This window comes from Epilithonimonas sp. 33E (genome assembly GCF_059372615.1).
In genome coordinates, this window is record NZ_CM182009.1 from 3,344,556 (window position 1) to 3,459,898 (window position 115,343).

The window sequence follows — 115,343 nt, forward strand, 5'->3', positions numbered from 1 at the left end:
TTACAGAGAACAAAACGCTTTGTTTCCCGGCTTCTGCAGATTCTATACCGACAAGTTTAGGTCAGGAAGACCACGTTTCTATGGGAAGTATTTCCGGTCGAAAATTCAATCAGATTTTAGGGAATTTGGAAAATATTCTAGCAATTGAATTAATGTTCGCTGCCCAAGGTTTGGAATTCCGAAGACCTGCAAAATGTTCTAAAATTGTTGAGAAAAATTATGAGTTAATTCGTTCCGTTGTTCCAAAACTGGAAGACGACCGATTGATTGGCGAAGATATTTTGAAAATTGCTGAGTTGATTAGAGAAAGGAAATTTGTGGTGAATTAAACCTCAGCAGACAAAGTCTTCGACTCCGTTCAGACTGACAATTTTAAAAATAAATGTTAATAATAAAGATGTCGTGCTGAGCAGAGTCGAAGCATTTTTACTTAATATAATAACATTGCTAATGCAAACCCTCAGAATAACCTCCGAAAATCCAGACTTTCAAATTCTCGTAAAACAACTCGACACATATCTAGCTATGATGGATGGTGATGAACACGATTTTTACCATCAATACAACAAAATCGATATGTTGAAAAATTGTGTCGTTATTTATGATAATGACGAAGCTGTTGCTTGTGGCGCTATCAAAGAATTGGATTCAAAATCTATGGAAGTCAAAAGAATGTTCACGCTACCTGAAAAGCGCGGAAAAGGTTTAGCTTCAGCTATTTTAAAGGAATTGGAAATTTGGTCTAAAGAATTAGGTTACAAAAAAACAGTTCTTGAAACAGGAAAAAGACAAATCGAGGCCGTTGCACTTTACAACAAATGTGGTTACAAAATCATTCCGAATTACGGTCAGTATATTGGTGTTGACAATAGTGTTTGTTTTGAGAAAGAACTATAAATTTTATCGCAAAGGCGCAAAATGGATCTTTTCTCATTCTGCTTTAAGTCGCCAAGAATTAATTTTCGTATTATGTTTTGCGACTTAAAAACATTACAATTGATTCAGTTTTTGTTCATTTGCGTTATCAATCAATTCCCAAACTGATAATCCAAAGGTAATATTTTAGACACATTCTGCTGGGAAAAACTCTCTTCCAGAATCAACAAATCCGGTTCCGAACAAATACCTTCCGGAAAAATCTCAAATTCTGCCGCTTCGGGATGTATCAATGACGATTGCGAAACAGCATTGGCCGATTTGATGAACTCACCTTTCTTGATTTCGTAATAATACTTCTGATAATTGACCATCAGTAAGTCATCAAAATCAAGGAAAAGTCTGCCATCTTTACGTTTCGTGAAATCAGATTCTTTGATTTTCGTCTTTAGAATTGCTAAGACGAATGGAGAATTTTTATTTTTTCGCTGTGAGATTTCTTCCAACTCCGGCGATAGATTTACATTCATCACTTTTTGAGTTCTTACAAAACTGAAATAATCTTCCAGTTTTTGTAATTCAGCTTCAGTTGGATATTTTGGATTTGGGATTCGTTTGGCGTGGTTGACGACAAAACCTTCCTTTTCTAATTCATTATTATAAAGACTTCTGAAAAAATGCATCAAACTACCTTGGTAAGCATTCATCCGGTTGAGAATTACATTTTTCTTACTATTGGTTTCTTTGAAAAAAGAAGTTCCTAAATAACTATTGGTTTTGTTTTTAAAATCTGCTTCAAAGTTGATGAGATTATATTGAATGTTATAACCCAGATTTTTATTTTCAATAATCAAGGTCTGGGGCGCTTTGACTCTTAGAAACTGATTTTTCTTATCGAAAGAAAACTTAAGCGTTCTTTGATTTTTTATGGTAACTCCTTCTCTATCAAATCCAATAAATCTATCCAGAAAGTAATTGATAAAATCTTTGTAAGCCTGTTCTGTGTAAGGAATAATAACAACTTCCTCAATTTCTTTAACAGGATTGATAATCACTTTTACCGATTTTCCAATGGCTTGATTCAACGGAAAAATGCTCGTTTCATAATTATCTTTCTGAAAAATCAGGTTGCCGCTTTTTTGTCCCTGAACATCCAGCTGAAAACTGCCATCGTTTGTAGAAACTGTTGAGATTTTGGTTCCGTCGAGATAGACATTAACGTTAGAAATCAGATTTCCGTTTTCAGTCTGAATTTTCCCGGAAATAATCTGTGAAAAACAACTGCAGATAAAACTAAAGTAAACGCAAAAAAGTAATATTCTTTTCATATGAAGATGTTCATTGTTTTTGAAGGTCATATGTAATTGCGTAGCCTTCATAAATTTTTCGTCGCTTTATATGATAGCGATTTCATCAAAACAATATTACTAATTTTTTAGTTATAAAAATAACCCTACCCGATTTTTACCGATGTCATACTCAAAGAACCGCCAATCAGCGAGTCATTGAATAATGATAGTTCTTCCGATTTTTCTTTCAGTCCGAGATTATAAATCATTGGCAGAAAATGGTCCGGTGTCGGAACGGCATATTGCAAAAACGAACCTTGTTTTTGATAATCAATCAATTTTTGAAAATCGCCGTCCAAAAGCCAATTGTTGATCTTTTCCCTGGCTTCTATCGCCCAATCCCAGCCTGCTCCAATAGTATCGATATTTTTCCAATCAATCAAACGAAGATTATGGACAATGTTTCCGCTTCCGATAATCAGGATTCCTTTCTCACGAAGTCTGGATAATTTTTTTGCCAAATCAAAATGATATTGAGGCGGTTTTGTGTAATCTATACTCAATTGGATAACCGGAATATCCGCATCGGGATAAAGATGTCTGAGAACCGACCAGGCACCGTGGTCCAATCCCCAATTATGGTCTTCTTCCACCAAAACCGGAGCGAGTAGTTGCGAAGTTTCTTTAGCCAATTCCGGACTTCCTTTTGCGGGATATTGCACATCGAATAATTCTTGTGGAAATCCTCCGAAATCGTGAATGGTTTTTGGCATATCCATCGCCGTGACGAAAGTTCCGTTCGTAAACCAATGCGCAGAAATACAAATGATTGCATTGGGTTTTGGTATTTCTTTGCTGATATTCCTGAATCCCTGAACAAAAACATTCTCTTCGATAGCGTTCATCGGAGAGCCGTGTCCTAAAAACAGAACCGGCATTTTTTCTGTGGTTCGGAAGTTATCAGATATTTTTGAAAGGTCGTTGAGGTTCATATTTTTTTTAAAAGTAAAATGTATTAATGTAAAAAGTATTTTATTTTCTCGCAGATTTGGCTGATTGAGCTCTTCTTTTCACACTTAGGTTGATTGTTTTAAACCACAAAAGTCACATAAGGACAATTAAGTTTTTAAATCTCCGATTTTTTTGGCAAATGTTGTTTTTATATTGAATCTGCAGCCCGGCCTGAGTGGAGCTCTTTTTCTTTTTTATCAAAAAAGAAAAAAGCGGGAACGGAGGACGGATAAAGCTGCCCAAATAATTATTCTCAAAATCAAAAAAAGTATAAACAAAGCGAACTCTGTTTATACTTTAAAAAACTCAAACTATAAATACTATTGTATTCTTTTATTGTTTTACAAACTGCAATTCGCCTGCAATTTTTACTTCTTCGCTTACCATTACACCGCCTGTTTCCAAAGCTGCGTTCCAGGTCAAACCGAAGTCGCTTCTTTTGATTTTCCCTTCGAAAGAGAAACCTGCTTTCGTGTTTCCCCAAGGGTCAGAGTTGATTCCTCCGAAATCCACGTCCAAAGTCACTGGTTTCGTAACGCCGTTAATAGTGAGGTTTCCTGTAACATCACCGTTAAGAGTTGAAGCTTCAAAAGTGATTTTCGGGTTGGCTTCTGCATTGAAGAAATCTGCAGATTTCAAATGCGTATCTCTGTCCGCGTTATTAGTGAAGATAGAATCTGTATCAATGAAAGCTGAAACTTTTGCGTTCGCAAATGTATCGTCTTCTGCATCGATTTCTGCGTTGAAAGTCGTGAATTCACCTTTTACGTTAGAAATCATCAAGTGTTTTACTTTGAAAGTGATCTCGCTATGTGTTGGGTCTAATAACCATTTAGTTGCCATAATTTTTAATATTTTGTTGTTAATTATGATGCAAATTTAGGCCGACCAGGTTTCCCTCACATTGATGTAAGTTAAGAATTTGAATTGTGATAAAAATTTTGGGCAGCCCGTCAGATTTCCCAATGCTTATGCCGACGCAAAATCTGCCGGCCGGGCTATCTACTCCTATCTTTTTCGGACACTCCGCTTCGCTCCGTATCCAAAAAAGGATATCCGCTACTATCCCTGCTGCGGGCGACGTCTCCGATTCACCATTTCTCGGTCAGATATTTCCAGTAGCGCTTCGGAACATGCTGAATGTGAAGCTTTGTATTTTTCCTTTCCTTGATGTTGGTTTTCGTAAAATAGCTTTGCCAGAGCGTTTGATATTTTTTTTCTTCGTCGTGGAATTTCTCCTGGTACTGGTTTAAATCTAATTTTTCATCAGGATAAAAGAATTCGCAGTTTTCCAAATCGTAGAACAATCCGTAATGTCTTCGTAAATCATATATCATCCATTTTTGGTCGGCATATCGGTCTTTGAAATGTTTCCGAATCAATGGCAACACGTTAAAATCCGGGTCAATCTTCGCAAAATAAATATCATCCTGCATTTTCTCGAACCTTATAAAAGCGGTCATCCTGTGTCTTTCCCGACTGACGGATTTGCAGATTTTAGCGATTTTCAGAATGTCATCGTTGGCAAAATTTTGAAGAATGTTTTCGTTTGAATGTTTGATGGATTGTTTTACGGCAGAAAAAATCAATTGTTCTAATTCTAAATCTTCGGAAAGATAAACTCTAAGCAGATCATTAATTCCAGACTTTCCAATGCTTTTTTCTAATTTATTGAGAACTCTTTCAGATTTTTCCTGTTGGCTAACAACCTCGTGAACTTCCGCAAACATATTTTTCTGTTGGAAACTTTCTCTATTTTTGATTTCCACATCTTGATAACGGTATTCAAAAATTTCGAATATCGCAGTTAAAAGTCCGTCGAAAGTTCCGTCGTAAAGAAGAGTTGTCATTTTTTGTTTTTCTAAGTTTTATTAACTCAAAAGTCTTTCCAAAGCTTTATCAGAAGCTAAAGTTTATTAAATTTACATTCTGGAACAGTTTTCCAAATTTACGACAGAATATATTTAAAACAGAAAATCATATAATGAATTCAGTAATCATAAAGCCAAAAAATGAGATTCTGAAAAACTATGTTCAGTATTTTCTGTTCTTCGAAAAGACCAATCACGATTTTTTAACGTACACCACTTTTCCCAACAGCAATCTTTGTCTCGCCATTTATAAGGAAAATAAAATTTCTTATGACAATCAAAATAATTTGTGCGAAGTGAACGTTGGAAGAGCTTTTACAAGTCGATTTTATGGTTTTCATAAAAAGCCTTTTCAGGTCAATATTGATTCTTCGCTTAGTCAGATTTGTATTATTTTTCAGCCTTCTGCGTTAAGAGCGTTTACCAAAGAATCTTACGACGAACTGATGTTTTCCGATTCTGTTTTTGATGAAATATTCTCTTCGGATAAAAATATTCTAGAAAAAATATTCGAGGTAAATGATTTTTCTAAACGAGCCAATGAACTGGAAATTCTGCTTCTTAAAAAATTAAATGATTCTGTTTCAGATACAATGAAAGAAGCCTTGATGCTCATTAATCAAAATAATGCGATTAGTATCAATGAACTATCCAAAAGTCTTAAAATCAGTGAAGCGACATTGTTCCGACTTTTCAAAAATAATCTGGGACAAAATCCAAAATCTTACCTTAAAACATTACGATTTCGAAATGTGTTGAATGACCTTTCTCAATCCAAAAATTCTTTGACGACGGTTGCTTATCAGAATCTGTTTTATGACCAAGCGCACTTCATCAAAGATTTCAAAATGTTTTCAGGATTTTCGCCAAAAAAATTAGCAGAGAAAATCTCTGTGAATCAAAAAGATTTGACTTGGATTTACAATAAAGATTAAAATTGAATGATTTTTACAATTTTTGAAACTCAGAAATGATTTCTTTTGCTGAAAATTTTATCAATGAAAACCAAAGTCTTTTTATTTTTCACACTTTCTTTATTTTTCGGTTTCGCTAATGCACAAAATAAATGCAACTGTACTGAGACTTTGCAAAAAATAATTTCAAAAATTGAGACTGAATATCCCGGCTTTGATGTCAAAACCAAAGACAATTTATTATACAATAATGTAAAAGAAAATGCATTAAAAGCTTCCGCTGAATCTAAATCTGACGATAATTGTCTGGAAGTACTGAAAAACTATACAGGATTCTTCAAGGACAGGCATATTTGGGTTCTTCCAAATGGAAATTCAGCACCACAAATTGCTAATAATGTTTCCTCAAAAAACATATCGAAAGCTCTTAATATTAATCTTGAAAAATTCAAAAAGGTAGTTCAGAATCAGAAAAACAGCTTCGAAGGAATTTGGAAAGATGACAGTTATGAGATTGGAATCAAAAAACTCAATGAAAAAGAATATGTAGGTTTTATCATAAAAGCAGACCCGAAATTCTGGAAACCAAATGAAGTGAAATTTAGATTATTCGATGACGGAACCTATGAATATTATATGCAAGACCATTCTTCGCAAAAGGGGACTTACAAAATGATAGACAATAGTCTTTTGTATTTTGACGATATCAAATCTGCATTTACAAAACGTTTCCCTCAATCAAATTTGAATGAAAACGAAATTGAGGAGAAAATCAATGAAATCAATGGTTTTTACATCAAAAAACTGACTCCAAAAACCACAATCATCAAAATGCAGTATTTCAGTTATATGTTTGTAAATACGATTGAAAAAATGATTGAAAAGAATAAAAATTTATTGGAAAATTCGGAATTCCTAATCATTGATGTGAGAGATAATGGTGGTGGAACAGATAATGCTTATCAAAAAATTCTGCCTTATCTGGTAACTAATTCTATCCGAAATGTTGGTGTAGAATATCTTGCTTCTCCAACTTTGATTAGTACAACAGAAAATTATATGCAAGGTCTAAAAAAAGATTCCATAAAAAACAAAAGTGAAATCATTGACTTGGAAAAGAGAATCGAAATCCTAAAAGCGAATCTTGGAAAATATGTTAATTATAACCAAAACAAAATCAATATAAGTTCGATTTCTCCTGCTGTTAAAAGTCCTGCTCAGATTGTCGTTTTAGCTAATAATAATACAGGAAGTGCTGCCGAAAATTTTCTTTTAAATGCGAAACAAAGTAAAAAAGTTAAACTTTTGGGCATTCCCTCTTCAGGAGTCTTGGATTATGCGAACGCAATGTTTTTTGATTATGGTTGCAATAATTACAAACTTCTGATGCCGACTTATCGTTCGTTCAGGTTACCCCATTATCCCATTGACAATATTGGAGTTCAGCCTGATGTTTATCTTGATGAAAGCGTTGAAGATTGGGTAAAGTTTGCAGTTGATTATTTGGAAAATTAAAACAGAGTCAATTGCTGAGAAAACTGATTCTGAAATTTTGACTGACTGCCACCGATAATTAATTTTCTCAAATTCAAATCAGTTAAGTGTTTCAGAAATGGATTTCCATATGTAAAATCAATAAAATATTTAGCACGGTTGACCGCTGCTCCGAGTTTTTTAAGGTGGTCAATTGTCAAAACCTGAAATTGTCTTGCGCTTAAAATTTTCTGTGCTGTTTTCACACCAATTCCCGGAATTCTGAGAATCATTTTATAATCTGCGGTTTGAAGATTAACCGGAAATTGTTCGAGATTCCGCAACGCCCAACTTAATTTTGGATCAACTTCTAAATCTAAAAAAGGCATATTGAAATCTAAAATTTCATCCGCTTTGAAGCCATAAAACCGCATCAGCCAATCTGATTGATACAAACGGTTTTCCCGTAAAACAGGAACTTCCGCTGTAATCGCAGGCAAACGATTATCAACGGTTACTGGAATATAACCCGAATAATAAACCCGTTTCATTCCGTAATTTTTGTAGAAATGGTCAGCCACTTTGATGATTTGCAAATCATTTTCGTTGGTCGCCCCCACAATCATCTGTGTTGATTGTCCGGCCGGCGCAAATTTCGGAGCGCTTCTGATGACTTTTTTCTCGTCTTTATATTGCTGAATACCTTTCTGAACAATCCGCATCGGCTGAAGCATATCTTCACGATTTTTATCAGGCGCCAATAATTTTAATCCAGATTCAGTTGGAATTTCTAAGTTTACGGAAAGTCTATCAGCGTAAAGTGCAGCCTCATTCATCAAATCGTCACTTGCGCCAGGAATTGATTTCAAATGAATGTAGCCATTGAAATTATGTTCGGTTCTCAGCTTTTTTGCCACCCGAACCAGGCGTTCCATTGTCGTGTCCGCATCTTTGAAAATTCCGGAACTCAGAAATAAGCCTTCGATATAATTTCTACGATAAAAACTGATGGTTAAATCAACGACTTCCTCAACTGTGAAAGCCGCACGTTTGATATCATTTGATTTTCTGGAAACGCAATAGATGCAGTCGTAAATGCAATGATTGGTCAAAAGAATTTTAAGAAGCGAGACACAACGTCCGTCTTCCGTATAAGTGTGACAGATTCCACTTGCTGAGCTGTCACCCAAACCACCATTGTTCTTTCGTTTTCCGCCGCTGGAAGAACACGAGACGTCATACTTAGCAGCATCTGCAAGTATTTCGAGTTTTTCTTTGATGCGGTCGAAATTCATATTATTTTATGTTTGAGACATTTTTGTTATTAGCAAAATTAAGTCAGAAATTGAGAAAAATCAGAACTTTTAAAGCAAACTTATCCACATATTTCCAAAGCAAAATTAGTATATTTACAGACAATAAATGTATGCTATGAATCATAAACCGATAGAAGGTTTTTCTAAATTAACCAAGCAGGGAAAAATAGACTGGCTCGTAAATGAGTATCTTGAAGGAAACGAAGAATATCAAAATATATTAAATCAATATTGGAACGAAAATGCTGATTTGCAGAAACTTCACGATGAATTTTCTGAAAATACCATTTCCAATTTCTACATGCCTTACGGAATTGCTCCGAACTTTTTAATTGACGGAAAGTTATTCGCTCTTCCAATGGCTGTTGAAGAAAGTTCGGTGGTTGCAGCGGCTTCCAAAGCTGCCAAGTTCTGGATCGATAAAGGCGGTTTTAAAACGACAATTATTAACAACGAAAAATTAGGTCATACCCACTTTATTTTTAATGTTGAACCTCATAAACTGCTTCATTTTTTCAACTTTAATTTAAAGAAGAAACTAATTGAGGCTACCAACGACATTACTGCGAACATGAGAAATCGCGGTGGCGGAATTTTAGATATAAAATTAGTTGACAAAACTTCCGAAATGCCAAATTATTATCAGCTGAAAGCTAGTTTTGATACGGTAGATTCTATGGGAGCCAACTTTATCAATTCCTGTCTGGAACAATTCGGGAAAACATTGAAGCAGGAAGTAGCGATAAGCGAAGATTTTTCGCACGAAGAGAAGAATTCTTTGCAGATCGTGATGAATATTCTTTCCAATTTTACACCGGATTGTGTCGTAAGAGCTGAGGTTTCCTGTAAAATTGAAGATTTAAAAGATGACAGCGGAATTTCCAATGAAGAATTTGCCTGGAAATTCAAGCAGGCGGTAACTATTGCTGAAATTGAACCTTTCCGCGCTACCACTCACAATAAAGGAATTATGAACGGAGTAGACGCTGTCGTTATTGCTACCGGAAATGATTTTAGGGCTACGGAAGCCTGCGCGCACGCTTATGCGGCAAGAAGCGGAAAATATTCTTCTTTAACGCACTGTACAACCGACAATGGAATTTTCAGATTCTGGATCGATCTTCCGATTTCTGTTGGTGTTGTAGGAGGTTTGACAAATCTTCATCCGTTGGTTAAATTCTCTTTAGCGTTGCTTGGAAAGCCTTCTGCGCAGGAACTGATGAGCATTCTGGCGGTTTCCGGTCTGGCTCAGAATTTTGGAGCATTACGTTCTTTGGTAACCACAGGAATTCAGAAAGGTCATATGAAAATGCATTTATTGAATATTTTAAATCAATTGGGGGCAACGGAAGAAGAAAAACAGCATTTTGTAACCTACTTCAAAGATAAAACGGTGAGTCATCACGAAGTGATCAATGAGTTTAACAGAATGAGAGGTCAGTAATGTTCGGAATTATTGTGGCGGCTTTTATGCTGGTTTTCGGAATTTTTCTGAAACTGACGAAAAATCCGGGCTTTGCTCAAAATAAAAAATTCGCGTGGATTTTCATTGCTATTGGAGCAATATCATTAATATTCAAGATTTTAAATTATAAATGAAAACAATTACGTTGATCTTTGGTGCTGCTTACGGAACGCTTTCTGTAATTTTGGGAGCTTTCGGAGCGCACGCTTTAAAGAAAATATTGTCTGTGGAAAGACTGGAAAGTTTTGAAACAGGGGTAAGATATCAAATGTATGCTGCATTTTTCCTATTAATTGTAGGCTACATTTTAAAGTTTGAGACCAAAACAGAAAACTGGATTTCCTGGCTGATGATTTTCGGGACGATGCTGTTTTCTTTCAGTATCTATGGATTAAGCATGCAGGATTATTTGGGAGCCAACCTCAAGTTTTTAGGACCGATCACTCCGCTTGGAGGATTATTAATGATTCTAAGCTGGGGAATGTTGATTTTTTATTTTGCGAAGACAAAGTTTTAATCTGAAATACATGTTTTTCATTTTTGGAATCAAAACCAAATTGGTAGGGCAACAACAGCGTAAAGTCCTGAAAAGTGGTTTTATGATGAACGCAATCGTATCGGTTTATAAAAATTATTTTGAGTTGTTTTTCATCCCGATATTTCCATTCAGTAAAAAGTACAGTATCTATATTCCACATTCCGACGAGTATTTTGAAACCAATTATTTCTCATCAGAAATGCCGAAAGAATATCTGGATATTTGTAAGGAAGTTGGCAAAACATACTGACGAGGCAGCAACCATATGAATAATGATTGTAAGATCCGGAATAAACTCTCCAAATCATAATAATGATAGCGACATTACCGGCTATAAAAACTACTGACAAGTGTCACACTCAGATTATTTTGAAAACTGATTTCAATCAGACAATTATATAATGTAATTCGTCACTTTTTCTTAAATTTGTCAATCTTATAAAATTTAAAAATTAATCAAAACATATTATGAATCTTCACGAGTATCAATCAAAAGAGATTTTAGCAAAATACGGGGTTAATATCCAACGTGGTTTTGTTGCAAACAACGTAGATGAGGCAGTTGCTGCTGCTGAAAAACTAACTGCTGAAACCGGTGCACAAGGTTGGGTTGTAAAAGCTCAGATCCACGCTGGCGGACGTGGTAAAGGTGGCGGTGTTAAGTTCTCTCCGAATATGGACAAACTTAAAGAAAATGCCGGCAACATTATCGGAATGCAGCTGGTAACTCCACAAACTTCTGCTGAAGGTAAAAAAGTAAACTCTGTTTTGATAGCTGAAGATGTATATTATCCTGGAGAATCTGAAACTAAAGAATTTTATGTTTCCATTCTTCTGGACAGAGCTCTTGGAAAAAATACAGTAGTATATTCGACCGAAGGTGGTATGGATATCGAGCATGTTGCTGAAGTAACTCCGCACCTGATCCACAAAGAAGTGATTGATGCAGCTTATGGTCTTCAGCCTTTCCAGGCTAGAAAAATCGCTTTCAATCTAGGTCTTTCGGGTAATGCTTTTAAGGAATTTACAAAATTCATCACGTCATTATACAATGCGTATATAGGAATTGATGCTTCTCTTTTTGAGATCAATCCTGTTTTGAAAACTTCTGATGACAAAATCATTGCTGTAGATGCAAAAGTAACTCTGGATGACAACTCGTTGTTCCGTCATAAAGATCTTGCTGCCCTAAGAGATACAAGAGAAGAGGATCCATTGGATGTTGAAGCTGGTGAAGCCGGTCTTAACTTCGTGAAGTTAGACGGGAATGTTGCTTGTATGGTAAATGGAGCTGGTCTTGCAATGGCAACGATGGATATCATCAAATTATCCGGTGGAAATCCTGCTAACTTCCTGGATGTTGGTGGAACTGCTGATGCACAAAGAGTTCAGACTGCTTTCGGAATCATCCTTAGAGATCCGAACGTAAAAGCTATCCTGATCAACATCTTCGGCGGAATCGTAAGATGTGACAGAGTTGCTCAGGGTGTTGTTGACGCTTACAATGCTATGGGAAGCCTACCTGTTCCATTGATCGTAAGATTACAGGGAACTAATGCTGTTGAAGCTAAACAATTAATTGATGAAGCCGGATTACCGATCCATTCCGCAATCACTCTTGAAGAAGCGGCAAATAAAGTAAAAGAAGTTTTAGCTTAAGACTAAGATTTTAAAATAAAAAAGCCGATCCAATGGATCGGCTTTTTTATTATTGTTGCGTTGTTTTATTTTCAGAAAGATTCTCAGTAGTAGTAATATTTATGCTTGTTGGGGTTACAAGACTAATACCTTCTTCTGCAAGTCTTTCATTGATTTTCATAATTGCCTGGCTCTTCAGCTGTCCAAAGTCGGCACCTATTTCCAGCCAAAAATTAACCTGCATTGTAAACATTCCCTGCTTTGCAGATGTGAAAATAACATTAACTGAATCGGTTTTGTCTACATGCTCCAAAGATTTTATCTCATCAAGAACAGCCTGCTTGGCCTTGGTAATATCTTCACCAATAGGGATCTCAAAATCCATGATGATTCTTCGCTGAGGAGAAGCCGTAATGTTAAAGAATGGCGCATTAAAAATAACCTGATTGGGAATATAAACTTTTTTACCATCGTCAGTAATCAGTTTTGTGGTCAATAATCCAATATCCTGAACTGTTCCGGAATTCCCTCCAATTGTCACATAATCACCAATTTTAAACGATTTATCAATACCAACCAGCATTCCGGAAAACATACTTGATACCAAATCCTTCAATGCAACCCCGGCAATTACCCCAGCAACACCCAAACTTCCTAAGAACTTGAGAAAAAACCCACTGAATCCCATAATCTCCAAGGCTATGAAGGTCCCCATGAGAATGATTAAGAATTTGAACACCGTAATCAGTGTAACTACAGAATCATTTTTGGTTTTTGGAAAAAGGTTGTGAAATAGTTTTACAGACCAGCGGCTGAGATATGTACTTGTAGTAAGGAAAAATAAAAATACTAAAATTCCAACAACCAATCTTGGCGTTAATTCAGCAAAACTAATATACCATCTTTGCAATACTGCATAAACTGTATGTAAATATTCCATAATCGTTTCTTTTAATAAAAAAACCGACCTAAAGCCGGTTATATTTATCTATCAAATATAGTTATTATTTCATTTCATTAGCAATTCTCTTAGCATGAGAAGTAGGCAAATAAATACTAAATCCTACATTGAAAGTAATTGCTGAATTAAGTCCTTCGTTTCCAAAGCCTGCTTGTCCTACATACTTCACAAGACCTTCTACGCCTATATTTGGAGTAATGAAATAAGAATAACCAGGACCAACCCCAAAATCCAATCCGGTAGTCGAATTACCATTTTCTACAGATGCGCCACCGACACCTACATTACCCTCAAAAAACCAACGTCCATGGTTAAGAAGATTATCAACACCTGCCTCACCCGGAGATATAAAATAACGTCCCAAAGCACCTACTCCATAATCAAATCTTGATGGTGAACCACTTGTTGTCTTACTAAATCCTAAATTAACATAACCACCTAATGCAACATTATCTTTTATAAAATATGCCGCTTTTGGTTGTAAAGCAATGTTATAACCACCTCCTGTATTAAGACCGAAGTTACTTGAAATTAAGCTACTTCCAACCATCCAATTGCCTTCTTGTATCTGAGCATTTGCAGTCGAGAATAATCCTCCTATGGCTACAATTGTTCCAAAAAATATTTTTTTCATATGTTTAAATTTTTCGTTTAAAATTATATTTTTAACATTTTACAAACGCTATGCCATTCAGGAAAAAGCCTTTGTAAAACAGTCAGAAATATGCGGTTTTGAAAATTTGATAAGAAATAAAATATTTAAAAATAAAATCATTTCATCACTAAAATAAAAAAGCCAATCTTTTCAGATCGGCTTTAGTTTATAATTTGAAATTGTTATTATAAAATAACCTTCTTGGTTGTAGTACCTTTTTCAGAGGTTATCTTTAAAATATAAACACCTTTTACAAAGCCTACGGTACTTAATTTAACTTCTTTCGATTTGTTACCTGACAGTGAAGCAATCAGCTTACCTGAAGCATCGAACACATCTACCGCAGTAATATTCTCTTTGGTATCAATAACGATCAATTCTGATTCATCCTTGATTACACTAACAGTTCCAACATTTTTGCCGGCAGTTTCGAAGGAGGATAAATCCTGATAAATGATTTCAAATCTGGTTTCATCAATTCCTTTGCTCGCTGCAAACCTGTATGAGCCTTGTTCTGTTAGATTAACAATCTGGTTCAGTTTCTTATCTTTTAAATAAACAGCCTGCCCACTATTGAATAATCCTTCTTTCTCTCCTAATGTAATGGTGTAATCTCCTGTTTCATAATATTTGGTTCCAAGAGTTACAATGTCATTAGTATTCAACGGATATCTTCTGCCTTGTATCGCTAACTTGGCGGAACCATTAATAGAATAAAAAGCATCTGAACCCAGAACTATAAGATCCGCATCATACAATCTTTCGTATCCGTCTGTTGCTCCAGGAACATAAGAAACTAATATTGTATTATTGATATTCGAAGGGGATTTCAGATTCAACCAAAATCTGTCTTTAGAAGCTTTCTGATCTTGTTGCTTATTAAAGAAGATACTTGACGGACTATAACTTCTCATTGAGTTATTGAATTGCAGCGGCTGATTATTTGATCCCGCCATACTTTGAACTAAGAATCCTTGTCCAACTTTTATATATTGTGTTGGGATTGGTGAAGATACTCCGTCCTGAAATGTTGATGGCACTCCACCACTTCTGTTGTAGATAGCATAATTGGATCCTGCATAATCAGACCCTTGCTGTCCCGGGATATATTGCTGATTTGTCCAGAAGAAGGCTGTTCCATATATCAATGAACTATTTGCATCATAAAGCGCATCAAAATCCAGATTAGATGGATAAGGGTTCCCTACCAGGTTAAATCCGTGATCGGCATTGGTCCATTTTAGGTTCTGATAAGCTAAGTTTCCATTGTTAGGTAAGCCTGTAAAAGTAAATGTGTAAGGCGCCGGACTATTAAAATCTGCATTATAACTATCTTTTCCTCTGATAGCATATCCCTGACCTATTCTAAAAGTATAGGCATCATTAAGTCCTGTTATTACAAAATAATCATTAGATTCATTATAGATATAAAATCTGTTCTTAGGCGTTCCTCCAACAAGACCTCCATCTGAGAATGAGTACAAATTCTGATTAGAAACCGGCGAACTCCAAAAAGTATAGTGCATCTTTGCCATATTGGCAACCCTGTTCACCGTAATACTACCCGTATTGGTAAGTTCGGAGCTTTGCATAAGATTAGCATTGCTTTCTACAACAAACTTATCCGGTGTATTATTATTGATATACTGATCTGCAGTAACTACAGTGTTTGGACTAACAGTTAATGAGCCATTATTGGATATCGTAAGATTTTTAGCGATAAAAGAACCATCAGCACTGGTCACATAAGGTTCATATATATATGTATTTTGATTAGCGTTTGGTGTTCCATTTGACCAGCTAATTACATTGTCTTTTTCTCTCCATACAGTTTTATTTACCAATACAGATGCTGTTCCTACTCCATTGCCAGAACAAACTGCATCCGTAACAGAATTTAAAATGTAAGTTGTATTAACTTCCGGGGAAACAGTAAAAGTATATGGGGAATTTGTAATTCCTGTTATGGTTTGCGGTTCACCATTAGCTGTATAATTTATTGACCAAGGACCTGTTCCTGTAAGTGTAGCCTGCAAATTAACAGATCCAGGTTCGGTATCAATGGCTCCACCACCAGTAAGCGTAGCCGTAGGAGTTGGATTCATTCCGACATTAATGGTTTTGGTGTCCGTTACTGTTCCGAATGTAGTTGTGTAGGTTCCTACCGCCGTGTAAGTTGCAGCCTGGCTTGGACTGGCCGTAACTGATGAACCTGTAGTCTGCTGCAGATTGCCTCCGGCTGAGCTTGTCCAGGTATATGTAAATGGAGCCGAACTTTGAGCCGTTAATACTACAGGAGTGTTTGGACAAACTTCTGAATTATTAGAAGATACTACAAATGAATGATTGACAACCACACGATCTAAAAAGATAGACTTACCAGATGTTCTTGAAATTCTGAATCTGATATTATCACTATAATCATTCACTGGTAGTACAATTTCATCTGTAACCTGGACTTTTGGAGTAATTATATTATAAGCTCCTACTGTAGTCCAGTTAACATTGTCTGTACTTTTTTCAACAACCAGTCTTGTAGTTTCCACATAATTGATGTTGGCTGGTCTTACTGCAGCCAAAACAGTAATTGATGTTGCTCCGCCTTTAGGAATAACTGGAGTAACCAAAGTTCCTGCATCTAGCGTACTACTTGGAGCTTGTAATTCTACATAGCCCGGCATAGTTATTCCATTACCTCCTGCTGGATAAACATTACCTCTCGTGATTGTCCATACTCCCGCAGGTGTGGTTTGAGAATAATTACCGTAAGAATATCTGGCTGTCCAATTATTAAACTCTGCATTTATCTGGCTTTTTAAACCAAAGCTTACGAAAATGCATGCAATCAGAAAAACATTTTTAAAAAGTATATTTAATTTCATAACTTTAAATTAAGTTACAAAGTTAATTATTATTTATTATTTATTTTTTCTTCATACTTTTTTTTTAATTCTTCCCATAAACGTTTATTTTCAAATTTCTGAATACTATATACCGTATTTTTTTTAACTTTCTCGAACAATTTTTTTTCAGTAAATATGCCTAACATGGCATTATATAACTGCCTTTCGTTTTGTGCATCGATAATTAATCCGTTTATATTTTTGTCAACAATCTCATTACTACCACTTATGTCAGTTACAATAGCAGGAAGTTCCATTGCCAAAGCCTGTAAAACAACATTTGGAAAGCCTTCTCTATAACTTGGAAACACCAATACATTAGAAATTGCCAGATATGGACGGATGTCTTTTTGAAAACCTACAGAGATAATATTTCGATTTTGTTCAATCTCCTGTTTTATTTCCGGTAAAAGTGGATCAAGATGCTCTTCAAAAGAACCAACCAAAAGCAATTTAACGGCGTTATTAGACTTTTCCAGTTTTTTAAAAACGTTTATCAATTCATTTATACCTTTATCTGTTACCAATCTTCCTATGAAAACAAAGACAAAGTCTTCTTCTCTTATACCTAATTGATTACTAAGTATTTTTTTATCATCAAAGGATATATTTTTGTTATTAAAATACTCGAGGTCGATTCCATTTACATTTCCATTAGCAATAATGTTTAATGGTTTTTTGGTTATTTTAAATTTTTCAAGATCTTTTTTCACACCATTTCCTTCTGGATAAATATCCGTTGCACACCAGCATAAGATTTTGTCCATCAAGATCAGGATTTTTTGCATTATTCCTTTTTTGTAAGGAAAAACTAATCCTGTAAATGTGTGTAAACGATGTGGCACTCCTGCAAATCTAGAAGCGATCATAGAAAGCAAACCAGCCTTTGGAGTAATAGAATGAACAATATCCGGCTTTTCTTTTCTGAAATATGAATATAGTTTTATCAATGAAATTAAATCCTGAAACGGAGAAATCTGACGCTGCATTTCTATAGCGTATGTTTTAACACCTTCTCTTTCTCTCACTTCATCCAGATCCGGTCCATCTCCGGAAATCGCAGTAACATCAAAGTATTGGTCAAGAAATCTAAGCTGTCCTTTTAAAAGCACATTAAGAGAAGAGGGCACTGTTGAAACACGAAAAAGTTTTGCCATATTGATTTTTTTCTGTGATATAGAAGTTGAATATTGGATTAAATTGAAACGGCTCGATAAAAATCAATCTCTTATAAATTTTTCACTTTTTGAATAACCTGAATCATTTTTGTAAGAAAAACAACTCCCCATGAGAATTTGCGTTTAGCAGAACCAAAAAACAATTTCCAATGCAAAGGAAGCTGTTTTATATTTAATTGTTGTAATGCACTGTTATAAGCAGGCTGTAAAAGTATAGTCCGGATTACCTTGTTTTTTCTGAATAATGAGCTAGGACTATTCATCTCGGTAAGCGTTAATCCCAGTACAGAAATAGCGATCCTGTTTTGAAGTGCGTTCTGAAAAGAAATATCTTTAGTTTTAATTTTGCCAGAAATAATCTGAAATTTCGTTAACCATTTTTTATAAAGATCTTTTTTTGCAACACTTGTAAAAGATTGTTCATTATCTTTCCGATAATGATAAAAAGGCTGATTAATAATTAAAACCTTCTTGCACTTTTCCAGAACATCGAAGTTAAATAATCCATCTTCCCAAGTCCCGATCTCATTAACATCAACGAAATCGATATTCTTTAATTTTTCAGACTTGTAAAGTTTGCCCCAAACTGTAACCAAAGAGTCGATTCCGCCAATATGATAAGAATCTTCTGCTAAGGGTCCCACAATAATCCTCTGAATTTTTTCCGCCGAAAAATTACCTTCAAGATCAAATTTCTTTGCTATTGTTAAATTTTTGAATTCTCTGAAATAGGAAAAACAAACTATATCGAAATCCGCTTTTTTAGTTAATAAGAATTCTATACAATTTGTTTCCAGCCAATCATCTCCGTCTACAAATAAGGTATAATCACCTGTAGCATAAGTAATTCCTAAAGATCTTGTTTTTGAAAGTCCTTGATTTTTCTGATCATATATCTTAAATCTCGAATCCTTACTTTCAAAATTTAGTAATATTTCTAAAGTATTGTCTTTTGAACCATCATTAATACATATTATTTCCAGATTAGAATAAGTTTGGTCAGCAACACTTTCTAAGCATTTTCGCAGGTATTTGCTAACATTATAACAAGGAATGATAATTGATATTTTAAGATCTTCTAACATGAGAAAACAGTTTATTAGAATTTTTGATTCCTAAAATTTTTATCATAAAAGAAAACGCTTTGTCTCTTAATGTCAAAGCATAGTTTAATATATCTTTATGATTATTCATTATAGACAGCTGATTTTCATTAAAAGATTTTGCAAAGATGACCGTTAAAAGGAAATGAAAATTAAGATTATAAAAGAGATATTTCAAATCCGGGTTTTTCGCTATTTTCGGCATCCATTTCTGGATCGTATACAAAATACCTGATAGGCTTTTGTCATCAAAGCTGAAAGTTGCCGAGTTTTTTCTGTTTTTTCTGTAAACATAAAAAGGTGCATTCAAAAAAGAAATTGTCTTACTAAAATGTAATACAGAATATACCCAATCTATATCTTCAGCTTTTATTCCTTCTTCAAAAACAATGTTATGATCTAATAAAAACTGTCTGTTAGAGCAAACAATCCAGGCTGCGCCAGGCAGTTTTTTTTCTTCAACCAGATTTTTTATAACCAAAGCTTTATCCGCTTTTTCCAGAAAATCGATGTCATAAGAATTTCTACTGACTGATAATTCTCCGGTTTTTTCATCAAAATCTTTACATCCGAAAATAATAATATCGGGTTTGTTCTCGATTTTACTATTGATTAATTCGAGCGCATTGGCATTATCCCAATAATCATCTCCATCCATAAAAATGATATAATCTCCAGAGCAATTTTGCAATCCGAAATTTCTCGCAGAAGATGCTCCGCCATTTGTTTTATGGAAGTACTTTACATTTTTTCCATATGACAGATAATTTTTACAGATATCCTCGCTGTTATCTGTAGAACCGTCATTTACAATAATGATCTCGTAATCATCGAAAATTTGATTTATCAATGAGTCTAGACATTGCGAAATGTAATTTTCTAAATTATAAAGAGAAATTATAATACTTACTTTCATTAATTTCTAGTTTTAATTTTTAAATAAATACTAAGTGCGATCCCAAAAGGAATGGCTAAAATTGTATAAATCTTTTTTGGAGAATCTGAGAACCAGTCTCTTTTTTTCGCAATAATACAACTGGAAATATAATGCACTGCATTTTTGAATATAAAAGCCGGCGTTACCCTTGAGAGACTCATATTTAGTTTTCGTAACTCGGCAAAACTTCTGGGACTATTGATAAACTGTTGAAGAATATTATTTGCCATTCCTGTTTCCTGGTAATCTACAAAACACAGATTTTTGTTAAGAACCAGCAATGGGAATTTTTTATCAACTTTAAGGAAAAGATATATCGGATTAAAGTTTTTTTCTCCTTTAAAAACCTTCATAGGAGCCACTTCTTTCAAGAGTGATGTTCTATGAACCATTTTTGTATCCGCATCAAATTTATATTTCGTAGCCAGTTCTGTAATGTAAATCTTTTCAACTTCAGGAAGCATTTTATTTTTAAGAGGTTTATTCTCAAGATCATAATCTAATCCAATAATCCCCGCAACGTTTTCTGACTGATTCTTTTTCCAGAAATCGGTTATATTTTTGATTCCATCCGCAGGCATAAAATCATCTGAATCAATACAAATAAAAAGCTCTGTATCGGCTTTTTCTATTCCTAAGTTATACGCTGTGTGAATACCGCCATTCTCCTTATAAAAATAATTTATCGAGATTTTATTTTCTTTTTTCCAATTTTCTACAATTGTTTTGGTATCATCAGATGAACCGTCATCTATAATCAACCATTTGAAATTTTTATTTTCCTGTTCCAGTAAACTTTTATATAATCTTTTTAAAAGACTTGAACGGTTATAAGTAGGTGTAAAAACAGTTATTATTGCCATATCAGTTTTTCAAAAACATTAAAAAAGTAAATAAATAATACACGAAAGCAATCCATCCAAAAGTACGATACTGGTCTTTCCATATCTTGTATGTAAACATTGGATAAGCAATTACAGGTGCCATTAAAAACCAGGATAAATATGCAAATCTATTACTGTAATTGGCTGTAATTACCAATATCCAAAATGCATTAGATATAGTATAGGTTCCAAACAGATGCATGTAGAATGAGTCTGTAATTTTTCGTATAAAAATATAATAATATCCTGCCGCAATTCCAAATGTACTGTAAAACAGAAAGTCCCAACGAAAACCCGAAGAAGAAAAATTACCTTCCACCTGATCTCCCTGCATATATCCTGTAGTACGACTTTCAAATCCTAAATGATTGAAAAACAAGTTCTGCCAAATACTTCCGCCAGCTAGTGATAGAGGAATTGCTGCCAACCAGATGTATAAATAAATCTTGGGATTTTTATAAAATCCTGAGATTACAAAAGCTGTTATCGGTATCAGTATTGAGCTGTGCATAAAAAAGGATATCCCGAAAATAAAATACATCCAGTATCTGTTCCTGTTATAATAACATAAACCCAAAAGATAGGTCGATGTTGCCAGACCATTTCTAATACCATTGGTTCCGTATGACCAAAAGGAAAATGATCCTATTAGCATAAAGAATGCAAAAAACCAATAATTTTTAAAATATACCTTGGAAAAACAATAGCAAGGTAAAATATAAAGTATATCGACCAGTAAAAAAAAGTATTTTACTGGTAAAAACTTAGAACAGGCCAACATAAAATAATTAAACAAATAATCATCTTCGATCTTGATTTCAGCACCTTTTTGCATTAGCATATAGCCGTGCGCATAAGTTCCCATATCGCCAAAATATTTACCACTAATAGGCCTAAGCCCTATATAAAAACAAAACACAATCATAAAGATTGTACCAAATAAGCTAAAGAATTGTAAGCTGGATTTATCTCTAACATCGAATGCCGCCGCATGAATAACAATCAGCAATGATATGATAAACAAGGCAACATAATAGATAGGAGTATATAGATCTAGAGAAATAAAATCAAACATAGTCCAAATGTATTAAACTTATCCATTTTTTCATAACCTTGTCTATACTAAATCTCTCAATATTTAGTTTTGCACGCTTGCCCATTTTCATTCTTAATTCAGAATCGTTAATCAAAATTATTATATTTTCGGCAAGATCATCAATTTTTCTGTTTTTCACCAGAAGTCCATCACTGTTATTTGTAATAATATTACGAGGTCCATTAGGACAGTCATAAGATACAACAGGTACACCTACAGATAATGCTTCCAGCAATACCATCGGAAAACATTCTGTTTCAGAACTCATTGCATAAATGCTGTAATCAAGCAGCTTTTCCTGTAAATCGGAAACCGTTTTTTGAAAATGCACAACATCCTGCAATCTCAAATCATCAATAAGATTCTGTAATTCTTCCTGAGTATTCTGATAATTATCACCATAGATATCCAGATTCCAATCGGGATGTTTTATCTTAATAATTTCCCATGCCATAATTAGCTCATCAAACGCTTTTACTGGTGCAATACGACCAGCAGCAATAACTTTTTTATTAAGTAAAGAAGATTCGTAATCTGGGATTTCTATTGGATTAGGAATAACTACGGCATTTCCTGATTTGACATATTTTTTTTCATCATCATTCAGTACAACAATATTTGTGTATTTCCCATCTATATAATCGTTGAAATAAAATTTTAGTTTCTGAATGGATCCTGCCGATTTTCTTTGTTCGGACTCAAAATATCTTGAACCGTGTCTTTCTTTTATTTTCTTAGAAGTCCTATGAATAAAGGGCAGCCAAAAATGATCAAAATTGTAGTTCGGAGAAATAATAACATCCGGATTATATTCTGCTAATAATTTTCTTTGACGGAAAAAATGTTTTATTGCTTTTAAAATATTCTTCGAAGAAAAATAAGACCTGTTTCTTTCGTAATCAATTCCAAGATCAATCAGTTTTACTCTCGGATCCAGTTTATAACAAGACTGGTTATTTTTTTGTTCTGTAGTAAGAATAAAAACTTCTATGTCAGGTAATGCTGCAAAATAATTGGCTTTTATGGCCATTACTTTTTCTATACCTCCGTGTAAGTATATCTGATCTGTATTAAAAAAAATTTTCACGATAACAAAGTTTTAAAAAGATCATCCCATTTCTCGGCAATTATTTCCACCGAATAACGTTTTGCGTTTTCTTTAGCTCTTTTACCAAAATCAATTCTTTTATCAACATCTTCTATCAGTATAGACAATTTTTCTGCAAGTTGCTGAACATTCTCTTTTTCCACAAGAAATCCATCAATCTCATTCTGAATAATATCTGATGGTCCGTAATCGCAATCAAAAGAGACACAAGGTATACCACAAGCCATTGCTTCAATCAATACCATTCCAAAACCTTCAAAACGGGAAGACATCACATATACCGAACTTTCCAAATATTTTCGTTCTATATCTTTTTCCGGTGGATACCAAAACATATTTTTAGGAAGCCTGGAACTATCTAAAACAGAATTGTTTTCTTTTCCGTACATTTTCAAGCTCCAGTCAGGATATTTATCTGCTAATTTTTCCCAAGCCAATAATAATAAATCCTGTCCTTTTTGGTAAGAAATTTTTCCTACACATATCACTGTTTTATTTTCCAAAGTTGATGTATGAGCAGGAAAAAATGGTAACGGATTAGGAATGACTTCAATATTTTTAAGCGATTTCCAGTCTTTTTTATTAGTTTCTGTAAGAACTATAAATTTTGAAAATGAAGCGCCTAATTTTTCCATCATCCCCCATTTACACAATCTAAAAGATTTTTTTATAAATGTGCCGTTATCAGCAGCTTCAATTAATTTCGAGACGTGACGTTCATATATTATTTTGGCTTTAGTCCTAATAATCTTTGGAATTAAAAAACCTTTAAGACCATCATCACATACGGATATAATATCAGGAGAAATTTGATTTACAACATTTTGTATTCCAGATTTATATGCTTTTAAATAATGGATCGGATTACCCCCAACTTCTACAGAATAAAAATTGATCTTTGAACTAAATTGATAAAAAGGATTATGATAGGCTCCATTAAGAACCAGAATAGATACTTCATAACCATATTTCTCCGCAAAATAAGATGCCTTTACAGACAGTACTCTCTCCAGACCACCAGCGCCATCTATTCCGTTTGTGATGTATAATATTTTCAATTTTATATTTTTTGAATTCTACTATTAATATAATTGATAACAAAAGAACATATTATACATATTGCTATCAGAACAAAAAATATGACTACAGGATATAAAAATCCATAAATAAAAGCTGAAAAAAATGTCATATAAAAAAACATATGTATCAGCCACATATTCGTTGAATGAGGAACCAAAAAGTCAAAAATCTTTTCCAGGAATGAACTAAGTTTTAGCTGACAAAATAAAAAAATGAAAGTCAGTGCCAAAAACGGAGCAATAATAAAATTCGGGATCAATCCGTGGATTACTATTAACATCAATATAAAAATAACTGCTGTAATCTGTTTATACCTAAAATTACTAAATAAGTTACCGATCTTTTGATTCCATTTTCCGAAAAGAGCAAAGGCACCTAACATAAACTGAAATAAGGTACAAAAAAACATTATTGATGTTTTATAAAGCCAATCCAAAAAAGCATTATTATGCTGGAATATATCCATCTTGTTAATCCTGAGATAAAAAGTAATAATGTAGATTATTAATAACAGAGAGAGATAGATAATTATATTAATACGGGATAATAAAGAAAACCAAAACCGGGAAGTTAAAACAAATAGAACATAAACCGTCAAAAACCACCACGCGCCACTGTAAGTATTATGTAAACCGCTCATATTAAAAAGTAATTTTATATATGAACCGGGATAACCTGGTTTACCCAGAAAAAAACCTAAAGCAACAGGGAAAATGGCGATTATAATCCAATAATTAATATAGAGTTTTTTTAACCTTGTTACATTGTCCTTAAAATAATTTTCTTTGCTTTTTTGATATTTAAAATACAATCCGTAACCGCTTACAAAAGCAAAAACAGGAACACAAGAATCACAAAACAATGATATATAATATGATAAAGGTTGATTGCCAATAAACACCAAAGGCACAAAAAGACCTTTGTAATCTCTATTGAACAAATGCAAACACAACATCATCATAATTGCTATGACTTTGAGATAGTTGGATTGTTTAATTGAAATTTCCACTGTTTATTTTTTAACGAAATTTAGCACAAAATTAGTAACCTCCGGGATATAATTAATTCCAAATTTTATCCATCTATTTCTTCCGTGCATTTTTGTTTTTATAGGAAATAATTCTGCTTCTTTTAATAGATTAATATTTCTTTTGAAATCTGTTTTTTTGTATCGATAATATATCAAATGATTAAATACTACCTGACCTAAAGATTCTATTTTTTTCTGAATTGTTTTATACAAATCAGGATTTTCATTTTTTATACTTTCTCCAAATTGCAGCAAAGAATCTTTAACTGCTATGATTGATTTAAAGTACTGATATCTTTTTTCTGAATTTTGAGAATTTGTAAAAGAATCTTGATACTGAACATAATTATATCCAACAATATCCAGATATTTTACTGTTTTGACGTGCGCTAATATTTTTGGTAAAATCTCGGAGTCCTGCATATTAATGCGTTCTTTGAAAAAGATATTATTATCCAGAAATAATTCTTTCCTAAAGATATATTGCCACGTATAATTTTTTTCGTAATTAATTGCATAATATTCGGTTCCTGTTAATATCTTAGTAATATAATTATCCGGATAAGCTTTGTATAATACATTAGCATTGTTATCAGAAACGTTATAATTAATGCAGTACAAATCCAAATCGGTTTTTATATTTTCTAAAATGATTTCTAAGCTGCTGGATTCGATATAATCATCACCGTCAATCATCCAGATGTATTTTCCTTTAGCCGAATTAATCCCTAGATTTCTAGATGCTCCTAAACCCTGGTTTTTTTGCTGAATAATATTTACACTTTCTATAGAATCTTTTATCCTCATTACTTTTTGTAATGTCTGATCATTAGAACCATCATCTATCACCAAAATCTCGATCTTATTATAAAAACCAGGATGATAGCAAGAAAGAAGACATTTTTCTATAAAATCTTCAACATTATAAGCGGCAATAATTATACTAAGCGTTGGCATTCTTTTTTATTTTATTAAAAAAATCAACCCAAAGAGGTACTACTTTTTCCGGAAGATAATTTTTCGCAGTTCTTTGTGCTTCTGTTCCTAATCTAATTACTTTTTCTCTATTTTCTATTAATAGAGATATTTTCTGGATCATTGTTTCTTCATCATCCATTACTACCAGATAACCATTTTCATTATTCCGAATAATATCCGCAGGTCCATCCGGACAATCATATGAAACACAAGGCAAACCAGTAGACATTGCTTCCAAAATTACCATAGGCAAACCTTCTGCTTTGGACGTAAAAAGAAAAAATGATGACTGCCTGAATTCTTTATCCACTTCCGCAGTTACACCTTTAAGATTAACAATGTTTGTTAAACCACTTTCATCAATCTGTTGTTGTAATTTGTTTCTAAAAGCTCCGTCACCAAAGATATCCAGTTTCCAATCCGGATATTTATTATGAATTTTTTTCCAGATGCTGATCTGCTTTTCAAATCCTTTTCGGTCATCGTGCATACTGCCCACAGATATTATACGCTTGTGATTTTCCGAAAAATCTCTCAAAGTAATATTTTCAATATCCAGAACATTAGGAATCACCACATTATCATTAGGATAACGACTAAATTTTTTATCAGCTTCTGTTAATAAAACAACGTGATCATATTTCTCGATATATTTAAAAAGACGCTTTTTTTGTAAATAGTGTCTAATTTTATGAACCGATTGAGGCATCTGTTTAATTAATTCAAATACAGCTTTTTTTGAAAAATGAAACTCTCTGACTGTAGGAATTCCCAATTTAAGAACAGGAATAATAAAATCATCTACAGAGTGCTGTAAAACAATTATGATATCCGGGTTTATCTCCTTTATTTTCTTCTCATATGGGTCTAACAGACGTTTTATCATTTTATTATAAGACCAATAAGGAATAACAGGTGTACCAAGATAATTATTGATGTTCATATTATGAACCACAATTTTATCCGAATAATGATAGGCAGATTCTCCAGTGGATTCATTCACCAAAAGATGAACTTCATAACCCAATTTATCAACAAAATAATTGGCTTTGTTCGCAAATACTTTTTCCGTTCCTCCTTTTTGCTGTATAGAACCTATGCAATATAATAATTTCATTGATCGTATTTTGTAATAAACTCTTCTATAGTAAGTTTGTAAAAATCTGATTTTCTTCTTTCTAATACATCAGAAGGCCAGTTCCACCATGCAATATTGTTAAGAGCCGTTTTCTGATTATCAGTGCATTTGTGTTTAATTATATCTGCAGGAATACCGGCTACTGTTACATAATCCGGGATATTTTTTGTAACAACGGAACCAGCAGCAATTGTAACGCCGTTTCCAATTGTAATACCGGGCAAAATAATGGTATTGATTCCTATCCAGACATCATTACCGATTACAATACCTTCTTTTTGCTTTTTATTTTCTGTAACTTTTAAAAGATCCGCATCATCTGTAAAATTATTGACAAATGGATAATTTGTAATCTCTGACATATTGTGATAACCTTCATCTACAATAAAAGTAACGCCATTAGCAATAGAACAATATTTACCAATACCTAGAAAAGCATCTGTCCAACGCCATACTTTTGCGCCATTGTCATATGTACCTTCTCCTTTGTTGGTAAATTTATCATATTTCAGGAGCGTAAAATCTGTTTTATGAAGTAAATATTCATAATCAAAACCTAAAATACGCCATAATATTAATCGTAATTTTTTCAACTAAAAATATTTTTAAATTTCCAAATAAGTGGTATTCCAATTTCTTTTTTCAAAAATTTGAAATAGTTTTTATTCCCCTTGGAATAATATAGCATTCTTAATAAAAACTTCAGGTTTATTTTTTCATTTACATAATATAGCAAAGGGATTCTCATAACCTGAGCCTGACTTTTTGTAAGTTTATTTTTTTTCACAAAAATCTGATACGAATCCAAAGCTTTCTGTTTGTTTTTGAATGATATACGATCCTGCCGATCGCTAATATCAAAAAAATATGTAGGAACAGGTAGTTTTTTTGCTCTTCCTTTTGCCAGCAATCTGTACCAGCATTCGTAATCCTGCCAAACCTGCAAATCTGAATCAAAACCTCCAATACTTTTTAATGACGAAGTTTTGGTAAAAACCTGATTGTTAAGATAATTAAAATATAACAGATCTGTTTGCTCTATATAATTATATTCTCCAATCTTTTTCTCCTGAACAACACCATTAATAACCGCAATATTATTAGTACATAGCGCAATGTTTGTGTTGTCTTTTTGCCATTCTTCCAAAAAATACGACAATCTTTCCGGAGCAAAAAAATCATCATCATCCAAGCCTGTAATAAATTCACCAGATGCTGCAAAAATAGCATCATTACGAGATATACAAGCTCCTTTAGAAACTTCGTGATGTATTGCTTTTATACGTGAGGATTCTGTCGAAAGTTTATCAAGAAATTCTTTAGTCCCATCTTCTGATGCATCATTTACAACAATTAGCTCCCAATTGGTATAAGTTTGCTGCATCACAGATTTAATAGCTTTTTTAAGAAGTTCTAATCTGTTTTTTGTAGGAATATAAATACTAATAAGAATCATAATTCTTAATTATGCTAATTAATTCTTCGTCTGCGTATTGATTTTGAAATAATTTTTTTTCGGAAATAATTTTTTCAATACTCCAATCCCACCATTTTATTTTTAACAGTTCACTTATTATATTTTCGGAAAACCTATATCCTATAATTTTTGCCGGAGATCCTGCAACAATTGCATAATCCGGCACATCTTTATTAACTAAACTATTTGCTGCAATGACGGCTCCATTTCCTATTGAGATTCCCCCAAGTATTACACAGTGTGTACCGATCCAAACATCATTTTTGATAATTATTTCTCCTTTACTAATTATCTCATTGTCCCAAGATTCTTTAAAAAGGTTTCTACCAATATAATAACCTGAGATTTTTTTAAAATTATGATTAAAAGATTGTAACGTGACATTTCTTGCAATAGAGCAAAACTTACCAATCCTGATAGGAAAATCTTGATTTGAAATTACATTGATATTTGGACCCCAAAGAGATGAATAATCATCAACAATGACTTCTCCTTCTGTATTGGCTCCTTTTATTTTACACTTATCTCCGATTTGAAAATTTCCAGAAATATTAGATGATTGTATAAAACTGCTAAATCCCAGTTTTGTATTTCCAAAAATTTTAGAATCGTTTACCGTAGAATTATTGCCAATTTTTATTTCGTTACCTATAATACTATGTAAAATCTTACTCCCATCTTCTCCATTTACATTAGCATAAACTTTACTTCCCTTGATTTCAATCCGTTTATTACTTACTGTATTAGGCAAAATAAGATTTTGAGTCTCTATAAATTTAAAAAATTGCGACTTAATTTTATAGCTTATTTTTTTTATCAAAATCATTTGATATAATTTGAAATTTTATTATAATCGTCTATGAAAGCATATTTCCCACTATTAATCTTTTCTTTATAAGAATAGTAACCTTCTTCACCAAAGATGATGATTTTTTTGTCAAATTTTTCGGCCTCTAAAGCTGTTCCGGAGAAAGACGTTATCACGGTTGTAACTTCTTGAAATAACTCATAAAGTTCTGTTTGATTTGCGCGGTCTACAATAATATTATCGGGCTTATTGTTTTTTAAAGCCTCTAGCTGTTCCTTGTCTTGAGGATATCTGGGATGAAGTCTAAAATACCAATTATAATCATGGTCGGACAAAATAAATTTTTCTAAGAACTCTGGTATCCATTGTCCTTGCAAACAAATTAATATATTTTTGGTATCTTTTAAAGAACTCGAAGATACTGTGTCCATTGAATTTTTAAGATACTTATTACCTACAACTTCAACCTTTGGTTTATAAATTTTTCCGGAAAAATTTTTTATAATCAGATTCTTGTCTTCTTCTTCCCAAACATAAAAAGTATCCGGAAAATGTAAAAAAAGTTCATCAACATTTTCCCACGGAGAATATGCAAAATGTGTATCTGTTATACTGCTGTGTTGATATTCTATAGTTTTAATATTCAAATCATTTGCAGAATGAAGCATTAAGTTTGTAAATGAATCATAATAACAATAACAAAATAATTCCTCCGGATTCAACACTGATAAAAATTTTGATGTTGCTTTTCGATTTAAATCTAAGCCATTGAGATTATTATAGAGTCCTTTCTGAAAAGATCTGCTGTGTATATTAAACCCTGTATCCAAGAATTGACTTACCTGCTGAGTTAATTCTAAATTCTGACTTCTGTATATATTAGTATCCTCACTATAAAATCCCAATAAAGAATCAAAATATTTTTGTAAAAGTCTGTTATTTTTTCCCTTATCCAGATAAAAAATTTCCATTTCATCCGCTTTATAAAAAGGGTGTAGATAGATATTATAAGTTTTATTCTTTATGTTATGAGCATAATATCCAATCAGCAATCTTTTGCCTTTCAGATTATTACACAATTTCATTTCTAAAAACTTAATGATCGGGAAATAATATATTTTCCTTAATAATCTTTTAAATGTTAAACCGGTTTTTTTTTCTAAAGATATTTTTCTTTCTTCTTTTAGAAATTCGTCATCTAATATTATTTTCCCTCCATAAATAAGATGAAGAAAAAAACCTACCTGAATCTTTATGGCAAACCATTTCGATGGCTTATTAAAAAAAATCTGTTTATAAAGTTCATCTACGATAGCCAAATAATCAGCTCTGGAAGTGAAAAATTTCCTTTTGTTTTCCATAAGAAACCATTTTATTAATTAATCTGTGTCTCTAATATGGTATTAATTCTTTCTATCCCGATAATATATTCTACAAACTCGCGAAAAGCACCTTCTCCTCCCGCTTTAGACGTAACAAAATCAACTTTATTTTTAATATAATCTGGTGAATTAATTGGAGCGCAAGAAAAACCTACAGCCTGTAAAAGCTCTAGATCACCAATATCATCACCAATATAAGCCACTTCAGAAAGATCAATATTCAGTTTTTTACAAATATCTTGAGCTATGGTTAATTTATCATTGATGCCTTGATAAAGAAAATCGATTTTTAACTTATTGGCTCTTCTTTCTACAATTTTAGTATCCTCACCTGTTATAATCCCAACCGGAATCTCCAGTTTTTTACAAAATAGGACACCTGCACTATCACTGGTATTAAATTTCTTCCACTCATTACCAGTTTGATCATAGTACATCCCTCCATCTGTCCAGACACCATCGATATCCGTCAAAACAAGTTTAGGTAATTTCATTTAAAAAGCTTTATTAGTTATTTTTTAATGATTCTTGGTAAATTATTTCATTTGCGGAAATATCAGATAAAAGCATTTTTCCTACAATCTGATTACGATCAGACCACTTAAAACCATCTCCTGGAGAAAGAAGATGAAGATCTTCTTCTTTTATAATATCTCCTGCTTTTAGGTTTTTGTTAGTTGCGACAGATCTTTCAAGTTTTATTTTTGCAGCCATTACAGCCGGTTCGATATAAAGATCTTCTGTCCCGAAAGACATTTCCAAAACTCTTATATCTCTAACCATTCTATTAACACCATCTGGTCCCAGAGATCCAGCTTGATCTGTACCTTTCATTCTTCGGTCAAGAGTAATATGTTTTTCTATAATTTCTGCTCCCATTGCAACGGCATTTACAGGAGTAGATATACCGATTGTATGGTCAGAAAACCCGATTTTATATTCAGGATAATTTTTCAGTAGATATTTTATAGTATTTAGATTTACATTTTGCGGTTTTGTAGGATATTCTGAAACACAATGCAAAATAGAAATTTCATTATGATACTTTGTAATTGTTTCCAAAGCCTCATCCAATTCTTTTTTACCTGCCATTCCGGTAGATACAATAATTGGAATTTTTGTTTCTGCCATTGCAGCTAACAAAGGTAGATTGGTAAGGTCTCTGCTTGCAACTTTCAATCTGTCTGGCGTAAACAATTTTAGAAGAGACAAACACCCTACTGCGCACAATGTTTCTACAAAATCAAATCCATATAATTTTGCGTGTTTATAGCACTCGAAATGTTCTTCGTCATTTAGTTCAAGAAATTCTCTGTGTTCTCCATAAGTTCTTCCAAAAGAATTAGGATTATCATAGATCTTGTTCATTTGAGAATCCGACAATTCTGCTTTCAAATCTCTTTTCGTAAGCTTAACGGCATCCATCTTCGGAAGATCAAGACCAAATAATTCTTCTTTTACTGGTCTTGCTACCATTTCTATAAGGAGCTTTGCCAGATCTAATGATCCGTTGTGATTCTGCCCTATTTCCCCAATAATGTACGTTTTACTATGCATTTATTTTGTATTGTTAATTATGATTTTCTCCATACTTTCTTTTAATCTTTTATCAGAAAGTATATAGTTTCCAATCTCAAAAAATTTTACTTCTGAGATGTTGTCAAATTTTTTTTCAATCAATTGAGTGTTTTCATAATCTTCGGGCGTGTCTATAGTAAGCCTTACTTTACTATATTTTGAGAATTCATTTGTGATATCAGTAAAGTGAATCTTAAAATTTTCAGGATTATTATAAACTCCGGAAGTTACATGTTCGTTATAACTTGGATCATCAAAATTATCTCTCAAAAACTTAAGCGCATCTAAGCTTACTAATTCTGCAAAGATACCAATATGTGATAAAACTGTAGGTTTATTATTTAATGTAAAAGACCAATAATCATTGTTGGGATTTTCTTCAAATATTTTGATCTGATTTTTTAAAATATCAATATCCAAAAAAGGGTTGTCAGAGGTAATTCTGATGATATTATCAACCCCAAAATGTTCTGCAGATTTTATATATCTTTCCAAAACATTTTTTTCGCTGCCTCTATAATATTTATAATTTTTCTCTTCTAAGTAATCAACAAGCTGATCATCAGACACTGATGTAGTTGTTGCAATAATTACAGGAATATCCAAAACTGACAATTTATCTACCAAGTACGAAAGTATGGTCTTAGACTGAAAAGGTTTAAGAATTTTTGCTGGTAGTCTGGTGGAACCGAGCCTGGCTTGAATAATAATTCCCAACATAATTTAAAGTCCTTGTAAATCAGCCATTCTTCTGAAATAATCAGATTTCGATTTGAGCTCATCAAAAGTACCGCTACTTTCAATAACTCCTTTATTCATTAAAAATATTTTATCTGCTTCTTTTATAGTAGAAAGTCTATGTGCTATCGATATTATGGTTATTTTACCTTTAAGAGAATCCATGCTTTGCTTTATTTCCATCTCGGTTTCGGAATCAAGTGCAGAAGTAGCCTCGTCCATAATAAGTATTTCTGCGTCACGAAATAATTCTCTTGCAATTGATATACGTTGTTTCTGTCCCCCAGAAATATTCATTCCATTATAACCTAATAGTTCATTATAACCTTTCGGAAGTCCGTTTATGAAATCATATATACTACACAATTTTGTTACTTGTTCAAATTTCTCGATATTATTTTGAGAACGTTCTGCCCAAAACGTAATATTATCAAATATATCCGCATTAAAGATAGTTGGCTCTTGGGAAATATATCCAATTTTATTTTTAAAATTAATTCTATCAATAGTCTCAAAATTAATACCGTTTACGAGATAAGACCCTGTATCATATTTTAATAATCCACTTAAAATATTAACTAAAGTTGACTTACCCGAACCACTCTCTCCAATGAGAGCGATAGATTGGTTTTTTAAGATCCGAATGTTAATATTATCCAGAATTGTAGTATTTCCTAGAGAAACAGACAAATTCTCCATCTCTAGGCTCTCAATAAAATTAAATTTCACATCTCCATTTTTAGATTCTGTATTCTTTTTTAAATATATCTGATAGTTTTTTATATTCTCAACAGATCCTATTGAAGCAAGATAATTGTTCCAGGAAGATTGTAAATTCATCAGATAAGCCATCGCTCTATAAAATAACATCAAAATAACCATAATAGAGCTTAATGCAGCTCCTAATACAGATACCTGAAAGCCAATTATAATACAAATTATTGTAAGCATAATAGGCTCTCTCATTGCAGATAATCTTCCTTGTAGTCTTCCAACCATAATATTCTTATCAATCATTTGGGAAAGAATGTTCAGCATCCTATCTGTGAAGAATTTATTTCTCCCTGTAGCTTTTAAATATTTAAAATTATTAACATTCTCAATTACTATACCTCCATATTGATGATTATTCTTAATTAAGTCTCTGGATATTTTCTTAGTTTTAACATAGAAACGATTGTAAACCAAATTTGTTAAAAACCCACCTATAACAATAAGTATAGAAAATTTCCAATCAATAAAAAATGCCATACAGCAATACACAAAAACGACCATTCCGGATTTAATAGTTTCGATATATTGTGCACAAGCCTGCGACATTTGGTTGGATTCACCAATTAAAGAACTCTGTAAACGACCAATATCTGTAGAAATAAATTCTTTATAAGATAAATCTCTGAGTCCATAAATGAGATCTATTCTTATTTTCTTGACGAAATTTTGAAGTGTTATTGTCTGATAAAGCTGAGTAAAATAAAAAAAAACGGCTTTACTTATAAAGATGGTTATTATTAATAATAACATATTAATAACATTAACTTCCAAATGAACAAAATTGAAAATTTTTGTTACAAGCCCAATAAGCTTATTATCGCCTTTTATGCTGTTGGTTCCATCCGCAACTTGTAATAAGGGAACAAACATTGTAAGCCCAACTCCATCTAGCAATGCCATTATAAAGTTGCAAAACAGCATTAGCCATAATTTTGCTCCTATATATTGATAAAAATAATAAAGTGTCTCAAATCTTTTAGCAATTACTGATTTAATTACTCTAAAGTTACTCATACTGAAATTTAACTTGAATTTTTATTTCTTCTTAATAATTTGGACAGTTTACTTTTAGGCTTAAGGTATATATAATAGCCGTAACCGTATTTATAACTGTATTTAGAGTATTCGGGTTTCACATTATTTAATACAAATACCATATTTACAATCTGGTTATCTCTCCTAAAGTTTTGTGCAAATGAAAGCATCTCGTTGTCAGAAAATTCTGACTTAACGGTATAAATTACTAAATCAGAAATATCTACCAGGTGCATAGAATCACTTACCAGCATAACCGGTGCAGAATCCATGATAATATAATCGTATTCTTTTTTAAGACTTATAATCATATTATCAAATTTATTCATATCCAATAAATCATTTGGATTAGGAGCTTTTGCTCCACTGAAAAGAACATCCAGATTTTTATCCAATCCTGAGTTAACTATAAAACCATGAACATCTTCGTTATCTGCTACCAGGTAATCCGTTAATCCTTTTTTGCTTTTATTGATGAAGCGATGTAGCTGAGGATTGCGAATATCAGCTCCTATTAATAATACTTTTCCGCTCCCGGCAAGACTAAGTGCCGTATTTGCAGACACAGTAGTTTTACCTTCGCCTTTTACAGAGGAAGTTACCAATATAACCCCTCCTTTATTAATCTCTTTTGATCTTAAAATAAATTTTATATTGGAAGTTAGTATTCTGAATGATTCGGCAAAAATTGTAAAATCATTTTTCTCTATCAGAGTTTTATCCGTATCATTATAAGGTATTTCTCCCACAATTGGAATATATGGTGCTACAGATTCTAAATCTTCTTTTGTCCGAATCTTGGTATCTAAAATCCTAATGATAAACAATATTGCTAGAGGCAGCAAAAAACCAGCAATAAGTGATGTTGTTTTGATTTGATTATAATTTGGATTTACAACACCTAATGTATAAGCAGGATTTACAACCTTTGCTTTTGGAGCTGTTACTGCCAGAGTAATTGCATTTTCTTCTCTTTTCTGTAATAGATAAAGATATAAAGACTCTTTTAGATTTCTTTGTCTTTCTATATTTCGAAAAGTTCTCTCTTGACTAGGATATCTATAAATAGAAGCTTTATCCTCTCCCATCTCAATATTTGTCTGACCAATTTTCATCTGTACTTGAGCGCGATTCTCCTGTATATTTTTACGGATAGAAATCAAGAGTTCTGATAATTCTTTGTCAAAAGCTTTAATAGATGGGTTAGCTGCTGTAGCTTGCTTAAGCGTTCTTTTCTTTGTTAGTAATAATTCGTTATACTGTGCTAGGAGTGTTTCTGTTGCTTGTGGCATTCCTAATCCTGTAGGAAATAGCTGTTCTTTTCCAGAGTCTAAGATTGCAGATAAAGCATTTAGAATCTCTAACTGTGATGATTGTGCAAAGATATTTTCTACGTTTCCTGTTAGGCGATTAACAGCAATACCTGCCTGAACATCTATATCTGTAATTTTATTAGCCTTTTTAAAGTTTTCTTTATCAGCTTCAATTTTTTCTAGATCTGCCGAGATTAATCCTAACCTACCTTCAATAAATTTAGCGGTATTTTCTGCTTCTATATTTTTATCGCTTATCCCGTCAACATTATATTGCTTTACAAGTTCATTAAGAATATCTTCAGATTTTTGAGGAATTGGACCAACAAGACTAAGCTCCATCAAAAGTCCCGTAACAATCTGAGCTGTAATACCGCCTTCAAGGGATTTTACAATATTTTTTTTGCTTTTGAAAACTACTTTAACTTTATATGCCGATACTTCTGGATTCTTACTTATGATTACAGTTCCAAAAGGTAGTACCGCAGGTTTATCATATTTAAATATTCCATTTCCAAATGTCAATGGTCCTTCTGTAAGCCTATAAGAATCGTGATTATATGGTTCTATAAAATATGAGCTCCCAGAAAAATCTGGTTTTTCATATATAATCTCACCTTTATAAGGCGACGTATCATATAACTCAACCTCTCTAATCTTCCCTTTTATGAAAAAGCTTACATCAAGATTCAGATTTTTTCCTACTCTTTCCAATATAGGCTTAGAGACTATAATTGCAGCTTCACCTTGTAATTCGTTATCGCCGCTGATACCCATTCCTAAACTTTTAAGATCACCCAAAGCTCCTTTTCCCGATTGTGATTCTTGGAAGAGCATTGTTGTCTTGGAAAGATATTGCGGCTGTGTATATTTAAGATAAAAATAGGCGGCTAAATAAAAAATAGCCATACTTAGAATAATCCATGGCCAATATTTTAAAAAGCGAAAAATTTCTTTTTTAAAATTTATTTTTTTATTTGAACTAAAGTCCTGATCTAATAATTCCATTCAAAAAATTAACGTGAAAATCTAATAATTAAAGCTATCACACTTAAACTAACAGCTAAAACCTGCAAAAACATTGCTCTGTTTGGGTTTGTAGTATTTGCTGCAATTTGTTTATTACGATCTGGTTCTATATAAAGAATATCATTTTGCTGTAGGTAGTAATATGGTGAATTAACAATACCTGAATCAGAGAAATCTAAAGATATTATTGAGTCTTTTTGATTCTCTTCGGAATATCGCAGAAGCTTTACATTAGTTCTATCAGCAGCCGGAGTCATATCTCCTGCCAAAGCCAAAGCTTGAAAAAGATTTATTTTTTCATTGTTTGTCATTACTTGTCCTGGATTACCAACTTCTCCTAAAACACTAACTCTGAAATTGGTTAATCTTACATCTACTCTAGGATCTGTAAGATAAGTTTTGAGACGTTCTTCTATATCTTCTTGGAGTTGTTTTTTTGTCATCCCCTTACAGTAAATCCTTCCCAATACAGGCATTATGACAAAACCATCTTCGGAAACTGTATATTGGTTTACAACATTACTAGAAGCATTCTCTGCGGGATCATTGGTGGCAGACATTGATGAAAGATTAAATGGCTTGACTGCAATTTCATCAAAAGCAGAAACTCGAATTTCTAAAACGTCAGCTTCCTTTATCTTGAGTCCTGTATATCTTGCTTGACTTACTTCCTGATCGAAGTTATGATTACTCATATAAATCATATTTTTTTTAGGTTTACAAGAAATGGCTAAAAAAAATATGAGTAATAGAAATATTTGTTTTTTCATTTTTTAAATCTGCAAGAATAAAAAATCCTACAGTCTATATCTAACGTTAATATGTTTCTCCTAGATAATAACTTAATCCAATTCCTAAGAATCTATTGTACGTAGTTTTAGCAGTATAATCTGGATAAATTTTAGAAAAACCTCTGTCAAACCTGATAAATGCCTCTAGTTTATCATTTACTTTTGCACCTACTTTAACTGATAAACCATAGCTAAATTTATTCATTTTTTGTCCCAATCCAAATTTATTAGGATCAAAGCCTGTAAACATAGCCTCCTTCGCAGCATCTCCCTCCTTTGTGTTTTCAGACACTAAAAATTCGAATTTTGGGCCTGCCATAATATATATATCCCCTTTGTAACCATGATTTTTCAGAAAATATTTAATATACAAAGGAACTCCAACATAAACATTACTATACTTTTGATAATCTACCTTATCTTCATTCCAATCTCCCTTCTCACCAATTGTAAAAACTTCTAATTGTGGTGTAAAATATAACCAAGCAGAATCATAAATATCATTTGTCACTAACGAAAAATCTGCAAAAACACCTAAACTCCCTCCAAAATCACCTTTTGAGACACCATGGATACCCGCTATTGAACCTTTGTGAACACTGCCAGTAACTCCATACTTAATTGATTGTGCGTTTGCAAATCCAAATAATACTAATGAATATATAATAGCTAATTTTTTCATGAACTTTGTTTGATCAAATTTGGGACGAAATTAAGAATTTTTTATTTATTATTCAGAAATATTTACATTCTTTGAAAAATTTCAATATTAATTTAAGTTAATCTTTGATTATCTGACTCAGTATTAACATCTAGAATAGCATCATATTCGAAACCTCTGGATAAAAGATATTGGATTGTTTTACTTTTTTTCTGATACTCTTTTAAGTCTTTTTGCCTTGAAAAATATTCCTGATAAATCTTTCGTATCATTTTTTCATAGTCATCAGCTTCAATCTCATCCATACATTTGGAAATTAATTTTTCAGTAATTTTCTTTTGCCTGAGATTGATTTTGATTTTATTCCTTCCCCAGTGTTTGATGTAGAATTTTCCTCTTATATAACTTCGGGTAAAGCGCTCTTCATTAAGGTAATTTTCTCTAATGAGATACAGAAATATTTCATCCTTAGCTTCAGGGATTAATACAAATTCTTTCATTTTTTGCTCAACCTCATAATGACATCTGTCCTGATAAACACAATAGTTGACCAGCTTTAATTTGATCTCATCAAAAGTGAACGACTTCTTTTCCATTGTTATAAAAAAAGAATGAACCCGAAAGCTCATCCTCTTATCAATAATTATATTTTCTATTAATAGTTGAAAAGCTTTTTTCCTTCCATCAATTCATTAACTTTCTTTTTAACAGAAGCTAATCTATCTTCGTTCTTGATATCATCCACGACTTCAGAAATTAAACCTGCAATCGTTCCCATATCACTTTCTTTCAGGCCTCTTGTAGTAATTGCTGCTGTTCCAAGACGAATCCCTGAAGTTGTGAAAGGCGATTTATCATCAAAAGGAACCATATTCTTGTTACAAGTAATGTCAGCCTTTACTAATGCTTTTTCAGTTTCTTTTCCGTTAACGTTTTTGTTTCTCAAATCAATTAACATCAAGTGGTTATCCGTTCCGCCACTTACGATTTCGAAGCCTAAGTCTATCATCGATTTTGCTAAAGCCTGGGCATTAGCTTTTACCTGCTTAGCATAAACTTCGAATTTAGAATCGATGGCTTCCGCAAACGCAACAGCTTTAGCACCAATTACGTGTTCCAATGGACCACCTTGGATTCCTGGGAAAACGGCACCATCCAAAACAGCACTCATTAACTTGGTTTCCCCTTTTGGCGTTTTATGTCCATAAGTATTTTCAAAATCCTCGCCCATCATAATCATTCCTCCTCTTGGACCTCTCAATGTTTTGTGGGTCGTTGTTGTCACCACGTGGCAATGCTCGAATGGACTATTCAATAGACCTTTAGCAACCAATCCTGCCGGATGTGCAATATCAGCCCAAAGCGTTGCTCCAATTTCATCAGCAACTTCGCGGAATTTAGCATAATCCAAATCTCTGGAATAAGCAGAAAATCCAGCAATCAGCATTTTTGGCTTTTCTCTTAGAGCTACATCTCTCATTTGGTCATAATCAATCAGGCCTGTTTCTTTCTGAACACCATAAGAACAAACCTGATATTGGATTCCTGAGAAATTAACCGCAGAACCGTGTGTCAAATGGCCGCCCATAGACAAATCCATTCCCATCACTTTATCGCCCGGTTTAAGGACTGAAAGATAAATTGCTGCATTGGCCTGAGATCCAGAATGTGGCTGAACGTTCACATAATCCACCCCGAATAATTCTTTTGCTCTGTCGATTGCCAATTGCTCTACCTCATCCACCACTTCGCATCCGCCGTAATATCTACGTCCGGGATAACCTTCTGCATATTTATTGGTAAGCACACTTCCCATTGCTTTCATCACATTCTCGGAAACAAAATTCTCCGATGCAATTAGTTCAATTCCGTGGGTTTGTCTTTGTCTTTCTTTTTCAATTAGTTCGAAAATCGGGTCTTGCATTTCTTAGATTTATTTTTCCCAAAAGTAAGAAATTCCCAAGATATTTTTATAACTTTAAATGATTAACCTTCTCCATTATGAAATCTAAGAAGAAATATAAAAAAGAACTCTTAAAATCTCTGAAACACCTGGAAGCTGCAGAAAGTGCTTCCCTAAGAGTAATGACAAACCTGATGCTTCTTAAGGAAATGAAAGAAAACAATATTAAGTTCAAAAAAGGTGATGTATTTTCTTTCGAGGATGACATTTTCGATTATAGCGAGGACAAAAACGTCCGCATCCTTGCAAAGCTTCGTAAAAAAACAATGAAAGCGATGCAAAAGTTAGTTGAAAATAATCAATTTAAAGATAAAGAGCTGAAGTTTTTGGCTTAAATTTTCCCGTAAAAAATTCTCTGAATTTTGCCATCTCTCTAATTTAGAGAAATTACAATATAAAAACAATTCCTTTCAACGCGAAAGGAATTTTATTTAAAATAATGTCGGCTGTTCAGAAGCCATTGTCGGAATATGGATATCTGTCCCGAATTCCTTGTTGACATTTTCTATAAAATAAGCTGACAATAATGGCGATGCCTTTTCTACATTTTGATGAACAAAGAAATAAAGATTCTGCAAACCTTCTTTTTTCCAGACATTGATTCTCTCCAACCAATCATCCAATCTTGCATAATCGCTTTCAGCATTAGCTCCGACATAACGCACAAATGCATTAGGCGTTGTCAGCCGCATATGAAGCATATCCCGCCGCCCTGCTGTATCTACGATGATATTGGTGATTTGATTCATTTCAAATAATTCACAAACAGTATTGAACACTTCTTCGTCGGTGAACCATTCTGTATTTCTCAATTCGATGGCTAATGGAACTTCTTTTGGCCAATCTTGCACAAATTTTTCCAATCGTTCATAGTCTTTCGGTTTGAAATTATCGTGTAGCTGTAGAAAAACCATTCCTAATTTTTTATCGAAATTCAGAACTGCCGAAGCAAATTGCGTTACAACATCTGTAATATTCAATAATCTTCGGAAGTGTGAAACGGTATTGGTAATCTTCGGAAAGAATTTGAAATCCTTTGGCGTTTTTTCTTTCCAGGTCTGGACTTGTTCGGCTGTTGGCATTCCGTAGAAAGTCGCATTCAATTCAATCGAATTAAATTGAGTTGCGTAATAAGTCAATTGGTCTTTTGTTCCTTTTGGATAAAAACCTTTGAGGTCGGTTTTGTTCCACTTGGCACAACCGATAGAGATATTATCCAGACCTTTTTTATTCTGCTCGAGAATGAATTTGGTTTGAGGATGATCTTTTGGCAAAGTAAAATCGATTTGTGACGGGTCAGCAACTTGTCCGAATTTCATAGGAGTTCAAAGTTTTTAGTTGGAGGCTTAAAGTTAACAAAAAAACCGTAGAAAATCCTACGGTTTTGATTATCAATTATTAGTTTCTACTATTTAAGCTTCACAAGCAGAGCAAGTCACAAAGTTGACCATTAATTCTTTCGAAACCGAAGAACTTCTTTGGTAGTACAATGTTTTTACGCCTTTTTTCCAAGCTTCTATCATTACATAGTTAACGTCTTTCACTGGCATTGTAGAAGGAATCTGCAGGTTAAGTGATTGAGCCTGGTCAATATATTGTTGTCTTTGAGCAGCCTGGGAAACAATCTCCATCGGAGAAATCTCTCTGAACGTTTTGAAAACGGCTTTCTCATCATCTGTCAAACCTTCAAGATGCTGAACAGAACCGTGATTCAGCATAATAGTTCTCCAGGTTTCTTCATTATCAAGACCTTTTTCGTCTAGCAATTTTGCCAGATATTTGTTCTTACGCATAAAGTTTCCTTTTGCCAAACCTGCTTTGTAATAGTTAGAAGCAAAAGGTTCAATTCCCGGAGATGTTTGCCCAAGAATTGCAGAGCTTGAAGTGGTTGGAGCAACAGCTAACAACGTTGTATTTCTTAGTCCGTAACCTTTAAGCATATCCGGCTCTCCGTAGATGTTAGCCAATTCTTTAGAAGCAATTTCAGCTTGTTCTTTGATATGACGGAATGCTCTTGCATTGAACTGAGTTGCCTGGAAACTCTCGAAAGGAATCATATTTTTCTGCAAATATGAATGATATCCTAAAACGCCTAATCCAAGTGCTCTGTGACGCATTGCAAAGTTTCTAGCAGAAGTCAGGTAATAATTGCCTTCTGTTTTCTCGATGAATTCTGATAGAACCGCATCCAGGAAATAGATGGCTAATTTCACAGCATTCGTATCTTTCCACTCATCGTATAATTCAAGGTTCATTGATGATAAACAGCAGATGAAAGATTCATTAGCCGTTGAAGGCAACATAATCTCTGAACAAAGATTACTAGCGTTAACCATCAATCCTGCATCTTTATAAACCTGAGGTTTGTTTCTGTTCACGTTATCTGTAAAGAAAATATATGGCAAACCTTTTTGCTGACGGCTTTCCAAAACTCTTGCCCAGATTTTTCTCTTTTCAACATCACCATCAATCATATCTTGCATCCAGTAATCCGGAACGCAAACACCTGTGAATAAATTCTGGATTGGACTTCCGATATCTTTGATACTCAAAAATTCTTCGATATCTCCGTGGTCAATGTCAAGATAAGCTGCGAAAGCTCCTCTTCTCACACCACCTTGAGAAACCACATCCATCGCTGTATCATATAATTTCATAAAAGAAACTGCTCCGGAAGATTTTCCATTGTCTGTAACAGCCGTTCCTCTATTTCTCAATTCCCCGAAGTAACCTGAAGTTCCTCCACCGATTTTCGTCTGCATAATCACTTCACCCAATTTGTGAGTAATACCTTCGATATTATCAGGAATATGAACGTTGAAACAAGATATCGGCAAACCACGCTGTGTTCCCATATTAGCCCAAACCGGAGAAGAAAAACTGATCCAGCCCTTCACAATCATCTCTTTGAAAGCCGGCTGCAATTCCGGTTTGTAAAGACGTTTTGCTGCTGCAGTTGTAATTCTGTCAATTGCGCCTTCTACAGTTTCCCCTTTCAGAAGGTAACCTCTGTTAAGCATTTGCTCAGACTCTTCGTTGAGCCACCAGATATCTATATTCTCGTCCATCATAACTTTATTATTTTGCTTGCTAATTTTCTTTTTAAATTTACTGAATTAGTTCAAAAGTATCTTCCTGCTCCGTTCCAATTCTCCAATTTTTACTTTGTTGATGTGTGTAAAAGTCACATCATTATTAATCTCTTCAAACTGCTTTGCTTTTTTGATGCAATAGTCAATTTTGTAGGCTACGGACATACATACTCTATGTCCTCGTGTCAAACCCATTCCCATATAAATGTATTCTCCTAATTGGAAATTGTCTGACTTGCTGTGCTCAATTTCTGAAATAATGTCTGAGTTCATATTGATTTAAATTTAGTTGATGACTAATATTTAAATAAAACCAAGCGACTCAGACTAATATTTGGTTTTATCACATAAAAAAGAAAACTCCAAGAATCTGTAAACTATTTCTTAAAATTTTCTTTTCACAACCCTTTCATAGTTCAGAACTCTGAAAGGGTTTCTATTCAGTTTGTCATTCCGGAGGAATCTAAACTAAGCTGTCAAGATTCCTCCGGAATGACAATATTATGTTCTTGTCGTATACTTAATTTATTCAAAACTAGTCGTCAAAAAACTTCCATCTTCCGACATCTGACTTCCAACAAAAATCTAAAACAAATCGTTCGCCGTGATCGACTTGTCGTGTTTTGTATAATCTACCGGACGTTTTGCGAAGAAATCATCTAAAGAGTTGGCAAAAACTTCCTCTTCAAACCAAACCATTGGTCTGTAATCTTCCGGCGTTACGTTGTATCTCGTTTTCATTCCGATTTTCTTCAAAGAGTCATCCACTCTGTATTTCATAAAATCCAAAAGATTTTTCTTGGAAACGTGTTCGATTTCGCCTAGTTCAAAAATCCAATCCAGGATATCGGATTCCATTTCAATAGACTCATCAACTAAGTCATAAATCGATTCGATATCGTCATCAGTCAGTAAATTAGGCTGCTCTTCTCTGATTTTATTAATCAAATAGATTCCTCCGTTAGCATGTATTTGTTCATCTACAGACGTCCACGCGATGATGTTGGAAACGTTTTTCATATAGCCTTTGAATCTTGTGAAAGACAAAATGATAGCAAACTGGCTGAACAGGGACACATTTTCTATCAAGATACTGAAAAGCAACAATGATGAAACGTAAGATTTCGGATCCTGGGAATTGGCATTTTTCAAGACTTTTCCCAAATAATCGATTCTGTTTTTTACCGCTGGAATGTCAATTACATTCAGGAACTCATCGTTATAACCCAACACTTCCAACAATCTGGAATAAGCCTCGGAGTGACGGAATTCGCATTCCGCAAATGTTGCTCCCAAACCATTCAGTTCCGGTTTTGGAAGATGGTGATAGAGATTCCCCCAAAATGTTTTTACGTTAACCTCGATCTGAGCAATTGCCAAAAGCGCATGCTTCACAGCATTTTTCTCGTGTGGCTCCAACTGAGAATGGAAATCTTGAACATCCGCTGTGAAATCCACTTCCGAATGCACCCAATAGGACTTGTTGATAGCTTCTATAAATTGTAAAACTTCCGGATATTCAAACGGTTTATAACTTATTCTTTTATCAAAAATCCCCATAGTTTAATGCTTTAATGTTTCTTTATAAGAGTAATCACCGGTAGGATATAGGAAATCAGCACTTTAAAATCTATTGCTTTTTCTCCCAAAGCGGTAACACAAAAATAGAAATTGAATACAACAAATGAAAGAGCGAAAGTCCAAAAAATGTCAAAAAACTGACAATCATCGGCTAAAGTTTTCCACATTATGTTAAAAGTCCTATGAATAGGGATTTTATGAGGGAAAGCAAGTTCTTACGGCTATTAAAAGGCAAAATTCAATTTAAACATTTTACATAAAAACCATTGTTAAAAGTGTTTTAATATTAAACAAATAAAATTTTAAAATCTTTGCTTCTTCGCAATGATTATAAAATGATTAAAATTTTTAACCTTCCGACTGTTTCTTGGAAAAGTTGTGAGTTTTGATATATTCTGAGAAAGCCATTTTAAGTTTTGAATCGATCGCAGCCTTGTCAAAGTTCTTTCTATAGTTCTTTGCCAAATTATAAGCCTGGTCTGCATAGGCTAGAAAAATATCGAAATCGTACTCGTCTAAGCCATATTGTGTATAATAGCCTAAATCAATAGCAGATTTTACCCGTTTGTAGAACTCTTGGGTTTCGCTATAATCGGCAGTTGTTTTGGGAGATGATGTTGCTTTTCCTAGAAGTCCACCAATCGCACCGGCTAATTTCATCAAATTGACTTGTCCGGCTGCAAAATCCGGTTGTTTGAAAGCGGAAGGCGTTGAAGCTTTTGGAACGACTTCATTGAGGGGTGTTCTCATATAATTGTTCATTGCGCTGTTGAGTGCAACAACTTTTGGTGGCGGATTGAGTCTTGTAACGTCTTTTTTCAAGATTCCGGTTGGCTTGAATGATAGCCTGACTTCTTCTATCTCTTGCGGAATGGTTGTTAATTTTACGTCTAAACTCTTTGAGAAACTCCCGGATGTTAATAAAATCAAACTTCGTTCATAACCTTGCCTGGATATTCTCAATTCATCCGAAGGTTTGGCTGCAATGGCGAAATTTCCCATATTGTCAGACATCACAATCTGATCTGTTCTGAGGTTATGAATGCTGGCGAAAGGCAGCTTGTCTCCACTCTCGTTGGTAATATTTCCCAAAATATAGTCTGACTGGGAAAAGATTCTTATCGAGAATAATGTGATAAGAAGAAATAATAATTTAATTTTCACAGAATTAAGTTTGTACAAAATTAGTTTTAATCAGCTCTGATATTGTGATGAAAGGGTTTTGAAAGAGATAGTTTAACCGACTTTAACCTGTTTTGGGAATTTTTTAGAAATTGAAAGTTTTGGTTTTGTTAAAATTATTTTGAGAATGGTTTTGAATACTGATGCTTTAAACGCAAAGTACGCAAAGGTTTCTTTTATCATTGTTGAAATATTTTTAAGGTTCGCAAAGGCGCTTTGCTCAGCTATTTTATCACTCGTTGATTTTGGGGGATTTTGCTGATTTTCTTTTATCTCAAAAGGTCTAATGATTGACAAATTTCGTTTTTTGCGAAGCGCGTGAGGGATGGTAGTGGAAATCCTTTTGGGGATTTTGCAAAATCCCCAAAAGATTGCAACGGACAGCCCGACCCGAGCGGCTGGTACGTTTTGGCGAGGGTCACGCCCAAATATAAATGATAAATGACGTGATTTTGTTGGACTGTTTTTTTTGCGTAAATTTGTTGTCTTATCTTAAAAATTGGGGTTGACTGGTTTCGACAGCAAGACCAATGGGTAAGTAAGCATGCAGAGAACCGTAGCGCGATCTCTTAAATCCCTTGCTACAACATTTTAACTGGCAACGAAGAGTTCGCTCTTGCAGCTTAATAATCGAAGTTTAGTAGATTCAAGCGTTTCCCGAAGATTTCAGTAAGGAAGCAAGATGTCTCACCAATGTTCTGTTCTGCGACGTTGGATCCTGGGATATAGGAATGCGGAAATAAGGTTTTGGATGCTTTGACCAAAACTCGAAAATTTTAGAAGCTAAGGTTTAGGTTGGGTGTTTGCTCTCTGCCTGAGCTCGAAAATCAATAGCAAAATAAGCATGTAGAAAGCTTGCGTATTGCTTGTTTGGACGAGGGTTCGAATCCCTCCAACTCCACCAAAAGCACTCTTCAAATGAAGGGTGTTTTTATTTTATTAATCGATTCTTGATCTTCCTAATTTTTTACTATTCTATGATAAGACTTCCGAAAGTAATCACAAAAATCAAGTACTCTAATAAATAATTTTATTTCAAAATCATTTACATAAATCGAATAATAAATTTTATATTCACGGTCTTAAAAAAAATTCATAAAAATGAGTGTTCACATTAGTGCTAAAAAAGGAGAAATCGCAAAGACGGTTTTGATGCCCGGCGATCCACTTAGAGCAAAATATATTGCTGATAATTTTTTGACAGACGCCAAATTGGTCAGTCAAACAAGAAACATCTATTTCTACACAGGAAATTATAAAGGTAAAGAAATTACTGTTGGTGCGAGCGGAATGGGATTTCCAAGTATCGGAATTTACTCTTTCGAATTGTTTACCGAGTATGAAGTTGAAACGATCATTAGAATCGGAACTTGTGGTGCTTATTCTACAGATTTAAAATTATTCGATATCCTGAATGTAGAAAAGGCAGCGAGTGAAAGTACTTACGCAAAATTTGCCTGGGGAATTGAAGAAGATGCCATTTCTAACCAAGGAAGTGTTTTTGATAAAATCAATGAAACAGCAAAAGAATTAGGTTTGGAAGCTAAAGCAACCAACATCCACTCCAGCGATATTTTCTACAGAAAAGACCCTGCTGTTCCGGAAATAGCCGTAAGACACAATTGTCCTGCCGTAGAAATGGAAGCTTTTGCGCTTTTTGCTAATGCACAACATTTGGGTAAAAATGCAGCAACAATCTTAACGGTTTCTGACATTATCCCAACTCACGAGCAAATCTCAGCCGACCAAAGAGAAAAAGCATTGAGAACTATGATGGAACTATCACTTGAAACAGCTATTAAATTTTAATCTGCTGCATTTTAAAATAAAAAAAGCTTCTGATAATTCAGAAGCTTTTTATGGTTTTATAGTCAAACGATTATTTCTTGATTACTTTTACAGTATTACTCTCTATATCAGAAACGACTTTCAGAACATAAGTTCCATTCACCAATTGGCTCATATCTAATGAAGCATTCTTGGTATTGTTATTCAGGTTAAATTTCTGAATCAATTGTCCGGCTGAGTTGTAAATTTCTACATTTTTCAGATTTGTATTATTCTTATTCTGAATTGTCACAAATCCTGAAGTCGGATTAGGGTACACGTTGATTCCATTCTGCTTCTGAACATCTTCAACAGCTAATGTACTACAGTTGTAAACATAAATTTCATCCAGATACCAACCTTCTATTCCGTTACAGCCATCCGTTCCAAATTCGAATCTAAATTTGATTTTAGAACCGGAAGTCACACCGATTTTAGAAAGATCTATCACACTTTGTCCCCAGCTTCCTCCAAGTGATCCGCCATCTGTTCCTGTAAAAGCTCTCTGTCCTTTCAGTGGATTATCACTTTGAGCAGTTCCGTCTAATGCACTATTATAAGCATTTTGTGTGAAAGCCGTAACTGGCAATAATGTCCATGCACCTCCATTTAAGCTGTATTTGATATTTCCACCGTCCCAGGTAGCTTCTGTGGCAATATAATGATTGAAAGCCATTTCGTATTTCCCGGTAGTAAAGGCAGGAAACGTAATTGTCGGGCTTTCCAGACGAAGAATTCCATTTTGCAAATCCGTATTGCAATCGCCATTAATTGGATCTATTGCAAATATAGCCTTACCGGCTCTTGATTTTGGTAAATTACCTTTAACTGTCCAATCTCTCGCCTCCCAAGTAGCAGGCTTTGTAGGAACATTAGAAACTGTCCAGTTTCCTAGACCATTTTCCCAATCTTCCCTGAACAAAGGATTAGAAGTCGCACTTGCACAAAGATCTGGAACAGCTTTTAAAATTGGCTGATAATTACATTGAGTTGCAGGAGATGACCTCAATTGTACCGCCAAAATTCCGTTTTTAATATTCTGAATATCTGCCGAAGTGAAAGACTTCCCGCTTAGTCCTGCTGGATTAGCTGTAGTTGATAATCCTTGTAAATTAATTCCGATCAGGTCATTTGCGGAAGCTTCCAGTGCATCAGCAAAGTTTGCAAAATCACTAGTAGCCGTAAGATATGTTGTCTGTGCTTTCCACCAAAGATGAGCTGCTTTTATGAAACCAATTCCTGTAATAGTGTAGCCATTGTAAGTTCCTCCATCTACAAGCAATGCATATAAATGATTTGTCGGCCCAGAATTGGTGTGAACACCTCCACTATCCGCTGTTCCACAGTAATAATAACTAGGATCCAATACTTTTGAAGGTTGACTGTTACAGTTTGGATTCCACATATCACGGATAGCGCCGCCAAAAGCTGTTGCATCCTCGCCCATTTTCCAACGAAGAGAGCCCGAGCATGAAGCCGTTGTTCTTACACTTAGATTTTCTCCTTCATCCATATAATTGTTTAGTAAATCAATGGTTTCCCCCCAAACATCGGAATAAGACTCGTTAAGAGCGCCAGACTGATACTGATAAATCAATCCACTTGTATATTCTGTATAAGCATGTCCCCATTCATGAGCAATCACGTCATCTGTTGCAGTTCCGTCACAATATCCTGCATATGTTCCATTCCATCTTGCATTCGGGCAAGATATTGTCGGGTCATTGTTAACCGTAATCATTGTATGGTCTGCCGAGTCATAAGACACATATCCGAAAGCATTTTTGAAGAAATTATAAACATGTTCCGATGTTGTTACTTCATTCTGCTGCCAGCTGCTTAAAGTCCCCGGAAAAGCATCACCTTCTTTCCACTTCAGGTTAGAAGAATTGGTATTAGTTTCATACAACTTTCTGTCGATTGGATGAATCCCTGTAAATTGCTCTACCAGTTCTCCTGTATGAGCATCGATAAAAAGAAATTCTCTTACATCTTTTTTATTTGTAACTTCCACTTCATAAGCTAAATAAGAAGTAACAACTCCTCCCTGAGCCAAGTATTTCGGAAAAATCAAAAGATTGGTTTTTGCAGCTTCCAGAGCTGTACCAGATTTATTTAGATCTTGTTTTGTGACTAAGTTCTTAGCAATATTACCAGCATCAGCCGCCGATATATCTGGTGTAGAATTTACTTTGATGTTAGAAATTGTATTCCCATTAACAGAGGTTAATTGTTCTTTTCCATTAAAATGGAATTTCAAAATGCCGTCATAAACCGGAACTCCCTGATATTGTTGCCTGTAAGTAACATTCTTTAATCCATAATTATCTGTTTTTTCTTCTACAAAGACCAGATCATTTACAGATTTCAGATTAAAAGCTTTGAAATTCTCCGCTAAAAATTCTGTTACTTTCGCTTTTGCACCTGCAGATTTTAGTTGAAGTGCATCAGAGTTTTCAAAACGAATAAAATTTGGATTAAGAGTGCTATTGCTTATCGTAACACTAGCATGCGTTTCTTTTTTAAGCTTGGTCAATTCTTTGGATTCTTGTGCAAATCCACAAGTATATGTCAAAACAATTGCCAGAGATAGAGTTTTCTTCATTTTTAAATTTAATTGTTAGCAAATATAAATAATATTACGCTCATTATTATCAACAAAAACAAAGAAACTAAAGAAACATTATTAAAAACTCAATCCGGAAATATTCATTTGCAATTGTGCTTTTGTATCAATAACAACGGTTATATATTTCTCTGATAATAAAAACTGTGTCGGTTTAAGATCAAGAACATTTCCCTTTAGCCTGATGCCTTTTACATATTCTTTATTAAAGTTTTCTGTAAGGCTTTTTTTAGATGCATTTTCGATGTCCAGCAATGGGATGCCATAGTCTTTTTCAATCATTCTCCTGATCTTACCTTCGAAGAGAACAGTCAAAGCTTTCTGGAAGAAATTTTTGGTTTTGAGATTAAAATCGTTGACATTCAGCTTTATTTTGTGTTCTTCTGCGCTGTAATAGGGTTGGCCTTTGATGAAAGCTGTCCCATTGACTTCACCGCTTGTATGCGCTTCTATGACAACATTGTCTTTTTCCTTATATACCGATATTTCGGTAATTTTCACCTTATTTTTTTCACTGCTCATCGGGAATTCTTTATCCTGAAATTGCTGTCTTGCAAGTCTCGTTGCTTCATCAAAACTGATGTTTGCCGTGGTTTGCAAGTTAAAAACATTTTGAAGATTTGGGTTTAAAGTAAAATTTGGAACTGTATTGACGTCTCTTGTTGCTAAAGGAATCTGCCCAACAAAGGTTTCCGAATATAAGTCAATCCCAATGGTTGTTTTGATTTTGTCCTGGAAAACCTGAAGCGGCGCCATGTAAGTATTTTGCGGTGTAATCTTCAACCATGTATTGTATTCTTCCGAAACATTGATCGGCTTTGAGAACTGGTTCCAAGCCATTACCAAATAAGGCTGAAGATTGAATTTCGTTTTAATCTGCTGATCAATAATTGTTGTGAATTTTCCTTGCTGCTCTTTCAAAGTTGATTCTATAAAAGATGCAATCGGGATTTTCACTTTGCCATAATCCAAAACCGGTTTCTGAGTCCAGACAAATCCTGCGGTTGTTGTTTTTGTATCAAGTTTCCAATCTTGTGTCGCCGTAAGACTGGTTATGAAATTCATTATCAGATTAAAATTCGTGTCTTTGTACATATAATAGCCCAAAGTCCCATAACCTTTCTCTGCCCATATTTTCAAAGGGACCGAGATCATCAGACGATTGTTGGTTAGAGCTTTTATATTGATGTTATTCTGTTTTTCAACTTTTATTTTGAATTGATCATTATTGTTATCCGTGTAAGATTGATCCTCATACAAAACACCTTTTATGGATTGATTAACAAGGCTGTTGATCTCCGAAATCGGGAGCGAAACAGGAAGCGTGATGTTGGACTTGATTTTTGGTAAAGTATAAACCGGATTTTCTATTTGAGAGAAAGCAATGAAACTTACCAGCAAAAAATATATTGATGCGAACTTTCGAATGAGATTCATAAATGTTTTAATAAATTCTTAAACGCAAAATTAATGGTTTTATTGATGTTAAAAATAAAAGAGAGTAAGGAAATCCTACTCCCTTTTGTTGATTTTCCATTAGTATTTAAATCAAAAAAACGGCCTTCCGCAAGCCCGATGAATAGGCCATTTGAGACAATGCCTAAAAATACACGTGCCTTTTCACTAAAACTCTCGTGTCTTTTGAACAAAACTCTCGTGTGTTTTTAGAAGAACACACGGGAGTTTTTTTATATTGTAAATTAAAACTTAGTAAAAATGATTGCTACGCCGCCACTTCTAGCCAGATCAACGGAGAGAATAGTTTTGCTGTCTACTTCTTTTTCCTCAATGATAATTGGATAAGGGTTCTTTTCATAATCCGCATCTTTTCCGTCCCTGAAAATCTTCGCTTTATATTTCTTCCCAGCATCCAGAAACCTCAAATCCAGTTTTACAGTTCTTGCATCTTTGTTGGTAATGCTACCTAAAAACCAATTTTCAGACGCTTTATCTTTTCTTGCAATGGTTACAAACTCCCCGATTTTTGCATCCGGAACAACAGTTTGGCTCCAGTCTGTCGGACAATTTGTAATGAACTCAAAAGCAGGATTGTTTTCATAATTTTCAATCATATCAGACGCCATCTGCAAAGGACTGTAAATAACAACTGATAAGGCTAATTGTTTTGCCAGAGTTGTATGAACTTTCGTATTCGGCAAAACCGGATTGATGAAATTGAAAGTTCCCGGCGTGAAATCAGTCGGCCCGGCTAAACCCCTTGTAAATGGAATAATTGTCGTATGTTCCGGCGGATTTCCACCATCTTTTGACCAAGCATCCCATTCCTGTCCGCGAACACCTTCCTGTGTCATAAGATTCGGTAACGTTCTTTGTAAACCGGTTGGCATTACAGGTTCGTGATTATCAATCATGATTTTGTGTTTAGCTGCTTCTTCAATTACTTTCCTGTAATGACGAACACCATACTGACTGCTGTGTGGTTGTTTACCATTTAATTTTCCACCAACGTAACCTGTTTTCACAATATCAACACCATATTTTTTGTAATAAGCAAATGCATCACTCATTTGATTTTCATAATTAATAGTGTTACCAGCCGTTTCGTGATGACCGATCAAAGCAACATTTTTGGACTTAGCATAATCCGTGATTTTTTTGATGTCAAAATCCGGGTAAGGTTCAGAGAATTGGAAATCTTTCCAGTCTTCCCAACCTTTGTTCCAGCCTTCTACAAGAACTCCTGAGAAATTATGTTTAGCAGCAAAGTCAATATATCGCAGTACATTTTCGGTTTTCGCACCGTGATTTGGTCCAGCTTTCCATGTGTATTTTTCCATATGGATTGCCCACCAAATCCCTATGTATCTTCCCGGCTTGATCCAAGAAACATCACCCAATTTGTTCGGTTCATTAAGATTCAGCATCAATCTTGAAAGCATTAGATCTCCGGCAGATTTCGCAATGATCACTGTTCGCCAAGGTGTTGTTGATGGTGCTTTTGTAAAGACTTTTTCGCCGGTTGCCCAAGGTGTAAGATAAACCTTTAGTTTTGTTGAGTTCTTATCTCCGGCAAGATTCATTGATGCATAATCTGTTAGATTAGCCTGATGAACAGTCAGGAATAATCCATTCTTGGTTTCCATTGTCAAAGGTGTTGCAACCGTATCAAGTTTCGAGATCGGATTCGATTTGTACAAACCTTCATAGAATGCTGTATTATAAGGAATCGACCAGGTTTTGTGGTCATCAGCAAAATTAAATTCCGTCAGTTCATCCATAATGATAAATTCTTTCAGATTCTTTTGCTCAGGAAATTCGTACCTGAAACCAAATCCATCATCAAAAACTCTGAAATTAATTACAAGCTCTCTTGTTAATTCTGAGTTTTCTTTGACCGAAACTTTCATTTCATTATAATGATTTCTCACATTGATTTCTTCGCCCCATGGTTGTTGCCAGGTTTTATCAAACTTAGAGTGTGAAATATTTTTGATTGAAAAGTTATCTTTGAAGGAATTCCCTTTCAGTTCAAATCCGAGATAAGATTCATTAAGAATAGATTTTTTGTCTTTAGAAACTTTGTAAAACACTTTGCCTTGATTGGTCCCAACTTCTAACGTAATGGTTCCATCGGGAGATTTGACAATGTTCTTAAGATTTTGTGCAACAATTGTTGGTGATAGTCCAAACAATATGATGAAAACAGTTAAGATTTTTAGAAAATCTATACGCTTTATTTTCATTGATATTATTTTTAAGGTTATATATCTACAAAAGTAAGCTATTGAAATTGTCTCAACAAAAAAAACGATGTCGCGGATTTGTAAGTCGTGATCAATTATAATTCACCAACACATCTGGAACACCTTTTATGATTCTCAACATTTTAGATAGCCTTTTTTCTAATTTCTCCTGCTCTGGCTACCTGCATTACCATTTCAAAATCATTTTTTCTATCTTGTTTTCTATAAAAATAGTATTGAATATCAATACTATTTTTATTTACCAACTTGTTTGGAACACTACCAAAATACAAACAAAAAAACCACCTCGATTGAGGTGGTTTTATATTTAAAAACTTAGAATTCTTATTCTTCAGTTTTTTCTTCTGTAGCAGTTTCTGCAGCCGGAGTTTCTTCCACTTTAGCTTCAGTAGCTTCAACAACAGGAGCAGCTTCTTTTTTAGGAGCAGTAGTAGATCTTCTACTTCTTCTGGTTGTTTTCTTCTCAGCTTCATTTGGATTGTAGATATCGTTGAAATCTACCAACTCGATAAGCGCAGTATCAGCAGCATCACCAGGTCTGAAACCAGTTTTGATGATTCTTGTGTAACCACCGTTTCTTTCAGCAATTTTAGGAGCTACAGTTCTGAACAATTCAGTAACCGCTTCTTTACTTTGTAGGTAAGAGAAAACGATTCTTCTATTGTGAGTTGTATCTTCTTTAGCCTTAGTCAGGATTGGTTCCACGTAAACTCTTAAAGCTTTCGCTTTAGCAACAGTAGTGTTGATTCTTTTATGTTCAATCAGGGAACAAGCCATATTAGAAAGCATTGCTTTTCTGTGTGGTGCAGTTCTACCTAAGTGATTTATCTTTTTTCCGTGTCTCATTTTGAGGATTATTTATCAGCGTCTAACTTATATTTTGCAACATCAAACCCGAAATTTAGTCCTTTTGAATGAACCAATTCTTCAAGTTCTGTTAAAGATTTTTTACCAAAATTTCTGAATTTCATCAAATCAGACTTACTAAAAGAAACCAATTCTCCAAGCGTTTCTACTTCAGCCGCTTTCAGACAGTTAAGGGCTCTTACAGAAAGATCCATATCTGCCAATTTTGACTTAAGTAATTGTCTTGTATGAAGTGTTTCTTCGTCGTATTGGATGGATGCCTTTACAGCCTCTGTTTCAAGAGTGATTCTTTCATCAGAGAACAACATAAAGTGGTAGATCAAGATCTTGGAAGCCTCTGTTAAAGCATTCTGAGGTGTGATTGATCCATCAGTTTCGATATCCAATACTAGTTTTTCGTAGTCCGTTTTTTGCTCTACACGGTAATTTTCTATACTGTACTGAACTTTCTTGATAGGTGTGAAGATAGAGTCAATAGCAATAGTCCCGACAGGAGCATTGTTTGATTTGTTCTGATCGCTCGGAACATATCCTCTTCCTTTTTCAATGTTGAAAGTAATTTCAAACGTTACATCTTTAGCCAAAGTAGCGATTACCAATTCTGGGTTGAGAACTTCGAAGTTCACGATAGAACCTCCAAGATCTCCAGCAGTCACCACATCCTTTCCGGATACTTTTGCAGTTACCTGCTCGTTTCCTGGATTTTCAGTTTTAGCTTTAAGACGAAGCTGTTTAAGATTAAGAATGATTTCCGTTACATCTTCAATCACTCCCGGTATAGTTGAAAATTCGTGCTCTACGCCTTCTATTTTGATAGATGAAATAGCATATCCTTCCAGAGAAGATAATAAAACTCTTCTCAATGCATTACCGATTGTAAGCCCGAAACCTGGTTCCAAAGGTCTGAATTCGAATTGTCCTTTAAAATCTGTAGAGTTTAACAGGATTACTTTATCGGGTTTTATAAATGTTAAAATTGCCATAGTCTGGTTGAGCAAAAATTTGAAAAAATTATTATTTAGAGTATAATTCGACGATTAACTGTTCTTTGATGTCCTCAGGAATTTGGATTCTCTCAGGAGCACTTACAAAAGTACCAGTTTTTTTCTCGTCATTGAATTGTAACCACTCATAATTTGCTTTAGAAGCCAAAGCGTTAGAGATTACTTCAAGAGATTTTGATTTCTCTCTCACAGCAATTTCGTCACCAGCTTTTAACAAATAAGAAGGGATGTTTACCAGTTCTCCGTTCACAGTGATGTGTCTGTGAGAAACAAGTTGTCTAGCTGCAGATCTGGTTTTAGCAAAACCTAATCTGTAAACTACGTTATCCAATCTTGATTCGCAAAGTTGCAATAGAACTTCCCCTGTTACACCTTTGCTTCTGTGAGCTTTATCGAAAAGGTTAGCAAATTGTCTTTCAAGGATACCATAAGTGTACTTAGCCTTTTGCTTTTCAGCCAGCTGAGTAGCGTATTCTGATTTCTTCGCACCTCTTCTTTTGTTAGGACCGTGTTGTCCTGGTGGTTGATTTTTTCTTTTTTCGAAGTTTTTATCGTCTCCGTAAATTGCCTGACCAAATTTTCTAGCAATTTTAGTTTTAGGTCCAATATATCTTGCCATTGTAATTAAGATTTGAGGATTAAAAGATTAAACTCTTCTTCTTTTTGGAGGTCTGCATCCGTTGTGTGGCATAGGTGTCACGTCAACGATTTCGCTTACTTCAATCCCAGAATTGTGAATAGATCTGATCGCAGATTCTCTACCTGCACCCGGACCTTTTACAAATACTTTTACTCTTCTAAGACCTGCTTCGTGAGCTACAGCTGAACAGTTTTCAGCAGCCATTTGAGCAGCAAAAGGAGTGTTCTTTTTAGAACCTCTGAATCCCATTTTACCGGCAGATGCCCAAGAGATAACCTCTCCGTTTTTATTTGTTAAAGAAATGATGATGTTATTGAAAGAAGCCTGAATATGTGCTTCACCAATAGCTTCAACTTTTACTTTTCTTTTTTTAACAACTTTAGTTTGTTTTGCCATAATTAATTCTAACGATTATTTACTTGCCTTTTTCTTGTTAGCAACAGTTTTTCTCTTTCCTTTACGGGTTCTAGAATTGTTTTTCGTTCTTTGGCCTCTTAAAGGTAATCCCAGTCTGTGACGTATTCCTCGTTGGCATCCTATGTCCATCAATCGCTTGATGTTCAATTGCACTTCAGATCTAAGCTCTCCTTCAACTTTTACGTTTTCGGTGATGTAAGTTCTGATTGCTGCCAATTCATCGTCATTCCATTCGTTGACTTTCTTGTCTTCGCTGATTCCAGCGCTTTTCAAAATTTCTGAAGCTGTGCTCTTACCGATACCGTAGATATAAGTAAGTCCTATAACGCCTCTTTTGTTCTTTGGTAAATCAATACCTGAAATTCTCGCCATAATTTAATCGGTTCTTAACCTTGTCTTTGTTTAAATTTAGGGTTTTTCTTGTTAATTACGAACAGAACGCCTTTTCGTCTAACGATCTTGCAGTCTGCACTTCTTTTTTTGATAGATGCTCTAACCTTCATTTTGTTATTTTTAATATCTAAAAGTTATTCTCCCTTTAGTCAAGTCATAAGGAGAGAGTTCGAGTCTTACCTTGTCTCCGGGTAAGAGTTTTATATAATGCATTCTCATTTTACCAGAAATATGGGCAATCAATACGTGCCCATTTTCTAGCTCTACACGGAATTGTGCGTTGGAAAGTGCTTCCGTAATCACTCCGTCTTGTTCTATATGTTTCTGTTTTGCCATTTATATTATTAATAGTTTGATGATCTTGATAATTTAGATTGCATCAACCCGTCATAATGATGGTTCAGCAGATACGTATTAATTTGCTGAACAGTATCTAAGATAACGCCCACCATAATTAATAACGATGTACCCCCAAAAAACAGGGCAAATCTATCTGTCTGAACAAATGCTCCGTGCACTATTGCCGGAAGGACTGCAAAGATAGATAAAAAAATTGCACCCGGCAAGGTTATTTTGGATAAAATATCATCCAGATAATCTGCCGTTTCTTTTCCAGGTCTTACTTTCGGGATCAATCCACCATTACGCTTCAAATCATCAGCCATCTGATTAACCGGAATAGTAATTGCCGTATAGAAAAATGAGAAAATTATAATTAATAATGCAAACAATACATTGTACTGCCAGCTAAAAACATTTTTGAATCCTGCCAAAAATGTATTAGATTCATCAACTTTGGTTAGTAATCCGGGTACAAACATCAATGCCTGAGCAAAGATGATCGGCATAACTCCTGCTGCATTTACTTTCAATGGAATCCATTGTCTAGCGCCTTCCATCAGGTTTCTGCTTACACCACCTCTTGCCTGAGCTCTACTCACATATTGGATTGGAATTTTTCTAACAGCTACGGATAGAATAATTGCCAATAAAACAACTAATAACCAAAATACAACTTCAACCAAAATCATAATGCTTCCTAAACCACCTTTACCATTCTGTGTAATAACTTCTTGATAAAAAGCTGTTGGAAGATCCGCAAGGATACCCACCATAATTAAGATTGAAATACCATTACCAATACCTTTGTCAGTAATTTTTTCTCCTAACCACATTGCAAATACAGAACCTGCAACGAGGATCACGATACTTGGTAACCAGAACATCACAGATGCCGGATCTATATAGTAAGCTGACTGGAACTGACCGTACGGCAAGAAAAATTGTGTTACTGATGTTAAGTACGAAGGTGCCTGTACAAGACAAACCCCAATAGTTAACCATCTGGTAATTTGGTTTAATGTATTCCTTCCACTTTCTCCATCTTTCTGTAATTTCTGAAGATAAGGAATAGCCATTCCCATCAGCTGAACAATAATGGAAGCGGAGATATAAGGCATAATTCCTAGTGCCATTATAGAAGCACGGCTAAACGCTCCTCCGGTGAAAGATGACAATAAACCCAAAAGGCCGGCCCCTTGTTGGTTCCCGCCTTGGTTTTTGTAATGTTGTAATAAGTTCCCAACTTCTGCCATGTTAATAGCCGGAAGAGAAACATACGATGCGAATCTATACACAAGGACCAATGAAAGTGTCAAGATAATTTTATCTCTAAGCTCTTTTAGACTCCAAATGTTTTTTAGTGTTTGTATAAATTCTTTCATTGGTTATTAATTAAAGAGTAATTGCTTTACCTCCAGCCTTGTTGATTGCTTCTTCAGCAGATTTAGTAAATTTGTCAGCAGAGATTGAAACACCTGATTTCAAATCACCTCTACCTAGGATTTTTACTAATTCATTTTTAGAAGCAAGACCGTTTTCTACTAATACATCTCTAGTGATATCACCAGTAATGTTCTTAGTATCGATCAAAGTTTGGATTGTATCAAGATTGATAGCTCTAAACTCTTTTCTATTAATATTTTTGAAACCAAATTTTGGTAATCTTCTCTGCAAAGGCATCTGTCCACCTTCGAAACCGATTTTCTGAGAATAACCAGCTCTTGCTTTTTGACCTTTATGCCCTTTTGTTGAAGTACCACCTTTTCCGCTTCCTTGACCTCTACCAATTCTTTTTGAATTGTGAGTAGAACCTGCTGCTGGTTGTATGTTATTTAAATTCATTTTGTAATTGAGATTTTAAATGATAAAGTATTGAGAAAAGAGAAAGATCCCTTTTCTCATTATCTTTTGTCTTATTTTTGAACTTCCAGTAAGTGACTTACAGAAGCAATCATTCCTAAAATAGAAGGTGTTGCTTCGTGTTCTACAACTTGTTGAAGTCTCTTAAATCCTAGTGCTTCAAGTGTTCTTTTTTGAGTTTTAGAACGATTAATAGCACTTCTAACTAATTTTACTTTGATTGTTGCCATTGCTATATTGATTAACCGTTAAACACTTTACTTAAAGAAACCCCTCTCATTCTTGCAATTTCTTCTGGTCTTCTGATATCCAACAATGCGTTGAAAGTAGCTTTTACCACGTTGTGTGGGTTAGAAGAACCTTTAGATTTTGACAATACATCGTGTACACCTGCAGATTCTAGTACCGCTCTTACCGCACCACCGGCGATAAGTCCTGTACCGTGAGAAGCTGGTCTCAAGAAGATATCAGCACCACCATATCTAGCAGAAGTCTGGTGAGGAATTGTATGATTGATTACAGGAACTTTCACCAAGTTTTTCTTAGCATCTTCTACAGCTTTCGCAATAGCAGAAGCAACTTCCTTAGATTTTCCAAGTCCGTAACCGATAACACCATCTTCGTTTCCTACAACAACAATTGCAGAAAATCCGAATGCTCTACCACCTTTCGTTACTTTAGTTACTCTATTAACAGCAACCAGACGATCTTTTAATTCTAATCCTCCAGGTTTAACTCTTTCTATATTACTATCTAACATATTTTCTGAATTTTAAAATTAGAATTTAAGACCTGCTTCTCTAGCACCGTCAGCAAGAGCTTTCACTCTACCGTGGTATACAAAACCATTTCTATCAAATACAACACTTTCGATACCAGCTGCTTTAGCTTTAGCTGCAATAGCTTTGCCTACCGCTGCAGATACTTCAGTTTTAGTTCCTTTAGCGTCTACCCCTTTCTCTCTAGAAGAAGCTGATACTAATGTTTTACCGTCTTTATCATCTACTAATTGTGCGTAGATCTCTTTATTACTTTTGAATACAGACAATCTTGGTAATTCTGCAGATCCTGAGATCTTTCCTCTTACTCTTCTTTTGATTCTGATTCGTTTTTCAACTTTTGTTAATGCCATTTTCTTAAATTTTATGCAGATTTACCGGCTTTTCTTCTGATGTTTTCACCCACGAATCTCACACCTTTTCCTTTGTAAGGTTCAGGTTTTCTGAAAGATCTGATCTTTGCAGCCACCATTCCAAGAAGTTGTTTATCGTAAGAAGATAATGTAATGATCGGGTTTTTCCCTTTTTCAGTCAAAGTATCCAATGTTACTTCTTTTGGAAGTTCCAATAGAATACCGTGAGAAAATCCAAGTGCCAATTCTAATTTTTGACCATTGTGAGATGCTCTGTAACCAACTCCTACAAGCTCTAATTGCTTTGTGAAACCTGTAGACGTCCCAACAATCATATTGTTGATAAGCGCTCTGTACAAACCGTGAAGCGCTTTGTGTTCTTTTGAATCAGAAGGACGGTTAAATGTTAATTTACCATCTTCCTGTGTGAAGCTGATTCCTGATGTAAGCTCCTGAGATAATTCTCCTTTAGGACCTTTTACCGTTACTACGCCGTTGTTTTCAGTGATAGTAACACCAGCAGGAACTTCTATAATTGCTTTACCAATTCTTGACATTTTCCTTGTTTTAAAAAATTAATATACGTAGCAAATTACTTCACCTCCAACTTTCTCCTGTCTAGCTTTTTTATCAGTCATTACTCCTTTAGAAGTAGAGATGATAGCCACACCTAGTCCGTTAAGTACTCTTGGAAGTTCCTCAGAACCTTTGTACTGACGTAGACCTGGTCTAGAAGCTCTTTGTATAGACTTGATCGCAGGTTTGTTAGTTTGCTTATCATACTTCAAAGCGATCTTGATAGCTCCTTGAACAGCGTTATCCTCGAACTTGTAGTTCAAGATATAACCTTGATCGAAAAGAATCTTAGTGATCTCTTTTTTGATTTTCGATGCAGGAATTTCCACCACTTTGTGGCCTGCGCTTTGTGCGTTCCTTACTCTTGTTAGGAAATCTGAAATTGGATCTGTTACCATTTCTTTGTTTTAAATTATTGGTTAATGACAACCAGTATTGAAAAGACTTGAAGATTAAAAAAATCAGACCTCAGAAAACTTCAGTCTGATATTTTTTATGCTTTAGTATCTCAACAACTTAATTGCCTCGATTGTTTTTAATTGCTTACCAACTAGCTTTTTTAACTCCCGGGATAAGACCATTGTTAGCCATTTCACGGAACGTTACTCTGGAAATACCGAATGTTCTCATATATCCTCTTGGTCTTCCTGTCAATTTACATCTGTTGTGTAATCTTACAGGAGAAGCATTTTTAGGCAATTTTTGTAATGCTTCATAATCTCCAGCTTCTTTCAAAGCTTTTCTTTTTTCAGCATATTTAGCTACAGTAGCTTCTCTTTTGCGCTCACGCGCTTTCATTGATTCTTTAGCCATTTCTTAGTTCTTTTTGAAAGGTAAACCGAAGTGAGTTAATAATGATTTTGCTTCTTTATCAGTTTTCGCAGTTGTTACGAAAGTGATGTCCATACCCTGGATTTTTTTCACTTTGTCAATTACGATCTCCGGGAAGATAATCTGCTCAGTAATACCTAAGTTATAATTACCTCTACCGTCAAAACCGTCAGCTTTGATTCCAGAAAAATCTCTAATTCTTGGAAGTGCAGAAGAAGTTAATCTGTCTAGGAACTCATACATTTTATCAGCTCTAAGCGTTACTCTTGCTCCTACAGGCATTCCTTTTCTTAATTTGAAGGCTGCTTCATCTTTTTTAGAAAGAGTCCCAACTGCTTTTTGTCCTGTGATTGCAGTCAATTCTTCTACTGCATAGTCCACAATTTTCTTGTCAGCTGTAGCAGCTCCCAAACCTTGTGACACAACGATTTTCTCCAACTTAGGCACTTGCATTACTGACTTGTACCCAAATTCTTCCATCATTGCAGGAACAATTTTCTCTTTATATTGTTGTTTTGGTCTTACTATATATTCCATTGTAATTCTAAATTATAAAGTTTCACCTGTTGTTTTAGCAACTCTTACTTTTTTATCCCCTTCTACTTTGTATCCAACTTTAGTAGCTTTTCCGCTTTTATCAGTTAATGATACGTTTGAAATATGTAGTGAAGCTTCCTTTTCAACGATTCCACCTTGAGGATTTTGTGCAGACGGCTTAGTATGTTTTTTAACGATATTAATTCCTGCAACAATAACTCTAGGATCTTTACCTTCTTTCTTGATTACTTCAAGAACTTCACCTTTACTCCCTTTATTTTTTCCGGTAGTAACGATAACGTTGTCTCCTCTTTTTATTTTAACTTTTGACATTTTCTTAAAATTTTAAAATTAAAGTACTTCAGGAGCTAATGAAATAACCTTCATATATTCTTTGTCTCTCAACTCACGGGCAACCGGTCCGAAAACACGTGTTCCTCTCATTTCTCCAGCAGCGTTTAGCAATACGCAAGCGTTGTCTTCGAATTTGATGTATGAACCATCTTTTCTTCTAACCGCTTTTTTAGTTCTTACAACTACCGCTTTAGATACCTGACCTTTTTTTGCGTTTCCTGATGGTGTAGAATCTTTGATAGTAACAACGATTTTATCACCAACTGAAGCATATCTTCTTCTAGTTCCTCCTAGAACTCTGATAACTAGTACTTCTTTTGCACCTGTGTTATCAGCAACTTTTAATCTTGATTCTGTTTGTAACATTATTACTTAGCTTTTTCAATGATTCTTACTAATCTCCATCTTTTGCTCTTGCTCAAAGGTCTAGTTTCTGTAATCAAAACTGTATCTCCTTCGTTGCACTCGTTATTCTCATCGTGTGCGGTATATTTTTTCGTCTTCAAAACGAATTTCCCGTACATTGGATGTTTTACTCTTGTAGTTTCACTAACAACAATAGTTTTTTCCATTTTATTGCTGGAAACTACTCCAATACGTTCTTTTCTTAAATTTCTATCCATTATAAAAAGGAATTATTGTTTGTTAGTTAATTCTGTATTAAGTCTTGCGATTGTTTTTCTCAAATCTCTGATCTGAATTGGATTTTCAACTGGGCTAATTCTGTGTGCTAATTTCAGTTTAGAATAGTTAGCTTTAGCGTCAGCCAATTGAACTTTGATATCCTCTACGCTTAAATTTTTGATGTCAGCTTTTTTCATTGTAATAGAGATTATTGAGGTTTAACAAAATCGTTAGCAACTACGAACTTGGTAACTACCGGCAGTTTCTGCGCAGCAAGTCTAAGAGCTTCTTTCGCTACTTCGTAAGGAACTCCACCAACTTCGAACATAATTTTACCAGGTTTAACTACAGCTACCCAATATTCTACAGCACCTTTACCTTTACCCATACGTACTTCCGCTGGTTTTTTGGTAATAGGCTTATCTGGGAATATTTTGATCCATAGTTGACCTTCTCTTTTCATATATCTTGTTGCAGCGATACGCGCAGCTTCAATCTGTCTTGCAGTGATCCAAGCACCTTCTATAGCTTTGATCCCGAAAGTTCCGTAAGCAAGTTGATTACCTCTCTGGGCAATCCCCTTCATTTTCATCTTATGAACTCTACGGAATTTGGTTCTTTTTGGTTGTAACATAATTTCTTAAATTTTAGATTTTAGAATTTAGATTTTAAAAAAGTAACGGTCATTTAAAAACTATCCTCTAAAATTTTATTAATTATTTCTTCTTGGTTTTCTGTCTCCTCTTTCTCCTCTGTCGTTTCTCTCTCTACCTCCAGCTGGTGCTTTTTTCTGTTGTCCTACTAGCGGCGTAAGTTCTCTTTTACCGTAAACTTCACCTTTCATAATCCAAACTTTAACACCTAATTTACCATACTGAGTCAATGCTTCACCGATGTGGTAATCGATATCTGCTCTGAAAGTTGATAAAGGGATTCTACCTTCTTTGAAAGATTCTGATCTTGCCATCTCTGCACCATTCAATCTTCCGGAGATCATGACTTTGATACCTTCTGCACCCATTCTCATTGTGCTTGCCATAGCCATCTTAACAGCTCTTCTGTAAGAGATCCTGTTTTCGATTTGCTTAGCAATGCTGTCTGCAACCAATACTGCATCTAGCTCAGGTCTTTTGATTTCGAAGATGTTGATCTGGATATCCTTTCCAGTCAATTTTTTCAACTCTTCTTTCAATTTGTCAACCTCCTGACCACCTTTACCAATGATTAATCCTGGTCTTGCAGTCGTGATTGTTACTGTTACTAATTTCAGTGTTCTTTCAATATAGATTTTTGAAATTCCACCTTTAGATAATCTTGCTTCAAGGTATCTTCTGATTTTGTAATCTTCAGCGATTCTATCGCCGTAGTTTTTACCACCAAACCAGTTAGAATCCCATCCTCTGATGATACCTAATCTGTTACCAATTGGATTTGTCTTCTGTCCCATACCTTGAATTAATTTTTAGTACCTAAAATTAGTGTAATGTGGTTAGATCTTTTTCTGATTCTGTAACCTCTACCTTGTGGCGCAGGTCTTAGTCTCTTCAATTGTCTTGCACTGTCTACATAGATTTCTTTAACGATAAGGTTAGCCTCCTCGATGTCAGCACCTTCGTTTTTAGCTTGCCAGTTTGCGATAGCAGAAAGCAATACTTTTTCTAATTTGTTAGAAGCATCTTTCTTAGAATATTTAAGGATATACAAAGCTTTATCAACTTCTACCCCTCTAATGATATCAGCAACTAATCTCATTTTTCTTGGAGAAGACGGACAGTCGTTATGCAACGCTTTTGCCACATCTTGGTTTGCTATTTTACGTGCTAATGCACTTTCTCTTTTTCTTGATCCCATGATTATCTACCTCCTTTATTTTTGTTACCACCGTGACCTCTGAAAGATCTTGTCGGAGAAAATTCGCCTAACTTGTGACCCACCATGTTTTCTGTTACATAAACAGGGATAAAAGATTTCCCGTTGTGAACAGCGATAGTTTGTCCTACAAAGTCTGGAGAAATCATAGATGCTCTAGACCAAGTTTTGATTACAGTCTTTTTACCAGACTCTACATTTGCCTGAACCTTCTTATCTAAAGTATGATGAATGAATGGTCCTTTTTTAAGTGATCTTGCCATAATTATTTTCTTTTAGATACGATGTAACGGTTAGACACTTTGTTTTTCTTTCTGGTTTTGTAACCTTTAGCAGGCTTACCGTTTCTAGATCTTGGGTGACCTCCAGAAGAACGTCCTTCACCACCTCCCATTGGGTGATCAACTGGGTTCATTACTACTGGTCTTGTTCTTGGTCTTCTACCTAACCATCTGCTTCTACCAGCCTTACCTGATACTGTTAACTGATGATCTCCGTTAGAAACCGAACCAACCATTGCCATACATTCTGTAAGGATCATTCTAGATTCTCCAGAAGGCAATTTGATGATTGCATATTTTCCGTCTCTTGAAGTTAATTGAGCTGAAGAACCAGCACTTCTTGCCAAAATAGCACCTTGTCCAGGCTTCATTTCAACACAAGAGATGATAGTACCCAATGGAATGTTTTTCAATTTCATTGCGTTACCAACATTTGGTTCTACGCTTTCTCCAGAAACAATTTTCTGATCTACTTTGATCCCGTTTGGAGCGATGATGTATCTCTTTTCTCCGTCTGCATATTCAACTAATGCGATGAAAGCAGTTCTGTTTGGATCATATTCTACAGTTTTTACCGTAGCTTCAACATCAAATTTATTTCTTTTGAAGTCGATAATTCTGTATTTCTTTTTGTGTCCACCGCCGGTGTAACGCATGGTCATTTTACCAGTTTGGTTACGTCCACCTGACTTTTTAATACCAACTGTCAGAGATTTCTCTGGCTTGTTAGTAGTAATTTCCTCAAAGTTATTAACAACTCTGAATCTCTGTCCCGGGGTGATAGGTTTTAATTTTCTAACAGACATTACTATTATTTATAATTAATTAATTTGTTGCGAAAATGTCAATAACTTCTCCAGCAGCCAATGTTACAACTGCTTTCTTCAATTTGTTAGTTTTCCCAACTTGAAGTCCTTTTTTCGTGTATTTTGAAGAAACTTTTGGTGCATAAATCATCGTTCTAACGTCCGCTACTTTTACACCGTAAGCTGCTTCAATAGCACCTTTAATCTGGATCTTGTTTGCTTTAGGAGCAACCAAGAAAGAATAAGCACCTCTTAGATCTGTAAGATAGTTTGCTTTTTCTGAAATAATTGGTTTAATAATAAGTGACATGATGATTTATTTCTTTAAATTTTCCTGAAATTTTTCTACTGCACCTTCTAAGAAAACAATCTCACCTGCATTGATCAAATCATAAGAAGAAATCTCGTTATAATTTAACACTCTTGTCTTAGACAAGTTTCTTGAAGATAAATATACATTCTTGTTAGCTTCAGGAATGATGAATAAAGACTTTTTACCGTTAAGATCCAAAGCACCCAACAAGTTGATGAATTCTTTAGTCTTAGGAGCGTCAAAACTCAAGTTCTCCAAAACTTTGATACTGTTATCTCTCAATTTTTGAGACAAAACAGATTTTTTAGCTAATCTCTTAAGCGCTTTGTTCAATTTGAATCTGTAGTCTCTTGGTTTTGGACCAAAAACTCTACCTCCACCTTTGAAAGTTGGCGACTTGATATCACCATATCTCGCAGATCCTGAACCTTTTTGCTTCTTAAGCTTTCTTGTAGAAGCCGTAATTTCGCTTCTTTCTTTTGATTTATGAGTACCTTGTCTTTGTGCAGCAAGATATTGCTTAACCTCTAAGTAAACCGCGTGCTGATTTGGCTCAATCCCGAATACTGATTCGTCAAGAGTTACTTTTCTTCCGGTTTCTTTTCCTGATGTACTTAATACTACTAGTTCCATTTCTTGATAATTACATAAGAATTTTTAGCTCCCGGAACAGCACCTTTTACTACTAAAAGATTTTGTTCTCCATCTACTTTTAACACCTGAAGGTTCTGAACAGTTACCTGCTTACCTCCCATTCTACCAGCCATTCTCATTCCTTTGAATACTCTTGAAGGATCCGAACCAGCACCGATAGAACCTGGAGCTCTAAGTCTGTTGTGCTGACCGTGAGTAGCTTGCATTACACCTCCAAATCCGTGTCTTTTAACAACACCTTGGAAACCTTTACCTTTAGAAGTCCCTGTTACATCAACGTATTCACCTTCCGCAAACATGTTAACTTCTACTAAATCTCCTGTCTTAACCGCATGTTCGAATTCGTTTCTGAATTCTACGATTTTAGCTTTAGGAGTTGAACCAGCCTTTTTAAAATGACCAGCTAACGCTTTACCAACGTTCTTCTCACTCTTGTCATCGAAACCTAGTTGTACGGCAACATACCCGTCAACCTCTTCGGTTCTGACCTGTAAAACCGAGCATGGACCAGCTTGAATAACTGTACAAGGAATATTCTTCCCGTCCTCGTTAAACAAAGATGTCATACCGATTTTTTTACCAATAATACCTGACATTATTTATATATATCTATTATATTTTGTTTCAGCATTTTAGCGGTTTTCGTCATATTCTATGTCTGAAATAGGCATACTCCTTCCCTAAAATGAGTGTGCAAATTTATGGATAATTTTCAAACTGACAAATATTTATCATAAAATATTTTGATTTTTAATGTTTTAGCTTAAATCAGGAAATTATCACAATTTTTATACGTCGAATTTTTAAATTTGATTATGAAAAAAATATTTTCAATTTTGATTCTCATATTATTTTTCAGTTGTAATAAACAAGAAAATCATGCCTATGGTTTTTATTACTGGAAAACAAAATTATCCTTAAAAGAATCGGAAAAAGATGTACTGGAACAATCAACACTAACCAATTTATATGTCAGATTTTTTGATGCTGATAAAGTGGATGGTAAATTCCAACCGGTCAGCGTAATCTCGAAATCAGAAAATTTTCGAAGCTCAAAACACATTGTTCCGGTAATTTTTATCACAAACAGAACATTTCTTTATATTAAAGATTCTGAAATTGATTTTCTTGCCAAAAGTATTTATAGTCTTATTGATAAAAAAATCAAAGAATTTGGATTTGCAGACGCTTCGGAAATACAAATTGACTGCGACTGGACTGCCGGCACAAAAAATGACTATTTTAAATTTTTAAAAAAACTTAAAGCGCTTTCTCATAAAGAAATCACTTCCACATTGCGGTTACACCAGGTAAAAGATAAAGTTACAATGGGAATTCCGCCTGTGAGAAAAGTTTACTTGATGTGTTATTCCACTTCCTCTCCTTTGGAAAACTCGGATAAAAACTCGATCCTGGACATTCAGATTCTGAAAAATTACCTTTCCGAAGTCCAGAATTATCCTATCAAAAAAATAGATGTTGCCTTGCCTATCTACTCCTGGGGAATCGTCACCAACCATTTCGGGAAACATAAACTGATTAATGCTCTGTCGGAAAAAGATCTTAATAATAAGGATTTAGAAAAAATTTCGGAAAATGAAGCCGTTGTAAGAAAAGATGGTTTCTTTTTTGGTTATTATCTCAATAAAGGTTTCAGGATAAAAGTGGAACAGATCCCGGAACAAACCTTAGATGAAGCGGTGAATTTTCTTGACCGGAAAATTCCTAAATTTAACATCATATATTATCAATTGGACGAAAGGTTTATCAGAAACAGAAACTTCAACCGTTAATAAAAAACTCAAACTATGAAAAAATTCCTTTTAAGCTTTGTTCTTGCTTCTGCATTTTTCAATCAGTCCAAAGCTTGTGCCTGGTACGATCCGGATTATGATTATTTCAATCTTTTTACACAAAATATTATCCGTGATAAATCTTTCACACCATTTTTGCTGACATATTCTTCAAGATTCTACGAAGATGAAAAAGCTGTAATTCCTAATGAAAATATAGAAAACTGGCAAAAATATTTCGGGAATCAGTTGAATTACCGTGAAACGGAATATTTGGTAAATCATATTCCTTTACAGGCACTAAACGCAATCAAGGCCGGGAAAGCTGCTTCCGAACCAATATTAGCAAAGCTTGGAAATTCATTTTACGCCAAATATAAAGAAGGCATTGATTACCTTATTGAGGCCAAATATCTCGAGCCGTATATGCGAATCAGCTATGTGGAAAGCCCGGATTCTTTCTATTACCGCTCCGAAACGGATAATAAAAATGCTACTGATCTTGATTATAATAAAACAATTGCCGCTCTCAACTCACTTTATAATTCGGCCAGAAATCCTGAAATCAAATTGCGTTACGGTTATCAGCTGGTGCGATTTAATCATTACACCAGACATTTTGAGGAATCTGCTAATGCTTTTAAAAAATATGTTGAACCGCTAAAAATCAAATCCGCACCTTATTATCTTGCGCTGGATCAGTTTGCGGGTGCCGAACGCGGTCTTGGCAAAAACGAAGAAGCCAATTGGCATTTTTTTCAGGTTTTTATGAATTCGAAATCTTTGAAAAGAGATGCTTTTGTATCGATGAAACTTTCAGACAGCGCTTCTTTCAATAACATTCTGAAACGCGCCGGCAATGATCGGGAAAAAACGATGGCTTATTTCCTTTTGGGCTACCAGGATTTTAATGATCCGCTTCCAATGATGAAAAAGATCTATGACATAGATCCGGAATCTGAAATGCTTAAAGTTCTGGGCGCAAGAGCAATTAATGAGCTGGAAAGAAATTATCTTCCTGTCTATTATTATCAGAATCCTGAAACACAAGATACAAACGATAAAACAACAGAACAGTCTAAAGTTAATGTTAAGGAAAATTCTGAAAAACAAGAATTATCCATTTGGCAAAGAATCGTGCGATGGTTCAAAAGTATTTTTAGTTCAAAATCTTCCGAAAAAACTGATCGCAACAATGATCTTTCTGAAAAGCAATACTTAGAAAATCCTGACAGAATTCCATTTTTCAACAAATCGGAATACAGCTATTATTATAATGACAATGATAAACCGGTCAATTATATTTCCGACCTCGAGGAATTCACTGACAAAATAAAAAATGAAAGCAAAGACGAATTCTGGAAAATTGCTGATGCCTATCTAAAATTTCTTCAAAAAGATTATGAAGGTAGCTCAGAGGTTCTGAACAGCATCAACACTAATGACAAAAATTATCAATCCCAGATCCGGAGAATGAAAATGCTGAATGATATTGTCTCTCAACCAAAAATCACATCTGATTTTGAGGAACATCTTTACAAGGATTACCGTGAGTTCTTTGAAGAAAAACCAAAGAAAATAGAAACCGACAGCACTGCTGAAAATTTCGGATATGAGGAATATACAGCGCCTTCAACACAGGAGTTTCTGAAAGATATTCTTGCCAACCGGTATTTTCTACAAGGTGATGATGCAAAATCCTTTCTGATGAATAATCAATTGTCAGATCTACGGTTCAATCCGAATCTCAACCTTGCCAAAAAACTCCAGGCATTTTTTAATAAAAAAGAGAAATCTACTTTTGAAAGCCAGATCATTGCTAAAAACATTAACAATGTTGGCGATACCGAAGCGTTCTTCAATCTGATTTATGGCGATTTTGCGATGAGAAATGCCGACTTCGCCAATGCAAAAAAACATTATGAGAAAGCCGTTCGGTTTTCAGGTATTCCTTTGCCGGAAGGTTATTATGATTACAATACCGGAAATTATGTAAAATATCAAAACACTTCCGATCTATATAATGGATTCAGTAATATTTCCGGATTAATTTTCGGGCATAATGTGTGGGAAAGTTACCAAAGCCCTGATAATGTTAGTATGAAAGCTGAAGATTTTATAAATGATTTTCCATTCATCAAACAAAAGATGAATAAGCTGGAACTTGCAGACGCTGTTATGCGACTTCAACAAACCGGTAAAAGCAAAGGCGAGTTATCTTCAAAAGCGAATCAGCTGATCGGGAATTTGCTTTATAATACTTCGGTTTTAGGTTATTACCGAGAAGTTTTTGTGATGGATATTGACAATTCCAATGGTGGAAAATATTATTTTGGAAATGATGAAAGTCCTTTCAGGTATTATTATAAAAATTATATTTCCAATGTCTTTATAAAACCGGACAATTTTGACCTATCCATTCAATTTTATACTAAAGCTTTGCAAAATTCCGGAGACAAAGAACAAAAGGCTAGAATACTTTTCCAGATGGCCAGTGCAGAACAGGGTAAATATTACCAATGGGAGGCCAGACAGCCAAATGTGTCTTACGATGATAAAAACTGGGAACAAAAATCCAATCAACGAGAGATTGATTTTGCCAAAACGAAAAATGAGAAGTACAGAACCTATTTCACACAGCTGAAACAAAACTTCAGTGATACTGAAGCTGTAAAAAGTTTAACCGGAAGCTGTTCTTACTTTGATTATTTTCTAAGGAAATAAATAAAAAAAGGAATCATTGAGATTCCTTTTTTTGATTTTGTTTAGAGAGCCATTCTTCGTGGCGCTTCTGAAAAGCTTCGTATTTATGATCCTGGTTTTTCTTCGCCGCATCAATAGAATGTGATTGATGGATATCTTCATCCTTCTCAGCATAGTCAGACAGCATTTCATAGTAGCAATGCAACTGATCCAGTTCTTTTTCAGTAAGATCTTCGATATCTACGATTCTATTGCTTGCTTTTTCATTGGATGCAATAAGCTCATTCAATTTAATCTGGATAGCTTTCGAGTCTTTATTCTGAGCTTTCTGAATCAGGAAGACCATCAGAAAGGTAATAATGGTTGTTCCGGTATTGATCACCAATTGCCAGGTCTCCGAATAATTAAAAACAGGACCTGTGACCGCCCAGATTATTACAATCAATGTTGCTGAAATGAAAGCTGCAGAACTGCCGGTAAATTTGGTGGCCCAGTTTGCGAATCTCTCGAAAAAATTTTTGCTTTTCATGTTTTCTGAATCAAATTGATAAAAAAATAAAGACCTCCAAAATAGAGGTCTTAAAGTTATTAAAATTCAGCTACTAATCTTTTACAAACTTAGTTTTGATTGTTGTGCCTGCATTTTCTATATTGATAAAGTAAACACCTTTTACCAATTTGTTGACAGTTGCTCTGCCGCTATCCAAAGTTCCTCCGGAAACAATCTGTCCTGCTGAGTTGAAGATTTCGTATGAAGCATTAGCTGCAACATTGGAAACATTAAGAATATCTTTTACAGGATTTGGATAAACCTGTACAGATTTTGTGTTATTAACATCAGATACCGCTAAAGTTCCAACTGTTGCTGCTTTTACCGCGTAGAAAACATTTCCAATTGCAGAAACTCTGATATGTCCAGATTTACCTGACAAAGAAGCGGGTACAGCAACACTTGCCGTCCCTGAATTTGGAACAGAAGCTGCTAAAGTAGTCCATGTTGCACCACTATCAGATGTAAAATCAATTTTAACATTAGCTACATTATAAGGTGAGGCTGTAGTTCCGGAAGGCACCCAGTTGATTGTTGAATTGGTTCCCGGTGTTAATGATGTTGTGCTAACTGTAAATGCTGCTGCGGATCCTACCACTATCGTTTGATTTGCAAATGCAGTTTGTGCCTGACCACCCGCCTTGTTGTCTCTAACTGTTACACGGAAAACAGTGGATTTTGCAACTGAAGAAGTAGATTCCCATTTTGACAAATCTCTCACATTACCAGCAAGAACTGTTGACAATGCAGGGAAATATCTTGTTGGACTAGCAGTCGGCGGTAAAGATCTAAATCCTGCTCCTACAGTTGTCTTACCAAGTTCGTGAGATGCCCCGGCTACGTTCATAATCCCTGCATTAGTTGCCCAAGGTTGACCGATTGAAGAGTTTGAAGTTTTAAACTCTTCCCAACAATAAGTTAATGCATCACCTTCTGGGTCAGTAGCATTAGCTGTTAATGCAAATGCAGTATTCAACGGTATTGTGTAAGAAGTAGTCATTGGCGTGATTACAGGCGGATTATTTGCAATATCAGTTTCTACATCTACCGTTTTAGTAGCTAGGTTCGCTTGTACTTCATCTATGCTTCTTGAATGGAAATACGGATCAGAGTGTGCCTGAACATCTAATCCGGCACCTGTGATTCCAGCATACCCCATAATGGTTGATCCAGAACCTGGCTCCATATTAGATCCTGTCCCTTCATACCAGCTATAAGTATGGTAATCACCTAACTGGTGTCCCATCTCATGAGCAACATAATCAATATCAAAATTATCTCCTTGAGGAGCTCCTGTTCCTGGTGAAGTTATACCACTCCCTTTATAGTTATTTGGGGAGTTATAAGTATAACCACAGTCTGAATAACTGGTAAAAGAAACATCATTACTGCCGATACAACCTATACAACCAGCATTACCTCCTCCTCCGCTTCTTCCAAATAGATGGCCAATATCATAATCGGCGTCTGTAACTCCATAGCTGCCACCGTGCAGTACGTTCATTAATTCATAGTTCCATTTGCACATTTGGGATGCTGCACTGTAAGGATCTGTAGATGCATTGGTAAAGATCAGGTTCGGAGCATTGATAACATTGAGATGAAGATTAAATTCCTGCTCAAATACACCATTCACTCTGGTCATGGTTGCATTGATTTGAGTAAGCGCACCCGCAGCTCCTCCAAAATAAGCACCATATTCGCCAGTCACAGAAACCGCTAATCTCAAAGTATGGAATTTTTTATTTCCAGCTTTGCTTGCAACTCCCGTCTTAGCTAATTCATTCAATCTTTCAACAGATTTAGCGTCTTCCTTAGTACTACACATAAAGCCTCCTTCTTTACCTGTCTTACTATGTACGGAATAAAAAGCTTTATCATTAGTCGCAGGCTCTATAAATTCATATTTACCATTACTAATAATCATGGACTGGAAATCATTAGGCGCAACACTAAATCTAATATACTTTGTAGGATCATCTATACCAACACCAACATAAGATCCTAATTGATACTGATTAGCTAATGCTTCATCCATTACCGGGAAACTATTAACAGCAAATTTTTCTATACCATTAGATGTTGGAATACTGATCGTAACTGATCCTACATTTTTACCTGCTTTATCTGCAGACAATAGCTGTCCTCTGATAGCATCGATATCCAATTTGTAATAAATCGAGTTATCACTTTTTTTTGTAATTGTTACGTTTGGTGTCGCCTTACTCCATTGAGCATTAATGAATGGCAAACTACCCAAAAATAGCAAAGTAGTTAATGTTTTCTTCATATTTTTAAATTAAGGGTGACAAATGTAATATTTTATAATTAATAATCCATCTATTTAAAAAAAATAATAAAAATTTAACAATTCAATTTAATTTATCTATATAAAATAAATATTCTAATAAATTAATTAAATATTATTTTAAGCTTTTTTTAAGGTCGAAAATTTAGAAATAAAAAAACCTTCTCAGTTTTGAGAAGGTTTTTTTATCATAGCAATGTGAAAATTTATCACACTTTAATTTCTACATCTACACCTGAAGGAAGTTCTAACTTCATTAGAGCATCTACAGTTTTAGAAGAAGAAGAGTAGATATCCATCAATCTCTTGTGAGCTGATAGTTGGAACTGCTCTCTAGCTTTCTTGTTTACGTGTGGAGATCTCAACACGGTGAAGATTCTCTTGTTGGTTGGCAATGGAATTGGTCCGTTTACAACAGCACCAGTAGCCTTTACCGTTTTTACGATTTTCTCTGCAGATTTATCTACCAAGTTGTAATCGTAAGATTTAAGTTTTATTCTGATTCTTTGTGACATTTTAATCTAATTTAATATTAACCTTTAGCCTTAGCGATTACTTCTTCAGCAACGTTTGTAGGAGCAGCTTCGTATCTTTCGAATTCCATAGAAGATGTTGCTCTACCTGAAGATAAAGTTCTAAGAGAAGTTACATAACCAAACATTTCAGAAAGCGGAACGAAAGCTTTGATAACTTTAGCGTTGTTTCTGTCGTCCATACCGTTTACAGTACCTCTTCTTCTGTTAAGGTCACCTACGATATCACCCATGTACTCTTCAGGAGTTACTACTTCAAGCTTCATGATTGGTTCCATGATAACTGCTTTAGCAGCTCTACCAGATTCTTTGAAACCTAACTTCGCAGCAAGTTCGAAAGATAACTGATCCGAGTCAACCTGGTGATAAGATCCATCTTTCAATGTAATCTTCATAGATTCTACCTCAAATCCAGCTAAAGGACCGTTCTTCATAGCTTCTCTGAATCCTTTTTCAACTGAAGGGATAAATTCTTTAGGAATGTTACCACCTTTAATTTCATTGATGAATTCAAGACCTGTTTTACCTTCGTCAGCAGGACCGATCTCGAATACGATATCAGCGAACTTACCTCTACCTCCAGATTGCTTTTTGTAAACCTCTCTGTGGTTAGCTTTTTGTGTAAGAGCTTCTTTGTATTCTACTTGCGGTTGACCTTGGTTAACTTCAACTTTGAACTCTCTTCTCATACGGTCTACGATGATATCCAAGTGAAGCTCACCCATACCAGAGATGATAGTTTGTCCTGAAGCCTCGTCAGTTTTAACCTGGAACGTTGGATCTTCTTCAGCTAATTTAGCTAGAGCGTTACCCATTTTATCCTGGTCAGCTTTAGTTTTAGGCTCAACAGCGATACCGATTACCGGATCCGGGAAAATCATAGATTCAAGAACGATTGGGTTCTTTTCATCAGATAACGTATCTCCTGTTTTGATATCTTTAAATCCTACAGCTGCACCAATATCTCCAGCTTCAATAAATTCAACCGGATTTTGTTTGTTAGCGTGCATCTGATAGATTCTTGAGATTCTTTCTTTGTTACCAGATCTTGTGTTCAGAACATAAGAACCAGCATCCAATCTTCCTGAATAAGCTCTGAAGAATGCTAATCTACCTACGAAAGGGTCAGTAGCAATTTTGAAAGCTAATGCAGCGAAAGGCTCTTCAACAGATGGTTTTCTTTCGATATCAGCATCAGTTCTTGGATCTGTTCCTTTGATATTATCCTTATCTAGTGGAGAAGGAAGATATTTACAAACAGCATCAAGCATGAACTGTACACCTTTGTTCTTGAAAGAAGAACCACAAGTCATTGGGATGATAGAAAGATCGATAGTAGCTTTTCTAAGCGCTTCGTTGATCTCCTCTTCAGAAATTGAATCCGGATCTTCGAAGAATTTCTCCATCAAAGTTTCATCATAATCAGCAACAGCTTCTACTAATTTCTCTCTATATTCAAGAACTTCATCTTTCATGTCTTCAGGAATTGGAACTACTTCATAAGTAGCACCTTGTCCAGCTTCATCCCAGATGATCGCTCTGTTTTTAATTAAGTCTACAACCCCTTTGAAATCTTCTTCAGCACCGATTGGTAAAACGATTGGAACTGCATTAGATCCTAACATTTCTTTTACTTGTTTTACAACGTTCAAGAAGTCAGCACCTTGTCTGTCCATTTTGTTTACGAATCCCATTCTAGCAACTTTGTAGTTGTCAGCAAGTCTCCAGTTTGTTTCAGACTGAGGCTCTACTCCGTCTACTGCAGAGAAAAGGAATACCAATCCATCCAATACTCTCAAAGATCTGTTTACTTCTACTGTGAAGTCAACGTGTCCCGGTGTATCGATAATGTTGAAGTGGTAAGGTTTTGTTTCAGGTAATTTCTTACCTTGATCTGTTGGGAAATTCCAGTTACAAGTAGTTGCAGCAGAAGTAATCGTAATACCTCTTTCTGCTTCCTGTTCCATCCAGTCCATTGTAGAAGCACCATCGTGAACCTCTCCAATTTTGTGGTTTACACCTGTATAGAATAAAATCCTTTCTGTAGTGGTAGTTTTACCTGCATCAATGTGAGCAGCGATACCAATATTTCTTGTAAATTTAAGATCTCTTCCCATTTCAGATTAGAATTTGAAGTGCGAGAAAGCCTTGTTAGCTTCCGCCATTTTGTGAGTATCAGTTTTCTTTTTGAAAGCTGCACCTTCTTCTCTTGAAGCAGCTACAACCTCGTTAGCTAATTTCAAAGCCATAGACTTATCATTTCTAGCTTTAGAATATTTGATTAACCATTTCATTGCCATAGAAATTTTTCTATCAGCTCTGATTGGCATAGGGATTTGGAAGTTAGCTCCACCTACTCTTCTAGAACGTACTTCTACGTGAGGCATTACATTAGTCAATGCATCTTTCCAGATTTCTAGTGCAGTTTTTTCGTTATCTCCTTTTTTAGTTTCTACGATATCCAAAGCATCATAGAAAATTTTGAATGCGATTGACTTTTTACCGTCAAGCATTAAATTGTTTACGAATCTAGTTACCAGTTGATCATTAAATTTTGGATCTGGTAACAACGGTCTTTTTTTCGCTTTTGTCTTTCTCATTGTTTCTGTACCTTATTTAATGATTACTTTTTCTTTCCTTTTGCAGGTGCAGCAGGTGCTTGTCCTGGTTTAGGTCTCTTAGCTCCGTACTTAGATCTTCTCTGTGTTCTTCCATTTACACCAGCTGTGTCTAATGCACCTCTAACGATGTGGTAACGTACTCCCGGTAGGTCTTTCACCCTTCCGCCTCTTACCAATACTATCGAGTGCTCTTGAAGATTATGTCCTTCGCCCGGGATGTAGGCGTTAACTTCTTTACCGTTAGAAAGTCTTACCCTTGCAACTTTTCTAAGTGCAGAGTTAGGTTTCTTCGGTGTAGTAGTATATACTCTCGTACATACACCACGTCTTTGTGGACAAGAATCAAGGGCAGCCGATTTGCTCTTCTTGGCAAGCGTGGCTCTTCCTTTTCTTACTAATTGTTGAATAGTAGGCATTTAATTGCTTTTTATTTTAGGGTGCAAAAATATGAATAATTTTTTAATCCACAAGCAGTTAGAAAAATAATTATCTAAAAAATAATTTTAGACTAATTATCAATAATCAGATTAATGTCGGCGTCACTTTTTAAAAGAAAGTTCGGAGGTATACAACACTTGCGATTTATCTTTTACCGTATCATATTTTAACCATTTAATCTTCGGATTGATACTTCCTGCAATAGATTGCTTAATGTCACCCTTTTGATTATTGGTATGTTTATATTGAAAAGTCTTTTTAATAACTGGTATATAATAAGTCGTATAAGCATCTTCGCCGCCTCTTTCATTATTATATAAAAACTTTTTATTTTTAAATTTTGACATTTGAGGCTCTATTTGTTTTTTATTGTCAAAATAATTCGCCGGGCTTTTCAAACTATATAAAGTAATAAAAGCCAAGAAAAAGCAGCCAACTCTCCAAATGAGCCTGTGTGAAGTTTCGATTTTAAAATATAAAATCAGGAATGAGAAAAACACGCATACATTGGCAGCAGCCATCATTCTCACATTCATCTCCTCAATCTGCTGAAACCAACCCGATATGATCAGACAACTCGCATAACCAAAAGCAATTATCCATAAAGCTTTGTGGAAATCATATTGGCCTGTGTCTTTAGCTTTTTTAAAATATCTAAGAAAATAAATAAAAACCAACACATCTATTAATAATATAAAAAACTGGAAAGCCAAACTCGCAATACTGTTAGAAGAGGGCTTCAGTCCAATATAGGGGTTAACAGCGTTGGCTGTTCCCAATAAATCCCTCAACACATATATAGGAAGTATCTCTTCAGGTTTTCCTCTTAGATTTTCACCTGTAAAGCTTCCAAATGTTTTTAAATTGAATAATAGATAACCGGCTATTCCTAATCCTGACAAAACAAGAACCATCAATATCTGTTTTTGTTTAAGCTTATCTTTATTATTAAAAAAGAAAAAGGCCGCAAATATCAACAACGATAAATAAACATAGATCCCGGAATAGCGTACTGTAAACATTATCAACATTATAAAAGCCGCTGCAAAAACATCTTTATAAGAATGCCTGGCTTCTGCCAAAATCTGATACAAATAATACAAAAGGAAATAAAGCAGGAATACAAATAATCCTTCTGAGATTGCGATGGAAAAAACAAACAGAAATGTTTTTCCCGTAAACAGCAAAACAGTTTCTCTAAAATAAAATCTCTTCATATAAGAAAACAAAAAGATGATGAGAATCATTGCTGTATTCAAAAATTTTGAAGCCCAGAAATAATCTTTGAATATTTCAAAAAAACCTCTCAATGCAGCAGGATAACCTACGGGAAAAAGATTGGTTACAGGATTAGGTAGATCTGATGCGATTTCAAAATACGACAAGCTATCCGCATAGATACCTCCGGAAGGAAGGAAAAAGCTTTGTATAAAATTGATAATCAATATAATTATTGCGAGGATTATATACTTTGTCATAGCTTGTTTTTATGTGAGAATGAGCAATATTAATGATTTTTTATATTTTTTTCAAAAAACAACAATAGGCTTTCTCAATATTAGGAAATAATCTTCGGCACAAATTTTTCTTAGCTTTGTCTCATAACTAATATTAAATAAATTATGAAAAACGCAGCATTAATAGGTCTTAAAGAGGCTGATTGTAACAAAATTGCAGAAAAACTGAATATACTTTTAGCGAACTATTCGGTATTTTATCAAAACACACGGGGTTCCCACTGGAATATCAAAGGCGATCAATTTTTCACACTTCATCCAAAATTCGAAGAACTCTATAATAGTCTTGTTTTAAAAATTGATGAAATAGCTGAAAGAATTTTGACATTAGGATCAACTCCGGCTCACAATTATTCGGATTATTTGAAAGTGGCAACCATCAAGGAAAGCAAAGAAGTTAGCGACGGCAACAAAAGCGTAGAGATTATTCTGAACTCCTTCAAAGTTGTTATCGATTTGCAAAGAGAACTTCTGGATATTACAGATGAAGCAGGAGACGAGGGAACCAATTCACAAATGAGCGATTATATCACAGAACAGGAAAAAGAAGTCTGGATGTATAATTCTTATCTTGGTAAATAAAAACGGTTATTTAATATTTAAAAATCCAGCTTTTCACTAAAGCTGGATTTATTATTCACATCAAAAATTAGTAATTATAATCAAAAAAGATAAAGTAATTCTATTATCGCTTATATTTGCGGATTAATATTATACACAATTGAAAAAAATTATATTCTTTTTACTGATTTCTAATTTCGCTTTTGCACAATGGAGTATTTCCAACGCAGAAAGAGGAGCTCTTATCAATATATATAATGCTACAAATGGCGAAAACTGGAACAGAACCTGGGATCTTGAAAAGGATCCCAGAACATGGTTTGGCGTTTCGGTAAGAAATGGTGTTGTCGTAGAACTCAATCTTTCCGGCAATGCGCTTAAGGGAAATTTTCCGGCTTACGTTTCATCACTTACCAAATTAACAAAGCTAGATCTCAGTAATAATCAGCTTTCCGGTGAAGTTCCAATGGGGATTTCTTCTCTAAGTTTATTAACCAAATTAGACATCAGCAACAACAGACTAACAGATGATCCTACTAATTCTTTGACAGGACTTTTCAATCTGGAAGATCTGGCTTTGGGCGGAAACATGTTCATCATTTCCGATATTAATGGAATGCTTCAGAATTTCAACAATATTAAGATTCTTAATATCGCAGATCTCGGATTACAAAACATTCCGGCAAAAATAACAGCTTTTCCGAATCTGGAAACCCTGATTCTTGACAACAATCCAATTCCGGCAAATGCTTTTACCAATATTGCCAATCATCCCAAACTGATTGTACTTTCATTATCCGGAATGCAATTGTCACAAATCCCATCACAGGTTTCACAATTAACACAGTTGACAAGCCTTAATCTGAGCAATAATAATATTACGGAACAAAATACTTCGGGACTATCAACTTTAACCAATCTGGCTTGGCTGTCTTTGGAGAATAATCAATTAAGTCAGATTCCTTCTCAGATTCCGCAGCTGAAAAAAATTCAGACACTTAATCTGGGAAGAAACAAAATTTCTGGTGGCATTTCTTTGTTGACTGGATTGACAAATCTTCAGCAACTTTTTCTCAACAACAACTTACTTTCCGGCAATTTACCTTCCGAATTTCTTGCGATGCCAAAATTATTGATGCTGAATCTTAACAGCAATCAGCTTTCTGGTGACCTCAATGACAGACTGCCACCCATTACGCATCTCAGCAACAATAGATTCAACAAAGCACAATTGTCTAATTATATTGTTGATTATAATGTCCAAACTGACTTAGATTATTCACCCCAGCGTTACGACGGCTTGAAAGAAGTTCTTGGGATTATCGGACAGCCTGCGAAATTAGATCACTCATTAACTGGCAGCGAGTATACATTTACCTGGTTCAAAAATCTGGATCAGAAAACCAATACGACAACCGCTGATCTCAGCTTCAACAACGTGCAGGAATCAGATTACGCTACATACACGGTCGAGGCTTATACTTATTCTGTTTTAGATAATAATGTTGTGTTTGATTTGTCACTTTTCAGAGAACCTATTTCTTTGGTTAAAGTTCTTGGAACTGCAGAAAGCGCAAAGTATTTCAATATTTACCCGAATCCAACATCAGATTATCTCAATATTGTAAGTACCAAATATGACATCCAGAAAATTCATATTTATGACCTGAGCGGTAAACAAATGCTGTCAGAATCCAAATCCAGAATCGATGTTTCCAAACTTCCAAGCGGCGTTTATATGCTCATAATCAAAACGCAGGAAGGCAACAAAAACTTCAAGTTCATCAAACACTAATTTTTTAGGAGCTTAATCCCGCTTTCCGCTTATACTCCTCGCACACCCGCATCTTCCAAGGCTTGCTGTGGGGTAACCGCTGCAATCGGGGCTATGTAAATCCAGCAGATTTAGATTCAGCAAAAATCTATCATATATTAGTCTATCATCTTCTGTGTATTTTCCATTTCTCAAAAAATATTATCTTTGGGCACTATCGATTTAAGAAATGGAAACCCAAAAATATACTCCAAAAAATAAAGTAAGAATCGTAACAGCTGCATCGTTATTCGATGGTCATGATGCTGCGATCAATATCATGCGTCGTGTGATTCAGGGAACGGGATGTGAAGTTATCCACCTTGGACACGACAAATCTGCAGAAGAAGTTGTTAACACAGCGATTCAGGAAGATGCCAATGCGATTGCTTTAACTTCTTATCAAGGCGGTCACAACGAATATTTCAAATATATCTATGATCTTTTAAGAGAAAAAAACTCTCCGCAAATCAAGATTTTTGGTGGCGGTGGCGGTGTAATTTTGCCTGAAGAAATTGAAGACATCATGTCTTACGGAATCGACAGAATTTATTCTCCGGACGACGGTCGTGAACTTGGATTACAGGGAATGATCGATGATTTAGTTCAGAGATCAGACTTTGCAACAGGAAAAGATGTCGATGTCAAAGATTTGGATTCCATCAGTTTTGAGAATTCTACAAGCATTGCCAAAATCATTTCTGCTGTTGAAAACTTTTCAGAAGAAAAGCCTGAACTTGTTGCAGCTATTGACGAAAAATCAAAAGACTTAAACATTCCGATTATCGGGATCACAGGTACAGGGGGAGCGGGAAAATCTTCATTAACAGATGAATTGGTAAGACGTTTCCTACGTTCCAATACTGATAAAAAAATTGCCATCATTTCGATCGACCCTTCAAAAAAGAAAACCGGAGGTGCGCTTTTGGGAGACAGAATCCGTATGAACGCGATCAACGATCCGAGAGTTTATATGCGTTCGATGGCGACGAGAGAGAACAACGTTTCGGTTTCTCCGTTCATACATTCCGCTTTGAATGTTTTAAAATTGGCTCATCCTGATGTTATCATTTTGGAAACTTCGGGTATCGGACAATCTGGTTCGGAAGTTTCGGATTTTGCTGATGTTTCAATGTATGTGATGACTCCTGAATACGGAGCATCAACGCAGCTGGAAAAAATCGATATGTTGGATTACGCAGATTTGGTCGCTTTAAATAAATCTGATAAAAGAGGAGCTCTTGATGCACTTCAGGCAGTTAGAAAACAATTCCAGAGAAACCATTTATTGTGGGAACAGCCATTGGATGAAATGCCTGTTTATGCAACCAAAGCGTCTCAGTTCAATGACCACGGAACGACTGAATTGTATAACAGATTGGTTTCTAAAGTCAACGATAAATTTGCTGGTTTAAATCTACAAGGTTTTGTTGAACAGGAAATTACAGACGAAGTAACGATCATTCCTCCAAAAAGAGTTCGTTACCTTTCTGAAATTGTTGAAAACAATAGACAATATGATGCAAACATTGAAAAACAGGCAGAACTTGCGAGAAAAATGTACCATATTGACGGCGTTAAAAATATCATTTCCAACGAAACTTTAGACGCTGAATATCAAAAAGCCGAAAAAGAACTTCAGCAGGAAAATATCGACTTCCTGAAAAGCTGGGATGATACGAAAAAGGCTTTCCATGAAGAATTTTACTCATATTTCGTAAGAGGAAAAGAAATTAAAGTAGAAACCTCAACAGAATCTTTATCTCATTTGAGAATTCCAAAAATTGCATTACCAAAATACAATGATTGGGGTGATTTAATTAAATGGAAAGGTCAGGAAAACCTTCCGGGAAGCTTCCCTTACACCGCAGGAATTTATCCATTTAAAAGAACCGGAGAAGATCCGACGAGAATGTTCGCCGGAGAAGGAGGCCCTGAAAGAACCAACAGAAGATTCCACTACGTTTCTGCGGAAATGCCTGCAAAACGTTTGTCTACAGCTTTTGACTCGGTAACTCTTTACGGTCAAGATCCCGCTTTACCACCGGATATTTATGGTAAAATCGGAAATGCGGGAGTTTCTATTGCGACTTTAGATGATGCTAAAAAACTGTATTCAGGTTTTGATTTGGTCAACGCATTGACTTCAGTTTCAATGACCATCAACGGCCCGGCTCCGATGCTATTGGCTTTCTTTATGAATGCAGCAATCGATCAGAATGTAGAAAAATATATTACTGAGAATAAGCTTGAGGCTAAGGTTGAGGAAGTTTTAAAAGCAAAATTTGACGATAAAGGTTTAGCACGACCAAAATATAACGGAGAACTTCCTCCGTCTAATAATGGTTTAGGGCTAAAATTATTAGGAATTACAGGTGACGAAATTATTCCAGCCGATGTTTATGCTGAAATTAAAGCGAAAACGATCGCAACTGTTCGTGGAACGGTTCAGGCCGACATTTTAAAAGAAGACCAGGCTCAAAATACATGTATTTTCTCTACTGAATTTGCTTTGAGATTGATGGGCGACGTTCAGGAATATTTCATCAAGGAGAAAGTAAGAAACTTCTACTCTGTTTCTATTTCAGGATATCACATTGCAGAAGCTGGCGCAAACCCGGTTTCTCAGTTGGCATTTACTTTGGCAAATGGTTTCACGTATGTTGAATATTATTTGTCTAGAGGAATGGACATCAATGATTTTGCACCAAACTTATCATTCTTTTTCTCCAACGGTATCGATCCTGAATATTCAGTAATCGGACGTGTGGCAAGAAGAATTTGGGCAAAAGCCATGAAACTGAAATATGGTGCCGATGAAAGAAGCCAGATGTTGAAATATCACATCCAGACTTCCGGACGCTCGCTTCACGCTCAGGAAATTGATTTCAACGATATCAGAACGACTTTACAGGCGCTTTACGCCATCTATGATAACTGCAATTCATTGCACACCAATGCTTATGACGAAGCGATTACAACTCCGACCGAGCAATCGGTAAGAAGAGCAATGGCGATTCAGTTGATTATCAATAAAGAATTAGGACTAGCGAAAAACGAAAATCCACTTCAGGGTTCATTTATTATTGAAGAATTGACGGATTTAGTTGAGGAAGCTGTATATGCAGAATTCGACAGAATTACAGAAAGAGGCGGTGTTCTTGGAGCAATGGAAACAATGTATCAGCGTTCAAAAATCCAGGAAGAATCGATGCATTACGAATGGCTGAAACACACCGGAGAATACCCAATCATCGGGGTAAATACTTTCTTAGGAAAAGACGGTTCACCAACGGTTCGTCCGGGAGAAGTTATCCGTTCGACTGAGGAAGAAAAACAGTTCCAGATCGAGATGCTTCATAACTTCCAGAAATCTAATCACGATAAATCGGAAGAAGCTCTGAAAACATTGCAACACGCAGCGATCAATCAGCAAAATTTATTTGAAGTGATGATGGATGCCGTGAAATATTGTTCACTTGGGCAGATTACCAATGCTTTGTTTGAAGTAGGCGGTAAGTATAGAAGAAATATGTAAGGATAGTTATGGAAAATTTTGGCCACTTAACTTTTATTCATCCCGGTGTAGGAAAAGGAAAAATATCGTTTATGTTTAAACTCCACGGTAATATGACAACTGTAAATAGAGTCCGAAACATTGTTAGAAATTGGGCGGGTGCATATAATGTTGAAGAAACGATTGACCAAATCGAATTACAATTTTCTGATGGAAGAAAAATCCCCTATAAAACAATTCAAACCAAGAGGGGATTGGCGACAAAAGGTATCACTTGGGAAGAATTATTTGAACGTGGAGGAAAAATTTTTGATTAACTTTATTTAAAATTTTATATAAATCAAACCGCAGAAAATTCTGCGGTTTTTTATTTTCCTATCCAACGGTTTACTTTTTGATTAGAAAAAAATTCAAATCAGAAGTAAACTATATGAAACTAAAATCCCCTGAACCATTCTGGCTCGTAAAAGACGGACTCAAACATTCTTATCCATCACTCCGAGAAGATATCGAAACTGAAATCCTCATTATCGGAGGCGGAATCACAGGTTCTCTTCTCGCCCACCAAATGATTAAAGATGGCTATAAAACCGTTTTGGTAGACCGTCGCGAAATCGGAAACGGAAGTACTAGCGCTACAACTTCTATGCTACAATACGAGATTGATGTCGCACTATTCAAACTGTCCGAGATGATTGGACAAGAAGGTGCGGAAAAAGCATATTGGGCTTGTTACGATTCTATTGATGATCTACAGAAAATAGCTAAGGAAGTAAAGTCTGATTGTGGTTTCAAGAAAAAAAAATCCCTTTATTTCGCAGCTTTGAAAAAAGATGTTCCACTTCTCAAAAAAGAATTCGAAGCAAGAAAAACGGCTAAATTTCCGGTAAAATGGCTTTCGGAAGAAGAGATTAAAAAGCAGTTCAAAATAGAGAACACATTTGGCGGAATCCTTTCCGAACAGGGCGGAAGTATTGATGCGTTTTGCCTGGCTCATGATATTTTACATTACAATTATAAAAAAGGATTACAGATCTTTGATAAAACCGATATTATCAAATTCGATTATAAGAAAAACGGCGTTATGGCAACAACCGACTATGGAAATACTATCAAAGCCAAAAAAGTGATTTTCTGCAACGGCTTCGAAAGTACAGAAATTATCAAAGACAAATTTGTTAACCTGCTTTCTACATATGCGATTGTTGGCGAACAATACGAGAAAGACCATAAGGAACTGAATGACTTATTGGTATGGAACACTGCAAATCCATACATCTATATGCGGACAACCGATGACAACCGAATCCTGATTGGGGGTGAAGATGAAAAATTTGTGAACGCCAAAAAACGAGATTCTCTACTTCACGAAAAGGAAAATAAACTCGTGAAAAAGCTCGACAAATATTTACCCGGAAATAATTTTCGAACCGATTTTGTCTGGGCAGGAACATTTGGCGAAACCAAAGACGGATTACCTTATATTGGTGAACATCCCAACTTTCAAAGCGCTTATTTCGTATTAGGTTTTGGTGGCAACGGGATTACATTTTCAGTGATTGGAATGGCAATGGCTTCCGACTTTCTCAAAGGTAAAAAGCACGAACTGACCAAATATTTCAGGTTCCGAAGATAATTACATGGTATTAATTTTAGATTTCATTTTTTATTCTAATTTTGAAAGAAACTTAAACAAATGAAATCATTATTTACAATTTTGTCTTTGATTCTATTCTCTTCAGCCATTAGTGCACAAAATAAAGAGTTTGACCAAAAATTAGCGGATTCTCTTGGTGCTGACCAATATGGAATGAAACCCTATTACCTCGTGATCCTAAAAAAAGGAAAAGCCGAAATTACCGACAAAGCGAAGAGATCAGAATTGATGAAAGGACATATGAATAACATCAAAAAATTAGCAAAAGACGGTAAACTGATTGTTGCCGGACCAATGCTGGAGGAAAATCAAAATAATTACAGCGGTATTTTCATTCTTGATGCAAAAACAAAAGAAGAAGCAGAAAGTTTGGTCTTGACAGACCCGTCTGTAAAATCAGGAATCTTTGATGTCGACATTTACAAATGGTATGGTTCAGCGGCACTTCCGCTCTATTTGAAATCTCACGATAAAGTAACCAAAGTTCATTTCTAAAAAATGAATACGCACAAAAACCACTACAAAGATAGTGGTTAATTGAAAAAATTTAGTTTCTATGGATTTTGATTTGATTTTTTTCGGTGGCGTTGATAATTTTTGAGATATCATCCGGCGAGAATTTTCCTTTTACATCTACAAAAATACTCTCGTCATTATCATCATTGACAGTAATTATCATTCGCCTGATCAGGTCTTTCGACTGCTGTGCATTGATGCTGATAAGCTGGCCCTGCTGTTTTACAGACATCCATTCTTCGTAGTTATTCTTATTCAGATATTTCTGAAACTCTGCTTTCACAGGCGTTTTGGAACTTTCAACAATCAGGACTTTCACATCGCTGATCTTTTTCACCAGATCAATCACTTCCTGGCTTTCGCCGTCTTCTCTCAAAGCCTGTTTCACGTAGGATTTCGCTAAGAAAGTCGGAACATTGATACTCACAAAAGTTGAGCTGTTCTTGAATCCCGGATTGTCAAAAAAATCGGTGTGAACTTTATTTTGAGAAACCATACACGATTGAAGAAAAAAACCGACAATCGTCAAAATAATAATGTATAAGAATCGTAGCATAATTTTAGTTTTTAGTTGATTGAAGTAATACTAGCGCCTGTGACTTCCTGGGCAGATTTGGTAACCTTAGAAGGATTTCCTCTGTATTGGATGGATGATGCCGAACTTGCGCTTGCTGTCAGACTTTCTGTTGTATTGATTTTCACATTGGCTCCGGAAGAGGCATCTACAACCGCTGATTTGGTAACAAAATCATTTGCCGAGATAGAACTTCCACTGCTTGCGCTGTAAACGCCGGAATCTGCTTTGCCTGCTAATTTGATAGAACTTCCGCTACTTGCTTCCAAAGCCAGAGATTTGGTTTCAAGGTTCATTTTGACATTAACACCGGAAGATACTTCCAAGGCTGTATTGGTAGAGATTTTAAACTCACCCGAAACCTGCGAACCAGATGTACAGCTTGCAGCAAAAGTTGTTTCGTTAACCGGGGTAACTGCTTTGAAAGTGGAGCCGGATTTGGTTACCAATTTTGACAATTTCGGCCCGGAAACAATTACTTTAAGACTATTGAAATTCAGGTTTTTAACGCCTTTGTTTCTCACAAAGATTTTCAAAACACCATTTTCAACTTCTGTGATAACGTATTGCTGCTTTTCAGGTTCTACATTTACAACCACACTTTGTTTTGGACTTTGACTGAATTCTACATCAACCCCCGAAGAAGTTTCTATCCCATTGAAGGCAGGAACATCTCTTACGCTTCCAACATTGGTCTTATCAGATTTGATTGTAGAAACCGGGTTTACAGAAGTTACATTTTTAGTTTCCTGCATCAGATTGTTTACATCTTCCATAGAGATTTTACCGTCCAGCATCATCAGAACAGAACTGTCTTCCGACATAATGTTAAGAATCAGATTGTCCATCACATTGGCTGTGATATCCTTTGCCATAAACTTGATTTTAGCATCACGATTATTCACAGTGACCAACTCTTCGTACTTCATATTTTTAAGAGAATTGGAAATTTCTTTTTCGATTTTTTCTTCATCTATGAAGGGATTTTTTGATGTTTCCGGTTTTTCCAGAATCAGCATTTTCAGTCCATTAACCTTGGTAAGCAAGGGTTGAATTTTACCTAATTCTTCGTCATCGATTTTAAGATTATTCAATAACTTGAACATAGGTTTTGCAATCTTGATAGAGGTCACACCTTCTGTGTCCTGATACTTATCAAAGAGCTTATTGAGTTCTTCTGTTTGCCCGAAAATATTAGTGGACAGAAGAAATAATACGATGAATATTGATATTTTTTTCATAATAATTTTTGGTTGTTGTCTAAGGTCTTATGCAATCGCCATTTCGTTAGTACTATTTCAGAAGATTCGTAGATAGCGACTTCATTTTTGATTAATTAATATTTTAAAAATTAAGAATCCTGTAAAAATCCAATGATTGATTTTGGGCAGATTCTGCCTGATTTATGGTTTGGGTAACGTTACTTGCAAAATAATTAAAAGTATCCTCTGTTATAGCGATGGCTTCCTGTTCGCTGTAGATTGGTTTTCCATTGATGATAACATAATTTGGATTATACTCCGAATCTGAGTTTACTTGATTTTGGGCTTGATTATCAGTTTTAATTGGTTTCGGCTGCTGAGAAGCGAATTGCGCTTTTGGTTGTTGATTTTCCGCTGAATTTTTCTTCTCAATCGTTTGCTTTACTGGATGCATATCTTGTTGAGCTAAAACCGGCTGTTGAGTCTGAGTTTCTTCTACCGGAGCAGCTTTTCGCGCTTCAACTTTCTTAGGCGCTACATTATGATTAGCAATTTGAGGTGCTATGTTCTCAGGATTGTTGAACATCCAAAGTCCTGTGATCCCCATTAAGATTACCAAACTCGCAGCCATCCAATATTGTGTGTAAGATTTCTTTTTTACAATCGGAAGCGCAACTATTTTTGGTTCTTCGGTTTTCTTTAAGAAATCGTCGAAGCTTATATCTAATTTATCCTGTTTCTCTTCATTCAGAAAAGAAAAATAGGGGTTATCACTTTCGTTTTTGAGAAACAGATGTTCTTCTGGCGTCAACTCTTCGCCTTCGAAGAATCTAGATTCCCAATCCTTGTATCTGTCTGTTTTCATATGCATAAAGTTTGTTAATTGATTCTTTCACTTTTTGTCTGGCTCGCATCAGGTTCACGCGGACTGCGTTTTCCTCCATCTCCATAATTTCCGAAATCTCCGAAATCTCATATTCCTCGACATCTTTTAAGTGAATGACCATTTTTTGTTTCTCTGGCAGTTGGTTAATAAATCCCAAAATCTGCTCTCTCATATTATTGGTTTCTATCTGATAAAGTTCTGACTGATGTCTCGTCTGGCTTGCAAACCCGAGTTTCACTTCGTGATGTTTCAGGCGATTCAGACATTCATTTTTTACACTTCGCAGGGCAAAACTTTTCAGATTTTCCACAACCAACAGTTCTTCTTTTTTTTGCCAGAATTTCATCATCAGATCCATTACAACATCTTCGGCTTCATCTGCGCTCATCAAAAACTTTTTCGCAAAACGATACATCTCATCCTTGAGAATATATACCGTTTGTTTAAAAATTTCTTGAGTCATAGATTTCAGTTTAATGTGTAAGTTTCAAAATGTTAGCTTTTGAAACTTACTATTTCTTGGTTGTTTAAAAGTAAGACATTTTGGAATTACAAATTATTACATCAAAAATAAAAAAAGAACCTTAATAATTATTAAAGTTCTGATAATCAATTTATTATTTTATATAATATTTTTAAGTTTTTCTCGTTACTTGTATTTTAATTACAATTTTTTTTATGTTGAACATGTCCCCCCACTTGAGTGGAGCTCTTTTTCTGTTATCGATTGTGCAAAAGTTCTTTAGATTGCTTCATTTTATTTGCAATGACAGAAAAAAGCGGGTAAACTACAGGCGGATAAAGGCACCCAGGTAATTCTATAATTCGCCGTTTCCTGAAGACGCTGTGTCTTTTTCTGCGCCAGCTGGATTCATTGTCTTATTGAATTTTTCCATTTCGAAAGGGAAATTTTCAAACAATCCTGATAATGATAATGCGGAATAGACTCTTTGTGAGTACTTGTTTCCAATGGCGATAATCGTCACTTTTGATTTCAGAAGATGCGCAAAGACCGAATTGGTGCCGTGCCACCAACCATTGTGATAAGTCAGTTTTTCACCGTTATCAAATTCCTTCATTCGGAAACCGAGACCATAATTGTTGATTCCTTTTTTCTCGTTGCTGTACGGTTCGAAGATTTTGTTGGCCAATTCAGGCTTTAGGAAATCTTTTGAAAATAACGCAACTGAAAAATTAAGTAAATCTTTTGGCGTTGTGTAAACGTTTTTGTCGCCATAGATCAAATCAAGATTCCCCAAAGGATATAATCTGAAGCCACTGTAAAATGATTGTGAAGCCGTTGGAATATCTTTCTTCTGGAATATAAAGGTATGATTCATTTTCAAAGGTTTGAAAACAATTTCCTGCATCGCTTCCGGAAAGGGCGTTGCGGTCACTTTTTCTACAATCAACGCCAGTAAAGCAAAGTTGGTGTTGCAATACATAAAACCCGTGTTGGAAAGCCTTGCCAATTCCGGCTTGTATTTAATCAACATCTCCAAAACATCCTGATTGGTTAGGAATTCTTTCTTCAATTCTTCCGGAGCAGGTTTGATGCCTTGGTCAAAATGCTCATATTTTGGAAGTCCGCTTCTCTGTGACAATAAACTGAAAACCGTAATATCTTTATAAGGAAACTTTGGAAAAAACTTAGTCAAATCATCTTCCAATTTCAGTTTTCCACCTTCAACCAGTTTCAAAACAGCCATTGCTGTCATCGTCTTGCTAACCGAGGCTACGTGAAGCGGCGTATTTTCATCAATTGGCATTTGCTTATTTTCTCTGCCAAAACCTCTGTATTTTTCGAAGATAATCTTATCGCCTTTTGCAACAAGAATTCCGCCGCTTAAGTCGCCTTGTTCCCAGACTTTCTGATAATAATTATTGATGAGAGGAAGAATTGTGGATTGGTTTTCTAAAGTAGATTCTGCCGGAGTAAATACTTTGGACAGATCAACATTGCCATAATTAGGAAGTTTGGATTGGTAAATCTCTGCCGTTTCTTCTTTTTCTTTTTTGCAGGAATAAATAGATGCAACTGCTAAACCGACTGTAATTATTTTTCTAAAATTCATTTACCAACTCTTAAGGAAGCGCAATTTAACATAAAATGATTTTTTATAGATCACTGATTTTCTTAAGAATTGTTAAATGTGGAGAAAAATATAAAATTAATTTGCGAAATTATCTACAATCTTATCAACAATCACCTGAGCCAATTTCTCCTTACTCTGATGTGTCCAACCTCCAATATGTGGCGTAATAATCACTTTTTCGGAATCTAATAAATATTTCAGATCCTGATTTTCTGTTTCAAGGTTTTCAAAAGATGACTTTTCGTATTCCAAAACATCCAGACAAGCACCTAAAACTTTACCGGCTTCAATAGCTTGTACTAAGGCTTTAGTTTTTAAATTTTTTCCACGAGCGGTGTTCACAAAATAGAAATTCTTTTCCATTTTAGAAATGAATTCTTCATCAATCAAATAATTAGTTTCATCTGTCAACGGAATATGAAGACTCAGAATATCAGCTCTTTTCTGGAGTTCTTCCAAAGAAACCTGCTTTGCAAATTCATCGGAAAGATCAGGCAAAATATCGTAGAAAATAACTTCAACACCAAAACCCGAAAGTCTTTTCGCCGTGGCTTTTCCCATATTTCCGTAGCCAATGATTCCGAAGGTTTTTCCTAGCAACTCGTCACCTCGGTTTTCTTCTCGTTTCCAGATTCCGTTCTTGACCTCGTTGGAAGCGATAAATAATCGGTTCATCAGAATCAACAACATCCCGACAACATGTTCTGCAACAGAATCGCGGTTTCCCTCCGGCGAATTAATCAATTTAATTCCTAAACTTTCGGCTGTTTCAATATCGATATTTTCCATTCCTGCGCCTACTCTTGCAATGAACTTAAGATGAGAAGCTTTGGTCAAAAAATTCTTATCCAATGGAATTCGGCTCCGGATGATGATTCCTTCGTAATTCCGGATTTTTTCCAAAACTTCATCATAGCTGGAAGTATAATCTGCATCGAAAACAAAACCTTTTCCGGAAAGCTGTTGCTCTATCAATGGATGATTGGTGTCTAATAATAAGATTCGCATTTTGGATTATATGATAATTTATAGTTGATAAGTGATAAAAAAAGAAACGGAAGAAAAATCTTCCGTCGTAATTTATATTTCGATTTCTCCTGCAAACAATTTTTTCAGTTCTACAGAATCTGCCGGTTTCATTCTTCCGGAAAGAATCAGTGATAATTCTTTTCTTCTGAGCGCCGCATCAAAACGTTTTACTTCTTCTTCAGTTTCCGGCTCGATCGCAGGAATTGGAATCGGACGATTGAACTCATCCACAGCAACAAACGTATAAATACCTTCGTTGGTATGGATTTTTGTCTGATTGATTGGGTCGTCCAGCCACACGTCCACATAAATCTCCATTGATGTCGAAAATGCCCTGGAAACCTTGGATTCCAAAACCACAATTCCACCTTCCGGAATCGGATGATTGAAAGAGACATGATTCACAGATGCCGTCACCACTCTTCTTTCGCAATGTCTTGTTGCCGAGATAGAAGCTGCTCTGTCCATTCTTGACAATAGCTCGCCTCCGAAAAGATTTCTTAATGAATTGGTTTCGTTGGGCAAGACAATGTTCGTCATTACCGTAAGGCTATCTATTGGTTTTTTGGATTTTTGCATTCGTTGTCGGTTTTATACTATCTATTTTTATTGAATCTTGTTTGGGAACGACCAAAACTTTTGGTTTTTCAACTGTCTTGATAAGCTGTTTTGCCGGGATGTTTGATGATCTTCCGAATATCAATTCCTGGTCTCCAAAGAGAAATAATGCTGCAGCTCCAATAATAATTATACTTAGAAAAGTCCAAATAACACCTTTATTGAAACTGTAATCTTCTGTGAAACTATTTTTTGACTTTAAAGTTTTGAGATGCTGCAAATCCACTTTTTCAAAACCAAAAACATCGTCATCATTATCTGTTACTTTAACAACCTTGTTTTCTTCGTTTAATTGATATTGACCAAGATTTTCTAGATTAAGAACATTCTCTGTCTGTAATTTTTGAATCCAATTTGCCACTTCGTTTTTCAGGTTCATCTGAACTATAAAAAGGTTTGTATTGGTTTCGTCAGCAATATATTTCGCTAACTGATTGTCGTAACCAGACGGTTCATATTCGAAAGTGACAGTTTCCTTCGGAGGAATAATAATAGAATTTTCTGCATCAATTTTAGCAGATTCTCTGTTAAGCTGGAAAATGCCAAACTCAGGAACTTCTGCCCTATTATGCTTCAGAAGATATTGATATAAAAGATATTCAAAATTCATCGCCACAAAACTACATAATTTTTGATGTTAAAGAAAATATAAAAGGTTGCTTTTTACAGCAACCTTTTGATTTGATATGAATTAATTAAAGTTAGTAAGAAAATTTCACCGCTTCTGAAATAGCATTCCCGGAAATTGTCATCAGATACATTCCTTTTTGAGAAAGATTGAGATCAATCGGGTTTCCATTGGCATTCACTTTCAAGTTTTTTATAACCTTTCCTCCAAAATCATAGACCGTAATATCCAGATTCCCTTTTGCCGAAGTGAATAATTTCCCGGCTGCAACCTGAGATTTGGTTTTACCATTAACATCCGCTACAGCTAAACTTGAAATAGTGGAAGGTATAAAACCGTAACTAGTTCCCAACTTATCAGCTGTCTGATGTCCACCGTTACCTGCAGGAGCTTCTGTAAAAAGAAACCTCAATTCATTCACTTTAGTTCCGGGCGGCAAAACACCTCCTGTATTATTAAAATTATGGGTATTCAGGTTAATTGTTCCCGAATAATTCGTCCCATCCCAGTTAAGTGTTGTTGTAATATTACTCCAGGCATCATTAAATGTTCCGCTTGGTGTTGTATCCCCGGGATTTATAAACAGATAAACACCGATAGGTTGACTAAATGGGTCATAAAATGCCCACCCATTTGCAGAATCATTGTAAGTCATAGTATAAACACCTTCTGATGTTTTTACAATTTTTAAAAGTGCTTGCGCAGAAATCGTCATACCTGCCAATACTGCAAGCATCAGAGAATAGATTTTTTTCATAGATGTAAATTTTTAAGGTCTATATTTGATTTTAATTAATTTTTTGTCAAACAATTAAAATCCTTGTAAATCTAATATTAATTTTAAGTTAACAAGAAAAAATTTACTCCAAGACCTTAAAAATAGCATAACTAATTAATAATCAGGGCGAAAATTTTTATTTAAACTTCAAAGAAACACCAAAAAGGAAGTTAATTCCGGCTTGTGAGAAGTAATACGGTCCACTAAAACCATTGTTGACATACTTCGTATCAGTGAAATTATTTAACAAAAATCTAAGAATGACATCCTGTTTCTGAAAAGGCAGCATGTATGACATATTAAAATCCGGAACGAAATAGGAGTCCAACTGATTGACTTTATCTCCCGAATTATCCAGATATTGTTTTCCGACATATTGTGCGGTAATGCCAAGGTTGAAGTTTTTGAACGGCGAATAAGCCACACTCCCATTAGCAATAATATTAGGTGAAAAAGAAATGTCCGTATTCCCGAAATTCTGAACGCCGTCTTCCGTTTCAGAATAAAAATCTTTGTTTTTGTTATTGCTAAAAGTCGCATTCGCAGAAACCTGCAAATCTTGAGTGACCTTGGCAAGAATCCCTAATTCTAAACCAAGTCTGTAACTTTTTCCGCTATTGGTTCTTATAAATTCCCCAACATTATTGATTTGTCCGTTCAGAACCAGCTGATTTCTGTAATACATATAATAGGCATTGGCCGTTAAAGCTACTCTACCGAATTGCTGTTCCCAACCCGCTTCAAAATCATGCAGTGTTTCTGCTTTTGTTTCCGGGTTTGCAAAAAGATCATCTCTGTTAGGTTCGCGGTGCGCATTAGCATACGACACAAAAACTTTTCCGTTATCTATATTAAAATTAACTCCTGCTTTCGGATTGAAGAATGTCCACTTTTTATCCAGATCGGCGCCTTCACCATCGCCTTGTGTAATGATTTTAGTATTATAATCGATATTTCTTAATTGCAGATCTCCAAAGAATTCGAATTGATTCAATTTATAAATCGCTTTTGCAAATCCTGAAACTTCGTTCTTGACAGAGCGGTTTCTGTAATATTCGAACTCATCTATCTGAGGAATAAAAACGCCTGTTACGTTTCCGAAATGCCTCCCGTAATACTGATTAGCAACCGCTCCCACATTAACACTCAGATTTCCCAAATTCCCATACAAAGTAGAAATAACACCATAAAAATCATTATCCAGCCATTTTTTCCTGATGAAATCCGAAGTTTTGATTTCTGTTCCATTTTCGATGATGTTTGGTAAATTATATTTGGAAAATTTGGCACCTTGTTTATAGTTTTCATACCAGCCTTTTCCTTTGGTGTAATGTGCCGTAGTTTCTAATTTCCATTGATCAGAAAGTTTTTGGTTCCATAATAACTGGTAATGATTTTGTCTGTAATTATCAGTTTCATTGTCATAAAACCCGATAATATTTTCCCAATTTGCATCATAGATTGCTCCGGAATAATTGAACTTCGGGTTAGTTTCCCAAGTTGCTTTATCAATGCCATTCCACGCCTGATACGTTTTTTCTTTTCCTCCAAATGCCAAAAACCTCAACTCCGTATTTTTTTCCTGAAACAAAGCAGAAAAATTATAGGAATGCAGATTGGAAGAAGCTCTGTCAATATAGCCGTCGGAATGGATATTTGTATATCGCCCCATCACAGACAAACGATTTTTCCAGAACTTTCCGGAATTAATTTCCGCAGAATATTTGTAGGTATTGAAAGACCCATAAGAATCATCGGACTTTACAGAAAACTCCTCCGAAGGATCTCTGGAAATCACATTAACACTCGCTCCAAAAGCAGAAACACCATTAGATGAAGTTCCTACACCTCTTTGAATGACAATCTGCGAAGCCGAGCTTGTCAAATCCGGAACATCTACAAAAAAAGTTCCCTGGGATTCTGCATCATTGTAAGGAACGCCATTCATCATGACATTAATACTTGTCCCTGCTGTTCCTCTGATGCGGAATCCTGTATATCCAATTCCGTTTCCTGCGTCAGAAGTTGAAATAACAGACATTTGGTTTTTCAAAAGAATCGGTAAATCCTGACCTAGATTCTTGTCTGCCAAATCTTTTTCGACATTAATGATTGCTTTTGCAACCGGCGTTTTTTTTGTGAATTCGACCGCTGGAATTGATGTAATTTTTGTAGAATCCTGAACAGTCTGCGAAAGATAAAAAGGAGCAGCTAATACTCCTAAAAAAATAAATCCTTTCATTCTCTTAAATTTTTGTTGTTAAAATTTAGTGGAATAAAAGGGGCGATTACGGTTATAAATGATTTTCGATGATTGATAAATGATTTTTTATAACGTTATTATTAATCACTCATCTTTTATCATTCATCATTTATAATGAATGTTTCCCTAAACTCGTTACAAGTTCCAGGTTCATTGGGTATAATCTCAGCTTTTTACAGCACCCCTTAAATTTCTGACTGCGAAATTACAAATTTTTAATTAATACGCGTGATTATTTCTATTAATAAAAAAATATTGGTTTCCATCTTTTGAAACTTCAAAAAGATTAGCAGTCTTCCAACTCAGATTAGTTTTGATATCTTCATAAACAAAAGGAATGACAATCTGATTTTGCTTATCGATCACACCAAATTTATTATCCAAAACCGCCACGATCATTGGATTCTCTTTGTCACCGTCCAAAACATACAGCATCTGATATTGAGGATAAATTTCGAAATCCTTATAGTTTTTGTAATCTGCATTATCCTTACTTACCAAACCATACAAGCCATTCATAACAAAAGCCTTATACTTGGGTGCTTCATAAGGGGAAACACATTTTCCAAGATCTTCTTTTTTATATTCGTAAACACGAGTACCTTTTTTATTAATCCTGTAAGTAGTTTCGTTTTTTTCAACTGTAGCATAATCAGCAGAACCAAATATTCTGATTTTACGGTTTGGAGAATTGAGCAAATTACAATCTTCGGAAAAAAACATTGCAATATGATATTCAGCAGGAATAACTAATTTGCCGGATTGGTTAACATAACCAGCTTTCTGATTGATTGTCTTAGGAATAAGAGAAGGAATTACATCATCCTTCATTTGGGAATATAGGGAAATGATAAAGCCTGTGAAACATAAGCCTAATAATTTTCTCATCGTTGTTTTGTGTGTTTATAAATTTTCAATAATACCATTATAAAAAACAGTATTTCTGAATAGCGAAAATAATAAAACTATTATTAGCAGTACAATAAAAAATGATTTCCTAAAAAATAATTTGGAAAAAATAGTTTTTTCGTAATTTGGATTAAAATATTTATTCAAAAGCAAAAAGACAATAATTGGGATTGCTATTACAAATAATGGATTGAATTTAAAAGCTTCTAAAACCCGAAAATGTAACAATGAATGAAATGCTCTTTGAACACCACAACCTGCACACTCATATCCCGTCATTTCTTTTAATGGACACTTTAAGAAATATGAATTTTTTGAAGGATCAAAGAAAAAATAGATAGAAACCAAAATCAGGAAAAAGACAAAAATGCCTATCTCTTTTTTTCTGATTTTAATTAATTGGCTGATTTTCAAAATAATAAAATTTGCCTATTTCTGATTCTCAAAATAAAAAATTATTATGATAAAAATATAAAAATATAGATAAAAGACATCTAATTTATTTTCAATCTAAATTATTCTATTCTTAGAAAAGCTCAGAATTTCGTAAATTTGGGCGAATTTAATAAGAATTTAGATTCCATTGATAGAATCAGGTTTGTCTACAAAAATTCCGGAAACTATCTCATTACAATACATTTGTTGTTGTAGCATCAATAACTGCAATCACAAATATCTGAATTAAAGAAAGAAAAGAGTTCTAATATTATGAATATTTATCAGGATTATATCCAAGAGATTGAAGAAAGAAAAAACCAAGGGCTTCATCCAAAGCCAATTGATAACGCAGATTTATTAAGCGAGATCATTTCACAAATCAAAGATACAGCTAACGAGCACCGTGCTGATTCTCTTAAATTTTTTATCTATAATACTTTACCGGGTACAACAAGTGCTGCCGGTGTCAAGGCAAAATTCCTAAAAGAAATCATCCTTGGAGAATCTGCGGTTGCAGAAATCACGCCGAGCTTTGCTTTTGAGCTTCTATCTCATATGAAAGGTGGTCCGTCAATCGAAGTATTGCTTGATTTGGCATTAGGTAATAATGAAAACATTGCAAGACAAGCGGCTGAAGTTCTAAAAACCCAGGTTTTCTTATATGATGCTGATACAGCTCGTTTGAAAGAAGCGTACGAATTGGGAAGCAAAATCGCTAAAGATATTTTGGAAAGTTATGCCAAAGCAGAATTTTTCACTAAGCTTCCTGAAGTTCCAGAAGAAATTAAAGTGGTGACTTACATTGCTGCAGAAGGTGATATTTCAACAGATTTATTATCTCCGGGAAATCAGGCACACTCTCGTTCAGACCGTGAATTGCACGGAAAATGTATGATGTCTCCTGCTCAACAGGAAGAAATAAAGGCTTTACAGGCTCAACACCCTGATGCAAGCGTAATGCTGATCGCAGAAAAAGGAACAATGGGAGTTGGCTCATCTCGTATGTCGGGGGTAAACAACGTTGCACTTTGGACAGGTAAACAGGCAAGTCCTTACGTACCTTTCGTAAACATCGCTCCGATTGTTGCAGGAACAAACGGCATTTCTCCGATCTTCTTAACAACAGTTGACGTAACCGGAGGTATCGGAATCGACCTTCAAAACTGGGTGAAGAAAACAGACGAGAACGGACACCCTGTTCGTAATGAAAATGGAGATATTGTTTTGGAAGAAAAATATTCTGTTGCTACGGGAACTGTTCTTACCATCAATACGAAAGAGAAAAAATTATACAACGGAGAAACTGAATTGAAAGATATTTCAAAATCATTTACTCCACAAAAATTAGAATTTATCAGAGCGGGTGGGTCTTATGCCATCGTTTTTGGTAAAAAAATCCAGACGTTTGCTGCTAAAACTTTAGGAATTACTCCTCCAACGGTTTTCGCTCCTTCTAAAGAAATTTCTATTGAAGGACAAGGTTTGACTGCGGTTGAAAAAATCTTCAACAGAAATGCAGTGGGTGTTACTGAAGGTAAATTATTACACGCAGGTTCTGATGTTAGAGTTGAAGTTAATATCGTTGGATCTCAGGATACGACTGGTTTAATGACTGCTCAGGAATTGGAATCGATGGCTGCAACGGTAATTTCTCCCATCGTAGACGGAGCCTATCAGTCGGGATGTCACACAGCTTCAGTTTGGGATAAAAAAGCGCAGGCTAATATTCCTAAATTAATGAAATTTATGAACGATTTCGGAGTGATCACAGCTCGTGACCCGAAAGGTGAATACCACGCAATGACAGACGTTATTCACAAAGTTCTTAACGATATTACGGTTGACGAATGGGCCATCATCATCGGAGGTGACTCTCACACAAGGATGTCTAAAGGGGTTGCTTTCGGAGCTGATTCAGGAACAGTAGCGCTTGCTTTAGCAACAGGTGAAGCTTCAATGCCGATTCCTGAATCTGTAAAAGTGACTTTCAAAGGCGAAATGAAAGAGCATATGGATTTCCGTGATGTGGTTCACGCGACTCAGGCTCAGATGTTGAAACAATTTGACGGAGAAAACGTTTTCCAAGGTAGAATTATTGAGGTTCACATCGGAACTCTTCCGGCTGACCAGGCATTTACTTTCACAGACTGGACTGCAGAGATGAAAGCTAAGGCTTCTATCTGTATTTCTGAAGACGATACTTTGATCCAATCATTGGAAATTGCGAAAAGCAGAATCCAGATTATGATTGACAAAGGAATGGATAACAAAAACCACGTTCTTCAAGGTCTAATTAACAAAGCAAACAAGAGAATCGAGGAAATCAGAACTGGTGACAAACCTGCCTTGACTCCGGATGCTAATGCAAAATATTATGCTGAAGTTGTTGTAGACCTTGACGTAATCGTTGAGCCAATGATTGCTGACCCGGATGTAAACAACGAAGATGTTTCTAAAAGATATACGCACGACACCATCAGAGACCTTACTTTCTACGGAGGTGAGAAAAAAGTTGACCTTGGTTTCGTAGGTTCTTGTATGGTTCACAAAGGTGACTTGAAGATTGTTTCTCAGATGTTGAGAAATCTTGAAAAACAAAATGGTAAAGTAGAATTCCAGGCTCCATTAGTAGTTGCGGCTCCAACTTATAATATCATTGACGAATTAAAGGCTGAAGGTGACTGGGAATTATTAGAGAAATATTCAGGTTTTGAATTCAACGATGCTGCTCCGAAAGGCGAAGCGCGTACTCAATATGAAAATATGATGTACCTTGAGCGTCCTGGCTGTAACCTTTGTATGGGTAACCAGGAAAAAGCCGAAAAAGGAGATACTGTTTTGGCAACTTCTACGCGTCTTTTCCAAGGAAGAGTGGTTGAAGATTCTGAACGTAAAAAAGGAGAATCTTTATTGGCTTCCACTCCTGTTGTTGTTCTTTCTGCAATCATGGGAAGAATTCCTAGCATCGACGAGTACAAAACAGCTGTTGAAGGGATCGATTTGACGACCTTTGTGCCTTCTATTAAAGAATTGGTAACTGTTGGCCATTAATAGATTTTACATTAAAGGCTAAAATGCTTTTTAAATATAAATGGAAGATTTCTTTTTGAAGTCTTCCATTTTTTGTTTAGAATCTTTCTATTTAAGACTATTCAAATTATTTTGATCTATGTTAATATCATCAAATTTATTTTTTCCTTAACTTCATAGTCATAAAATATTACAGTCATTCATCATATTTATCCTTTATTTACGAGTATAGGAATGGAATTTGATGAATTGTATTGGTTTAAAATTTCCTGCTTCTCTATCAAAAAGCGGAATAATAAGAATAAAAAATATCGAAATATGACTTTTGACTTGGATATGATCAAAAAAGTTTATTCTGATTTTGAAAGCAGAGTAAACGAAGCAAGAGCTTTTATGGGAAGACCTCTTACTTATTCAGAAAAAATTCTTTGCGCTCACCTTTTTCCATCTCAGGCAAAAGAAGCATTTAAAAGAGGAGAATCCTATGTAGATTTCGCTCCGGATAGAGTGGCAATGCAGGATGCAACAGCCCAAATGGCTCTTTTACAATTTATGCAGGCTGGAAAGAAAAAAGTCGCTGTTCCTTCAACTGTTCATGCAGATCACCTGATCCAGGCAAGAGTTGGCGCAGCAAAAGATCTGATCGAAGCTGAAAATAAAAATAACGAGGTTTATCAGTTCCTACAATCGGTTTCCAATAAATACGGAATTGGTTTCTGGAAAGCTGGTGCGGGAATCATTCACCAGGTTGTATTGGAAAATTATGCTTTCCCTGGTGGAATGATGATTGGAACCGACTCTCATACTGTAAATGCAGGTGGACTTGGAATGGTCGCCATTGGAGTTGGTGGTGCTGATGCAGTAGACGTGATGGCGGGAATGGCTTGGGAACTTAAATTCCCTAAAATGATCGGTGTTAAACTAACCGGAAGACTTAACGGTTGGACGGCTCCAAAAGATATCATTCTGAAAGTGGCAGGAATTCTTACCGTAAAAGGTGGAACGGGTGCGATTGTAGAATATTTTGGAGAAGGCGCAAATTCATTGTCTTGTACAGGAAAGGGTACGATTTGTAATATGGGTGCGGAAATCGGAGCGACAACTTCTATTTTCGAGTATGACCAAAATATGAGCAAATATCTCCGTTCAACAGACAGAGAAGATTTGGCTGATGCAGCTGATGCAATTGCCCATGTTCTGAAAGCTGATCCGGAAGTTCACGCTGACCCTGAAAAATATTATGATGAAGTTATTGAAATTAATCTAGACACTTTAGAACCATATCTTAACGGCCCTTTCACACCAGACTTGGCAACACCAATTTCGCAGATGAAAGAAATTGCTGAGAAAAACGGATGGCCAACAAAAATCGAAGTTGGGTTGATTGGTTCTTGTACTAACTCTTCTTACGAAGATATCGCAAGAGCCGCTTCTGTCGCTAAGCAAGCCAAAGAAAAAAATCTTGAAGTGAAAGCTGAATATACCATTACTCCTGGTTCAGAGCAAGTAAGATTTACAGTAGAAAGAGATGGCTTCCTGAAAACCTTTGACGAAATTGGCGGTAAAGTTTTTGCTAATGCCTGTGGACCTTGTATCGGACAATGGGCTCGTGAAGGTGCAGAAAAACAAGAAAAAAACACGATCGTTCACTCTTTCAACCGAAACTTCTCTAAAAGAGCGGACGGCAATCCTAATACTTACGCTTTCGTAGGTTCTCCGGAATTAGTGACAGCAATGGCGATTGCGGGGGATTTGAGATTCAATCCGTTGACTGATAAACTGAAAAATAAAGACGGGCAGGAAGTCATGCTTGATGAACCTAGCGGCGATGATCTTCCGAGATTAGGTTTCGATGTTGATGATCCAGGTTATATTGCGCCTGCTGAAGACGGTTCTAATGTTGAAGTCATTGTATCACCAACATCTGACAGATTACAAATTCTGGAAGAATTCCCGGCTTGGGACGGCCTCAATATTACCGGTGCGAGATTACTAATCAAAGCCTACGGAAAATGTACCACAGACCACATTTCTATGGCCGGGCCATGGCTGAAATACAGAGGTCATCTTGATAACATTTCAAACAATATGTTGATTGGAGCTGTGAACGCCTTCAATATGGAAACGAACAAGGTCAAAAATGAACTGGACGGCCAATACAAACCCGTTCCGGATTCTGCAAGACAATATAAAGCTGCCGAAATCCCAACGATTGTTGTAGGTGATGAGAATTATGGTGAAGGTTCATCAAGAGAACACGCGGCAATGGAACCAAGACATCTTGGGGTAAGAGCGGTTTTGGTTAAATCTTTTGCGAGAATCCACGAAACTAACCTTAAGAAGCAAGGAATGTTGGCTTTGACATTTGACAATAAAGAAGACTATGATAAAATCCAGGAAGATGACACGATTAATTTCCTGGATCTGGATCAGTTTGCTCCGGGAAAGCAACTGACCTTGGAATTTGTTCACGCAGATGGTACCAAAGATATTATTAAAACCAACCATACTTATAATGCCGGACAAATTGCCTGGTTCAAAGCTGGTTCTGCTCTTAATCTTATCAAAGCAATGGAAAAAGAAAGTTAAAAACTAAATTTAACAGATGATATAAAAGCCATTTCATTTTTTGAAATGGCTTTTCTTTTTAAGTAACGATGATAATTGATTTGAAATTCAATGATTTATATTCAAACAATATATTGACTAAACTACCTTGCCTTATAGTAAGGGCAGTTTAGATAATATCGAAAAGAAACGTTTTTTTTTAATTCAATCTTAATAGTAATTTCAGGATGCTTATTTTTTAATAAATTTTAAATTTTCCGTACCTTTTACTGATGACATTTTCAGAAAGTAGATGCCTTTTGGTAAGCTTTCCACATTGATCCTATCATTTTCAATTTTGAAATTATCAATCAATTTTCCATTCATATCAAATATTTCTGCTTTAATAATTTTAAGGTTTTCAGGTTTTTGAATCTTGATGAAATCTGTAATGGGATTTGGATAAATTTTAAATGATTTCCTTTTATCATTTTCCGTAGATAGTGTTATCGGTTCACTCAATTTAACATAAATTTTATCGCCAAATTCATTGCAACACTGGCTATTGACAGTAAGACTTTTATAATCCGGATATGAAGATGTTCCAAAACTGGAGTTATAAGATGAACCAACCGGATTAATAGATGCATAACTTCCCGTTGATTCTACAACCGTACCATGTCCAAAATCGTCATACATTACTTTAAAATGACCGTCAACAGGATAATTATACGGTTGACCATCATTATATCCCGGGCCAAGCAAACAACAATCCCAATCGTAAACAGTTGCATAACGATAAAAAATATTAGATCCATCTAAGGCTTGTATTCCTTGGCTGTAAATAAAATAAGAAGCAATAAAAGCTAAAATTGTAAATGTCTTTTTCATGATATGTTATTTTAAAGTTTGAATATTTTTTAATTTTTTATCATAATCGATATGTGCCTTCTGTAAGCCTTTTGCAAAAACCCCACAAATCCCGGATTGTATAGCATACAGTTAAAATCAACCGCAAGCGTTTATTTTTTTACAATTTTTCGGATTTCGATGTTTCCATCTTCAAAAGTAATTTTAAGTAAATACATTCCTTTCGGATATCGTTCTAATGAAATTTTGTTTCTCGGATTGCTATCGTTCATCACCTGTTTCCCCGAAAGATCAAAAAGTGCCAGCGTTTTTATTTTCTCTTTTGAGGAAATTTGAACAAAATCAGATGCCGGATTGGGAAAAATTTGAAGATTCGTTGTTTCAGGCATTTCGGAAACGGACAAATTTGGATCTATTAAATCAATGATTTTCACAACGTTATTTCCGGTGTCCGCCACATAGAGCTTGTTTGCAGAACTATTCAGATATACGCCTTCAGGTTTGAAAAATCCGCTGCCAATCGTGGTAATGTTGTTTCCGTTCATATCCATTCTTTTAATTGCATTATTTCCGGTATCGGCGATGTACATCACATTATGCACATTATCCACCGCTACGCTGCTTGGCTGGTTGAAATTATTACCGATATTTCCCAAAGCAATGCTAGCTCCTGTCGAGAGATTAATTTTGACAATAACATTGGAAGCATAATCTGCCACATAGGCATATCCGCTGGTATCGAAATCAAATCCTTTCGCATCATTCAACACGCCCAAGTAGGTGTAGGTATATCCGAAAGGGAAGTTTAATTTTCGTCCGACGAGATAAGAATAGTTTCTTTGGGTGTAATAGTCAATCTGACCGTATGACTTCATCATATAAGGATTGGCAAGATTAGTAATATAATTGCCATAAGTATTTCCGGAAGTGTTCACAAATTTGATGACATTATCAGTTGCATCTCCGAAGTAGATGTAATCGGCATTGTTGCTGTACGCTATTCCGGCGAGCGTGTTTGTGGTGTTCCAAATGTTGGATATCTGGTAACCTCCGAAATAAGCGTTGTTCGGAACGATTTTCTTTATCGAATTGTATCCTGTAGCTACATCGTGGTCGCTGACGTAGATGTTGTTTCCCGAATCCAGCGTGATGTTTTTCGGCGAATCAAACCGGCTTCCTCTCACAGCGTAAGTATTGTCGGGGTATTTGAAGTTATACACTCTGTATTTGGCATCGGTATCATAAAAGACAAAGCTGGCATTATTCTGTGCTCTTGCTTCTACCGCCATTGGTAAAAACGGTTGTCCGGGATTGTAAACGGGAAGTGACCAATGTGTAATTACGTGTCCGTCAACACTCATAATGACAATATCCGACATACCTCCGATGACCAATCCGAGAAACGGACGAAAATCTACACAACTGATGCTGGTTCCCGAATTATCCGATATGGTATACGTGGAAAAAATGTTGTCTATTTTTACCACATTATTGTAATTGGGAAAAACAAAATAGCTGTTCCCTGCATTGTCAAAGGTAAAATCACTTGCATTCGCTACGTTATAAGGCATATTTACCATACCAACAGTGCCGTCAGACAGGCTGATTCTTCCTATTTTATTGCTAAGAGCTGGTGCGGTGTACCAGAGATAAATCCCCAGGAATTCTAAATTGGTAATGGACGTATTGGGATTTGCAAACAGTGTAGGGTTGCCGCCATTGGTTGTCATTTTAAATATTTTGCCCGAGTTGATTCCCGCAATATAGGCAACGTACAAATTGCCGTCGTTATCCAAAGCTATTGCTCCAGGTTTCCCTTTTCCGGCAGAGATTACGGTGGTTTTGTTGGCGCCGTCAATTTTTATAATGAGCTCATCTGTAGCGTCGCACACATAGATATTTCCGTCCAAATCCTGCGTAATATCGGTAGCATATGTGAAATTATATCCCAAACCTACAGTGGTAATGTTTTGCCCGAAAACCGTCATCGTAAGCAGCCACGAGCCTAAGATGAAGAATCTAAATATAGTTCTGTTTTTCATAGTAGCATCTATTTTAGAGATTTTATGAAGCAAAGTTTGTAATAATACGGACATTGGACAATCATCCAAAAAGATGATTTTTAAAGAACTACGAAAAAATCATCTTTTTGGATGATGTTTTTGCATCGCTTTAATTTTTAAATTTGTTATAAAATAATCCTGTGAAGTCAATTTGTATTTTTTTAACATTGATGATTTCCATAACCCTTTTTTCACAATCTAAAGCGGGCAGAGATCAGCTGCTTGCAAGATTAAAAACCGCCAAGGAAGACAGCAATAAAGTAAATATACTCATTGCGATTGGCAAATCTTATGAAGAAGAAAATAAGACAACTGCCGAAAAATATTATCTGCTAGCCGGAACTCTGGGTAAAAAAATTGGATATACCAACGGGATGCAAGATTTCTACGCATTTTATCTTGATTTGTACGCCCACCAGGGAAAACCCGAATCGGCACTTCCCATCGCAAAAGAAGCAGTAGCGTGGTTTCGGGAAAATAAAGATTCGTTGGGATTAGCAAAAGCTATTATGAATATTGGCACTGTTTATCTGCAAGCCGGCGATTACGAAAACGCAGCCGCAAATTTCGAAAAAGGAAGAGCTTTGTTTGCCAAGTTGGGAAATACTTTTTTTGAAGGGCAGATTTATGACAGAATGCAGCTGCTTGCCACAGATATGCATCAATACAAAAAAGGTGTAGAGTACGGTTTGAAAGCCGTCCGGAAATTGGAAAATCAAAATAGGCCGCAGCCGCTTTCCTATGCTTATCATAATCTTGCTTACAATTATCTGAAGCTCGGTCAGTTCCCTGAAGCCCGCAAAAATTTTGACAAAGCACTCTCGTATGCTGTAAAAAGCAATGAAAAGCCGGTAGAATTAATGGGTACTCTCAACATCGCCTACATCTATTTATTGGAAGGAAATCTTGATAAAGCGAAGTCTTTTGCGGATAAAGGTCTGGATCTCTCGAAACAATTTGGTTCAGAAGAGGGAATGTCCCACGCCTATTGGGGAATCGGAGAAATATATCTGAATAAAAAAGACTATAAAACCGCCGAAAAGTATGGAGACTCTGCAAATGTTTTAATCAAAAAAAATAATTTCAGAGAACAAAAGCTCAGACAGCTCCTGTTTCAATCCAAATTAGCGTATGCAATGCAGAATCCTGAAAAAGGAAATGAATATTCCAAAGATTATGAGGCTTTTCGGGACAGCTTATTAAATGAGAACCTGCAGAAAATAACTACGGATTTTGAAAAAAAATATGAATCCGCACAAAAAGATTCACAAATCAAAGAGCAGGCGGCCAAATTAAAAAACCGAAGCCTGCTCAATTATATTTTTGCAGCAATGGTAGAAGCTATCCTGTTGATTGCATTTTTAATTTACCGGAACTTAAAGCACCGCCACACCATTCAAAAGCAAAAAATCACCGAGCTTGAAACCGAAAAGCAGCTTGCCGCAACAGAAGCAGTTCTCCGGGGCGAGGAGCAGGAACGCTCTCGTCTTGCCAAAGATTTGCACGACGGTTTGGGCGGAATGCTCAGCGGTGTAAAACTATCATTTAGTGCTATGAAAGAAAATCTTATTATGACTTCTGAAAATGCGGAAGCATTTGAAAGAAGCATTCATCAGCTTGATAACAGCATTAGGGAAATGCGGCGTGTCGCCCACAATATGCTCCCCGAAAATTTGCTGAAATACGGATTGGATAATGCTTTGCGGGAATTTTGCACCGAGCTGGGGCGTACCACTTCCCTGGAAACAAGCTATCAGTCTATAGATATGGAACACCAGCCGTTTTCCCAGGAAATTTCCGTTACAGGCTACCGGATTGTTCAGGAACTTGCCAATAATGTACTGAAGCATTCGGGAGCGAAACATCTACTCGTTCAGGCACATTTTTCGGATGAAGAAAAAATGCTGCATATCACCGTTGAAGACGACGGCAAAGGATTTGAAGAAGTAATACTGTCAAGCTCGGAAGGAATCGGCTGGAAAAATATCCGGAACCGAGTACAATTTGTAAGAGGAAAAATCGATTTGAACTCAGGCATCGGAAAAGGAACATCTGTATTAATAGAAATTCCCGTATGATAAATAATATAAGCATTTTTATTGTGGACGACCATTTTATGGTTATCGAAGGTATTCGCTCCATCTTACAGGACGAAGAAAATATCAATTGGCTGGGACATTCTATGAGCGCTTCCTCGTGCATGGATTTTCTGGACAAATACCGTCCGGACGTTATTTTTATGGATATCAGCCTGCCCGATGAAAGCGGAATCGAACTTTGCAAAAAAGTAAAAAAGCAGTACCCGAGAATCAAGATTTTAGGATTAAGCACTTACAATCAGCAGTCCGTTATTCGTGATATGCTTAAAAACGGGGCTTCGGGGTATCTTTTGAAAAATGCTTCCAAAGATGAGCTTACAGATGCTATTGCATCGGTAATGAAAGGGGAAAATTATCTCTGTATGGAAGCTGCAGAATCGCTTCAGAATATTGAAAACACAAATCCTATCATCACAAAGCGGGAAAAAGAAGTTCTCAGCTTAATCTGTAATGGATTCACCAATCCGGAAATTGCCGAAAGGCTTTTCATCAGCCTGCCGACAGCCAATACTCACCGCAAAAGCTTATTACAAAAATTCGGAGCAAAAAATGTCGCCTCTTTGGTGAAAATGGCAGTGGAAGCGAAGGCTTTTCAGTGATTTTTGGAGAATAACTGTAATGAATTCATACTATTAATCCGAATCCTAACCTCAAAAAAATCGTTCTGGATTTTCTATATCGATCGAATTAAAAAAAGATAATAAATATGCAATCGTCAAAACCCACCCAACATGACGGAAAATACCATGGTAAAACAGGTGTGCAGGAACATCATTACAAATCAATAATCCATGGGATTTAAACTATAAGTGGCTTAATTTTACAAAAAAGCCTCACCAAATGGTGAGACTTTTATTTTACGCTTTATTTTCTTCTGTTTGAGGATTTTCTGGTCTGCAGAATTTGGATTCGAATCTCTGTTTCCACATTTCCTTGAACTTTTCCCGTTCTTCTTCGCTACCACAGAATTGGGTTTCGAATTTCTGCTTCCAGCTTTCTTTCATAGCATCTTGCCCGTCAAAGTGATGTCGTCTCCCGAATTTTTTCTTTCCGTTAAATCCCCCGAATAAAATCTTCGATAAAACCAAAATTCCCAAAGACTGCCAATAATTAATTGCTTTTACACCCAGAACATCAGGCAAAAGGATATTCCAAAGCCATTGGAAAAACCAGACAAATAACCCTATCGCTGCAATAATGCAAGGAATAGCTAACCAAAATTTCTTTTTATTTCTGTTCATCTCTTTAATATTAATCGTTCAAATCATCATAAAGACTTTGCAATCTTTTGCGCAGATGTTTTACTGCGTATGATTTTCTACTAATGATTGTTTTTATGTTTTCGCCTTCTTCGTCAGCAATTTCTTGTAGCGTTTTATCTTCCAATTCATTTTGGATATAAACCCGTTTTTGTTTTTCCGGTAGTTCGTCCAAAGCTTTCATCAACTCATTCCAGAACATCTCTTTGAAAACACCGAGTTCCGGATTATTACTATCATCTGCTAAAAGAATATCTTTTACATTCAGTTCGCCGTCTTCATCCTGATAGACAAAGTCTTCCAGAGATTCGCTTTTCTTTTTTCTGTAACTGTCTATGATTTTGTTTCTGGTAACCGAATACAACCAGGCACCAACATTTTCCAACTCGTTCAAGTTAGTCAACCGGCTGGTCTGAAACCAAACTTCCTGCAGAATATCTTCCGCATCTTCTGTCTTTGCCACTTTAGAATTAATAAAGCGCAAGAGTTGGGAGCCGTATTTTTTTACGACTTCCGTAATCGATGCAGATTTTTTTTCGGCCATTTGCTGTAAAGATAGCGACTCCATATGAATATGACGACGCTGATTTTTTTTTACTTTAAAAATTTTTATTTTTTTCTAAAGTATCATTAAAATATTGAATTACACGCAGCCCGGAAATAGCTGCCCAAATAAATTACATCAAAGGCAACCTCATCAACTCGTGTTTTCCAAAGATGATAGAATTGGCAGGAACGTTTCTGGAGATGACACAATTCGCACCAATGATACAGTTATCACCAATTGTTACGCCTTTTAGAATGGTAACATTACTGTAGATTTTAACATTTTTTCCGATGATTATGGGTGCTGTATTGAATTTGGTTTTGTGCCAGATGTATTCTGGTTTTGTATCGAAAGCGTGATCGTGATCATAGAATTTGCAACCTTCAGCAATACAAGTATCATCGCCTAATTCTATTTTATCCAGGCAATTAATAGAGATGTAATGACTCAGATCGACATTGTTTCCGAAAATCAATGTTCCGCCGTTTCTGATCCTAATTGCATTATGATCTCTCCAAATCACATTTTTCCCAATCTCGAATTTTGCATTATCATCCAACTCAAAAGTCGTTGCTTTTCCGATTTTAAGATCCGAATGAAGCCTGACTCCGGAATGCGAATTGAGAATGCTGTAAGAATAGAGTTTCTCAATTTTTGCAATCGTTTTGGGAATAATATTAAGAGCTTTATATATTAGATTAATCATAATTTTGTGCTTTATAATGTTCCGGAATCCACAAAAATTTCCTGTCCTGTGATAGATTTTGATTTTTCACTTGCCAAAAATAAAACTGTTTCTGCAACAGATCGCATATCGGTTTCTTTTTTCAAAGCGGTTCTTTTGAAGATTCTGTTTTTGTGATCCTGAGTGAGTTTAGCATTCATCGCAGTTTCCATATAACCCGGAACAACGATGTTGGAACGGATCCCACGTTCTCCCCATTCTCTGGAAATATTTTTGGAAAAAGACTGTAAAGCGCCTTTGGAAGAAGCATACATTGACAATCCTTTGTAACCTGTGTGCGCACTGATCGAGGAAATATGAATAATGCTTCCGGAAACCCGGTTATAGATCATGTTTCGAATCGCATATTTCGTCAAAAACATCGGCGAATACAGATTGACATCGAACATTGTTTTCAAGTCCTCGTAATTAAGATTCGTTACAATATCGTCATAAGCCATCGCCGCATTGTTGATTAATACGTGAATTGGAATTTGATTTTTGACAAAGTCTTTGAAAACTTCCTGTTTGATTTTTTCCGGATTTGACAAATCGAATGTTTTAAAAAAAAGATTCTCCGGATATTGTTTTTCAAGAGCTTTTAATTCTTCGGATTCTGTTCTGCTAATGCCGTAAACCGTGTGCCCGTTTTCCAGGAACAATTTGCTGATTTCTAAACCCACACCTCTGGAAACTCCCGTTATCAATACATTCATACTATTTTCTTTTTTCCGGTTCTGGTCAATTCTATTTTTTCAACAAAGGTTATCTTTCTCGGAATTTTAAAGTTTTGAATCTTCCCATTCAAGAAAAATCTTACTTCTTCTTCCTTCAATTCGGTATCTGGATGCAATTCGATTTCGCAGCAAATGATATTTCCTAAAACAGCATTTGCTTTCCCGTAAACCCTTACATTTCGGATTTTGGAATGCTGATTCAATTCGTCTTCCACTTCGTAAGGATTCACTTTGTAACCGCCGACATTGATCAGTTCATTCTTCCTGGATGTGAAGCGAAATCTTCTTTGTTCGTCATCAATCCATTCAATCAAATCTCCTGTTGGATAGAAATCATCAACCAAATTAAGTTGCGTGGTTTTTCCAAATAGATCTTTGTGGATATACAATTCGTCATCAACGACTTTTATCCTACCAATATGTTTTTCCTGAACAAAAAATTCATCATTCTGAGAGGAAAACAAAGGTCCTGTTTCTGTTGAACCGTAAACATTGTTGATCCTTGCATTCGGAAACGCTTTTTCGATTTCAGAGATCAGATGAGCATCCGACTTTTCGCCACCAATAGTAATTTTCTTAACCGAATTAAAAGATTCTTCCAACGGCAATAGCAATCTGTAAAAAGTGGGCGTTGACGAAAGATTCGTAATTCTATACTGTTTGATGGAATCAATTATGAAATCTTTTGGCGCTAAAAAAACATTGATTAAAAGATTTTGATTCAATATGGCCTGAAAAAAAACCTGTACACCAGCAACGTGAGTCGGATTAAAAGCAAAACCCCAAACATCATGTTTTCTCTCATCAGAAACATTAATCTTTCTGATCAGATTTTTCAAAGGATGGGTGAATTTTCTTGTAAAACCAGTCGTTCCGGAAGTGAACAATGTAATCTCTGACTGAGAATATCTGATTGAATTGATCAATTCTTCTACCGAGGAAAACTTTTTGGGATTCTCTATTTTGATTAATTGATTGATGTGTAAATCGTTTGT

116 protein-coding genes and 1 other RNA gene (2 of these 117 cut by a window edge) are annotated in these 115,343 nt (G+C 35.3%); 23 read left to right on the plus strand and 94 right to left on the minus strand.

The genetic code is table 11. From position 1 onward, the window contains the following. Together hutH and AC5P2S_RS15270 are read left to right on the plus strand one after the other, a co-directional pair. On the plus strand, positions 1-329 hold the 3' portion of the coding sequence (gene hutH / locus AC5P2S_RS15265; protein WP_494555484.1) for a histidine ammonia-lyase. Its footprint begins 1,159 nt before the window's first position; only the last 329 of its 1,488 coding nucleotides appear in the window; its start codon lies off the left edge, out of view; the stop codon is at positions 327-329. A 121-nt stretch (positions 330-450) separates the two neighbouring features. Next, on the plus strand, positions 451-897 hold the full coding sequence (locus tag AC5P2S_RS15270; protein WP_494555485.1) for a GNAT family N-acetyltransferase: 447 nt from the start codon (positions 451-453) through the stop codon (positions 895-897). Positions 898-1,028: 131 nt separating this feature from the next. Here the strand turns inward: AC5P2S_RS15270 and AC5P2S_RS15275 are convergent, their stop codons facing one another. From AC5P2S_RS15275 to AC5P2S_RS15290, 4 genes are all read right to left on the minus strand, one after another. Continuing rightward, positions 1,029-2,204: a peptidase associated/transthyretin-like domain-containing protein gene (locus AC5P2S_RS15275; protein ID WP_494555486.1), complete on the minus strand. Its 1,176-nt coding sequence runs from the start codon at positions 2,202-2,204 to the stop codon at positions 1,029-1,031. 125 nt (positions 2,205-2,329) lie between these two features. Continuing rightward, complete coding sequence (ygiD, locus tag AC5P2S_RS15280; RefSeq protein WP_494555487.1) at positions 2,330-3,157, minus strand: 4,5-DOPA-extradiol-dioxygenase; 828 nt, start codon at positions 3,155-3,157, stop codon at positions 2,330-2,332. A 352-nt stretch (positions 3,158-3,509) separates the two neighbouring features. Continuing rightward, positions 3,510-4,019: a YceI family protein gene (locus AC5P2S_RS15285; protein ID WP_283417734.1), complete on the minus strand. Its 510-nt coding sequence runs from the start codon at positions 4,017-4,019 to the stop codon at positions 3,510-3,512. Between the two features lie 248 nt (positions 4,020-4,267). Next, a complete protein-coding gene (locus AC5P2S_RS15290; RefSeq protein WP_494555488.1) occupies positions 4,268-5,026 on the minus strand; it encodes a TIGR03915 family putative DNA repair protein in 759 nt (252 codons plus the stop codon). A gap of 134 nt (positions 5,027-5,160) precedes the next feature. On the opposite strand from AC5P2S_RS15290, the gene AC5P2S_RS15295 reads away from it, so the two are divergent. Beyond that, positions 5,161-5,982 carry a helix-turn-helix domain-containing protein gene (locus AC5P2S_RS15295; RefSeq protein WP_494555489.1) on the plus strand — a complete coding sequence of 274 codons (822 nt, stop codon included), beginning with the start codon at positions 5,161-5,163 and terminating at the stop codon, positions 5,980-5,982. Positions 5,983-6,045: 63 nt separating this feature from the next. Next, positions 6,046-7,476, plus strand: coding sequence for a S41 family peptidase (locus AC5P2S_RS15300; protein ID WP_494555490.1), 1,431 nt, complete (start codon positions 6,046-6,048; stop codon positions 7,474-7,476). Here AC5P2S_RS15300 and AC5P2S_RS15305 read toward each other — a convergent pair. Next, positions 7,473-8,729: a putative DNA modification/repair radical SAM protein gene (locus AC5P2S_RS15305; RefSeq protein WP_494555491.1), complete on the minus strand. Its 1,257-nt coding sequence runs from the start codon at positions 8,727-8,729 to the stop codon at positions 7,473-7,475. The two genes, AC5P2S_RS15300 and AC5P2S_RS15305, sit on opposite strands and share 4 nt — an antisense overlap. A 136-nt stretch (positions 8,730-8,865) precedes the next feature. Here AC5P2S_RS15305 and AC5P2S_RS15310 point away from each other — a divergent pair, with 136 nt between their 5' ends. The 4 genes from AC5P2S_RS15310 (at position 8,866) to sucC (ending at position 12,412) form a co-directional block, all read left to right on the plus strand. Continuing rightward, positions 8,866-10,194 (plus strand): hydroxymethylglutaryl-CoA reductase, degradative, encoded by a 1,329-nt coding sequence (locus tag AC5P2S_RS15310; protein WP_494555492.1) that lies wholly within the window; start codon positions 8,866-8,868, stop codon positions 10,192-10,194. Between the two features lie 151 nt (positions 10,195-10,345). Then, positions 10,346-10,732 (plus strand): DUF423 domain-containing protein, encoded by a 387-nt coding sequence (locus AC5P2S_RS15315; RefSeq protein ID WP_283417728.1) that lies wholly within the window; start codon positions 10,346-10,348, stop codon positions 10,730-10,732. A 10-nt stretch (positions 10,733-10,742) separates the two neighbouring features. Continuing rightward, the gene (locus tag AC5P2S_RS15320; RefSeq protein WP_283417727.1) at positions 10,743-11,003 is read left to right on the plus strand and encodes a zinc ribbon domain-containing protein; all 261 of its coding nucleotides are present in this window, start codon (positions 10,743-10,745) and stop codon (positions 11,001-11,003) included. A gap of 218 nt (positions 11,004-11,221) precedes the next feature. Next, on the plus strand, positions 11,222-12,412 hold the full coding sequence (gene sucC, locus AC5P2S_RS15325; protein WP_283417726.1) for an ADP-forming succinate--CoA ligase subunit beta: 1,191 nt from the start codon (positions 11,222-11,224) through the stop codon (positions 12,410-12,412). Positions 12,413-12,461: 49 nt separating this feature from the next. On the opposite strand, the gene AC5P2S_RS15330 is transcribed toward sucC, so the two are convergent. From AC5P2S_RS15330 to glyA, 26 genes are all read right to left on the minus strand, one after another. Further along, positions 12,462-13,331 (minus strand): mechanosensitive ion channel family protein, encoded by an 870-nt coding sequence (locus tag AC5P2S_RS15330; protein ID WP_494555493.1) that lies wholly within the window; start codon positions 13,329-13,331, stop codon positions 12,462-12,464. A gap of 64 nt (positions 13,332-13,395) precedes the next feature. Continuing rightward, on the minus strand, positions 13,396-13,986 hold the full coding sequence (locus AC5P2S_RS15335; RefSeq protein ID WP_494555494.1) for a hypothetical protein: 591 nt from the start codon (positions 13,984-13,986) through the stop codon (positions 13,396-13,398). Between the two features lie 206 nt (positions 13,987-14,192). Then, complete coding sequence (locus tag AC5P2S_RS15340; RefSeq protein ID WP_494555495.1) at positions 14,193-16,889, minus strand: DUF8693 domain-containing protein; 2,697 nt, start codon at positions 16,887-16,889, stop codon at positions 14,193-14,195. Positions 16,890-16,918: 29 nt separating this feature from the next. Next, on the minus strand, positions 16,919-18,067 hold the full coding sequence (locus AC5P2S_RS15345; RefSeq protein ID WP_494555496.1) for a glycosyltransferase family 4 protein: 1,149 nt from the start codon (positions 18,065-18,067) through the stop codon (positions 16,919-16,921). Positions 18,068-18,138: 71 nt separating this feature from the next. Next, the gene (locus AC5P2S_RS15350; protein WP_494555497.1) at positions 18,139-19,173 is read right to left on the minus strand and encodes a glycosyltransferase family 2 protein; all 1,035 of its coding nucleotides are present in this window, start codon (positions 19,171-19,173) and stop codon (positions 18,139-18,141) included. Next, positions 19,157-20,107 (minus strand): glycosyltransferase family 2 protein, encoded by a 951-nt coding sequence (locus tag AC5P2S_RS15355; protein WP_494555498.1) that lies wholly within the window; start codon positions 20,105-20,107, stop codon positions 19,157-19,159. The genes AC5P2S_RS15350 and AC5P2S_RS15355 overlap by 17 nt, the downstream gene beginning before the upstream one ends. After that, on the minus strand, positions 20,107-20,991 hold the full coding sequence (locus AC5P2S_RS15360; protein ID WP_494555499.1) for a glycosyltransferase family A protein: 885 nt from the start codon (positions 20,989-20,991) through the stop codon (positions 20,107-20,109). The genes AC5P2S_RS15355 and AC5P2S_RS15360 overlap by 1 nt, the downstream gene beginning before the upstream one ends. A gap of 1 nt (position 20,992) precedes the next feature. After that, the gene (locus AC5P2S_RS15365; protein WP_494555500.1) at positions 20,993-22,087 is read right to left on the minus strand and encodes an EpsG family protein; all 1,095 of its coding nucleotides are present in this window, start codon (positions 22,085-22,087) and stop codon (positions 20,993-20,995) included. Continuing rightward, a complete protein-coding gene (locus AC5P2S_RS15370) occupies positions 22,080-23,195 on the minus strand; it encodes a glycosyltransferase family 4 protein (protein WP_494555501.1) in 1,116 nt (371 codons plus the stop codon). Before AC5P2S_RS15370 ends, AC5P2S_RS15365 begins: the two co-directional genes overlap by 8 nt. Continuing rightward, positions 23,192-24,274 (minus strand): glycosyltransferase family 4 protein, encoded by a 1,083-nt coding sequence (locus tag AC5P2S_RS15375; protein ID WP_494555502.1) that lies wholly within the window; start codon positions 24,272-24,274, stop codon positions 23,192-23,194. The genes AC5P2S_RS15370 and AC5P2S_RS15375 overlap by 4 nt, the downstream gene beginning before the upstream one ends. A gap of 2 nt (positions 24,275-24,276) precedes the next feature. After that, a complete protein-coding gene (locus AC5P2S_RS15380) occupies positions 24,277-25,305 on the minus strand; it encodes an acyltransferase family protein (RefSeq protein WP_494555503.1) in 1,029 nt (342 codons plus the stop codon). 3 nt (positions 25,306-25,308) lie between these two features. Next, positions 25,309-26,283 (minus strand): glycosyltransferase family 2 protein, encoded by a 975-nt coding sequence (locus tag AC5P2S_RS15385; RefSeq protein WP_494555504.1) that lies wholly within the window; start codon positions 26,281-26,283, stop codon positions 25,309-25,311. Then, a complete protein-coding gene (locus AC5P2S_RS15390; RefSeq protein ID WP_494555505.1) occupies positions 26,270-27,421 on the minus strand; it encodes a glycosyltransferase family 4 protein in 1,152 nt (383 codons plus the stop codon). Before AC5P2S_RS15390 ends, AC5P2S_RS15385 begins: the two co-directional genes overlap by 14 nt. Next, positions 27,418-28,035, minus strand: a complete 618-nt coding sequence (locus tag AC5P2S_RS15395) for a CatB-related O-acetyltransferase (protein ID WP_494555506.1) — start codon at positions 28,033-28,035, stop codon at positions 27,418-27,420. The genes AC5P2S_RS15390 and AC5P2S_RS15395 overlap by 4 nt, the downstream gene beginning before the upstream one ends. Next, positions 28,032-28,898, minus strand: a complete 867-nt coding sequence (locus tag AC5P2S_RS15400) for a glycosyltransferase (RefSeq protein ID WP_494555507.1) — start codon at positions 28,896-28,898, stop codon at positions 28,032-28,034. The genes AC5P2S_RS15395 and AC5P2S_RS15400 overlap by 4 nt, the downstream gene beginning before the upstream one ends. After that, positions 28,885-29,745 carry a xenobiotic acyltransferase family protein gene (locus AC5P2S_RS15405; protein WP_494555508.1) on the minus strand — a complete coding sequence of 287 codons (861 nt, stop codon included), beginning with the start codon at positions 29,743-29,745 and terminating at the stop codon, positions 28,885-28,887. The genes AC5P2S_RS15400 and AC5P2S_RS15405 overlap by 14 nt, the downstream gene beginning before the upstream one ends. Next, positions 29,742-31,088 carry a hypothetical protein gene (locus AC5P2S_RS15410; protein ID WP_494555509.1) on the minus strand — a complete coding sequence of 449 codons (1,347 nt, stop codon included), beginning with the start codon at positions 31,086-31,088 and terminating at the stop codon, positions 29,742-29,744. Before AC5P2S_RS15410 ends, AC5P2S_RS15405 begins: the two co-directional genes overlap by 4 nt. A 14-nt stretch (positions 31,089-31,102) precedes the next feature. Continuing rightward, positions 31,103-31,603 (minus strand): 3-deoxy-D-glycero-D-galacto-nonulopyranosonate 9-phosphatase, encoded by a 501-nt coding sequence (locus AC5P2S_RS15415; protein WP_494555510.1) that lies wholly within the window; start codon positions 31,601-31,603, stop codon positions 31,103-31,105. A 13-nt stretch (positions 31,604-31,616) separates the two neighbouring features. After that, positions 31,617-32,666, minus strand: a complete 1,050-nt coding sequence (locus AC5P2S_RS15420) for an N-acetylneuraminate synthase family protein (RefSeq protein ID WP_494555511.1) — start codon at positions 32,664-32,666, stop codon at positions 31,617-31,619. Continuing rightward, positions 32,667-33,407, minus strand: a complete 741-nt coding sequence (locus AC5P2S_RS15425) for a cytidylyltransferase domain-containing protein (protein WP_494555512.1) — start codon at positions 33,405-33,407, stop codon at positions 32,667-32,669. It abuts the gene before it with no gap. A 3-nt stretch (positions 33,408-33,410) separates the two neighbouring features. Continuing rightward, complete coding sequence (locus AC5P2S_RS15430) at positions 33,411-35,213, minus strand: ABC transporter ATP-binding protein (RefSeq protein ID WP_494555513.1); 1,803 nt, start codon at positions 35,211-35,213, stop codon at positions 33,411-33,413. An 8-nt stretch (positions 35,214-35,221) separates the two neighbouring features. Further along, positions 35,222-37,555: a GumC family protein gene (locus AC5P2S_RS15435; RefSeq protein WP_494555514.1), complete on the minus strand. Its 2,334-nt coding sequence runs from the start codon at positions 37,553-37,555 to the stop codon at positions 35,222-35,224. Positions 37,556-37,563: 8 nt separating this feature from the next. Then, the gene (locus AC5P2S_RS15440) at positions 37,564-38,346 is read right to left on the minus strand and encodes a polysaccharide biosynthesis/export family protein (protein WP_494555515.1); all 783 of its coding nucleotides are present in this window, start codon (positions 38,344-38,346) and stop codon (positions 37,564-37,566) included. Positions 38,347-38,392: 46 nt separating this feature from the next. Beyond that, positions 38,393-39,049 (minus strand): outer membrane beta-barrel protein, encoded by a 657-nt coding sequence (locus AC5P2S_RS15445; protein ID WP_494555516.1) that lies wholly within the window; start codon positions 39,047-39,049, stop codon positions 38,393-38,395. Positions 39,050-39,141: 92 nt separating this feature from the next. Next, a complete protein-coding gene (locus tag AC5P2S_RS15450) occupies positions 39,142-39,630 on the minus strand; it encodes a regulatory protein RecX (protein ID WP_494557042.1) in 489 nt (162 codons plus the stop codon). A gap of 53 nt (positions 39,631-39,683) precedes the next feature. Beyond that, positions 39,684-40,952 carry a serine hydroxymethyltransferase gene (gene glyA, locus AC5P2S_RS15455; protein ID WP_283417698.1) on the minus strand — a complete coding sequence of 423 codons (1,269 nt, stop codon included), beginning with the start codon at positions 40,950-40,952 and terminating at the stop codon, positions 39,684-39,686. Positions 40,953-41,029: 77 nt separating this feature from the next. Here glyA and AC5P2S_RS15460 point away from each other — a divergent pair, with 77 nt between their 5' ends. After that, a complete protein-coding gene (locus AC5P2S_RS15460; protein ID WP_283417697.1) occupies positions 41,030-41,326 on the plus strand; it encodes a hypothetical protein in 297 nt (98 codons plus the stop codon). A 96-nt stretch (positions 41,327-41,422) separates the two neighbouring features. On the opposite strand, the gene AC5P2S_RS15465 is transcribed toward AC5P2S_RS15460, so the two are convergent. The 6 genes from AC5P2S_RS15465 to AC5P2S_RS15490 all read right to left on the minus strand — a co-directional run bounded on the left by AC5P2S_RS15465 (position 41,423) and on the right by AC5P2S_RS15490 (position 47,143). Continuing rightward, the gene (locus AC5P2S_RS15465; protein ID WP_494555517.1) at positions 41,423-42,310 is read right to left on the minus strand and encodes a DUF72 domain-containing protein; all 888 of its coding nucleotides are present in this window, start codon (positions 42,308-42,310) and stop codon (positions 41,423-41,425) included. A gap of 93 nt (positions 42,311-42,403) precedes the next feature. Then, entirely contained in the window at positions 42,404-44,086 is a 1,683-nt protein-coding gene (locus AC5P2S_RS15470; RefSeq protein WP_494557043.1) for a ribonucleoside-diphosphate reductase subunit alpha, read from the minus strand. Positions 44,087-44,107: 21 nt separating this feature from the next. Then, on the minus strand, positions 44,108-44,356 hold the full coding sequence (locus AC5P2S_RS15475) for a hypothetical protein (RefSeq protein ID WP_494555518.1): 249 nt from the start codon (positions 44,354-44,356) through the stop codon (positions 44,108-44,110). Positions 44,357-44,668: 312 nt separating this feature from the next. Continuing rightward, positions 44,669-45,643, minus strand: coding sequence for a ribonucleotide-diphosphate reductase subunit beta (locus AC5P2S_RS15480; RefSeq protein WP_283417694.1), 975 nt, complete (start codon positions 45,641-45,643; stop codon positions 44,669-44,671). Positions 45,644-46,012: 369 nt separating this feature from the next. Then, positions 46,013-46,828: a peptidase associated/transthyretin-like domain-containing protein gene (locus AC5P2S_RS15485; protein WP_283417693.1), complete on the minus strand. Its 816-nt coding sequence runs from the start codon at positions 46,826-46,828 to the stop codon at positions 46,013-46,015. A 72-nt stretch (positions 46,829-46,900) separates the two neighbouring features. Further along, entirely contained in the window at positions 46,901-47,143 is a 243-nt protein-coding gene (locus AC5P2S_RS15490) for a hypothetical protein (RefSeq protein WP_494555519.1), read from the minus strand. Between the two features lie 204 nt (positions 47,144-47,347). On the opposite strand from AC5P2S_RS15490, the gene ssrA reads away from it, so the two are divergent. Continuing rightward, positions 47,348-47,750: a transfer-messenger RNA gene (ssrA, locus tag AC5P2S_RS15495) on the plus strand. Between the two features lie 197 nt (positions 47,751-47,947). Then, on the plus strand, positions 47,948-48,655 hold the full coding sequence (gene deoD, locus AC5P2S_RS15500; protein WP_283417692.1) for a purine-nucleoside phosphorylase: 708 nt from the start codon (positions 47,948-47,950) through the stop codon (positions 48,653-48,655). Positions 48,656-48,725: 70 nt separating this feature from the next. Here the strand turns inward: deoD and AC5P2S_RS15505 are convergent, their stop codons facing one another. From AC5P2S_RS15505 to rplC, 31 genes are all read right to left on the minus strand, one after another. Beyond that, positions 48,726-51,278 (minus strand): M4 family metallopeptidase, encoded by a 2,553-nt coding sequence (locus AC5P2S_RS15505; RefSeq protein WP_494555520.1) that lies wholly within the window; start codon positions 51,276-51,278, stop codon positions 48,726-48,728. 81 nt (positions 51,279-51,359) lie between these two features. Beyond that, positions 51,360-52,736: a DUF4403 family protein gene (locus AC5P2S_RS15510; protein ID WP_494555521.1), complete on the minus strand. Its 1,377-nt coding sequence runs from the start codon at positions 52,734-52,736 to the stop codon at positions 51,360-51,362. A gap of 263 nt (positions 52,737-52,999) precedes the next feature. Beyond that, positions 53,000-55,003, minus strand: coding sequence for a glycoside hydrolase family 97 protein (locus AC5P2S_RS15515; RefSeq protein WP_494555522.1), 2,004 nt, complete (start codon positions 55,001-55,003; stop codon positions 53,000-53,002). A 345-nt stretch (positions 55,004-55,348) separates the two neighbouring features. Then, positions 55,349-55,870, minus strand: coding sequence for a 50S ribosomal protein L17 (gene rplQ / locus AC5P2S_RS15520; protein WP_494555523.1), 522 nt, complete (start codon positions 55,868-55,870; stop codon positions 55,349-55,351). Between the two features lie 8 nt (positions 55,871-55,878). Next, the gene (locus tag AC5P2S_RS15525; RefSeq protein ID WP_089768543.1) at positions 55,879-56,874 is read right to left on the minus strand and encodes a DNA-directed RNA polymerase subunit alpha; all 996 of its coding nucleotides are present in this window, start codon (positions 56,872-56,874) and stop codon (positions 55,879-55,881) included. Positions 56,875-56,905: 31 nt separating this feature from the next. Then, the gene (rpsD, locus tag AC5P2S_RS15530) at positions 56,906-57,514 is read right to left on the minus strand and encodes a 30S ribosomal protein S4 (protein WP_283417688.1); all 609 of its coding nucleotides are present in this window, start codon (positions 57,512-57,514) and stop codon (positions 56,906-56,908) included. A 27-nt stretch (positions 57,515-57,541) separates the two neighbouring features. Continuing rightward, on the minus strand, positions 57,542-57,931 hold the full coding sequence (gene rpsK, locus AC5P2S_RS15535) for a 30S ribosomal protein S11 (RefSeq protein WP_034694697.1): 390 nt from the start codon (positions 57,929-57,931) through the stop codon (positions 57,542-57,544). Positions 57,932-57,946: 15 nt separating this feature from the next. Further along, entirely contained in the window at positions 57,947-58,324 is a 378-nt protein-coding gene (gene rpsM, locus AC5P2S_RS15540; protein ID WP_283417687.1) for a 30S ribosomal protein S13, read from the minus strand. 14 nt (positions 58,325-58,338) lie between these two features. Further along, complete coding sequence (rpmJ, locus tag AC5P2S_RS15545; RefSeq protein WP_007839480.1) at positions 58,339-58,455, minus strand: 50S ribosomal protein L36; 117 nt, start codon at positions 58,453-58,455, stop codon at positions 58,339-58,341. A 10-nt stretch (positions 58,456-58,465) separates the two neighbouring features. Continuing rightward, the gene (gene infA / locus AC5P2S_RS15550) at positions 58,466-58,681 is read right to left on the minus strand and encodes a translation initiation factor IF-1 (protein ID WP_027383300.1); all 216 of its coding nucleotides are present in this window, start codon (positions 58,679-58,681) and stop codon (positions 58,466-58,468) included. A gap of 8 nt (positions 58,682-58,689) precedes the next feature. Next, on the minus strand, positions 58,690-60,069 hold the full coding sequence (gene secY, locus AC5P2S_RS15555; protein ID WP_283417686.1) for a preprotein translocase subunit SecY: 1,380 nt from the start codon (positions 60,067-60,069) through the stop codon (positions 58,690-58,692). 10 nt (positions 60,070-60,079) lie between these two features. Then, positions 60,080-60,529 carry a 50S ribosomal protein L15 gene (gene rplO / locus AC5P2S_RS15560; protein ID WP_120212481.1) on the minus strand — a complete coding sequence of 150 codons (450 nt, stop codon included), beginning with the start codon at positions 60,527-60,529 and terminating at the stop codon, positions 60,080-60,082. A gap of 71 nt (positions 60,530-60,600) precedes the next feature. Further along, positions 60,601-60,777: a 50S ribosomal protein L30 gene (gene rpmD / locus AC5P2S_RS15565; protein ID WP_027383303.1), complete on the minus strand. Its 177-nt coding sequence runs from the start codon at positions 60,775-60,777 to the stop codon at positions 60,601-60,603. Between the two features lie 11 nt (positions 60,778-60,788). Then, positions 60,789-61,307 carry a 30S ribosomal protein S5 gene (rpsE, locus tag AC5P2S_RS15570; RefSeq protein ID WP_089768531.1) on the minus strand — a complete coding sequence of 173 codons (519 nt, stop codon included), beginning with the start codon at positions 61,305-61,307 and terminating at the stop codon, positions 60,789-60,791. 18 nt (positions 61,308-61,325) lie between these two features. Beyond that, entirely contained in the window at positions 61,326-61,679 is a 354-nt protein-coding gene (rplR, locus tag AC5P2S_RS15575) for a 50S ribosomal protein L18 (RefSeq protein ID WP_120212480.1), read from the minus strand. Between the two features lie 11 nt (positions 61,680-61,690). Next, positions 61,691-62,236 (minus strand): 50S ribosomal protein L6, encoded by a 546-nt coding sequence (gene rplF, locus AC5P2S_RS15580; RefSeq protein ID WP_283417684.1) that lies wholly within the window; start codon positions 62,234-62,236, stop codon positions 61,691-61,693. Positions 62,237-62,254: 18 nt separating this feature from the next. Further along, positions 62,255-62,653, minus strand: a complete 399-nt coding sequence (gene rpsH, locus AC5P2S_RS15585) for a 30S ribosomal protein S8 (RefSeq protein ID WP_027383307.1) — start codon at positions 62,651-62,653, stop codon at positions 62,255-62,257. Positions 62,654-62,798: 145 nt separating this feature from the next. Continuing rightward, positions 62,799-63,068, minus strand: a complete 270-nt coding sequence (gene rpsN, locus AC5P2S_RS15590) for a 30S ribosomal protein S14 (RefSeq protein WP_027383308.1) — start codon at positions 63,066-63,068, stop codon at positions 62,799-62,801. A 3-nt stretch (positions 63,069-63,071) separates the two neighbouring features. After that, positions 63,072-63,623, minus strand: a complete 552-nt coding sequence (gene rplE / locus AC5P2S_RS15595; protein ID WP_120212478.1) for a 50S ribosomal protein L5 — start codon at positions 63,621-63,623, stop codon at positions 63,072-63,074. Positions 63,624-63,635: 12 nt separating this feature from the next. Continuing rightward, positions 63,636-63,956 carry a 50S ribosomal protein L24 gene (rplX, locus tag AC5P2S_RS15600; protein ID WP_120212477.1) on the minus strand — a complete coding sequence of 107 codons (321 nt, stop codon included), beginning with the start codon at positions 63,954-63,956 and terminating at the stop codon, positions 63,636-63,638. An 18-nt stretch (positions 63,957-63,974) separates the two neighbouring features. Beyond that, positions 63,975-64,343 (minus strand): 50S ribosomal protein L14, encoded by a 369-nt coding sequence (gene rplN / locus AC5P2S_RS15605; protein ID WP_027383311.1) that lies wholly within the window; start codon positions 64,341-64,343, stop codon positions 63,975-63,977. Between the two features lie 2 nt (positions 64,344-64,345). Then, entirely contained in the window at positions 64,346-64,603 is a 258-nt protein-coding gene (gene rpsQ / locus AC5P2S_RS15610) for a 30S ribosomal protein S17 (RefSeq protein ID WP_120212476.1), read from the minus strand. A gap of 9 nt (positions 64,604-64,612) precedes the next feature. Beyond that, a complete protein-coding gene (gene rpmC / locus AC5P2S_RS15615; protein WP_027383313.1) occupies positions 64,613-64,798 on the minus strand; it encodes a 50S ribosomal protein L29 in 186 nt (61 codons plus the stop codon). A gap of 11 nt (positions 64,799-64,809) precedes the next feature. Beyond that, positions 64,810-65,235: a 50S ribosomal protein L16 gene (gene rplP, locus AC5P2S_RS15620; protein WP_120212474.1), complete on the minus strand. Its 426-nt coding sequence runs from the start codon at positions 65,233-65,235 to the stop codon at positions 64,810-64,812. Positions 65,236-65,313: 78 nt separating this feature from the next. Then, positions 65,314-66,048, minus strand: coding sequence for a 30S ribosomal protein S3 (rpsC, locus tag AC5P2S_RS15625; RefSeq protein WP_120212473.1), 735 nt, complete (start codon positions 66,046-66,048; stop codon positions 65,314-65,316). 8 nt (positions 66,049-66,056) lie between these two features. Beyond that, on the minus strand, positions 66,057-66,452 hold the full coding sequence (gene rplV, locus AC5P2S_RS15630) for a 50S ribosomal protein L22 (protein WP_120212472.1): 396 nt from the start codon (positions 66,450-66,452) through the stop codon (positions 66,057-66,059). Positions 66,453-66,454: 2 nt separating this feature from the next. Next, positions 66,455-66,733 carry a 30S ribosomal protein S19 gene (rpsS, locus tag AC5P2S_RS15635; RefSeq protein WP_027383317.1) on the minus strand — a complete coding sequence of 93 codons (279 nt, stop codon included), beginning with the start codon at positions 66,731-66,733 and terminating at the stop codon, positions 66,455-66,457. A gap of 2 nt (positions 66,734-66,735) precedes the next feature. Continuing rightward, the gene (gene rplB / locus AC5P2S_RS15640; protein ID WP_120212471.1) at positions 66,736-67,557 is read right to left on the minus strand and encodes a 50S ribosomal protein L2; all 822 of its coding nucleotides are present in this window, start codon (positions 67,555-67,557) and stop codon (positions 66,736-66,738) included. Between the two features lie 19 nt (positions 67,558-67,576). After that, positions 67,577-67,867 (minus strand): 50S ribosomal protein L23, encoded by a 291-nt coding sequence (rplW, locus tag AC5P2S_RS15645; protein ID WP_072997618.1) that lies wholly within the window; start codon positions 67,865-67,867, stop codon positions 67,577-67,579. Between the two features lie 6 nt (positions 67,868-67,873). Then, positions 67,874-68,503 carry a 50S ribosomal protein L4 gene (gene rplD, locus AC5P2S_RS15650; RefSeq protein WP_494555524.1) on the minus strand — a complete coding sequence of 210 codons (630 nt, stop codon included), beginning with the start codon at positions 68,501-68,503 and terminating at the stop codon, positions 67,874-67,876. Further along, positions 68,494-69,120 carry a 50S ribosomal protein L3 gene (gene rplC, locus AC5P2S_RS15655; protein ID WP_283417681.1) on the minus strand — a complete coding sequence of 209 codons (627 nt, stop codon included), beginning with the start codon at positions 69,118-69,120 and terminating at the stop codon, positions 68,494-68,496. The genes rplD and rplC overlap by 10 nt, the downstream gene beginning before the upstream one ends. Before the next feature lie 219 nt (positions 69,121-69,339). Here rplC and AC5P2S_RS15660 point away from each other — a divergent pair, with 219 nt between their 5' ends. Then, a complete protein-coding gene (locus AC5P2S_RS15660) occupies positions 69,340-70,317 on the plus strand; it encodes a hypothetical protein (RefSeq protein WP_494555525.1) in 978 nt (325 codons plus the stop codon). A 15-nt stretch (positions 70,318-70,332) separates the two neighbouring features. After that, complete coding sequence (locus tag AC5P2S_RS15665) at positions 70,333-73,041, plus strand: hypothetical protein (protein ID WP_494555526.1); 2,709 nt, start codon at positions 70,333-70,335, stop codon at positions 73,039-73,041. A gap of 13 nt (positions 73,042-73,054) precedes the next feature. Here AC5P2S_RS15665 and AC5P2S_RS15670 read toward each other — a convergent pair whose 3' ends face one another. From AC5P2S_RS15670 to AC5P2S_RS15700, 7 genes are all read right to left on the minus strand, one after another. Then, positions 73,055-73,549 (minus strand): low affinity iron permease family protein, encoded by a 495-nt coding sequence (locus AC5P2S_RS15670; protein WP_283417678.1) that lies wholly within the window; start codon positions 73,547-73,549, stop codon positions 73,055-73,057. A gap of 73 nt (positions 73,550-73,622) precedes the next feature. Further along, positions 73,623-75,860, minus strand: coding sequence for a zinc-dependent metalloprotease (locus AC5P2S_RS15675; protein ID WP_494555527.1), 2,238 nt, complete (start codon positions 75,858-75,860; stop codon positions 73,623-73,625). Between the two features lie 227 nt (positions 75,861-76,087). Next, entirely contained in the window at positions 76,088-76,393 is a 306-nt protein-coding gene (rpsJ, locus tag AC5P2S_RS15680; RefSeq protein WP_002661363.1) for a 30S ribosomal protein S10, read from the minus strand. 17 nt (positions 76,394-76,410) lie between these two features. Beyond that, positions 76,411-78,528: an elongation factor G gene (gene fusA, locus AC5P2S_RS15685; protein ID WP_494555528.1), complete on the minus strand. Its 2,118-nt coding sequence runs from the start codon at positions 78,526-78,528 to the stop codon at positions 76,411-76,413. 6 nt (positions 78,529-78,534) lie between these two features. After that, positions 78,535-79,011 carry a 30S ribosomal protein S7 gene (gene rpsG, locus AC5P2S_RS15690; RefSeq protein ID WP_002983149.1) on the minus strand — a complete coding sequence of 159 codons (477 nt, stop codon included), beginning with the start codon at positions 79,009-79,011 and terminating at the stop codon, positions 78,535-78,537. Between the two features lie 23 nt (positions 79,012-79,034). Further along, positions 79,035-79,448: a 30S ribosomal protein S12 gene (rpsL, locus tag AC5P2S_RS15695; RefSeq protein ID WP_027381287.1), complete on the minus strand. Its 414-nt coding sequence runs from the start codon at positions 79,446-79,448 to the stop codon at positions 79,035-79,037. A gap of 123 nt (positions 79,449-79,571) precedes the next feature. Continuing rightward, a complete protein-coding gene (locus AC5P2S_RS15700; RefSeq protein ID WP_494555529.1) occupies positions 79,572-80,948 on the minus strand; it encodes a hypothetical protein in 1,377 nt (458 codons plus the stop codon). A gap of 144 nt (positions 80,949-81,092) precedes the next feature. Here AC5P2S_RS15700 and AC5P2S_RS15705 point away from each other — a divergent pair, with 144 nt between their 5' ends. From AC5P2S_RS15705 to AC5P2S_RS15730, 6 genes are all read left to right on the plus strand, one after another. Beyond that, positions 81,093-81,569, plus strand: a complete 477-nt coding sequence (locus AC5P2S_RS15705; protein ID WP_283417674.1) for a Dps family protein — start codon at positions 81,093-81,095, stop codon at positions 81,567-81,569. A gap of 139 nt (positions 81,570-81,708) precedes the next feature. Next, positions 81,709-83,343: a T9SS type A sorting domain-containing protein gene (locus AC5P2S_RS15710; protein WP_494555530.1), complete on the plus strand. Its 1,635-nt coding sequence runs from the start codon at positions 81,709-81,711 to the stop codon at positions 83,341-83,343. Positions 83,344-83,551: 208 nt separating this feature from the next. Beyond that, positions 83,552-86,899, plus strand: coding sequence for a methylmalonyl-CoA mutase family protein (locus AC5P2S_RS15715; protein ID WP_494555531.1), 3,348 nt, complete (start codon positions 83,552-83,554; stop codon positions 86,897-86,899). A gap of 8 nt (positions 86,900-86,907) precedes the next feature. Continuing rightward, entirely contained in the window at positions 86,908-87,195 is a 288-nt protein-coding gene (locus AC5P2S_RS15720; RefSeq protein WP_494555532.1) for a hypothetical protein, read from the plus strand. A 113-nt stretch (positions 87,196-87,308) separates the two neighbouring features. Beyond that, the gene (locus AC5P2S_RS15725) at positions 87,309-88,514 is read left to right on the plus strand and encodes an NAD(P)/FAD-dependent oxidoreductase (protein ID WP_494555533.1); all 1,206 of its coding nucleotides are present in this window, start codon (positions 87,309-87,311) and stop codon (positions 88,512-88,514) included. 60 nt (positions 88,515-88,574) lie between these two features. Further along, a complete protein-coding gene (locus AC5P2S_RS15730) occupies positions 88,575-89,030 on the plus strand; it encodes a YciI family protein (protein WP_494555534.1) in 456 nt (151 codons plus the stop codon). 52 nt (positions 89,031-89,082) lie between these two features. On the opposite strand, the gene AC5P2S_RS15735 is transcribed toward AC5P2S_RS15730, so the two are convergent. The 12 genes from AC5P2S_RS15735 to AC5P2S_RS15790 all read right to left on the minus strand — a co-directional run bounded on the left by AC5P2S_RS15735 (position 89,083) and on the right by AC5P2S_RS15790 (position 100,448). Next, entirely contained in the window at positions 89,083-89,607 is a 525-nt protein-coding gene (locus tag AC5P2S_RS15735; RefSeq protein ID WP_494555535.1) for a DUF4252 domain-containing protein, read from the minus strand. An 11-nt stretch (positions 89,608-89,618) separates the two neighbouring features. Beyond that, positions 89,619-90,866 carry a DUF4252 domain-containing protein gene (locus AC5P2S_RS15740; RefSeq protein WP_494555536.1) on the minus strand — a complete coding sequence of 416 codons (1,248 nt, stop codon included), beginning with the start codon at positions 90,864-90,866 and terminating at the stop codon, positions 89,619-89,621. A 103-nt stretch (positions 90,867-90,969) separates the two neighbouring features. Further along, positions 90,970-91,692, minus strand: coding sequence for a hypothetical protein (locus AC5P2S_RS15745; RefSeq protein ID WP_494555537.1), 723 nt, complete (start codon positions 91,690-91,692; stop codon positions 90,970-90,972). After that, positions 91,658-92,176 carry a GFO_1088 family ECF-type sigma factor gene (locus AC5P2S_RS15750; RefSeq protein WP_283417663.1) on the minus strand — a complete coding sequence of 173 codons (519 nt, stop codon included), beginning with the start codon at positions 92,174-92,176 and terminating at the stop codon, positions 91,658-91,660. The genes AC5P2S_RS15745 and AC5P2S_RS15750 overlap by 35 nt, the downstream gene beginning before the upstream one ends. Positions 92,177-92,531: 355 nt before the next feature. Beyond that, a complete protein-coding gene (locus tag AC5P2S_RS15755; protein ID WP_494555538.1) occupies positions 92,532-93,788 on the minus strand; it encodes a serine hydrolase domain-containing protein in 1,257 nt (418 codons plus the stop codon). Positions 93,789-93,884: 96 nt separating this feature from the next. After that, on the minus strand, positions 93,885-94,817 hold the full coding sequence (locus AC5P2S_RS15760; protein WP_494555539.1) for a 2-hydroxyacid dehydrogenase: 933 nt from the start codon (positions 94,815-94,817) through the stop codon (positions 93,885-93,887). Between the two features lie 72 nt (positions 94,818-94,889). Beyond that, complete coding sequence (locus AC5P2S_RS15765; protein WP_283417659.1) at positions 94,890-95,417, minus strand: acyl-CoA thioesterase; 528 nt, start codon at positions 95,415-95,417, stop codon at positions 94,890-94,892. Continuing rightward, on the minus strand, positions 95,389-96,066 hold the full coding sequence (locus AC5P2S_RS15770; protein ID WP_283417787.1) for an HU domain-containing protein: 678 nt from the start codon (positions 96,064-96,066) through the stop codon (positions 95,389-95,391). The genes AC5P2S_RS15765 and AC5P2S_RS15770 overlap by 29 nt, the downstream gene beginning before the upstream one ends. 91 nt (positions 96,067-96,157) lie before the next feature. Next, a complete protein-coding gene (locus AC5P2S_RS15775; protein ID WP_494555540.1) occupies positions 96,158-96,841 on the minus strand; it encodes a T9SS type A sorting domain-containing protein in 684 nt (227 codons plus the stop codon). A 157-nt stretch (positions 96,842-96,998) separates the two neighbouring features. After that, positions 96,999-99,104, minus strand: coding sequence for a TonB-dependent receptor (locus AC5P2S_RS15780; protein WP_494555541.1), 2,106 nt, complete (start codon positions 99,102-99,104; stop codon positions 96,999-97,001). 240 nt (positions 99,105-99,344) lie between these two features. Then, entirely contained in the window at positions 99,345-100,013 is a 669-nt protein-coding gene (locus AC5P2S_RS15785) for a WG repeat-containing protein (RefSeq protein ID WP_283417656.1), read from the minus strand. Between the two features lie 15 nt (positions 100,014-100,028). Then, complete coding sequence (locus AC5P2S_RS15790) at positions 100,029-100,448, minus strand: DUF2752 domain-containing protein (RefSeq protein WP_494555542.1); 420 nt, start codon at positions 100,446-100,448, stop codon at positions 100,029-100,031. A 294-nt stretch (positions 100,449-100,742) separates the two neighbouring features. Between AC5P2S_RS15790 and AC5P2S_RS15795 the strand changes: the two genes are divergently transcribed. Both AC5P2S_RS15795 and AC5P2S_RS15800 read left to right on the plus strand, forming a co-directional pair. Beyond that, positions 100,743-103,523, plus strand: coding sequence for a bifunctional aconitate hydratase 2/2-methylisocitrate dehydratase (locus AC5P2S_RS15795; RefSeq protein ID WP_494555543.1), 2,781 nt, complete (start codon positions 100,743-100,745; stop codon positions 103,521-103,523). Positions 103,524-103,820: 297 nt separating this feature from the next. Beyond that, positions 103,821-106,091: an aconitate hydratase gene (locus tag AC5P2S_RS15800; RefSeq protein WP_494555544.1), complete on the plus strand. Its 2,271-nt coding sequence runs from the start codon at positions 103,821-103,823 to the stop codon at positions 106,089-106,091. Positions 106,092-106,301: 210 nt separating this feature from the next. Here AC5P2S_RS15800 and AC5P2S_RS15805 read toward each other — a convergent pair whose 3' ends face one another. Beyond that, entirely contained in the window at positions 106,302-106,940 is a 639-nt protein-coding gene (locus AC5P2S_RS15805; protein WP_494555545.1) for a T9SS type A sorting domain-containing protein, read from the minus strand. Positions 106,941-107,071: 131 nt separating this feature from the next. Further along, positions 107,072-108,961 (minus strand): T9SS type A sorting domain-containing protein, encoded by a 1,890-nt coding sequence (locus tag AC5P2S_RS15810; RefSeq protein ID WP_494555546.1) that lies wholly within the window; start codon positions 108,959-108,961, stop codon positions 107,072-107,074. A gap of 191 nt (positions 108,962-109,152) precedes the next feature. On the opposite strand from AC5P2S_RS15810, the gene AC5P2S_RS15815 reads away from it, so the two are divergent. Further along, positions 109,153-111,060 (plus strand): tetratricopeptide repeat-containing sensor histidine kinase, encoded by a 1,908-nt coding sequence (locus AC5P2S_RS15815; protein ID WP_494555547.1) that lies wholly within the window; start codon positions 109,153-109,155, stop codon positions 111,058-111,060. Further along, on the plus strand, positions 111,057-111,680 hold the full coding sequence (locus AC5P2S_RS15820) for a response regulator (protein WP_494555548.1): 624 nt from the start codon (positions 111,057-111,059) through the stop codon (positions 111,678-111,680). Before AC5P2S_RS15815 ends, AC5P2S_RS15820 begins: the two co-directional genes overlap by 4 nt. A 258-nt stretch (positions 111,681-111,938) precedes the next feature. Here the strand turns inward: AC5P2S_RS15820 and AC5P2S_RS15825 are convergent, their stop codons facing one another. The 5 genes from AC5P2S_RS15825 to AC5P2S_RS15845 all read right to left on the minus strand — a co-directional run. Further along, positions 111,939-112,322: a hypothetical protein gene (locus tag AC5P2S_RS15825; protein ID WP_494555549.1), complete on the minus strand. Its 384-nt coding sequence runs from the start codon at positions 112,320-112,322 to the stop codon at positions 111,939-111,941. A 10-nt stretch (positions 112,323-112,332) separates the two neighbouring features. Beyond that, positions 112,333-112,884 (minus strand): RNA polymerase sigma factor, encoded by a 552-nt coding sequence (locus tag AC5P2S_RS15830; RefSeq protein ID WP_494555550.1) that lies wholly within the window; start codon positions 112,882-112,884, stop codon positions 112,333-112,335. 133 nt (positions 112,885-113,017) lie between these two features. Beyond that, positions 113,018-113,593, minus strand: coding sequence for an acyltransferase (locus tag AC5P2S_RS15835; protein ID WP_494555551.1), 576 nt, complete (start codon positions 113,591-113,593; stop codon positions 113,018-113,020). Positions 113,594-113,604: 11 nt separating this feature from the next. After that, positions 113,605-114,327: an SDR family oxidoreductase gene (locus AC5P2S_RS15840; RefSeq protein WP_283417646.1), complete on the minus strand. Its 723-nt coding sequence runs from the start codon at positions 114,325-114,327 to the stop codon at positions 113,605-113,607. After that, positions 114,324-115,343 carry the 3' portion of an ANL family adenylate-forming protein gene (locus AC5P2S_RS15845; protein WP_494555552.1) on the minus strand. It continues 195 nt past the right edge of the window, so only the last 1,020 of its 1,215 coding nucleotides appear in the window; the start codon falls outside the window, past its right edge; the stop codon is at positions 114,324-114,326. The genes AC5P2S_RS15840 and AC5P2S_RS15845 overlap by 4 nt, the downstream gene beginning before the upstream one ends.

Excerpts from the sequence above, each read along its gene's own strand:
- AC5P2S_RS15270 (WP_494555485.1), top strand. The coding sequence starts at position 451 with ATGCAAACCCTCAGAATAACCTCCGAAAATCCAGACTTTCAAATTCTC.
- AC5P2S_RS15275 (WP_494555486.1), bottom strand. The coding sequence starts at position 2,204 with ATGAAAAGAATATTACTTTTTTGCGTTTACTTTAGTTTTATCTGCAGT.
- ygiD (WP_494555487.1), bottom strand. The coding sequence starts at position 3,157 with ATGAACCTCAACGACCTTTCAAAAATATCTGATAACTTCCGAACCACA.
- AC5P2S_RS15285 (WP_283417734.1), bottom strand. The coding sequence starts at position 4,019 with ATGGCAACTAAATGGTTATTAGACCCAACACATAGCGAGATCACTTTC.
- AC5P2S_RS15290 (WP_494555488.1), bottom strand. The coding sequence starts at position 5,026 with ATGACAACTCTTCTTTACGACGGAACTTTCGACGGACTTTTAACTGCG.
- AC5P2S_RS15295 (WP_494555489.1), top strand. The coding sequence starts at position 5,161 with ATGAATTCAGTAATCATAAAGCCAAAAAATGAGATTCTGAAAAACTAT.
- AC5P2S_RS15300 (WP_494555490.1), top strand. The coding sequence starts at position 6,046 with ATGAAAACCAAAGTCTTTTTATTTTTCACACTTTCTTTATTTTTCGGT.
- AC5P2S_RS15305 (WP_494555491.1), bottom strand. The coding sequence starts at position 8,729 with ATGAATTTCGACCGCATCAAAGAAAAACTCGAAATACTTGCAGATGCT.
- AC5P2S_RS15310 (WP_494555492.1), top strand. The coding sequence starts at position 8,866 with ATGAATCATAAACCGATAGAAGGTTTTTCTAAATTAACCAAGCAGGGA.
- AC5P2S_RS15315 (WP_283417728.1), top strand. The coding sequence starts at position 10,346 with ATGAAAACAATTACGTTGATCTTTGGTGCTGCTTACGGAACGCTTTCT.
- AC5P2S_RS15320 (WP_283417727.1), top strand. The coding sequence starts at position 10,743 with ATGTTTTTCATTTTTGGAATCAAAACCAAATTGGTAGGGCAACAACAG.
- sucC (WP_283417726.1), top strand. The coding sequence starts at position 11,222 with ATGAATCTTCACGAGTATCAATCAAAAGAGATTTTAGCAAAATACGGG.
- AC5P2S_RS15330 (WP_494555493.1), bottom strand. The coding sequence starts at position 13,331 with ATGGAATATTTACATACAGTTTATGCAGTATTGCAAAGATGGTATATT.
- AC5P2S_RS15335 (WP_494555494.1), bottom strand. The coding sequence starts at position 13,986 with ATGAAAAAAATATTTTTTGGAACAATTGTAGCCATAGGAGGATTATTC.
- AC5P2S_RS15340 (WP_494555495.1), bottom strand. The coding sequence starts at position 16,889 with ATGAAATTAAATATACTTTTTAAAAATGTTTTTCTGATTGCATGCATT.
- AC5P2S_RS15345 (WP_494555496.1), bottom strand. The coding sequence starts at position 18,067 with ATGGCAAAACTTTTTCGTGTTTCAACAGTGCCCTCTTCTCTTAATGTG.
- AC5P2S_RS15350 (WP_494555497.1), bottom strand. The coding sequence starts at position 19,173 with ATGTTAGAAGATCTTAAAATATCAATTATCATTCCTTGTTATAATGTT.
- AC5P2S_RS15355 (WP_494555498.1), bottom strand. The coding sequence starts at position 20,107 with ATGAAAGTAAGTATTATAATTTCTCTTTATAATTTAGAAAATTACATT.
- AC5P2S_RS15360 (WP_494555499.1), bottom strand. The coding sequence starts at position 20,991 with ATGGCAATAATAACTGTTTTTACACCTACTTATAACCGTTCAAGTCTT.
- AC5P2S_RS15365 (WP_494555500.1), bottom strand. The coding sequence starts at position 22,087 with ATGTTTGATTTTATTTCTCTAGATCTATATACTCCTATCTATTATGTT.
- AC5P2S_RS15385 (WP_494555504.1), bottom strand. The coding sequence starts at position 26,283 with ATGCCAACGCTTAGTATAATTATTGCCGCTTATAATGTTGAAGATTTT.
- AC5P2S_RS15390 (WP_494555505.1), bottom strand. The coding sequence starts at position 27,421 with ATGAAATTATTATATTGCATAGGTTCTATACAGCAAAAAGGAGGAACG.
- AC5P2S_RS15400 (WP_494555507.1), bottom strand. The coding sequence starts at position 28,898 with ATGATTCTTATTAGTATTTATATTCCTACAAAAAACAGATTAGAACTT.
- AC5P2S_RS15405 (WP_494555508.1), bottom strand. The coding sequence starts at position 29,745 with ATGATTTTGATAAAAAAAATAAGCTATAAAATTAAGTCGCAATTTTTT.
- AC5P2S_RS15410 (WP_494555509.1), bottom strand. The coding sequence starts at position 31,088 with ATGGAAAACAAAAGGAAATTTTTCACTTCCAGAGCTGATTATTTGGCT.
- AC5P2S_RS15415 (WP_494555510.1), bottom strand. The coding sequence starts at position 31,603 with ATGAAATTACCTAAACTTGTTTTGACGGATATCGATGGTGTCTGGACA.
- AC5P2S_RS15420 (WP_494555511.1), bottom strand. The coding sequence starts at position 32,666 with ATGCATAGTAAAACGTACATTATTGGGGAAATAGGGCAGAATCACAAC.
- AC5P2S_RS15425 (WP_494555512.1), bottom strand. The coding sequence starts at position 33,407 with ATGTTGGGAATTATTATTCAAGCCAGGCTCGGTTCCACCAGACTACCA.
- AC5P2S_RS15430 (WP_494555513.1), bottom strand. The coding sequence starts at position 35,213 with ATGAGTAACTTTAGAGTAATTAAATCAGTAATTGCTAAAAGATTTGAG.
- AC5P2S_RS15435 (WP_494555514.1), bottom strand. The coding sequence starts at position 37,555 with ATGGAATTATTAGATCAGGACTTTAGTTCAAATAAAAAAATAAATTTT.
- AC5P2S_RS15440 (WP_494555515.1), bottom strand. The coding sequence starts at position 38,346 with ATGAAAAAACAAATATTTCTATTACTCATATTTTTTTTAGCCATTTCT.
- AC5P2S_RS15445 (WP_494555516.1), bottom strand. The coding sequence starts at position 39,049 with ATGAAAAAATTAGCTATTATATATTCATTAGTATTATTTGGATTTGCA.
- glyA (WP_283417698.1), bottom strand. The coding sequence starts at position 40,952 with ATGCAAGACCCGATTTTCGAACTAATTGAAAAAGAAAGACAAAGACAA.
- AC5P2S_RS15460 (WP_283417697.1), top strand. The coding sequence starts at position 41,030 with ATGAAATCTAAGAAGAAATATAAAAAAGAACTCTTAAAATCTCTGAAA.
- AC5P2S_RS15465 (WP_494555517.1), bottom strand. The coding sequence starts at position 42,310 with ATGAAATTCGGACAAGTTGCTGACCCGTCACAAATCGATTTTACTTTG.
- AC5P2S_RS15475 (WP_494555518.1), bottom strand. The coding sequence starts at position 44,356 with ATGAACTCAGACATTATTTCAGAAATTGAGCACAGCAAGTCAGACAAT.
- AC5P2S_RS15480 (WP_283417694.1), bottom strand. The coding sequence starts at position 45,643 with ATGGGGATTTTTGATAAAAGAATAAGTTATAAACCGTTTGAATATCCG.
- deoD (WP_283417692.1), top strand. The coding sequence starts at position 47,948 with ATGAGTGTTCACATTAGTGCTAAAAAAGGAGAAATCGCAAAGACGGTT.
- AC5P2S_RS15505 (WP_494555520.1), bottom strand. The coding sequence starts at position 51,278 with ATGAAGAAAACTCTATCTCTGGCAATTGTTTTGACATATACTTGTGGA.
- AC5P2S_RS15510 (WP_494555521.1), bottom strand. The coding sequence starts at position 52,736 with ATGAATCTCATTCGAAAGTTCGCATCAATATATTTTTTGCTGGTAAGT.
- AC5P2S_RS15515 (WP_494555522.1), bottom strand. The coding sequence starts at position 55,003 with ATGAAAATAAAGCGTATAGATTTTCTAAAAATCTTAACTGTTTTCATC.
- rplQ (WP_494555523.1), bottom strand. The coding sequence starts at position 55,870 with ATGAGACACGGAAAAAAGATAAATCACTTAGGTAGAACTGCACCACAC.
- AC5P2S_RS15525 (WP_089768543.1), bottom strand. The coding sequence starts at position 56,874 with ATGGCAATTTTAACATTTATAAAACCCGATAAAGTAATCCTGTTAAAC.
- rpsD (WP_283417688.1), bottom strand. The coding sequence starts at position 57,514 with ATGGCAAGATATATTGGACCTAAAACTAAAATTGCTAGAAAATTTGGT.
- rpsK (WP_034694697.1), bottom strand. The coding sequence starts at position 57,931 with ATGGCAAAACAAACTAAAGTTGTTAAAAAAAGAAAAGTAAAAGTTGAA.
- rpsM (WP_283417687.1), bottom strand. The coding sequence starts at position 58,324 with ATGGCGAGAATTTCAGGTATTGATTTACCAAAGAACAAAAGAGGCGTT.
- rpmJ (WP_007839480.1), bottom strand. The coding sequence starts at position 58,455 with ATGAAGGTTAGAGCATCTATCAAAAAAAGAAGTGCAGACTGCAAGATC.
- infA (WP_027383300.1), bottom strand. The coding sequence starts at position 58,681 with ATGGCAAAACAGAAACATATAGAACAAGACGGAGTGATTACGGAAGCA.
- secY (WP_283417686.1), bottom strand. The coding sequence starts at position 60,069 with ATGAAAGAATTTATACAAACACTAAAAAACATTTGGAGTCTAAAAGAG.
- rplO (WP_120212481.1), bottom strand. The coding sequence starts at position 60,529 with ATGAATTTAAATAACATACAACCAGCAGCAGGTTCTACTCACAATTCA.
- rpmD (WP_027383303.1), bottom strand. The coding sequence starts at position 60,777 with ATGGCAACAATCAAAGTAAAATTAGTTAGAAGTGCTATTAATCGTTCT.
- rpsE (WP_089768531.1), bottom strand. The coding sequence starts at position 61,307 with ATGTTAGATAGTAATATAGAAAGAGTTAAACCTGGAGGATTAGAATTA.
- rplR (WP_120212480.1), bottom strand. The coding sequence starts at position 61,679 with ATGGCATTAACAAAAGTTGAAAAACGAATCAGAATCAAAAGAAGAGTA.
- rplF (WP_283417684.1), bottom strand. The coding sequence starts at position 62,236 with ATGTCAAGAATTGGTAAAGCAATTATAGAAGTTCCTGCTGGTGTTACT.
- rpsH (WP_027383307.1), bottom strand. The coding sequence starts at position 62,653 with ATGGTAACAGATCCAATTTCAGATTTCCTAACAAGAGTAAGGAACGCA.
- rpsN (WP_027383308.1), bottom strand. The coding sequence starts at position 63,068 with ATGGCTAAAGAATCAATGAAAGCGCGTGAGCGCAAAAGAGAAGCTACT.
- rplE (WP_120212478.1), bottom strand. The coding sequence starts at position 63,623 with ATGGAATATATAGTAAGACCAAAACAACAATATAAAGAGAAAATTGTT.
- rplX (WP_120212477.1), bottom strand. The coding sequence starts at position 63,956 with ATGTCAAAAGTTAAAATAAAAAGAGGAGACAACGTTATCGTTACTACC.
- rplN (WP_027383311.1), bottom strand. The coding sequence starts at position 64,343 with ATGTTACAAACAGAATCAAGATTAAAAGTTGCTGATAACACAGGTGCA.
- rpmC (WP_027383313.1), bottom strand. The coding sequence starts at position 64,798 with ATGAAAAAAGCTGACATCAAAAATTTAAGCGTAGAGGATATCAAAGTT.
- rplP (WP_120212474.1), bottom strand. The coding sequence starts at position 65,235 with ATGTTACAACCAAAAAGAACCAAATTCCGTAGAGTTCATAAGATGAAA.
- rpsC (WP_120212473.1), bottom strand. The coding sequence starts at position 66,048 with ATGGGACAGAAGACAAATCCAATTGGTAACAGATTAGGTATCATCAGA.
- rplV (WP_120212472.1), bottom strand. The coding sequence starts at position 66,452 with ATGGGATCAAGAAAAAGAGAAAGTGCATTAGCACGTAAAATAGCAAAC.
- rpsS (WP_027383317.1), bottom strand. The coding sequence starts at position 66,733 with ATGGCAAGATCACTTAAAAAAGGACCATTCATTCATCATACTTTAGAT.
- rplB (WP_120212471.1), bottom strand. The coding sequence starts at position 67,557 with ATGTCTGTTAGAAAATTAAAACCTATCACCCCGGGACAGAGATTCAGA.
- rplW (WP_072997618.1), bottom strand. The coding sequence starts at position 67,867 with ATGTCACTTATTATTAAACCAATTATTTCAGAAAAAGCAAACTATCTT.
- rplD (WP_494555524.1), bottom strand. The coding sequence starts at position 68,503 with ATGGAACTAGTAGTATTAAGTACATCAGGAAAAGAAACCGGAAGAAAA.
- rplC (WP_283417681.1), bottom strand. The coding sequence starts at position 69,120 with ATGTCAGGTATTATTGGTAAAAAAATCGGTATGACATCTTTGTTTAAC.
- AC5P2S_RS15660 (WP_494555525.1), top strand. The coding sequence starts at position 69,340 with ATGAAAAAAATATTTTCAATTTTGATTCTCATATTATTTTTCAGTTGT.
- AC5P2S_RS15665 (WP_494555526.1), top strand. The coding sequence starts at position 70,333 with ATGAAAAAATTCCTTTTAAGCTTTGTTCTTGCTTCTGCATTTTTCAAT.
- AC5P2S_RS15670 (WP_283417678.1), bottom strand. The coding sequence starts at position 73,549 with ATGAAAAGCAAAAATTTTTTCGAGAGATTCGCAAACTGGGCCACCAAA.
- AC5P2S_RS15675 (WP_494555527.1), bottom strand. The coding sequence starts at position 75,860 with ATGAAGAAAACATTAACTACTTTGCTATTTTTGGGTAGTTTGCCATTC.
- rpsJ (WP_002661363.1), bottom strand. The coding sequence starts at position 76,393 with ATGTCACAAAGAATCAGAATAAAACTTAAATCTTACGATTACAACTTG.
- fusA (WP_494555528.1), bottom strand. The coding sequence starts at position 78,528 with ATGGGAAGAGATCTTAAATTTACAAGAAATATTGGTATCGCTGCTCAC.
- rpsG (WP_002983149.1), bottom strand. The coding sequence starts at position 79,011 with ATGAGAAAGACAAAAGCGAAAAAAAGACCGTTGTTACCAGATCCAAAA.
- rpsL (WP_027381287.1), bottom strand. The coding sequence starts at position 79,448 with ATGCCTACTATTCAACAATTAGTAAGAAAAGGAAGAGCCACGCTTGCC.
- AC5P2S_RS15700 (WP_494555529.1), bottom strand. The coding sequence starts at position 80,948 with ATGACAAAGTATATAATCCTCGCAATAATTATATTGATTATCAATTTT.
- AC5P2S_RS15705 (WP_283417674.1), top strand. The coding sequence starts at position 81,093 with ATGAAAAACGCAGCATTAATAGGTCTTAAAGAGGCTGATTGTAACAAA.
- AC5P2S_RS15715 (WP_494555531.1), top strand. The coding sequence starts at position 83,552 with ATGGAAACCCAAAAATATACTCCAAAAAATAAAGTAAGAATCGTAACA.
- AC5P2S_RS15720 (WP_494555532.1), top strand. The coding sequence starts at position 86,908 with ATGGAAAATTTTGGCCACTTAACTTTTATTCATCCCGGTGTAGGAAAA.
- AC5P2S_RS15725 (WP_494555533.1), top strand. The coding sequence starts at position 87,309 with ATGAAACTAAAATCCCCTGAACCATTCTGGCTCGTAAAAGACGGACTC.
- AC5P2S_RS15730 (WP_494555534.1), top strand. The coding sequence starts at position 88,575 with ATGAAATCATTATTTACAATTTTGTCTTTGATTCTATTCTCTTCAGCC.
- AC5P2S_RS15735 (WP_494555535.1), bottom strand. The coding sequence starts at position 89,607 with ATGCTACGATTCTTATACATTATTATTTTGACGATTGTCGGTTTTTTT.
- AC5P2S_RS15740 (WP_494555536.1), bottom strand. The coding sequence starts at position 90,866 with ATGAAAAAAATATCAATATTCATCGTATTATTTCTTCTGTCCACTAAT.
- AC5P2S_RS15745 (WP_494555537.1), bottom strand. The coding sequence starts at position 91,692 with ATGAAAACAGACAGATACAAGGATTGGGAATCTAGATTCTTCGAAGGC.
- AC5P2S_RS15750 (WP_283417663.1), bottom strand. The coding sequence starts at position 92,176 with ATGACTCAAGAAATTTTTAAACAAACGGTATATATTCTCAAGGATGAG.
- AC5P2S_RS15755 (WP_494555538.1), bottom strand. The coding sequence starts at position 93,788 with ATGAATTTTAGAAAAATAATTACAGTCGGTTTAGCAGTTGCATCTATT.
- AC5P2S_RS15760 (WP_494555539.1), bottom strand. The coding sequence starts at position 94,817 with ATGCGAATCTTATTATTAGACACCAATCATCCATTGATAGAGCAACAG.
- AC5P2S_RS15765 (WP_283417659.1), bottom strand. The coding sequence starts at position 95,417 with ATGCAAAAATCCAAAAAACCAATAGATAGCCTTACGGTAATGACGAAC.
- AC5P2S_RS15770 (WP_283417787.1), bottom strand. The coding sequence starts at position 96,066 with ATGAATTTTGAATATCTTTTATATCAATATCTTCTGAAGCATAATAGG.
- AC5P2S_RS15775 (WP_494555540.1), bottom strand. The coding sequence starts at position 96,841 with ATGAAAAAAATCTATTCTCTGATGCTTGCAGTATTGGCAGGTATGACG.
- AC5P2S_RS15780 (WP_494555541.1), bottom strand. The coding sequence starts at position 99,104 with ATGAAAGGATTTATTTTTTTAGGAGTATTAGCTGCTCCTTTTTATCTT.
- AC5P2S_RS15785 (WP_283417656.1), bottom strand. The coding sequence starts at position 100,013 with ATGAGAAAATTATTAGGCTTATGTTTCACAGGCTTTATCATTTCCCTA.
- AC5P2S_RS15795 (WP_494555543.1), top strand. The coding sequence starts at position 100,743 with ATGAATATTTATCAGGATTATATCCAAGAGATTGAAGAAAGAAAAAAC.
- AC5P2S_RS15800 (WP_494555544.1), top strand. The coding sequence starts at position 103,821 with ATGACTTTTGACTTGGATATGATCAAAAAAGTTTATTCTGATTTTGAA.
- AC5P2S_RS15805 (WP_494555545.1), bottom strand. The coding sequence starts at position 106,940 with ATGAAAAAGACATTTACAATTTTAGCTTTTATTGCTTCTTATTTTATT.
- AC5P2S_RS15810 (WP_494555546.1), bottom strand. The coding sequence starts at position 108,961 with ATGAAAAACAGAACTATATTTAGATTCTTCATCTTAGGCTCGTGGCTG.
- AC5P2S_RS15815 (WP_494555547.1), top strand. The coding sequence starts at position 109,153 with ATGATTTCCATAACCCTTTTTTCACAATCTAAAGCGGGCAGAGATCAG.
- AC5P2S_RS15820 (WP_494555548.1), top strand. The coding sequence starts at position 111,057 with ATGATAAATAATATAAGCATTTTTATTGTGGACGACCATTTTATGGTT.
- AC5P2S_RS15825 (WP_494555549.1), bottom strand. The coding sequence starts at position 112,322 with ATGAACAGAAATAAAAAGAAATTTTGGTTAGCTATTCCTTGCATTATT.
- AC5P2S_RS15830 (WP_494555550.1), bottom strand. The coding sequence starts at position 112,884 with ATGGCCGAAAAAAAATCTGCATCGATTACGGAAGTCGTAAAAAAATAC.
- AC5P2S_RS15835 (WP_494555551.1), bottom strand. The coding sequence starts at position 113,593 with ATGATTAATCTAATATATAAAGCTCTTAATATTATTCCCAAAACGATT.
- AC5P2S_RS15840 (WP_283417646.1), bottom strand. The coding sequence starts at position 114,327 with ATGAATGTATTGATAACGGGAGTTTCCAGAGGTGTGGGTTTAGAAATC.